The 112,811-nt window shown below is 73.0% G+C and carries 102 protein-coding genes; 42 read left to right on the forward strand and 60 right to left on the reverse strand.

Annotated features, from left to right (window positions below):
- Nucleotides 1–90: 90 nt before the first annotated feature.
- From ACI2LW_RS26925 to ACI2LW_RS27015, 19 genes are all read right to left on the reverse strand, one after another.
- A complete protein-coding gene (locus ACI2LW_RS26925; RefSeq protein ID WP_404733806.1) occupies nt 91–675 on the reverse strand; it encodes an NADPH-dependent FMN reductase in 585 nt (194 codons plus the stop codon).
- A gap of 253 nt (nt 676–928) precedes the next feature.
- Nucleotides 929–1,129 (reverse strand): hypothetical protein, encoded by a 201-nt coding sequence (locus ACI2LW_RS26930; protein ID WP_404733807.1) that lies wholly within the window; start codon nt 1,127–1,129, stop codon nt 929–931.
- Between the two features lie 82 nt (nt 1,130–1,211).
- Nucleotides 1,212–2,807, reverse strand: coding sequence for an AMP-binding protein (locus ACI2LW_RS26935; protein ID WP_404733808.1), 1,596 nt, complete (start codon nt 2,805–2,807; stop codon nt 1,212–1,214).
- Between the two features lie 234 nt (nt 2,808–3,041).
- Nucleotides 3,042–3,689 carry an NAD(P)H-dependent oxidoreductase gene (locus tag ACI2LW_RS26940; protein WP_404733809.1) on the reverse strand — a complete coding sequence of 216 codons (648 nt, stop codon included), beginning with the start codon at nt 3,687–3,689 and terminating at the stop codon, nt 3,042–3,044.
- 235 nt (nt 3,690–3,924) lie between these two features.
- A complete protein-coding gene (locus tag ACI2LW_RS26945; RefSeq protein ID WP_404733810.1) occupies nt 3,925–4,305 on the reverse strand; it encodes a YybH family protein in 381 nt (126 codons plus the stop codon).
- Nucleotides 4,306–4,392: 87 nt separating this feature from the next.
- A complete protein-coding gene (locus ACI2LW_RS26950) occupies nt 4,393–5,007 on the reverse strand; it encodes an NAD(P)H-dependent oxidoreductase (protein ID WP_404733811.1) in 615 nt (204 codons plus the stop codon).
- A gap of 228 nt (nt 5,008–5,235) precedes the next feature.
- The gene (locus ACI2LW_RS26955) at nt 5,236–6,426 is read right to left on the reverse strand and encodes an MFS transporter (protein ID WP_404733812.1); all 1,191 of its coding nucleotides are present in this window, start codon (nt 6,424–6,426) and stop codon (nt 5,236–5,238) included.
- A gap of 231 nt (nt 6,427–6,657) precedes the next feature.
- Nucleotides 6,658–8,139 carry an MFS transporter gene (locus tag ACI2LW_RS26960; RefSeq protein ID WP_404733813.1) on the reverse strand — a complete coding sequence of 494 codons (1,482 nt, stop codon included), beginning with the start codon at nt 8,137–8,139 and terminating at the stop codon, nt 6,658–6,660.
- Nucleotides 8,140–8,297: 158 nt separating this feature from the next.
- Nucleotides 8,298–8,903: an RrF2 family transcriptional regulator gene (locus tag ACI2LW_RS26965; protein ID WP_404733814.1), complete on the reverse strand. Its 606-nt coding sequence runs from the start codon at nt 8,901–8,903 to the stop codon at nt 8,298–8,300.
- 55 nt (nt 8,904–8,958) lie between these two features.
- On the reverse strand, nt 8,959–10,656 hold the full coding sequence (locus tag ACI2LW_RS26970) for an FAD-dependent oxidoreductase (protein ID WP_404733815.1): 1,698 nt from the start codon (nt 10,654–10,656) through the stop codon (nt 8,959–8,961).
- 5 nt (nt 10,657–10,661) lie between these two features.
- Entirely contained in the window at nt 10,662–11,465 is an 804-nt protein-coding gene (locus ACI2LW_RS26975; protein WP_404733816.1) for an arylamine N-acetyltransferase, read from the reverse strand.
- Between the two features lie 111 nt (nt 11,466–11,576).
- Nucleotides 11,577–12,605 (reverse strand): 3-oxoacyl-ACP synthase III family protein, encoded by a 1,029-nt coding sequence (locus ACI2LW_RS26980; RefSeq protein ID WP_404733817.1) that lies wholly within the window; start codon nt 12,603–12,605, stop codon nt 11,577–11,579.
- Between the two features lie 371 nt (nt 12,606–12,976).
- On the reverse strand, nt 12,977–14,902 hold the full coding sequence (locus tag ACI2LW_RS26985) for an anthranilate synthase family protein (protein ID WP_404733818.1): 1,926 nt from the start codon (nt 14,900–14,902) through the stop codon (nt 12,977–12,979).
- Entirely contained in the window at nt 14,899–15,525 is a 627-nt protein-coding gene (locus tag ACI2LW_RS26990) for an isochorismatase family protein (RefSeq protein WP_404733819.1), read from the reverse strand. Before ACI2LW_RS26990 ends, ACI2LW_RS26985 begins: the two co-directional genes overlap by 4 nt.
- 271 nt (nt 15,526–15,796) lie before the next feature.
- Nucleotides 15,797–16,567: a 2,3-dihydro-2,3-dihydroxybenzoate dehydrogenase gene (locus tag ACI2LW_RS26995; protein WP_404733820.1), complete on the reverse strand. Its 771-nt coding sequence runs from the start codon at nt 16,565–16,567 to the stop codon at nt 15,797–15,799.
- A gap of 56 nt (nt 16,568–16,623) precedes the next feature.
- Entirely contained in the window at nt 16,624–17,805 is a 1,182-nt protein-coding gene (locus ACI2LW_RS27000) for a 3-deoxy-7-phosphoheptulonate synthase (RefSeq protein ID WP_404733821.1), read from the reverse strand.
- A gap of 433 nt (nt 17,806–18,238) precedes the next feature.
- Nucleotides 18,239–19,876, reverse strand: coding sequence for a carboxylesterase/lipase family protein (locus ACI2LW_RS27005; protein WP_404733822.1), 1,638 nt, complete (start codon nt 19,874–19,876; stop codon nt 18,239–18,241).
- Between the two features lie 319 nt (nt 19,877–20,195).
- The gene (locus ACI2LW_RS27010; protein WP_404733823.1) at nt 20,196–21,437 is read right to left on the reverse strand and encodes an IS701 family transposase; all 1,242 of its coding nucleotides are present in this window, start codon (nt 21,435–21,437) and stop codon (nt 20,196–20,198) included.
- Between the two features lie 194 nt (nt 21,438–21,631).
- Nucleotides 21,632–21,850, reverse strand: coding sequence for a hypothetical protein (locus ACI2LW_RS27015; protein WP_404733824.1), 219 nt, complete (start codon nt 21,848–21,850; stop codon nt 21,632–21,634).
- Between the two features lie 195 nt (nt 21,851–22,045).
- Between ACI2LW_RS27015 and ACI2LW_RS27020 the strand changes: the two genes are divergently transcribed.
- From ACI2LW_RS27020 to ACI2LW_RS27030, 3 genes are read left to right on the forward strand one after another with little or no spacing between them, the layout of a single operon-like run.
- Nucleotides 22,046–23,143: a helix-turn-helix domain-containing protein gene (locus tag ACI2LW_RS27020; RefSeq protein ID WP_404733825.1), complete on the forward strand. Its 1,098-nt coding sequence runs from the start codon at nt 22,046–22,048 to the stop codon at nt 23,141–23,143.
- A gap of 37 nt (nt 23,144–23,180) precedes the next feature.
- On the forward strand, nt 23,181–23,690 hold the full coding sequence (locus tag ACI2LW_RS27025) for a hypothetical protein (RefSeq protein WP_404733826.1): 510 nt from the start codon (nt 23,181–23,183) through the stop codon (nt 23,688–23,690).
- Nucleotides 23,687–23,830 (forward strand): LGFP repeat-containing protein, encoded by a 144-nt coding sequence (locus tag ACI2LW_RS27030; RefSeq protein WP_404733827.1) that lies wholly within the window; start codon nt 23,687–23,689, stop codon nt 23,828–23,830. The genes ACI2LW_RS27025 and ACI2LW_RS27030 overlap by 4 nt, the downstream gene beginning before the upstream one ends.
- 28 nt (nt 23,831–23,858) lie before the next feature.
- On the opposite strand, the gene ACI2LW_RS27035 is transcribed toward ACI2LW_RS27030, so the two are convergent.
- Nucleotides 23,859–25,091: an erythromycin esterase family protein gene (locus tag ACI2LW_RS27035; protein ID WP_404733828.1), complete on the reverse strand. Its 1,233-nt coding sequence runs from the start codon at nt 25,089–25,091 to the stop codon at nt 23,859–23,861.
- A gap of 137 nt (nt 25,092–25,228) precedes the next feature.
- On the opposite strand from ACI2LW_RS27035, the gene ACI2LW_RS27040 reads away from it, so the two are divergent.
- Complete coding sequence (locus ACI2LW_RS27040; protein WP_404733829.1) at nt 25,229–26,023, forward strand: TioE family transcriptional regulator; 795 nt, start codon at nt 25,229–25,231, stop codon at nt 26,021–26,023.
- 54 nt (nt 26,024–26,077) lie between these two features.
- On the opposite strand, the gene ACI2LW_RS27045 is transcribed toward ACI2LW_RS27040, so the two are convergent.
- Complete coding sequence (locus ACI2LW_RS27045) at nt 26,078–26,353, reverse strand: helix-turn-helix domain-containing protein (protein ID WP_404733830.1); 276 nt, start codon at nt 26,351–26,353, stop codon at nt 26,078–26,080.
- 140 nt (nt 26,354–26,493) lie between these two features.
- Here ACI2LW_RS27045 and map point away from each other — a divergent pair, with 140 nt between their 5' ends.
- Nucleotides 26,494–27,261, forward strand: coding sequence for a type I methionyl aminopeptidase (gene map, locus ACI2LW_RS27050; protein ID WP_404733831.1), 768 nt, complete (start codon nt 26,494–26,496; stop codon nt 27,259–27,261).
- Between the two features lie 115 nt (nt 27,262–27,376).
- Here the strand turns inward: map and ACI2LW_RS27055 are convergent, their stop codons facing one another.
- Together ACI2LW_RS27055 and ACI2LW_RS27060 are read right to left on the reverse strand one after the other, a co-directional pair.
- Nucleotides 27,377–28,252: a glycosyltransferase family 2 protein gene (locus ACI2LW_RS27055; protein WP_404733832.1), complete on the reverse strand. Its 876-nt coding sequence runs from the start codon at nt 28,250–28,252 to the stop codon at nt 27,377–27,379.
- Nucleotides 28,253–28,433: 181 nt separating this feature from the next.
- The gene (locus tag ACI2LW_RS27060) at nt 28,434–29,309 is read right to left on the reverse strand and encodes an MFS transporter (protein WP_404733902.1); all 876 of its coding nucleotides are present in this window, start codon (nt 29,307–29,309) and stop codon (nt 28,434–28,436) included.
- 228 nt (nt 29,310–29,537) lie between these two features.
- Here ACI2LW_RS27060 and ACI2LW_RS27065 point away from each other — a divergent pair, with 228 nt between their 5' ends.
- A complete protein-coding gene (locus ACI2LW_RS27065) occupies nt 29,538–29,678 on the forward strand; it encodes a hypothetical protein (protein WP_404733833.1) in 141 nt (46 codons plus the stop codon).
- 201 nt (nt 29,679–29,879) lie between these two features.
- Here ACI2LW_RS27065 and ACI2LW_RS27070 read toward each other — a convergent pair whose 3' ends face one another.
- The 10 genes from ACI2LW_RS27070 to ACI2LW_RS27115 all read right to left on the reverse strand — a co-directional run bounded on the left by ACI2LW_RS27070 (nt 29,880) and on the right by ACI2LW_RS27115 (nt 42,780).
- A complete protein-coding gene (locus ACI2LW_RS27070) occupies nt 29,880–32,105 on the reverse strand; it encodes a BTAD domain-containing putative transcriptional regulator (RefSeq protein ID WP_404733834.1) in 2,226 nt (741 codons plus the stop codon).
- Entirely contained in the window at nt 32,102–33,187 is a 1,086-nt protein-coding gene (locus tag ACI2LW_RS27075; protein ID WP_404733835.1) for a helix-turn-helix domain-containing protein, read from the reverse strand. The genes ACI2LW_RS27070 and ACI2LW_RS27075 overlap by 4 nt, the downstream gene beginning before the upstream one ends.
- Before the next feature lie 366 nt (nt 33,188–33,553).
- Nucleotides 33,554–34,594 carry a transaldolase family protein gene (locus tag ACI2LW_RS27080; RefSeq protein ID WP_404733836.1) on the reverse strand — a complete coding sequence of 347 codons (1,041 nt, stop codon included), beginning with the start codon at nt 34,592–34,594 and terminating at the stop codon, nt 33,554–33,556.
- The gene (locus ACI2LW_RS27085) at nt 34,591–35,406 is read right to left on the reverse strand and encodes a hypothetical protein (RefSeq protein WP_404733837.1); all 816 of its coding nucleotides are present in this window, start codon (nt 35,404–35,406) and stop codon (nt 34,591–34,593) included. Before ACI2LW_RS27085 ends, ACI2LW_RS27080 begins: the two co-directional genes overlap by 4 nt.
- A 32-nt stretch (nt 35,407–35,438) precedes the next feature.
- Entirely contained in the window at nt 35,439–36,818 is a 1,380-nt protein-coding gene (locus tag ACI2LW_RS27090; RefSeq protein WP_404733838.1) for a transposase, read from the reverse strand.
- Complete coding sequence (locus ACI2LW_RS27095) at nt 36,815–38,113, reverse strand: 3-dehydroquinate synthase family protein (RefSeq protein WP_404733839.1); 1,299 nt, start codon at nt 38,111–38,113, stop codon at nt 36,815–36,817. Before ACI2LW_RS27095 ends, ACI2LW_RS27090 begins: the two co-directional genes overlap by 4 nt.
- A gap of 8 nt (nt 38,114–38,121) precedes the next feature.
- A complete protein-coding gene (gene aroC / locus ACI2LW_RS27100; RefSeq protein ID WP_404733840.1) occupies nt 38,122–39,306 on the reverse strand; it encodes a chorismate synthase in 1,185 nt (394 codons plus the stop codon).
- A 130-nt stretch (nt 39,307–39,436) separates the two neighbouring features.
- Nucleotides 39,437–40,351, reverse strand: coding sequence for a class II aldolase/adducin family protein (locus ACI2LW_RS27105; RefSeq protein WP_404733841.1), 915 nt, complete (start codon nt 40,349–40,351; stop codon nt 39,437–39,439).
- 81 nt (nt 40,352–40,432) lie between these two features.
- Nucleotides 40,433–41,983, reverse strand: a complete 1,551-nt coding sequence (locus tag ACI2LW_RS27110) for an FAD/NAD(P)-binding protein (protein ID WP_404733842.1) — start codon at nt 41,981–41,983, stop codon at nt 40,433–40,435.
- A gap of 443 nt (nt 41,984–42,426) precedes the next feature.
- Nucleotides 42,427–42,780, reverse strand: coding sequence for a LysR family transcriptional regulator (locus tag ACI2LW_RS27115; RefSeq protein ID WP_404733843.1), 354 nt, complete (start codon nt 42,778–42,780; stop codon nt 42,427–42,429).
- Nucleotides 42,781–42,960: 180 nt separating this feature from the next.
- Between ACI2LW_RS27115 and ACI2LW_RS27120 the strand changes: the two genes are divergently transcribed.
- Together ACI2LW_RS27120 and ACI2LW_RS27125 are read left to right on the forward strand one after the other, a co-directional pair.
- The gene (locus ACI2LW_RS27120; RefSeq protein WP_404733844.1) at nt 42,961–43,605 is read left to right on the forward strand and encodes a shikimate kinase; all 645 of its coding nucleotides are present in this window, start codon (nt 42,961–42,963) and stop codon (nt 43,603–43,605) included.
- Between the two features lie 98 nt (nt 43,606–43,703).
- A complete protein-coding gene (locus tag ACI2LW_RS27125) occupies nt 43,704–44,360 on the forward strand; it encodes a maleylpyruvate isomerase N-terminal domain-containing protein (RefSeq protein ID WP_404733903.1) in 657 nt (218 codons plus the stop codon).
- 153 nt (nt 44,361–44,513) lie between these two features.
- On the opposite strand, the gene ACI2LW_RS27130 is transcribed toward ACI2LW_RS27125, so the two are convergent.
- On the reverse strand, nt 44,514–45,254 hold the full coding sequence (locus ACI2LW_RS27130) for a ScbR family autoregulator-binding transcription factor (RefSeq protein WP_404733845.1): 741 nt from the start codon (nt 45,252–45,254) through the stop codon (nt 44,514–44,516).
- A gap of 175 nt (nt 45,255–45,429) precedes the next feature.
- On the opposite strand from ACI2LW_RS27130, the gene ACI2LW_RS27135 reads away from it, so the two are divergent.
- Nucleotides 45,430–46,476, forward strand: a complete 1,047-nt coding sequence (locus ACI2LW_RS27135) for a ScbA/BarX family gamma-butyrolactone biosynthesis protein (protein ID WP_404733846.1) — start codon at nt 45,430–45,432, stop codon at nt 46,474–46,476.
- A 784-nt stretch (nt 46,477–47,260) separates the two neighbouring features.
- On the opposite strand, the gene ACI2LW_RS27140 is transcribed toward ACI2LW_RS27135, so the two are convergent.
- Nucleotides 47,261–48,025, reverse strand: a complete 765-nt coding sequence (locus ACI2LW_RS27140) for a glucose 1-dehydrogenase (protein WP_404733847.1) — start codon at nt 48,023–48,025, stop codon at nt 47,261–47,263.
- Nucleotides 48,026–48,240: 215 nt separating this feature from the next.
- Here ACI2LW_RS27140 and ACI2LW_RS27145 point away from each other — a divergent pair, with 215 nt between their 5' ends.
- On the forward strand, nt 48,241–49,272 hold the full coding sequence (locus ACI2LW_RS27145) for an NAD-dependent epimerase/dehydratase family protein (RefSeq protein ID WP_404733848.1): 1,032 nt from the start codon (nt 48,241–48,243) through the stop codon (nt 49,270–49,272).
- 14 nt (nt 49,273–49,286) lie between these two features.
- Here ACI2LW_RS27145 and ACI2LW_RS27150 read toward each other — a convergent pair whose 3' ends face one another.
- Together ACI2LW_RS27150 and ACI2LW_RS27155 are read right to left on the reverse strand one after the other, a co-directional pair.
- Entirely contained in the window at nt 49,287–50,531 is a 1,245-nt protein-coding gene (locus ACI2LW_RS27150) for an acyl-CoA dehydrogenase family protein (RefSeq protein WP_404733849.1), read from the reverse strand.
- A 251-nt stretch (nt 50,532–50,782) separates the two neighbouring features.
- Nucleotides 50,783–52,189, reverse strand: coding sequence for an FAD-binding oxidoreductase (locus ACI2LW_RS27155; protein WP_404733850.1), 1,407 nt, complete (start codon nt 52,187–52,189; stop codon nt 50,783–50,785).
- On the opposite strand from ACI2LW_RS27155, the gene ACI2LW_RS27160 reads away from it, so the two are divergent.
- The 4 genes from ACI2LW_RS27160 (at nt 52,166) to ACI2LW_RS27175 (ending at nt 55,157) form a co-directional block, all read left to right on the forward strand.
- Nucleotides 52,166–52,468, forward strand: coding sequence for a hypothetical protein (locus ACI2LW_RS27160; protein WP_404733851.1), 303 nt, complete (start codon nt 52,166–52,168; stop codon nt 52,466–52,468). The two genes, ACI2LW_RS27155 and ACI2LW_RS27160, sit on opposite strands and share 24 nt — an antisense overlap.
- Before the next feature lie 810 nt (nt 52,469–53,278).
- Nucleotides 53,279–53,878, forward strand: coding sequence for a LexA family protein (locus tag ACI2LW_RS27165; RefSeq protein ID WP_404733852.1), 600 nt, complete (start codon nt 53,279–53,281; stop codon nt 53,876–53,878).
- A gap of 20 nt (nt 53,879–53,898) precedes the next feature.
- A complete protein-coding gene (locus tag ACI2LW_RS27170) occupies nt 53,899–54,297 on the forward strand; it encodes a MarR family transcriptional regulator (RefSeq protein WP_404733853.1) in 399 nt (132 codons plus the stop codon).
- 284 nt (nt 54,298–54,581) lie between these two features.
- Nucleotides 54,582–55,157: a transcriptional regulator gene (locus tag ACI2LW_RS27175; RefSeq protein WP_404733854.1), complete on the forward strand. Its 576-nt coding sequence runs from the start codon at nt 54,582–54,584 to the stop codon at nt 55,155–55,157.
- A gap of 84 nt (nt 55,158–55,241) precedes the next feature.
- On the opposite strand, the gene ACI2LW_RS27180 is transcribed toward ACI2LW_RS27175, so the two are convergent.
- Together ACI2LW_RS27180 and ACI2LW_RS27185 are read right to left on the reverse strand one after the other, a co-directional pair.
- Nucleotides 55,242–56,477 carry a ParB/RepB/Spo0J family partition protein gene (locus ACI2LW_RS27180; protein ID WP_404733855.1) on the reverse strand — a complete coding sequence of 412 codons (1,236 nt, stop codon included), beginning with the start codon at nt 56,475–56,477 and terminating at the stop codon, nt 55,242–55,244.
- The gene (locus tag ACI2LW_RS27185; protein ID WP_404733856.1) at nt 56,474–57,739 is read right to left on the reverse strand and encodes a ParA family protein; all 1,266 of its coding nucleotides are present in this window, start codon (nt 57,737–57,739) and stop codon (nt 56,474–56,476) included. The genes ACI2LW_RS27180 and ACI2LW_RS27185 overlap by 4 nt, the downstream gene beginning before the upstream one ends.
- A 372-nt stretch (nt 57,740–58,111) precedes the next feature.
- Between ACI2LW_RS27185 and ACI2LW_RS27190 the strand changes: the two genes are divergently transcribed.
- Complete coding sequence (locus ACI2LW_RS27190; RefSeq protein ID WP_404733857.1) at nt 58,112–59,074, forward strand: DUF4232 domain-containing protein; 963 nt, start codon at nt 58,112–58,114, stop codon at nt 59,072–59,074.
- A gap of 614 nt (nt 59,075–59,688) precedes the next feature.
- Nucleotides 59,689–62,748, forward strand: a complete 3,060-nt coding sequence (locus ACI2LW_RS27195) for an AfsR/SARP family transcriptional regulator (protein ID WP_404733858.1) — start codon at nt 59,689–59,691, stop codon at nt 62,746–62,748.
- Nucleotides 62,749–62,863: 115 nt separating this feature from the next.
- Here ACI2LW_RS27195 and ACI2LW_RS27200 read toward each other — a convergent pair whose 3' ends face one another.
- The 5 genes from ACI2LW_RS27200 to ACI2LW_RS27220 form a co-directional block, all read right to left on the reverse strand.
- Entirely contained in the window at nt 62,864–63,031 is a 168-nt protein-coding gene (locus ACI2LW_RS27200; protein ID WP_404733859.1) for a hypothetical protein, read from the reverse strand.
- A 145-nt stretch (nt 63,032–63,176) separates the two neighbouring features.
- On the reverse strand, nt 63,177–64,070 hold the full coding sequence (locus ACI2LW_RS27205) for a hypothetical protein (RefSeq protein WP_404733860.1): 894 nt from the start codon (nt 64,068–64,070) through the stop codon (nt 63,177–63,179).
- Between the two features lie 166 nt (nt 64,071–64,236).
- A complete protein-coding gene (locus tag ACI2LW_RS27210) occupies nt 64,237–65,574 on the reverse strand; it encodes a cytochrome P450 (RefSeq protein WP_404733861.1) in 1,338 nt (445 codons plus the stop codon).
- Complete coding sequence (locus ACI2LW_RS27215) at nt 65,571–66,371, reverse strand: thioesterase II family protein (protein WP_404733862.1); 801 nt, start codon at nt 66,369–66,371, stop codon at nt 65,571–65,573. Before ACI2LW_RS27215 ends, ACI2LW_RS27210 begins: the two co-directional genes overlap by 4 nt.
- Nucleotides 66,372–66,382: 11 nt before the next feature.
- Nucleotides 66,383–68,350, reverse strand: coding sequence for a non-ribosomal peptide synthetase (locus ACI2LW_RS27220; RefSeq protein WP_404733863.1), 1,968 nt, complete (start codon nt 68,348–68,350; stop codon nt 66,383–66,385).
- Between the two features lie 136 nt (nt 68,351–68,486).
- Between ACI2LW_RS27220 and ACI2LW_RS27225 the strand changes: the two genes are divergently transcribed.
- The 9 genes from ACI2LW_RS27225 (at nt 68,487) to ACI2LW_RS27265 (ending at nt 78,377) form a co-directional block, all read left to right on the forward strand.
- A complete protein-coding gene (locus tag ACI2LW_RS27225; RefSeq protein ID WP_404733864.1) occupies nt 68,487–69,527 on the forward strand; it encodes a pyridoxal-phosphate dependent enzyme in 1,041 nt (346 codons plus the stop codon).
- 141 nt (nt 69,528–69,668) lie between these two features.
- Entirely contained in the window at nt 69,669–70,877 is a 1,209-nt protein-coding gene (locus ACI2LW_RS27230) for an acetyl-CoA carboxylase biotin carboxylase subunit family protein (protein WP_404733865.1), read from the forward strand.
- The gene (locus ACI2LW_RS27235) at nt 70,874–72,229 is read left to right on the forward strand and encodes an MFS transporter (protein WP_404733866.1); all 1,356 of its coding nucleotides are present in this window, start codon (nt 70,874–70,876) and stop codon (nt 72,227–72,229) included. Before ACI2LW_RS27230 ends, ACI2LW_RS27235 begins: the two co-directional genes overlap by 4 nt.
- Complete coding sequence (locus ACI2LW_RS27240) at nt 72,222–73,403, forward strand: ATP-grasp domain-containing protein (RefSeq protein WP_404733867.1); 1,182 nt, start codon at nt 72,222–72,224, stop codon at nt 73,401–73,403. Before ACI2LW_RS27235 ends, ACI2LW_RS27240 begins: the two co-directional genes overlap by 8 nt.
- A 119-nt stretch (nt 73,404–73,522) precedes the next feature.
- Nucleotides 73,523–74,530: a RimK family alpha-L-glutamate ligase gene (locus tag ACI2LW_RS27245; protein ID WP_404733868.1), complete on the forward strand. Its 1,008-nt coding sequence runs from the start codon at nt 73,523–73,525 to the stop codon at nt 74,528–74,530.
- A complete protein-coding gene (locus tag ACI2LW_RS27250; protein WP_404733869.1) occupies nt 74,527–75,870 on the forward strand; it encodes a hypothetical protein in 1,344 nt (447 codons plus the stop codon). Before ACI2LW_RS27245 ends, ACI2LW_RS27250 begins: the two co-directional genes overlap by 4 nt.
- 19 nt (nt 75,871–75,889) lie before the next feature.
- Nucleotides 75,890–76,747, forward strand: coding sequence for an ATP phosphoribosyltransferase (hisG, locus tag ACI2LW_RS27255; RefSeq protein ID WP_404733870.1), 858 nt, complete (start codon nt 75,890–75,892; stop codon nt 76,745–76,747).
- Nucleotides 76,748–77,613: 866 nt separating this feature from the next.
- Complete coding sequence (locus ACI2LW_RS27260) at nt 77,614–78,066, forward strand: MarR family transcriptional regulator (RefSeq protein WP_404733871.1); 453 nt, start codon at nt 77,614–77,616, stop codon at nt 78,064–78,066.
- Entirely contained in the window at nt 78,066–78,377 is a 312-nt protein-coding gene (locus ACI2LW_RS27265) for a replication initiation protein, RepL2 (RefSeq protein ID WP_404733904.1), read from the forward strand. Before ACI2LW_RS27260 ends, ACI2LW_RS27265 begins: the two co-directional genes overlap by 1 nt.
- Before the next feature lie 209 nt (nt 78,378–78,586).
- Here ACI2LW_RS27265 and ACI2LW_RS27270 read toward each other — a convergent pair whose 3' ends face one another.
- A complete protein-coding gene (locus ACI2LW_RS27270; protein WP_404733872.1) occupies nt 78,587–79,129 on the reverse strand; it encodes a phosphatase PAP2 family protein in 543 nt (180 codons plus the stop codon).
- Between the two features lie 75 nt (nt 79,130–79,204).
- Nucleotides 79,205–80,485, reverse strand: coding sequence for an MFS transporter (locus tag ACI2LW_RS27275; protein ID WP_404733873.1), 1,281 nt, complete (start codon nt 80,483–80,485; stop codon nt 79,205–79,207).
- Nucleotides 80,486–80,950: 465 nt separating this feature from the next.
- Here ACI2LW_RS27275 and ACI2LW_RS27280 point away from each other — a divergent pair, with 465 nt between their 5' ends.
- The 3 genes from ACI2LW_RS27280 to ACI2LW_RS27290 all read left to right on the forward strand — a co-directional run bounded on the left by ACI2LW_RS27280 (nt 80,951) and on the right by ACI2LW_RS27290 (nt 84,839).
- Nucleotides 80,951–83,383: an N-acetylmuramoyl-L-alanine amidase gene (locus tag ACI2LW_RS27280; protein WP_404733905.1), complete on the forward strand. Its 2,433-nt coding sequence runs from the start codon at nt 80,951–80,953 to the stop codon at nt 83,381–83,383.
- A 110-nt stretch (nt 83,384–83,493) separates the two neighbouring features.
- Entirely contained in the window at nt 83,494–84,441 is a 948-nt protein-coding gene (locus ACI2LW_RS27285) for a DUF1648 domain-containing protein (protein ID WP_404733874.1), read from the forward strand.
- 2 nt (nt 84,442–84,443) lie between these two features.
- Nucleotides 84,444–84,839: a GntR family transcriptional regulator gene (locus ACI2LW_RS27290; protein ID WP_404733875.1), complete on the forward strand. Its 396-nt coding sequence runs from the start codon at nt 84,444–84,446 to the stop codon at nt 84,837–84,839.
- 155 nt (nt 84,840–84,994) lie between these two features.
- On the opposite strand, the gene ACI2LW_RS27295 is transcribed toward ACI2LW_RS27290, so the two are convergent.
- Both ACI2LW_RS27295 and ACI2LW_RS27300 read right to left on the reverse strand, forming a co-directional pair.
- On the reverse strand, nt 84,995–85,666 hold the full coding sequence (locus ACI2LW_RS27295) for an enoyl-CoA hydratase-related protein (RefSeq protein ID WP_404733876.1): 672 nt from the start codon (nt 85,664–85,666) through the stop codon (nt 84,995–84,997).
- 276 nt (nt 85,667–85,942) lie between these two features.
- The gene (locus tag ACI2LW_RS27300) at nt 85,943–86,902 is read right to left on the reverse strand and encodes a MerR family transcriptional regulator (protein WP_404733906.1); all 960 of its coding nucleotides are present in this window, start codon (nt 86,900–86,902) and stop codon (nt 85,943–85,945) included.
- Between the two features lie 127 nt (nt 86,903–87,029).
- Here ACI2LW_RS27300 and ACI2LW_RS27305 point away from each other — a divergent pair, with 127 nt between their 5' ends.
- The 4 genes from ACI2LW_RS27305 (at nt 87,030) to ACI2LW_RS27320 (ending at nt 90,741) form a co-directional block, all read left to right on the forward strand.
- The gene (locus ACI2LW_RS27305; protein WP_404733877.1) at nt 87,030–88,580 is read left to right on the forward strand and encodes an alpha/beta hydrolase family protein; all 1,551 of its coding nucleotides are present in this window, start codon (nt 87,030–87,032) and stop codon (nt 88,578–88,580) included.
- A gap of 197 nt (nt 88,581–88,777) precedes the next feature.
- Nucleotides 88,778–89,071, forward strand: a complete 294-nt coding sequence (locus ACI2LW_RS27310) for a hypothetical protein (RefSeq protein ID WP_404733878.1) — start codon at nt 88,778–88,780, stop codon at nt 89,069–89,071.
- A 297-nt stretch (nt 89,072–89,368) separates the two neighbouring features.
- Nucleotides 89,369–89,845, forward strand: a complete 477-nt coding sequence (locus tag ACI2LW_RS27315; protein ID WP_404733879.1) for a hypothetical protein — start codon at nt 89,369–89,371, stop codon at nt 89,843–89,845.
- 188 nt (nt 89,846–90,033) lie between these two features.
- Nucleotides 90,034–90,741, forward strand: a complete 708-nt coding sequence (locus tag ACI2LW_RS27320; protein WP_404733880.1) for a hypothetical protein — start codon at nt 90,034–90,036, stop codon at nt 90,739–90,741.
- A 152-nt stretch (nt 90,742–90,893) separates the two neighbouring features.
- Here ACI2LW_RS27320 and ACI2LW_RS27325 read toward each other — a convergent pair whose 3' ends face one another.
- The 3 genes from ACI2LW_RS27325 to ACI2LW_RS27335 all read right to left on the reverse strand — a co-directional run bounded on the left by ACI2LW_RS27325 (nt 90,894) and on the right by ACI2LW_RS27335 (nt 93,389).
- Complete coding sequence (locus ACI2LW_RS27325) at nt 90,894–92,444, reverse strand: DEAD/DEAH box helicase (protein WP_404733881.1); 1,551 nt, start codon at nt 92,442–92,444, stop codon at nt 90,894–90,896.
- Nucleotides 92,445–92,618: 174 nt separating this feature from the next.
- Nucleotides 92,619–92,822: a cold-shock protein gene (locus ACI2LW_RS27330; RefSeq protein ID WP_404733882.1), complete on the reverse strand. Its 204-nt coding sequence runs from the start codon at nt 92,820–92,822 to the stop codon at nt 92,619–92,621.
- A 228-nt stretch (nt 92,823–93,050) separates the two neighbouring features.
- The gene (locus ACI2LW_RS27335) at nt 93,051–93,389 is read right to left on the reverse strand and encodes a MerR family transcriptional regulator (protein ID WP_404733883.1); all 339 of its coding nucleotides are present in this window, start codon (nt 93,387–93,389) and stop codon (nt 93,051–93,053) included.
- Between the two features lie 183 nt (nt 93,390–93,572).
- Here ACI2LW_RS27335 and ACI2LW_RS27340 point away from each other — a divergent pair, with 183 nt between their 5' ends.
- On the forward strand, nt 93,573–94,007 hold the full coding sequence (locus ACI2LW_RS27340) for a VOC family protein (protein WP_404733884.1): 435 nt from the start codon (nt 93,573–93,575) through the stop codon (nt 94,005–94,007).
- Nucleotides 94,008–94,163: 156 nt separating this feature from the next.
- Entirely contained in the window at nt 94,164–95,798 is a 1,635-nt protein-coding gene (locus ACI2LW_RS27345) for a hypothetical protein (RefSeq protein ID WP_404733885.1), read from the forward strand.
- Between the two features lie 14 nt (nt 95,799–95,812).
- On the opposite strand, the gene ACI2LW_RS27350 is transcribed toward ACI2LW_RS27345, so the two are convergent.
- On the reverse strand, nt 95,813–96,763 hold the full coding sequence (locus tag ACI2LW_RS27350) for a DUF5996 family protein (protein WP_404733907.1): 951 nt from the start codon (nt 96,761–96,763) through the stop codon (nt 95,813–95,815).
- A 247-nt stretch (nt 96,764–97,010) separates the two neighbouring features.
- Here ACI2LW_RS27350 and ACI2LW_RS27355 point away from each other — a divergent pair, with 247 nt between their 5' ends.
- From ACI2LW_RS27355 to ACI2LW_RS27365, 3 genes are all read left to right on the forward strand, one after another.
- Nucleotides 97,011–97,574, forward strand: coding sequence for a CGNR zinc finger domain-containing protein (locus ACI2LW_RS27355; RefSeq protein ID WP_404733908.1), 564 nt, complete (start codon nt 97,011–97,013; stop codon nt 97,572–97,574).
- A gap of 185 nt (nt 97,575–97,759) precedes the next feature.
- A complete protein-coding gene (gene secY / locus ACI2LW_RS27360; RefSeq protein ID WP_404733886.1) occupies nt 97,760–99,070 on the forward strand; it encodes a preprotein translocase subunit SecY in 1,311 nt (436 codons plus the stop codon).
- Nucleotides 99,071–99,150: 80 nt separating this feature from the next.
- On the forward strand, nt 99,151–99,504 hold the full coding sequence (locus ACI2LW_RS27365) for a VOC family protein (protein WP_404733887.1): 354 nt from the start codon (nt 99,151–99,153) through the stop codon (nt 99,502–99,504).
- Between the two features lie 211 nt (nt 99,505–99,715).
- On the opposite strand, the gene ACI2LW_RS27370 is transcribed toward ACI2LW_RS27365, so the two are convergent.
- Nucleotides 99,716–101,149 carry an FAD-dependent monooxygenase gene (locus tag ACI2LW_RS27370; protein ID WP_404733888.1) on the reverse strand — a complete coding sequence of 478 codons (1,434 nt, stop codon included), beginning with the start codon at nt 101,147–101,149 and terminating at the stop codon, nt 99,716–99,718.
- 52 nt (nt 101,150–101,201) lie between these two features.
- Between ACI2LW_RS27370 and ACI2LW_RS27375 the strand changes: the two genes are divergently transcribed.
- Nucleotides 101,202–101,870: a TetR/AcrR family transcriptional regulator C-terminal domain-containing protein gene (locus ACI2LW_RS27375; protein ID WP_404733889.1), complete on the forward strand. Its 669-nt coding sequence runs from the start codon at nt 101,202–101,204 to the stop codon at nt 101,868–101,870.
- A gap of 136 nt (nt 101,871–102,006) precedes the next feature.
- A complete protein-coding gene (locus ACI2LW_RS27380; protein WP_030338097.1) occupies nt 102,007–102,177 on the forward strand; it encodes a hypothetical protein in 171 nt (56 codons plus the stop codon).
- Between the two features lie 275 nt (nt 102,178–102,452).
- Here the strand turns inward: ACI2LW_RS27380 and ACI2LW_RS27385 are convergent, their stop codons facing one another.
- From ACI2LW_RS27385 to ACI2LW_RS27400, 4 genes are all read right to left on the reverse strand, one after another.
- The gene (locus ACI2LW_RS27385) at nt 102,453–103,652 is read right to left on the reverse strand and encodes a restriction endonuclease (RefSeq protein ID WP_404733890.1); all 1,200 of its coding nucleotides are present in this window, start codon (nt 103,650–103,652) and stop codon (nt 102,453–102,455) included.
- Nucleotides 103,653–103,933: 281 nt separating this feature from the next.
- Entirely contained in the window at nt 103,934–106,462 is a 2,529-nt protein-coding gene (locus ACI2LW_RS27390; protein WP_404733891.1) for an NACHT domain-containing protein, read from the reverse strand.
- Between the two features lie 25 nt (nt 106,463–106,487).
- Nucleotides 106,488–106,853 (reverse strand): hypothetical protein, encoded by a 366-nt coding sequence (locus ACI2LW_RS27395; RefSeq protein WP_404733892.1) that lies wholly within the window; start codon nt 106,851–106,853, stop codon nt 106,488–106,490.
- A 190-nt stretch (nt 106,854–107,043) separates the two neighbouring features.
- Nucleotides 107,044–107,886: an endonuclease/exonuclease/phosphatase family protein gene (locus ACI2LW_RS27400; RefSeq protein WP_404733893.1), complete on the reverse strand. Its 843-nt coding sequence runs from the start codon at nt 107,884–107,886 to the stop codon at nt 107,044–107,046.
- 203 nt (nt 107,887–108,089) lie between these two features.
- Between ACI2LW_RS27400 and ACI2LW_RS27405 the strand changes: the two genes are divergently transcribed.
- The gene (locus ACI2LW_RS27405; protein ID WP_404733894.1) at nt 108,090–108,671 is read left to right on the forward strand and encodes a hypothetical protein; all 582 of its coding nucleotides are present in this window, start codon (nt 108,090–108,092) and stop codon (nt 108,669–108,671) included.
- 204 nt (nt 108,672–108,875) lie between these two features.
- Complete coding sequence (locus ACI2LW_RS27410; protein ID WP_404733895.1) at nt 108,876–109,349, forward strand: hypothetical protein; 474 nt, start codon at nt 108,876–108,878, stop codon at nt 109,347–109,349.
- 184 nt (nt 109,350–109,533) lie between these two features.
- Here ACI2LW_RS27410 and ACI2LW_RS27415 read toward each other — a convergent pair whose 3' ends face one another.
- The 3 genes from ACI2LW_RS27415 to ACI2LW_RS27425 all read right to left on the reverse strand — a co-directional run bounded on the left by ACI2LW_RS27415 (nt 109,534) and on the right by ACI2LW_RS27425 (nt 111,155).
- Nucleotides 109,534–109,755: a hypothetical protein gene (locus ACI2LW_RS27415; RefSeq protein WP_404733896.1), complete on the reverse strand. Its 222-nt coding sequence runs from the start codon at nt 109,753–109,755 to the stop codon at nt 109,534–109,536.
- A gap of 222 nt (nt 109,756–109,977) precedes the next feature.
- Complete coding sequence (locus tag ACI2LW_RS27420; protein ID WP_404733897.1) at nt 109,978–110,673, reverse strand: alpha/beta hydrolase; 696 nt, start codon at nt 110,671–110,673, stop codon at nt 109,978–109,980.
- A gap of 107 nt (nt 110,674–110,780) precedes the next feature.
- Entirely contained in the window at nt 110,781–111,155 is a 375-nt protein-coding gene (locus ACI2LW_RS27425) for a helicase associated domain-containing protein (protein WP_404733898.1), read from the reverse strand.
- Between the two features lie 380 nt (nt 111,156–111,535).
- Between ACI2LW_RS27425 and ACI2LW_RS27430 the strand changes: the two genes are divergently transcribed.
- Complete coding sequence (locus ACI2LW_RS27430; RefSeq protein ID WP_404733899.1) at nt 111,536–112,783, forward strand: helix-turn-helix domain-containing protein; 1,248 nt, start codon at nt 111,536–111,538, stop codon at nt 112,781–112,783.
- Nucleotides 112,784–112,811 lie beyond the last annotated feature (28 nt).

The following is a 112,811-nucleotide window of genomic DNA, read 5'->3' on the forward strand; positions in this document are numbered from 1 at the left end:
GGCCGGGGCCGACAGATCCCGTTGAGGACCCAAGGTCAGTCAGTGGCTGGGTCAGACCCCGCCGGGAGACGCTCACGAACATCCTCACTGTCAGTTGTCGTACGGGCGGCGGGACTTGGCCTCCTTGGTGGCCAGGGCCCACCAGCTGAGCTTGTCCCAGAGCACCTTGGCGGCGGCCTCGGCGGCGGCGGGGTCGATCAGGTTGCCGTCGGAGTCGAACTGCTCCCACGGGCCGTGGAAGCTCACGGCGTCGCGCACGGTCACCGCGTGCAGCTCGTTGAAGATGTGGCGCAGCTGCTGCACCGCGCGCAGGCCGCCGGCCAGGCCGCCGTAGCCGACGAAGCCGACCGGCTTGGCGTGCCACTCGTTCTGGGTCCAGTCCAGCGCCGCCTTCAGGGAGGCCGGGAAGCTGTGGTTGTACTCCGGGGTCACCACGACGAAGCCGTCCGCGTCGGAGAGCCGGGACGAGAACGCGCCGAGCAGCTCGGCCACCTCGGGCGCCGGCTCGTCGGTCAGCGCGGTGGGCAGCGGGAAGTCCGCCAGGTCCACCAGGTCGACCTCGATGTCCTCGCGCTGGCCGGCGGTGCCGACGAGCCAGTTGGCGATGGTCGGTCCGAAGCGGCCCTTGCGCACACTCGACAGGATCACGGCCACGCGGATGCGGTCATTCGACATGTCTGCCCTTTCACAGCGGTCATTCCTCCACCACCAGAGAAACAAACCCGCACGCGGGTTTTCTACTTCTATCGAGAAACCCGATGGGTCGACGCGGACGGCCGGCTGCCGGGACGGCCCCCGTGGGAGGGAGCGGTCCCCGGCAGCCGGCCGGTGTGCGGGGGGCGCGGTTCGTGCCATGCCATGCCGTGCCGTGTCGTCCGGACCAAGCGGTGATGCGGGCGGCCCGGTCGGTCGGGCGTCGGGCGGGCCGTCAGTCGATGCCCGGCAGGATGTGCGGTTCGGCGAGGTCGTCCTCGTAGCCGGCCAGGCGGATCGGGGCGGAGTGCGCCCAGATCTCCAGGAAGCCCGGGTTCTCGGCCGTCGCGAGGAAGTCCGCCGTCCCGGCGGCCGCGTCCGGCTCCGGCTGCCGCGCCGCCTGCGGCGGCGTCCGTTGCGTCCGTTGCGCTGTCACCCGTGCTCTCCTCTCCCTCCGGTCGGCTCCCCCGCCGGCTCCCGGTCCCCGGGCCCCCGCCGGCTGCTCGCCGGGCCCGGTGTCAGCGGGCGGCGGCCGGTTCGGCGGACCGCGGGCCGAGCTCCTCGGCCAGCTGCCGGGCCAGCTCCAGGCGCCGGATCTTCATCGTGGCGGTGCGCGGCAGGTCGGACAGCCGGCGCTGCACGGGCTCCACCAGGGCCGGGTGACCGGCCACCGCCTCCTGCCAGCGCCGGGTGTCCAGCGGCCGGTCGCCGCGGGTGCACACCACCGGCACCGGCTGCTGGTCCGGGCCGGGCACGATGACCAGCTCGGTCAGCTCCTCCAGCTTGTGCAGGACCTCGTCCTCGATCTCCAGCGTGGACTCGATGCCGGGGATGACGTCGACCTCGCGGTCCAGCAGGTGCAGACAGCCCCACTTGGTGCGGTAGCCGACGTCGCCGCCGCGCCACCACTCGCCGATGACCTGCTTGTCGAACCGTTCCTGCTCGCCGTGGTAGCTCAGCGCGCGGCCGGAGGTGGCCACGTCGATGTAGCCGGGCGTCTCCTTGGACGGCTTCTGTCCGTCGCGCGGGACCAGCCGGTACTTGGTCATGAACGGCGTGGGGTAGCCCTGGCACCGGCCGTCGGCCTTCAGGGCGTTGCGGCGCCGGTAGGTGCGGGCGGCCAGCGGGCCGCACTCGCTCTGGCCGTAGACCTGGAGGAACACCGGGCTCCTGCGGTCGGAGGCGTGCAGGAACTTGTGCATGGTGCTCGGGTGGATCGCGTCGAAGGTGCTGTTGAAGTACTTGACGTTGGAGATCGGCCGGCGCGGGTCGTCGAGCATCTGCTCCCACTCCAGGAAGGAGTTGGGGTGCGTCTCCAGGACGCCCGGGCGGTGCCGGACCAGCATGTCGGCGACGTGTTCGGGGTTCCCGTCGTTCAGGAAGACCATCGGCATGCCGCGCGTCTGGAGCACGGCCAGACCCAGGTACATCCGCGAGTGCACGTAGGAGACGTGCATGGCGACCGTCTCGCGCTTGCGGATCAGGCGCACCACCTTGTCCTGCCAGTTGCCCCGCGCGCCCAGCGAACGCGCCGAGTGCACCACCAGCTTGGGGATGCCCGTGGTGCCGGAGGTGTGGGTCATCAGGGCGGGCTGGTCGGGGTCCAGGAGCACCGGGCGGCGACGCGGGGCGCCGGCGAGGTCCGCGAAGGACACCGCGCCCGGGTGGGAGCCGGTGGCGCTGATCACCCGCTGGGTCAGCTCGGCCAGCGGCAGCCCGGACAGCGAACCGGTCAGCTTCGCCCGGTCGGTCAGCAGGGTGGGGCGCTGCAGCCGCTCCAGCAGTTTGCCGATGCTCTCCCCGTCCAGGTGCGGGGAGAGCATCACCGGCACCGCGCCGATCCGGGCGGCGCCGCAGGCCAGTACGGTGATGTCGAAGTTCGACGTCTTGTGGACGGCGACGTGCTCGCTCGGGCGCACGCCGGCCGCCCACAGCCGGTCGGCGGTGTCGGCCACGTACCGGGCGAACTCCGCGACGGTCAGCGTCCGGCCCGCCTCGGGGAAGACCTCCATGTCGTGGTCGAGTGTGATCGGGGTGCTGCCGTACTTCTCGGCGGCCCGCTCGGAGACGACCCCGAGGTAGAGGATCTTCTTGCTCTTGGGAACCTTGTACATCAGGCCTCTTCCTCATGGTTACCGGCACACGTGAATCGGAAAACTCCCGTGGAAAACCGTTCCACGAAGGGCCTTTGGCGGAAAAGGATGGGGCCGGTAATGCGTCATCTCACCGAAATTCCGCCGGGAAACCGGGAAACCGGGTAACCGGTAACCGGGAAATGCCCGTGGCCGGGCCGCGGTGTGCGGCCCGGCCACGGGAACCGGTCGTCGTGGGGTGTCCCTCCCCCGGCGTCAGCCCTGTCCGAGCCCCTTCTTGAGGGCCTCGGCCACCTTCAGGGTGCGTACGGTCTGGTAGCCGACCGCGGCCAGGTTGTCGTCGGTGACGTTCTGCGCGAGGTGCCCGGGGATGGCCTGCAGGCCGGAGGTGGCGCTCACGCCGTAGGGGTTGCCGTTGCTCGGGGTGAGCAGGATGTCGTCGGTCACGCCGGGCGGCACGATGACGGCGCCCCAGTGGTAGAAGACGTTGCTCAGGGACAGGATCGTCGACTCCTGGCCGCCGTGCGGGGTGCCCGTCGAGGTGAACGCGGACATGGCCTTGTTCATCAGGCCGCGCCGGGCGTGCAGTTCGAAGGTCTGGTCGATGAAGTGCTTGAGCGGGCCGGCCAGCAGGCCGTAGCGGCCCGGGGTGCCCCAGACGACGGCGTCGGCCCAGTCCAGGTCGTCGATGGTGGCCACCGGTACGTCCCGGCTCGTGGCCACGTGCTCGTTGTTCGCCTGGGTCCACTCGGTGTAGTTGGGCGCGAGCGGCTCGTCGGTGATCTCCGCGACCCGGCGCAGCCGCACCTCGGCACCGGCCTTCTCCGCCGCCTCGGCTGCGGCGACAGCCAGCTTGTGGATGTTCCCGGTGGCCGAGTAGTAGATGATGGCGACATTGGTCATGGCCGTACTGCTCCCTCAGTGAATGATGCGCTCGCCGTGTCCGGCCGGCGGTTCGGGCCCATCGTGCCCCGGCCGTGCCGGGGCAGCCACTTTTCACCCGACAGTGCGTCAAGTCGCGTGTATTTCACGCCAGACCGGCCGCCGTGCCGTCGCCTCCGCGCTTTTCTCCCCTGCTTCCCCGTCTCCCCCCGTCTCCCCCCGTCTCCCCCGGGCGGGCTCGCCCGGCCGCCGGGTGTCAGTCGCCCACCTCGACGCCGGGCGGGTTGTCGATGATGTAGCGCCACAGGCCGTCGGGGCCGCGCCGGGCCACGTCCGTCGCGGTGCCGGTGAGGTGGATCCGCTCGCCGTCGGGCTTGGTGCCGTCGATCACGAAGTCGCCGATGATCAGGGCGGTGTCGTCGTAGACGTAGGTGTGGCGCACGGTGATCCGGATGGGGACGCCGAGCGCCAGGAAGCTGCTGGTGGCCTGGCGGCGTCCGTCTCCGGTCACCACCACGCCCGGGCGCAGCACCCGCACCGCGTCCGGCTCGAAGAGCCGGTCGATGGCGGCGAGGTCCTTGGCGTTGAAGGCCTTGACGAACGTCTCGGGCAGCTGGGCCGGGTCGCTGACTGCCATGGTGTCTCCTCGTTGCGGTGACTCGGGCGCGGGCGGGCGGCACGAGCGGCGCGGGCGGGCGGGCGGCGCGGGCCCGCGGTCGGGTGGTCAGGCGGCGGTCCGGGCGGCCTCGGCGGCCTTCAGGGCGGCGGCGACCTCGATGGTGCGGCGCGTCTGGTAGGCGATCGCCCCGGCGTTCTCGGGGTGGATGAAGCCGATCCGGCTGCCGGCGACCGTGGAGGCGCCGTAGGGGTTGCCGTTGTTCTTCTCGTACAGCACCGGGTCGGCGGAGCCGGTGGCGACGATGACCGAGCCCCAGTGGCAGATGGCGTTGTGCAGCGCCAGGATCGCGGTCACCTGCCCGCCGTGCTCGGCGGAGCCGGAGGCGAAGGCGGAGACGGCCTTGTTGAGCAGCTTGCCGTGGATCGACAGCGGCGAGGAGGTGTTGATGAACTGCATCAGCTGCGGCGCGGCGAGCCCGAAGTGCACCGGCGTGCCGAGCAGGACCGCGTCCGCCCACTCCAGGTCCTCGAGGGTCGCCTCGGCGATGTCGGCGGCCTCGGCGGCGTGCTCCTCGGAGCCGGGGCGGCCGGTGGCGGCGAGCTCGGGCACCCGGCGCAGCCGCACCTCGGCGCCCTCCTTGGTGGCGGCCTCGGCGGCGGCCAGCGCGAGCTTGTGGGTGGAGCCGGTCGACGAGTAGTAGATGACGGCGACGTTGGTCATGGTCGTGCGCTCCCTGGCGTACGGGTGGTGGCGTTCGGGCGGAGTTGCGGGTCGTGCGCGGGGTGGAGTGTGCGGGGTCGTGCGCACGTCGGCGTGCGGGGTCGTGCGCGCGGTGGAGTGCGGGGGTGGAGTACAGGCGGAGTGCGGGCGGAGTACGGGCGGAGTACGGGGTCCTGCGCATCCTGGGGCGGGCGGCGCCGGCGCGGCAACGGCGGCCGGGCGAGTGCGTCAGGTCTCCCGGGCGCCGTACCGCACGACCGCGGCGGCCAGCGCCAGGGCGAGCGCCAGGAACAGCGCCAGCGCGGTGAAGCGGGAGAAGACCGCGGCGAGTTGGGCGCCCGCGCCGGCCCCCACGTTCAGCGTGAAGCCGTACAGCGCGATCGCCGTGGTCTGGGCCGTGGCGGCCCGTGCGCCGACGGACTGGATGAGGGCGGGCCCGAGCGTGGCGAAGCCCGCCATGAAGGCGAACAGGGCGGCTCCCAGGGCCACCGCGCCGTCCCCGCCGAGGGCCGCGGCGAGCAGGGCCGCGACGGTGACCGCCAGGGCACCGGCCGCCCGGCGCGGCGCGGGGACGCGGGCCAGGGCCGGGGCGAGCAGTACGGCACCGAGCAGCGCAGGCAGGGCGCTCGCGCGCAGCGCCAGCAGCGCGCCGCCGCCCGCGACGTCGTCGGGGCCGTAGAGCTGGACGCCGGTGTAGACGGCGGTCAGGCTGCCGGCGGCGACCAGGATGACCAGATACAGCGGGATCAGCCCGGGTGCGAGGGCGGCCCGCAGGTCCGAGGGGCCGGGGCGGCGGCCGGCCGTCGTCCGGGGCTGCCGCGGCTCGGGCAGCAGGACCCGCCAGGAGACGGCGGCCCCGGCCAGCAGCAGCGGCACGGTCGCCCAGAACACCCACACCCAGCCGGCCAGTTGCGCCACCAGCTGGGCCTCGACCTGTCCGACGACGACCGTCGCGCCCATGCACGCGGACACCACCGTCAGCGCCGGGGCGACGCGGTGCGGGGCGATACGGGCGTGCAGGTAGGCGTACGACATGGGGATGAACGAGCCCGCGAACAGGCCCTGGGCGGCACGCAGGGCCACACCGGTGGCCAGGCCGCCCGCCAGCGGCAGCAGGGCGGTGACGACGGCCATGGCCAGGACGTTGGCGACCATCACCGTGCGCCGCCCGAACCGGGTGGACAGCGGGCCGCTGATCAGCGAGCCGGCCGCGTGGGCGAAGGCGAACGCGGTGGTCGACAGGGCCGCCGACTGGGTGGGCACGCCCCAGGCGCGGGCCAGTTCGGGCATCAGCGGGATGGTCACGTACATCTGGCCCACCACGAGCACGCCCATGACGGACACGGTCGTCACGGTGGCGGCCATCGGCGCCGTGCGCGCTGTCGCCGAAGACGCCTCGGCAACCGTTGTTCTCGACATGCACCGATCGTTGCGAGGGGCCCCGCGCACCGGCAATCCGCGCCCGCTCTATGCGTCAAGTCCCCTGCTGAGGCAGAGGACTTGGAGAAAAGGGATCCGGAAAAAGGGGAGGACCGCGTCGCGCACGGGGTCCGGGCCGGAAACGACCGGACCCCCGCGGCCGCGGGGGACACATCACCGACGGAGGTCCGGCGTCCGGCGCGCCCCGGGGGGCGCGCCGGAGACCGGGGGTCAGACCTGGGCGGCCTGCGGCTCCTCGGCGGAGGCCGCCGAGTTCTGCGCGACGGCCTCGCGCCGCTTGTCGGGCTTCTGCAGGCCGAGGGCGACCAGCGCGGTCAGCGCGATGCCGGCCGCGGCGATGAACACCGCGGTGCGCAGGCCGTCGTTGGTGGCCGAGCGCAGCGCCTCGCCGTGCAGCCCGTCCAGGCCGGAGTTGGCGACGGCGACCAGGACGGCCAGGCCCACCGCGCCGCCGACCTGCTGGGTGGTGGAGGCCCAGCCGGAGGCGATGCCCTGCTCCATCGGGTCCACGCCGACCGTGGCGGCGCCGAACATCAGGGTGTAGCCGGCGCCCTGGCCGAGACCGAGGACGATCATGCCGGGGACCAGCGAGAGGTAGGAGCCGTCGGTCGTCAGCGTCAGGCCCACGATCACGGTGCCCACCAGGCCCACCAGCAGGCTGGCGATCATGATGGCGCGCAGGCCGAACCTGGTGGCCAGGCGGCCGGCGGTCTGGGCGCCGACGGAGATGGCGGCCATCGGGACCAGGAAGGCCAGGCCCGTCTCCAGCGCGCTGTAGCCGTGCACGCCCTGGAAGTAGACGGTCAGGAAGTACAGCAGGGTGCCGAAGGTCGCCATGTAGAAGAAGGTGACCGCGGCGCCGGTGCTCAGGTTGCGGTTGCCGAACAGGCGCAGCGGCATCAGCGGGTCGCTGCTGCGCTTCTCGATGACCAGGAAGGAGGCCAGCAGCGCCACGCCGAGGACGAAGGCGCCGATGATGAGGCCCGAGCCCCAGCCGGACTCCGGGCCCTGGACCAGGGCGAAGACGACGGAGGTGGTGCCGACGGTGGCGGTCAGCGCACCGCCCAGGTCGAAGGAGCGGCGCGAGCCGCCGAGCTGGTCGCGGGCGATCAGCGGCAGGGCGAACACGATGGCCAGCGCGGCCAGCGGGACGTTGACGAAGAAGACGGACTCCCAGCCGAACGCCTCGGTGAGCACGCCGCCGAGCAGCGAGCCGAGGATCATGCCGGAGCCGCCGGCGGTGCCCCACACGGCGAAGGCGCGGTTGCGCTCCTTGCCCTCGGCGAACCGGGTGGAGACCAGGGTGAGCGTGGCGGGGAAGAGGAACGCGCCGCCGATGCCCTGCACCGCGCGGGCGGCGACGAGCACTCCGGGGTCGGTGGCCAGGCCGCCCAGCAGGGAGGACACCCCGTACAGGGACAGGCCCAGGATGAAGATACGGCGCGGTCCCCACAGGTCGCAGGCCCGGCCGCCGAGCAGCAGGAACCCGCCGAAGGCGACCGCGTAGGCGCTGATCACCCACTGCAGGGTCTGGGAGCTGAAGCCGAGACCGGTGCCGATCTCGGGGAGCGCGACGTACACGATGTTGTAGTCGATGGAGATGATCAGCTGCGCGAACGCCAGCAGCGCCAGGAGGAGTCCAGGGCGCCGGCGCGGTGCCTCGGTGGCAGCGCCTGTGGCCGGAGACGGCATGACTGTGCCTTTCACTACGGGGTCGGAAGGGAGGCGCACGAGGGCGCCGCCGCCGGGGAGGTGACCCGGCGGTTACTGGGGTGCGCGGGAGCGGTCGGTGCTCGGTCAGTGCTCGTCGGTGCGCGGTGAGCGGTCGGTGCGCGGTGAGCGGTGAGCGGTCAGTTCTGGTCGAACCACTGGCGTACGCGGTCGGGTGCGGCGGGGTTGGCCCGCCGTACCGCGTCCGCCAGGTCGGCGATCGTCTGCTCTGCGAGCCGGCGTCGCCAGGCCAGCTCCGCGGTGGAGAAGGCCTGTGCCACGGTGCAGGGGGTGCCGCGGACGTCCGCACCGATGACGTCCGGGCCGGCGCTCCGGCCGTGCGGACCGGTGCTCCGGTCGTCGGGACCGGCGCGGTGGCCGTCCGGACCGGCGCGGTGGCCGTCCGGACCGGCGGGGCGGCCGGCCGAGCCGGTGATGCGTCCGGCCGGGCCCCGGTGGCGGATGCCCGTGCACAGGAAGGCCTGTGCCGAACCGTCGATGGCGACCGCCACGTCCATCAGGCTGATCTCCTCCGGCCTGCGGCCGAGACGGTATCCGCCGCGGGGGCCGGACCGGGACGAGACGATGCCGGCCCGTCCCAGTGCGTGCATCTGCTTGTTCAGATAAGCCGTGGGCAGGTCGTGGAACTCGGCCAGCTTCGCCGCCGGCACCGCCCTGTCGTGGGAGATCCACGACAGGTTGATGCAGCAGTGCACTGCCCACTCCACGCCCTCTCTCAGCTTCATGTCCTGGACATTACGCATCGGGGATGTCCGCCAGAAGGGCCCGACGTTTTTAATGTCAAGTCGCTTCGGGCGGGGCGTCCTTGCCGGTCAGGACGGTTTTCAGTTCGGCCTCCAGGCGGCCGAGATCGGCCTCGTGCCCGTGTGCGGCCACGTGTCCGTCCGGCCGCACCAGCCAGTAGCCGGGGCGGCGGCAGCCGGTGGCGAAGGCGCTCTCGCGCCGCCGCAGTTCGACGGTGCGCAGCTGCGGGTGGCGGGCCGCGACGTGCCCGGCCTCGGCGCGCCAGGCGGCCGAGGGCGGCGCGAGGACCAGGGTCCAGGCGTGCGGGTCGGTGCCGGGGCCGCTGATGCCGTGCGCGAGGGCGTGCCGCCGGGGGAAGACGGCGCCGTCCTTCAGGCCGCCGGGGATCCTGCCGCGGACCTTGCAGCCGGCCGGCCCCGAGGGCCGCTGGGTCTCGCGCACCGGTGGGTACGCCAGCCGCCGCCCGGCCATCACCGGGGTGTAGTAGCGGGAGACGACGCCGGTGCGGTCCAGCAGGCGGAAGGCGGTGTCGCGGGCGAGCACCTTGGCCCGGCTGCCGGCCACCCAGGCGCGGGTCTGCAGATCGGTGTCGCGCAGGATCTGGCGGGTGGCCTCCGAGCGCTCGGCGCCGTAGCTGTCGAGCAGGGAGGCGGGCGAGGTGCCCCGGATCACCGCGGCCAGCTTCCAGCCCAGGTTCTGGGCGTCCTGCAGGCCGTTGTTCATGCCCTGGCCGCCGGCCGGGCTGTGCACGTGCGCGGCGTCGCCGGCGAGGAAGACCCGTCCGACGCGGAAGTCGGTGGCGCGGCGGGCGTGCACACGGAACACCGCCTGCCACACCGCCTCGGTCAGCCGTACTCCGCGCGGCCCGCGCTCGTCGAGGATCTCCTGCATCAGCTCCAGGGACACCTCGTGCCGGCCCTGGGGCATCACGGACAGGAAGCGGTGCACGCCGCCGGGCATCGGTACGACGACCAGGGCGCCGCTGGGTGTCTGGTAGAAGAGGCACTCGTCGTCGGGCAGTTCGCCCTCGAAGCGGGCGTCGACCAGCGCGAAGGCCATCTCGTAGGTGCTGCCCTGGAAGCCGATGCCGAGCTGTCCGCGCACCGCGCTGCCGGCGCCGTCGGCGCCGACCACGAAGGGCGCGCGGATGCGGTCGACCGCGCCGTCGGCCCGCTCCACCACGGCGGTCACGCCGTCGCCGGCGCCGAGGCCGCCGGAGAAGTCGACGCCTTCCAGGGCCAGCAGCCGCACCCCGCGCTCGACCTTGCCGCCGAGTTCGGCCAGGCGTTCGGCCAGCAGCCGCTCGGTGACGTGCTGCGGCAGCACCCGGCAGGCGGTGTCCTCGTTCAGCGCGAAGGAGGCCAGCGGGCTGCGCTCGGAGAAGTAGCTGAGCCGGCTGATGTGCACGGACTCGCGCCGTATGCCCTCGGCCAGTCCGGCGTCCTCGAGGATGTCCAGCGCGCGCGGCCACACGGACAGCGCCTTGGGCATGGTGGAAGGTTCGGTGGCGCGGTCGATGACGCGCACCCGGATGCCGCGGCGCAGCAGTTCGACGGCCGTCAGCAGCCCGGTCGGGCCGGCCCCGACGACGAGGACGTCGATGTCGGGCGCCGCGTCGGCGGTCTTCTTGCCGGCGCCGGTGCCGGGCGCGGTGCCGGCGCCGGTGCTGGGCGGTGTGCCGGTGCCGGGCGGTGTGCCGGTGCCGGGCGAGGTGCCGGTGGTGTTCTCGCTCATCGCCGTCATTCCGTCCGCACGCCGGCGGTGACGCCGAGGGCGGGCTCCTTGGGCAGCCGGTCCAGGCTGATGCCGAAGTACGTCTTGTACGCCTCGAACGCCTCGGCCTCGCTCTCCAGGGTCCGCTTGCTGCGCTCCTCGCCGGCCACCATGCTCATCTGGGTGTTGCCCTTGAGGGTGACCAGGCCGTCGACGGTGCGGATGGAGCAGAACAGGCCCTGGAGGAACGAGGAGTCGGGCGAGGTGCGGTACCACCACAGGGTCGGGGCGAAGTCCTCGATGCTCACCGGCCGGTCCGCCACCCGGTACAGCGGCTTGCCGCCGAGGTACACGTCGACGACGCCGTCGCCCACGTCGTGCAGCTGGTACTCGCCGTGCGGGTCCTTCTGGACCTCGCGCGAGGCCAGGCGCAGCGGGTAGCGGCTGTTGCGGCCGAAGCCGACGTCGACCAGCCAGTCCTCGCCGTCGGCCTTCACGCGCAGCGCGAGGTGGCCGAGGAACGGGCCGAGCACGCCGCCCGGGCGGTGCACCCAGCCCGGCAGGATGTCCACCTCGTAGCCGAGCGAGGTGAGCAGGAACGACAGGGCGGGGTTGACCTCGTAGCAGCCGCCGCCGCGGTTCTTGCGGACGATCTTCTCCAGGACGCGTTCGTCCATGAAGATCTCCTCGTCCAGGTGGTAGTCGAGGTTCTCGAAGGGCACCGACAGCAGGTGACGCTCCGTCAGGTGGCGCAGTCCCGCGAGGTCGGGGCGTTCGGGCCGGACCGCTTTGATCCGGCGCAGGTACTCCTCCATGATGCCGTCCAACATCACCGTCTCCTTAGGCGTGCGTGGTGCCGTGTGTGGCGCTGTGCGTGGGGGGTCGAACTTGGTGCTGTGCTGCGGGCTGTGCGGGGGTCGTTCGTGGTGCTGTGCGTGGGGTCAGGGGTGCTGCCAGCGCAGCAGTGACAGGCCCATGGCCATGCCGCCGCCGAAGCCGGCGAGCAGCACGAGGTCCCCGTCGGCGAGTTCGCCCCGGCGCGCGGCGCGGTCGAGGGTGACGGGGACGGACGCGGCTCCGGTGTTGCCGAAGTCCTCGTAGGTCAGGCGCATACGGTGGGCCGGGATGCCGAGCCGGGCCGAGAGGTCCTCCAGCATCCGGCCGTTGGCCTGGTGGGGCACGAAGTGGTCGACGGCGCCGGGTTCGAGGCCGGCGTCCCGCAGGAAGGCGCCGATGGCCGGGGTGACCGTGGCGTCGACGAAGTCGCGCACCCCGCGCCCGTTCATGGTGAAGAAGTGCCGGCCCTCGGCGAGGGTCTGCTCGCTCGCCGGCAGACGGCTGCCGCCGGCCGGCACCTCGATCAGGTCGCGTTCGGCGCCGAAGCCGGCCAGCCGGGACGCGAGCAGGCCGCGGCCGGGCCGGGCCGGGCCGAGGACCACCGCTCCGGCGCCGTCGCCGAAGAGGATGGCGGTGCGCCGGTCGGTGGGGTCGAGGATGCGGGAGTAGACGTCCGCGCCGATGACCAGGGCGTACGGCGAGTCGGCCGCGGCGAGCACGTGCTCGGCGGCGTTCAGCGCGAACACGAAGCCGCTGCACACGGCGTTGACGTCGAAGGCGGCGGCGCCGCGGCCCGCGCCGAGGCCGTCGGCGACGACGCTGGCGGTGGGCGGCTGGGGCTGGTCGGGGGTGGAGGTGGCGACGACGATCAGCGACAGGTCCGCCGCGGTGATCCCGGCGGCCTCCATCGCGGCCCGGCCCGCGGCCACGGCCAGGTCGGAGGTGGCCTCGTCCGGTTTGGCGCGGCGGCGTGCGCGGATGCCGGTCTTGCGGTGGATCCACTCGTCGGTGACCCCGGTCGCGGCGGCGACCTCGTCGTTGCCGACCACGTGGGAGGGCAGGCAGGAGCCCGTGCCCAGGATGGCGATGCCCGCAGCCCTGCGACCGGACCGGGCCGTACCCGTGGTGATCATTGTGTGACCCTTCTTCGGTGATTCGGGCCTTTCCGCGCAAGCGATGCTCCAGGTCGGCGCGGGCGGGCGGCAAAGCCCGGCCGGCGAACCCGTCAGGTCCCCGCGGAGTACGTCAGATGAGGACGTCGGAGGCGTACGCCCACCCCGTGGGCCACACGCGTACGCCGATCCCGTGGGCGACACGCGTACACCGGACGCGTGGGCGACACGCGTACGCCGGACGCGTGGGCGACACGCGTACGCCGGACGCGTGCATCAGACGCGCACGCAGACATCGGGACGGCGGACGGCGGACGACGGACGGCGGACGGCGGACGGCGGACGACGGCCGGCCCCCGTGGTCACCCACCGGGGCCGGCCGCCGCGCGGTGTCACTCGGCCAGGGCGAGGGAGGTGTCCTCGAGCAGGCCGCGGACCAGGTCGCCGGTGATGCTCACCCCGTTCTGGGTGAGCACGGACTCGGGGTGGAACTGCATCGACGCGAAGTGCGGGCCGCGCAGGGCGTGCACCTCGCCGTTCACGGTGTCGCGGGCGACCTCGACCACGCCCACGCCGTCCGCCTCGATCTTGTCGTCGTCGCTGACGGCGGCGAACGTGTTGTAGAAGCCGACGCGTTCACGCCGCCCGAACAGGTCGACGTCGCGCTGCACGCCCTGGTTGGGCACGTCCCTGCGCCTGAGGTCCAGTCCGAGGCGGCGGCTGAGCACCTGGTGGCTGAGGCAGATCGCCAGGAAGGGCCGGCGCTCGCGCAGCAGCCGCGTGATCGCGCCGTCCAGGTGGGCGATCTTGGGGTGGGAGGTGTCGCGCGGGTCGCCGGGGCCGGGGCCCATCACGACCAGGTCGTGGCCGTCGAGGTCGTACGGCTCGTCGAAGCGACGTACCGTCACCTCCAGCCCCAGGCAGCGCAGTTGGTGTCCGATCATCGAGGTGAAGGTGTCCTCGGCGTCCACGACCAGCACCCGCCGGCCGGCGGCCGCGAAGGTCCCGGCGGCGGGCGCCGCGCCGTCGGCGAGCCAGAACCCGGCGATGGTCTCGTTGCGCCGCTCCAGCGCCGCGCGCACCTCGGGGTGGGCGGCGAACCGGGTGGCGCCGCCGCCCTCCAGCGCGGCCAGCAGCCCGGCCGCCTTGGCGCGGGTCTCGGCCACCTCCGAGCGCGGGTCGGAGTGGCGCACCAGGGTGGCGCCGACCCCGATGCGCACCCGGCCGGAGGCGTCGATGTCGGCGGTGCGGATGCAGATCGCGGAGTCCAGCGCGGTGGCGCCCCGCGCGTCCCGGCCGATCAGCGCGAGCACGCCGCTGTAGTAGCCGCGGCCCTGCGGCTCGTAGCGTTCGATGACCCGGCAGGCGCTCTCCAGCGGGGAGCCGGTGACGGTGGGCGCGAACAGGGTCTCGCGCAGCACCTCGCGCGGGTCGCGGTCGGTGCGGCCCTCGATGAAGTACTCGGTGTGGGCGAGGCGGGCCATCTCCTTGAGGAAGGGGCCCGTGACCCGGCCGCCGCCGGGGCAGATCCGGGCCATCATCTTCAGTTCCTCGTCCACCACCATGTACAGCTCGTCGGCCTCCTTGCGGTCGGCGAGGAAGTCCATGACCTCCGGCAGCGTGGGGCCCGAGGCCGGGTAGCGGTAGGTGCCGCTGATGGGGTTCATCACCGCGGTGCCGCCGTGGACGCTGATGTGCCGCTCTGGGGTGGCGCCGACCAGGGTGCGCTCGCCGGTGTGCACGACGAACGTCCAGTACGCGCCCTTCTCCCGCTCCAGCAGCCGCTTGAAGAAGGTCAGCGCGCTGCGGGGGCTGTAGTCGGAGATGTCGGCGGTGAAGGTGCGCTTGATGACGAAGTTCGCGCCCTGGCCGGTGCCGATCTCGTCGGTGATGATCCGCCGTACGGTCTCGGCGTAGGCGTCGTCGTCCACGTCGAAGTGCGCGCCGTGGGTGCGGATCGGCTCGTCGGGCAGCCGCTGCAGTACGCCGGCGAGGTCGAGGGTCTGCTGGCCGGTGACGGTGAGGGCGACCAGCGGGGTGCCGTCGTCGTGGCCGGCGAAGCCGCGTTCGGCGATCTGCCGGTAGGGGATGAGAGCGAGCACGTCGTGCCGCGGGGCGCCGGTGGGGCCGCCCGGTGCGGGCAGCGGAATGCCGGCCAGGGTCTTTGCCTGGGCCGTGGTGCCGACCAGCACGTCGATCACGCCCGGGCCGGCCGCCTCGGGGCGGTGCAGCAGGGCGAACGGCGGGGGCTGGGGGCCGAGGATCTGGTCCAGCGGGCCGCCGCCGTCGCGGGGCCGGCCGGTGGGTGCGCCGGTCATGCGAGGACCTCCTTGGTGGTGGTGACCACGGCGCAGCGCGCGGCGGCGTACTCGACGGCCATGCGGTGCTGCTCCGCGGTGAAGTCGGCGACGGCGTCGGCGACGAGGAACGTCTCGATGTCGTGGCTGAACGCCTCGACGGCGGTGATCAGCACGCCGACGTGGGCGTATACGCCGCACACGATGAGCTGGTCGCGCTGGTGGAAGCGCATCCGGGTGAGCAGGTCGGTGTGGTGGAAGGCGCTGTAGCGCCACTTGGTGACCAGCCAGTCCCCGTCGCGGGGCGCGAGCTCGTCGACCACGGCGCGGTCGGCGGGGGCCGGGCGCATGCCCGGGCCCCAGAAGTCCTTGAGCAGGCCCCGCTGGTGGGCGGTCATGCCGCCGGGCTGGGCGGTGTAGGCGACGGGGATGCCGAGTGCGGCGCAGCGCTCGCGCAACTCGGCGGCGTTCCGGACGAGTTGTCCGCGCAGCGGGTCGGGGAAGGGCTGGAGGAAGTAGCGCTGCATGTCGTGCACGAGCAGCACCGCGCGTGCCGGGTCGGCCGTCCACGGTGCGGTGTTCGCCGGCAGTTCCGGCGCGGTGGGCAGCGGATAGGACTCGATGGTCGGGAGACCGGCGGCCATGACGTCTCGGTGTTCCTTTCTCGGCGGGTCCAGGGGCGGCGGCGGTACGGCGGCCGTAGGGGGCCGCATGGGGGCGTACGGGGGCGTAAGAGGGCGTTTCGCGGGGGCGGCGGCGCCGACTCCCGGAGGGAACCGCCCCGTTGGAGCGGCGGGCCGACCGGAGCGGCGGCCGGCCGGGCCGGGTGGGGGATGACGGGTGGGTGATTACGGCGTAATCACCCACCCGGCCCGAAGGACCCGCGAAGGCCCCGCGGATCGGCGCGCGGGACCGCTACGCGCCCAGTGCCGCGCCCCCGTCGACGGTCAGGGTGTGCAGGGTGATGTGGCGGGCCTGTTCGGACAGCAGGAACGCGACGGCCTGCGCGACGTCGGCGGGCTGGGCGAGCCTGCCCAGCGGGATGCCGACGCGGAACGCCTCGAGGTTGCCGGCGAGCGTGGCGCGCGGGCCGCTGTCGTCCTGCCACATCGAGTTGAGCATCGGGGTGTCGGTGGAGCCGGGGGCGACGATGTTGCAGCGGATGCCGTGGCGGGCGACCTCCAGGCCGAGGCTCTTGGTGAACATCTCCGCCGCCGCCTTGGACGCGGCGTAGGCGGCCATGCCGGTGCGGGGGGTGGCGGCCGCGTTGGAGGCGACGGTGACGACGGCTCCCCGGCGCCGCGGCACCATACGGCCCACGACGGCGCGTGACAGGTGGAAGACGCCGGTGGTGTTGACGGCGAAGGTGCTGATCCAGTCGTCGTCGCTGAAGTCGGTGACCTCGCCCAGGCGCAGCACGCCCGCGGCGTTGACCAGGTGGTCGATGGGGCCGAGGCGCCGCTCGACGTCGGCGACGAGGGCGTCGACCGCCGCGCTGTCGGTGACGTCGGCGGGGAACGGCGCGACGGGCAGGCCGTCGACGCCGAGTTTGGCCACCACCTCCTCGAGCCGGTCGGGGTCGCGGTCGACCGCGGCCACCGCGACGCCGCGTTCCCCCAGTTCGCGGGCCACGGCCGCGCCGATGCCGCCGGCGGCACCGGTGACCAGGGCCAGTCTGTTTTCCATGTCGTGCCTCTCCTTCTCGGTCCGTGCGGGCGGGGACGTGCGCTGTGCGCCGGGGGTCACTGGTGCCAGGCGGACACCACGGAGACGGCCTGGCCGACGTTGAGCCGCGGGTCGCAGAAGCTCTGGTAGGAGTCGCCGACCAGGTCGGCGGCGCGCGCGTCGGGGACGCACTCCATGACCGCGTCGGGCGTGGTCTCCAGGTGCAGGCCGCCGGCGACGCCGCCGTGCCGGACGACCGCGTGGTGGAAGGCGGCGACCTCCCGCTCGGCGGCCTCCACGTAGCGGGTCTTGAACCCGCCGGGGGTGGTGACGGTGTTGGCGTGCAGCGGGTCGGTGAGCCATACGGCCGGGTGGCCGGCCTCGCGCACGGCCTCCACCAGCGGGGGCAGGACGTCGGCCACCTTGTCGGCGCCCATGCGCGCGATGAGGGTCAGCCGTCCCGGTTCGCGCCGCGGGTCCAGCCGCCGGCACAGCTCCAGCAGGTCCGCGGGCGTGGTGCTGGGGCCGACCTTGCAGGCCACCGGGTTGATGACGTCGGCGAGCAGGGCGACGTGCGCGCCGTCGGGCCGGCGGGTGCGCTCGCCGATCCACGGCCAGTGCGTGGAGGACAGCAGCAGTCCGTCCTCCGTCCGGCGCAGCAGCGGGACCTCGTAGTCGAGCAGCAGCGCCTCGTGGCTGGTCCACATCGCCGGGTCGATGCGCGCCTGGGGCGGGGGCGAGCTGCGGTGCCAGCCGAGGTGGCGCATGATGTCGTCGGCCGCCATGTAGCCGGTGACCAGGCGCAGCGGGTCGGGGCGCCGGCCCTCCGGGGTGGGGTCGGGGTCGTTGACCATGTGCCCGCGGTAGACGGGCAGTTCGAGGCCGTCGACGTGCTCGGTGGGCTGCGAGCGGGGCTTGCCGAACTGTCCGGCGATACGGCCCACCCGGATCACCGGCTTTCCGGTGATCAGCCGGAGCGAGCCGGCCAGCAGGTCGAGCACGGCGGCCTTGCGGGCCACGTCCCCGGCGGTGCACTCGGAGGGGTCCTCGGCGCAGTCCCCCGCCTGCACCACCAGGGCCTCGCCCGCGGCCACCCGCGCCAGTTGGCGCTTGAGCAGGCGTACGTCCTCGGCGCGCACCAGTGCGGGCCGGGCCGACAGGTCCGAGCGGATGCGCCGTACCTGGGCCGGGTCGTCCCAGACCGGCTGCTGGGCGGCTGTCTTGGGATCGATGTCGATGTCGAGCAGCGAATTCTCCACGGATGTCTCCAGACGAGAAAGCGACGGCGACGCGGCTTGGGCCGCGGTGTGCGGGCGGGCGTAATGGAGGTAACGGGCATAACGGGTGGAACAGGCGGAACGGAGGTGCGCGGGGCCGGCGGCCGGTTCGTGGGGGCCACGGGCGGCCGGTTCGTGGGGGCCACGGGCGGCCGGTTCGCGGGGGCCACGGGCGGCCGGTTCGCGGGGGCCCGGACCACCGGCCGGGCCGATGACCGGATCGTGGGGGGCCGGACCGGACCGGCAGCCGGGGCCGGCGGCCGGATCGTGGAACCGGGCGGGCCGGTGGGCGGTTGCCGTGCCCGGGCCCGAGGACGGCGACCGGCCCATGGGGGCGGCGACCGCCCCGGTGGGCGGTCGGTTGCCGGGCCCGGGCCCGGGGCGGCCGGCCCGGGGGGGCCGGGCGGGCGCCTCGTCACAGGCGCGGCACCCAGCCCGCCTCGTCCCAGAAGCGCAGCTGGGCGAGCTTGGGGGTGGCGGCGACCTCCGCGGTGGCGGGGCCGCCCAGCACGAGCGTGCTGGGGGCGCCGGGCGTGTACGGCGGCCAGTCGGGCAGGCCCGGGGCGGCCGGGCGGGAGGTCCGGGCGAAGGCGGCCACGGCGTCGATGAACAGGTCGGACAGCATCCGTTCGGCCGGGCCGTCGCCGAAGACCGCGGCGAGCTGGGGCAGCCGGTGGGTGCCGAACAGGAACGGCGAGGTCGCCTCGTGCGGGGTGCCGAAGTGCGGCGCCAGCACCGGGTGGGCGAACTCCATGGCGTACAGCGCGGTGGTGCCCCGGCGGGCGTGGCGGTCGGCGAAGCGGACGATCTGGTGCCGGAAGACCGCGTCGCCCCAGATCTCCGTCCACAGCGACCGCGGGTCGTCCGGCAGCGCGTCCTGGCGGGCCGCGTCCCGGTAGGCGGCCAGGCAGGCGGCCGCGAGGTCGTCGCCGGCGTCCGGTTCGACCAGGCGCAGCACCTCGCGCACCGCCCGGCGCAGTCCGGCCTCGTCGCGCGGCACGGGCGCGGGCTGCGGGGAGCCGGGGCCGGTGTAGAAGGAGCCCTCGGTACGGGTGTGCACGGACAGCACCGGCACGTCGGGCGTGGGCAGTTCGTGGTCGTACGCCGGCATGGTGCGCCCGTCCGCGACGGGGCCGCGGTACCAGCGTCCGCTCGCGACGATCCGCTCCTCGGGCGGGGCGGCGAAGATCTCCTCCCAGGCCGCGGCGAGCGCGGCGGCCGGGACCCGGCGCAGACCGGGGACGGTGGTGCCCAGGCGCCGGGCGACGGCCGCGCAGGCGGTGCGCGCGTCGTCCGCGGTCAGTGCGGTGCCCGGCGGGGTGACGTGGCTGGGGCTGATGGAGACGATACGGCGGACCAGTCCGCGCAGGCCGGGCAGCAGGGCCAGCTGCCAGGCGCTCGCGCCGCCCGCGGAGGTGCCGCACACGGTGATGTTGCCGGGGTCCCCGCCGAACGCGGCGGCGTTGGCGTGCACCCAGTGCAGCAGCGCCGTCTGGTCCTGCACGCCCCAGTTGGCGAAGTGCCCGGTCAGCGGGTCGGTGAGGTCCTCGTGCAGCCCGAACCCGAGCACGCCGAGCCGGTAGTTGAAGGTGACGACGACCAGGTCGCCGCGTTCGGCCGGGCGGGCGCCGTCGTAGGTGGGCAGGCTGCCGCCGCCGGCCTGCCAGCCGCCGCCGTGGATGTACACCAGGACGGGCCGTGAGCCGTGCGTGTCGGGCGTCCAGACGTTGGCGTACAGCGAGTCCTCGCTGCTGGGCGGCACGGGCCGGTTGGGCACCGGGCTCTGGAAGGAGACGTCGGCGAAGCGCACGGCGGGGCGGACGCCGTGCCAGGGCTCCGGCGGGCGCGGCGAGGCGAAGCGCAGCGGCCCGACCGGTGCGGCGGCGTACGGGACGCCGCGGAAGACGGTCACGGCGCCGGCGCGCTCGCCGGCCACCAGCCCGCCCGAGGTGCGCACCACGACCCGGGAACCGGAGGTGCCGCGGGGGCGGTGCGCGGCCGTGGTGACGGCGGACGCGACGCGCCCGTCCGCGGCCTGCGGCTGGCTGGTCATGTGAACTCCTCGCACACGTGGACGGTCTGGTCCGCCGATCGTGTGCCGGGAGTTCGGGGGTCACCAAAGCACGCCCGGGCAATCCGTCAGCTCGGTGGCCGGATCACCACCACAGCTGACGCAACGGCCGGTACGGCGGCTGACAGCCGCCGTACCCGCGCCGTACACTGCGCCGCCCCCACCGCTCAGGAGGGCCACCCCCCACCGCTCAGGAGGACCGCCCCCCACCGCTCAGGAGGGCTGCCCCCCGCCGCTCAGGAGGGCCGCCCCCCACCGCTCAGGAGTGCCGCGCCCACCACTCAGGAGGGTCCCCTCACGCTCAGGAGGCCCTGGCCACCTCCGTCTCGGGCACGGCGGTGCCGGAGAGCACCGCGATGGCGTGCGCGGCGGAGGCGAGGGTGGCGTGGCGGTGCCAGCCGCTGTAGGAGCGGCCGGAGAAGTCCCTGATGCCCACCCGTTCGGCGATCCGGGCGAAGTCCCGGTCGACGCGGTGGGTGAGGCGGCTCAGCCGCAGCAGCTGGGCGGGGTGCAGATCGGTGATGTCGGTGAGCCACAGCTCGGCCGGCCAGCGCCCGCCGTTCTCGCCGACCCCGAGCAGCAGCAGGTCGCGGCACCAGGCGGGGCGCCGCACCGCGCGTCGGGGCAGCCGTACCCGGACGGCGGCGGTCAGCCCGGTGTGCACGGCGGCGCCGCCCGGGCCCGGCCGGCGCTGGATGACGGGCTGGCGCAGCGGGCGGGCCATCAGCATCAGCTGATGGGCCGTCATCTCCAGGCCGGCCGTGGTGCGCGGCATCCCCGGGTCGGCGGCGGACAGCCGCAGGTTGGCGCCGACCCGCAGCAGCATCGGCGCCCCGGCGGCCCGCAGCCGGCGTACGGTGCCGGCGGCGTCGGCCTCGCGGGCGTCCATGACCACCGGGCGCACCGGCAGGCCCCAGTCCCGGGTGATGCCGAGGTACGCCTCCACGCCCGCCTGGTCGAGGGTCTCGGGCAGCAGGGTCTCGGGAATCGCCGCCTGCCGGCGGCGGGCCTCGTCCTCCAGCCAGGTCTCGGGCAGGTGCAGGCGCCAGTTGATGGGCGTGCTGTGCTCGTCGGAGACCGCCCACACGCCCACGGCCTGCTGGGCGTTCATGATCTGGCCGCGGCTGGGGCAGAACCGGCGGTCCACGCCCACCGAACTGTCGCCCGCCTTGGGGATCACCATCGGCCGCAGCACGTAGGCGCGGGCCGGGGAGATCTCCTCCAGGTGCCGGGCCAGGGCGCGGCGCACCGGCTCCCAGTCCCAGGTGGAGCCGCTGATGAAGTGGTGCAGGCTCTGTTCGGCGGCCTCCCCGCCGAACAGCGAGGAGATGTTCCGGATGGACTTGCGCCCCTCCACCCCGAGCAGCCCCTGGACGTACTCCAGTCCCCTGCGCCGCTGGTCACTGCGCGGCAGGGACTTGAAGAGCACCGAGGTCAGCTCCTCCAGCACCGCGTCCTGGAAAACCTCCCGCGCCGCTTCCCCTCCCGCAAGGGCCGGCTCCTCGCCCCGTATTCGCGTCGGCGTGTGCGCCCTGGTCTGCATCCCCGTCCACCTCACTCGGTCGGCCGGCCCCGGCTCCTGGCCGCGACCCGCGTCTGTGCGGTTGCCACCGGCGGGGCGCCGGTCCCGAACGCCCCATCCGGTTGTGGTGGCAGCCTCCGAGCACCCGTCCAAGGCACAGCAAAGGGAAGGGAAACGCGCAGGTCAGGGGTGACGGGAGGGGCATGGAGAGCGGGTTACGGGCGGGCCGCGCCGCAGTGGCGGCAGACGGGCGGGGGCGCCGTGCGGTCCGGGCGGTGCCCGGCGCACTCCTCCCCCGGGCACGGCGACGCGGCCCCGAAACCGCCGGCGCCCGTGTGTCGTTCACCGCCGCGCGGTCCGGCGATCTCGATGTCCAGCCCGGCCGGCACCATCAGCCACCGCGCCGGCGGCCACACCTCTTCCTCGTACCGCATCCCGCTGCCCCCTCCTCCTCGGCCCGACCGGACGGCACACACCACCGCCCACGCCCAGCGTCCACCGGCCCGGTCGAGCCCGAGTGAAGCGCCGCTCAAGGCCGGGCCAGGGGGTGGTTGCCCGGGGGCCCCGCCGAGCGCCGGCGCACTTCGCCCACAGCTCCGAGCCCTCCACCCTGTGCTAAATTCGCACACATGGAGATCGGGGCGCGCGTCGCTGAGGCCAGGCAGGAGCGCGGTGTCACCCAGGCGCAACTTGCCGCCACCATCGGGCTGGACCGCACCGCTCTGGCGAAGATCGAATCGGGCAGTCGGCGGGTAGCCGCTGTGGAACTCGTGGCCATCGCGCGTGAGTTGGGGCGTCGCGTGGAGTGGTTCGTCACCGAGACTCCACCTGCACTCGCTTCGTACCGCAGGGCCCAGCCGGGAGCCGCTGTTCAGGTGATCGACACCGAACTCGATGCGCTGGTCCGCGATGCCGAATTCGTCGCCTCACACTGTCCCGAGCTGGTCGCAGGACAGCCGAGCACCTTGCCTCACCCCACCACCGCAGAGGGGGCCGAGGAGCTGGCCGTCACCGCGCGTGGCCTTCTCGGACTGAGCCCGGACCAGCCGGCACATGAGCTCTCCAGGCTGGTGGCCGGCGTTGGGCTGTTGGTGTTCTCCGAAGATCTCGGCGAGGGCGCCGACGCCGGCACGGTGCTGTTGAGACAGGGCGGTGTCGCGCTCATCAACGGCCACTGGCGGGTCGGCCGACGCCGCCTGGCCACTGCCCACGAGCTGGGACATTACCTCGTGGCCGATGAATTCTCTCTGGACTGGCGTGTTGCTGCGACGGAGGCGTCGGGCATGGAGGCCAGGATGGACCGGTTCGCCCGAGCCGTGCTCTTGCCGCGCGAGGACCTACGAACGCGCTGGCAGGAATGGCTGGCCATTCCGGACGAGAACTGGCGTGATGCCGCCGTACGCGCCGCCAGTCACTACGAAACGGACATGGCGACTCTGGCACGTAGGCTCGTTGAAATCGACCTGGTCGACAAGAGTCGCGCGGATGACATTCGCCGCGTCCAGACCAAGCAGGCCGATATCGTGGAGAAAAATCTCGTCGTTCGCGATGAACTGGCGCCAGTAGCATTGCCGCGCACGTTCGAGCAAGCGGTGCTGAAGTTGTTCCGCCGCGAAGTAATCACTGCCGGTCGAGCTCTGGGGCTACTGCGGGGCACTTTTACCGAGTCTTCTCTTCCCACCCTGCCTCCCGCACCTGAGGCGGAGATTTGGGACGTGACCTCGTGACGGACGACCGAACCGTATACGTATGGACACAGGCCCATTGAGCCACTTCGCGAAGGCTCAGTGGCTTGGATTCCTGAAAGCCGTTCTGAAGGAATACCGCGTGGTCATTCCAGACGTAGTGGCGGCCGAGTTACGCAACGGGTCAACCCAACATCGCCACTTGGAGTCGGTCCTCGAAGCCGAGTGGATCGAGACCGTGCCTCTCGAGAGTCCGACGGAGTTGCTGATCTACGCCGAGTATGAGCGTCTGATGGTCGGTCCGGACGGGCGCAACATCGGAGAGTGCGGCGCGCTCGCACTGGCTGAGACACTGCCGAACGCTGTGGCAGTGGTCGATGACCGAGTGGCCGTAAAGGCTGCCCGGGACCGCTCGGTCACGGTGCGCCGCACCCTGAACCTGCTGTGTGACGCCATTCGCTCCGGGCTGCTTACAGTGCCTCTGGTGTCTGCGCTCGCAGATGACCTCCTCCAAGGCCAGTACCGACTCCCTTTCCAACCGGGAGAATTCGCCGATTGGTGCACCAGGGAGGGAATACTGCTGGAATGATCCGAAGGCTCGGCAACCGCATGGGTGGGCTGCCGGTGAGCGACGAGTTCGGCATCTCCACCGGGCGGCGCGGCAACTTCCAGCACGGCGCGATCGAGTGGCGCTCCGCCACCCGTACGGCGGTCGTCATCTACTACTGAGTGCGTCATCCACTGCTGAGTGGGGACGTCATCCACTGCTGGCACGGACGTCCTTGACGAACACGATCCCGTCGCTGTCCGCGAGACGGGCCGGGTCGAGCGGGGCGTAGCCGAACCAGGGCGACACGCGGGGCTCGGCCCGCGTGTCGCCGCCGAGGACCCCGGCCAGCCGGCGGGCGTCGACGAGGCAGGGGCCGGGGTCGGCCGGGACGGCGAGGTCGTACAAAAGCCCCTCGGCCGTCTCCGGCGGCGGCGTGTCCACGCCCCGGTGGCGCAGGGTGCCCAGAGCCGTGGCCAGGAAGGCGTACGCCTCGCCGAGCCGGGCGCTCACCAGCGCGCCGGCGCTCCACCAGCGCACCGGCCCCTGCCACATCCGCATCGTGCTCTGCTCCCGCTGGAGGTGGGCGTTGTGGGCGTGGACGAGGACCGGGCCCCGTTCGGCGGCGGCGAGGAGGTTGCCGGCCATCATCCGGCTGCGCAGGCCCAGCAGGCGGGTCATGCGGGCCGGTGAGGTGTCGGCCATCCAGTAGTGGTAGCGCAGCAGTCCGGCGGCGGTACGCCCGTACAGGCGCGCCCGGTCGAAGTCGTCCCGCGAACTCGCGGCGATCAGGTGGGGTGTGTACTCCTCGAACAGCGCCACCAGTTCGCCGGCGAGCAGCCGCAGTCGCCCGGCCTCGGCCGTCCGCCCCACGGACCGGGCCGGGTCCATCATCGCGGCGGGATCGGTCCACCGGTCGTCGGGGCCGAGCAGTCGCTCGAGCGTGTCCGCGGCGCAGGGCAGCAGGTCCGCGTCCAGGTGGCCCGCGAGGTAGCCGTGCAGTGCGGTGAGGGTCTGCCGGGGGCTCGCGGCCGCGGTCAGCTCCAGCGGGCCGTCGAAGCCGGCGAAGCGCAGGCGCTCGGAGGCGGGCCGGCCTTCGTTGTACGCGCGCATCCAGCGCACCAGTTCGCGGTTGGCCGCCGAGGCGCCCAGCCCGAGGTCCGGGTGGCTGAACCCGTGTTCCATGACGTCGTCGAGGCTGCCGGTGCCCGAGGTGACGTGGTCGTCCACGACCAGGCCGCGCACGCAGTCGCTCTCGATCGCGATCGTCCGGAAGCCCTCCTGTTCGACGAGTTGCCGGAAGAGCTCGTTGCGTATGTCGAGCAGGGTGTCCTCGCCGTGGGTGGGCTCCCCCAGGGCGAGCAGCCGGGGCCGGGCCGGCAGCAACCGCATGACGGCGGCCGCATCGAGGGCATGGACGGTGTCCGTGAGGTCAGTGGCCATGCATTGAACGGTATCGTTGAACCTTCGGTGGAAACTTTTCGCGATGTCGACCGCGATGTCAGCCGCACCGTGGACCGCAATGTGGGCGCCAATGTGGGCCGCATGTGGGCCGTACGTCGCCCGTCACGGACAGGACCATGGCTCAGAACCTTCAAACGGGGGATCGGCTCCGGCCGGTCGATCTGGCGCGCGGGCACGGTCTGTCCACGCAGGCGGTCAGGAACTACGAGGAGGACGGCATCCTCCCGGCCGCCGAGCGCACACCCAGCGGCTACCGCGTCTACACCCCGCTGCACGCGGCGGCCCTGCGCGCCTTCCTCGCCCTGCTGCCCGGCCACGGCCACCGGACGGCGGCGGCGATCATGCGGGCCGTGAACCGGGGCGCGGCCGAGGAGGCGTTCCGTCTCATCGACGAGAGCCACGCCCAGCTCCTGGAGGACCGGCGCACGCTGCGGGCCGTGGAGAGCGCCCTGCGCGACCTGGCGTCCGGCGTGGCGCCCGGCCCCGACGCACCGGCCGGTCGTGACGCACCGTCCCGGCCCGACGCACCATCCGGGCACGGGGGCCCCGACGCACCGTCCGGGCACGGCGGCACGTTCATCGGGACGCTGGCGGGGCGGCTCGGGATCCGGCCCGCGACGCTGCGCAAGTGGGAGCGCGCCGGACTGCTGCGCCCGCGCCGCGACCCGCTGACCGGGTACCGCGTCTACGACGAGGCCGACGTACGCGACGCCCGGCTGGCCCACCAGCTCCGGCGCGGCGGTTACCCGCTGGAGCGGATCGCCCCGCTGATCGAACGGGTGCGGGCGGCCGGCGGGCTGGAACCGCTGGAGGCCACCCTCGGCGACTGGCGGGGCCGGCTGTCCGCCCGGGCGCGGGCGATGCTGTCCGGCGCCGCCGAGCTGGAGGCGTACCTCCGCGAGCGCGGGTGAGGCGCTCCCCTCACCCGCCCGCCGCCCGTTCGCCGGAGGCCCCCGCACGAGACATCACGCCGACATCGCCTGCTCGCCGCAGTCGTCCTCGGGCAGGCAGGCGGTGGCCAGTTCGTCCAGGGACACCTCCAGCGCGGCGGCCAGCGCCGCGACGGTGAAGAACGCCGGGGTCGGGGCCCGCCCGGTCTCGATCTTGCGCAGCGTCTCGGCCGACACCCCGGCCAGCGCGGCCACTTCCACCATGCTGCGGTCACCGCGCGCCCGGCGCAGCAGCGCGCCGAAGCGTTCTCCGCGCCGCCGCTCCCACGGGGTCAAAGGAGTTCTCACCATGACCGTGATACTAATACCGGTATAAGAATTGGGACACCGCGGCGTGGGCCAGGACGACGGGACACCGGAACGCCGGAGAGCGACGGAGAACGCCGGAACGCCGGAGAACGCCGGGACGCCGGGGCGAGGAGCAGTGGGACATGGTGGAGATCAAGACCAGGACGGCGCTGGACGCCATGCGGGAGGCCGGCCGCGTCGTGGCCCGGACCCTGGCCGCCGTGCGGGAGGCGGCGGGCGTCGGGGTGTCCCTGCGCGAGCTGGACGAGGCGGCCCGCGCGGCGCTGACCGAGGCCGGGGCCCGCTCACCCTTCCTCGGCTACCGGCCCTCCTTCGCCCCCACCCCCTTCCCCGCGGTGATCTGCACCTCGGTCAACGACGCCATCGTCCACGGCGTCCCGACCGACTACCGCCTGCGCGACGGCGACCTGGTCAGCATCGACTGCGGCGCCGAACTCGACGGCTGGACCGGGGACGCCGCCGTCACCTTCACCGTCGGCACCCCCCGCCCCGCCGACCTGGAGCTGATCGAGGCGACCCGGCGGGCTCTCGACGCCGGCATCGCCGCGGCCGTCCCCGGCAACCGGGTCGGCGACATCTCGCACGCCGTCGGCGCCGTCGCCGAGGCGGCCGGCTGCGGCATGCCCCCCGACTTCGGCGGGCACGGCATCGGGCGGCGGATGCACGAGGACCCCCACGTCCCCAACCGGGGCCGCCCCGGCCGCGGCTTCCCCCTGCGGCCCGGCCTGGTCCTCGCCATCGAGCCCATGCTGATGGCCGGCGGGCACGACGACTACTACGCCGCACTCGACGGCTGGACCCTCCGCACCACCGACGGCAGCCGGGCGGCCCACTTCGAGCACACGGTCGCCGTCACCGAGGAGGGCCCCCGCGTCCTGACCCTGCCCTGACCTGCCCTGACCTGACCCAATCTGGCCCGGCCCGGCCCGGCCTGACCTGACCTGACCGGGCCTGCCCCGACCCGCCTGCCCCGGCCGGAACGGCGGCTTCTTCCGCGCCGCCCGGTCAGACGACCGGCGGCCGGCCCAGGCGGGTCATCCGCCACACGGTGGACCACCGCATCGGCCGGCGGGGCGGGCAGGGGGTGCGCAGCCCCTCGGCGAACCCGCCGCACCAGGCCCGCAGTCCCGCCGCCGACCTGGTGCGGGCCACGGTCAGGGCGGCCCAGACGCCCAGGTAGACGGGGATGAGCGGGGCGGGCAGGTGCCGCTTGGCGAGCCAGACCCGGTTGCGGGCGACCATGCGGTGGAAGACCGCGTGCCGGGTCGGCGACGTCCATGGATGCCGCAGCACCAACTCCGGGTCGTAGAGCACCTTCCAGCCCGCGTCCAGCGCCCGCCACGCCAGGTCGGTCTCCTCGTGCGCGTAGAAGAACGGCGCGGGCCAGTCACCGGTTTCCTCCAGCATCCGCATGGACAGGGCGTGGCCGCCGCCGAGGAACGTCGTCACCGGCCCGCCCCGCGTCGGGTCCGCCGCGCGCAGCCGGGGGACGTGACGGCGATGGGTACGGCCGCGCTCGTCGGCGATGCGGAAGCCGACCACCCCCAGCCGTTCGTCCGCCGCGTACAGCCCGGTGAGCCGGGTGAAGACGTCCGGGCTGACGAGCAGGCCGTCGTCGTCGAGGTCGACCGCCACGTCGACGTCCCCGAACTCCCGCAGACGGGCCAGGGCGACGTTCCGGCCGCCGGGGATGCCCAGGTTCTCCGGCAGCTCCACGCCCGTCACCCAGTCCGGCAGCGGCGGCAGCGGCGCTCCGTTGCCCACGACCACCACCCGCGCCGCGGGCGTGTCCTGCCCGGCGACGGACTCGAGGAGAGCGGCCAGCTCGGCGGGACGCGTTCCCATGGTCAGGACGGCGACGCCTACACGCGGGTGACGCACGGTTGAACTCCCATGGCTCGGTGGGGTTTCCGGCCGATGCTAGCCTCGCGCTTTCATGAAGCGTGCTGTCCGGCAGGCGGTCAGGAAAGCGCGACGTCAATGGCCCGGCTGATCGGCGCGGGCGGTCCGGGAGCCGAAGACGGCACATTCGTCAAGTCCCGTCCGGAATCGGTTCGGGCTTTCAGGACTCGGCGGCCGGACGGGGGATCAGCGCGTGCACGACGGCGGCCACCAGGGCGATGCCGACACCGGTCAGGCACAGGAGGCGGGCGGTGAGGTCGTGGTCGACCAGGATGCCGCCGAGGGCCGCGCCGAGGGCCTGGCCGAGGTAGATGCCGGAGGAGTTGAAGGAGATGACGACGCTGGGCAGGGTCGGCACCAGCGTGGTCAGCCGGTGGTTGTTGGGGGTGGCCAAGGCCCAGCCGGCGGCGCCGTTGAAGACCATGACGACGACCACGGGGACGACGGAGGTGCTGATCGTCAGCGCGGCGAGGGTGACGATCAGCAGGGCGATGGCGAAGGTGAGGGTGCGTTCGGCGCCCAGCCGGTCGGCGAGCCAGCCGCTGCCGAAGGAGCCGAAGATGCCGCCGACGCCCCAGGCGAGCAGCGCGCCCGCGAGTGCGGTGCCGTGGATGTGGGCGATCTCGCCGAGCACGGTGGCGGTGTAGGTGTAGACCATGATGCCGGCGCCGCTGGCCAGGAGCATGAACAGGACCATGGCCACGACCCGGCGGTTGGCCAGGACGGCGAACCGCTGCGTCAGGGGGATGGCCGGCGGGATCGGCAGGCCGGGCAGCACCGCCAGGACGCCGAGCAGCGCGAGGGCGCCGACGGCCGCGACGAACACGAGGCTGGCCTCCCAGGACAGGTGCTGGCCGATGGCGGTGCCGACGGGGACGCCGAAGACGGTGCCGATGGTCAGGCCGCCCAGGATCACCGACAGCGCACGGCCGCGGTGGGCGGGCCCGGCGAGCGCGGCGGCCGCGGCGGAGGCGTTCGGCGTGTACAGGGCCGCGCCGATGCCCGCGACGACGCGCGCCACGAGCAGCAGGGGCAGGTTGGGCGCGGTTCTACGCCTGCGTCGGCGCGGCTAGAAGGCGGTCTCCGACCTCGACCTGGCCTTCGCCCAGGTCGGCTCCAACAGCCGGGGCAAGGTGGAGGATGTCACGGGCTGGTCCGCTGGAGCGACGGCGAACTCGACAACTACGTCGGCACCACCACATCCGGCCTCGGCACCGAGCAGCGCATCCTGAACCCCAACAAGACCTGGACCCACGACGCGGCCATGACCACCGGCGACTACACCGGCAACAACCGCACCGACGACCTCCTCATCCGCTGGTCCGACGGCGAAACCACCATGTACACCGACACCGGCACCAACCACCTCGGAACCGAGCACATGCTCGTCGCCCCCACCTCCTGAACCCGCCAAAACCGCCACGGCTCGCGGTGCCGTGGTAGCGCAGGCGCATCAGCTTGAGGCTCCCGCCGTCGGCCAGTTCGCCTTCCGCACATGCGTACTGGCCCCCGGTGGCGGGCGCTCAGGCCGGCCACCGCACGCGTCCGCCGAGCGCCCGCGCCGAACCGCTCGACGTGACCTCGGGTCACGGGTCGGAAAAAGCACTCAACCCGTGGCGGTCAGTACGCCCGCCACCGTGTGGGGGTGCAGGCGGGGGTTGGTGGACGGGGTGGGGAGGACGTGGAGTTGGGCGTCGTCGGGGGACGGGAAGACCAGGCGGATCAGTTCCGGGACCCGGTACTCGGGGGTGCCGGCGTCGGGGGTGCCGGTGGACTGTTGGGCGGACTGATGAGCCGTCAGTATCACGTGGTGATCGAGTAGTTGGCCCAGTACGGACTGCGTGGACCAGGTGTCGCCGCCCAGCAGGCGCCGGGCCGTGGTGATGTCGAAGGTGTCCGGCCCGGCCGAGGCCAGTACGGACAGGGCCCGGTGCAGGGACTGCGGGAGGCGGGCGACCGCGCCCGAGGCGCGGGCGAGCACGTCGCAGGCCTCGTCGTGCAGCTCCGCCGCCAGGTGGCCGTCGTTGGTCAGACCGCGGGCCAGGTCGGGCAGCGTCCACATCGGGCGGGCCGCGAACTTCTCGCCCACCGTCCGCAGGGTCAGCGGGAAGTTGCCCATCAGCCCGGTCACCCGCTCCAGCAGGTCGCGGTCGGCCGCGAGGCGCTCCGCTCCGGCCAGCCGGGTGAAGAAGGCGGCCGCGTCGGCGGGCGACAGCGGGCCGAGCGACAGGCTCCGGGCGCCGGGCAGGCCCGGCAGGCGGACCCGGGAGGTGACCAGGGCGAGGCTGTGGCCGTCGGCGGGCAGCAGCGGCAGCACCTGGTCGGTGCTCGCGGCGTCGTCCAGCATGACCAGCAGCGACCGGCCGGAGCTCGCGGCGCGGAACATGCCGGAGAGTTCGTCGGTGTCCTCGGGCAGCCCGGCCGTGTCCAGCCCGAGGCCCCGCAGCAGGGTGCCCAGGGCCGCGGCGGCCCCCCGGGGACGGTCCTGCGCGTCGTGCAGGCGGGTGTAGAGGGTGCCGTCCGGGAAGTAGGGGGCCAGCTGGTGCGCGCCGTGCACGGCGAGCGCCGTCTTGCCCACGCCGGCCGGGCCGAGGATCACCAGGACGCGAGGGCCGGTGCCGGGTCCCGCGTCGGGTCCCGCGCCGGAGGCGGTGCCGGTGGGGTCGGAAGGCGCGGTGGCATCGGCGGAGGCGGCGGAGGCGGTGGAGGCGGGGGCGCCGTGGTGCCGGGGGCTGCCGGCCGGGTCCGCGGCGGCCGGTCCGGCGAGTGCGGCGAGCCGTGCCATCTCGGCGACTCGACCGGTGAAGTCCGGTATGTCGAGGGGGAGTTGGCGCGACGTGGTGATGGCGGCCCGGGGCCGTGTGCCGGCCGGCGTCACCGTTCCCGCCGCCGGTCCCTGGGGGGCCGGCCGGTACGGCGGCGGGAACGGGGACACGGGCGGCGGGGACTGGGTGACCGGCGACGTGTGGGCCGGTGCGTCGCCGGGCGGCGTGGAGGGCGTTCCGGGCGGGGGCGGGGACGGCGCGCCGGGCTGCATCGCCGGCGGCGCGGCCGGCTGCGGCAGGGATTCGCTGAGTACGTCCCGCTGGAGTTTCTGCAGCCGCTCGGACGGCTCGATGCCCAGTTCGTCGACGAGCCGGCGGCGCAGCCGGGTGAACGCCTCCAGGGCCGTGGCGCGCTGCCCGGAGCGGTGGGTGGCGAGCATCAGGTGCGCGGTGAACTCCTCGTTGAGCGGATGGTCGGCGGTGACCTGGAGCAGCTCCCCCACCAGGCCGCGGTGGCGGCCCAGTTGCAGATCGGCCGTGATCCGCAGTTCGAGGGCGCTGAGCCTGGCCTCGGCGATCTGCGCGATCTGCGCGGTGAGCATCGGCCCGGTCTCCAGACCGGCGAACGGCTCGCCCCGCCACAGCGCGAGCGCCTCACGCAGCAGCGTGGCCGCGGTGCGCGGGTCGCCCTCGCTCAGGGCGGTGCGCGCCCGGACCACCGCGTGGTCGAACTCCCACAGGTCCAGTTCACCCGGCCGCAGGTCGATCCGGTAGCCGCCGGGCGCGGTGCGCACCCGCTCGTGGGGGTCGGCGGGGCAGCGGAGCGCCTTGCGCATCTGGTAGACGTACGTCTGCACCGTCTTGCGGGCCAGCCGCGGCGGATCGGCCTCCCACAGTTCCTCGATGAGCGAGGACGTGGACACCAGGCGGTTGGCGTTGAGCAGCAGCAGGGCCAGCGCCCGTCGCGCCATGGGCGCGGTGGGGGTGCGGTCCTCGTCCCGGGCACGGACCTCGAGCGGTCCGAGCACCCCGATCCGCAGCGCGCCGGCCGGTGCGGTTGCGTTCATGACGTCGTGTTCCTTCCCGTCCCGTACGTCGTGCGGCGGCCCTCGCGGCCCCCGGTGGCGCGTGCGGACTCGAGGGTGCGGGTCCTGGTGAGCCGCTCCGTTCCGCTCCGCTCCCTGCGGTATTCGCTGGGTGTGGTGCCGTAGCGGTCGCGGAAGAGCCGGCTGAAGTGGGAGGCGCCGTACAGTCCGGACCGCTCGCCTATGAGCGCGACGGGCAGGTGGTCCAGGGAGGGGTCGGCGAGTTCGGCGCGGCAGCGGGCCAGGCGTTCGTCGCGGATCCAGCGGGCCGGACTGCTGCCGTACTCCTGGAAGATCTTCTGCAGGTAGCGCAGCGACACGTTGTGGTCGCGGGCGATCGTCACGGGGCTGAGCCGGGGCTCGGCCAGCCGCTGGCGGACGTAGGCCTGGATCTGGAGCATCAGCGCCTGCCGGGCGATCTGGGAGTCCTCGGCGAACTCGCGCATGCGCTCCGCGAACAGGGCCGCGGTCAGCCCGGCGACGCTGCCGCCGAGCAGGTCCACCGCGGTCTCGACCTCGGTGCCGTGCCGGCCCAGCCCCTCGAGGAGGGAGGACAGCAGCGCGGCCAGGCCCTCGGTGCCGGTCCAGGGGCGGGCGGTCACCCGGTCGGCCTCGGCGGCGGTCAGACCGACCAGCCGGTGGGGCACGGTGACGTCCACCAGCCGGAAGTTCTCGGGCATGATCACCTTGTACGGGCGGGTGCTGTCGTAGCAGACGAGCTGCGGGGCGCGTACGGTGCCGTGCCGGCCGTCCTGGAAGACCCAGACCTCGCCGGACAGCGGGCGCAGTACGCGCAGACAGCCCGCCGTACCGCCACCCGCCGTACCGTCCGCCGTAACCGCCGTGTGCGCGGCGATCAGCCGTGCCGGGCGGACCAGTTCGCCGGGGCCGCCCCGGACCAGGGTCACCCGGACCCCGCCGAACTGATGGGTCGTCGTCATCCCGCGGAGCGGCTCGTCGTGGTCCCTGACGATCTGCACTCCCCCGCGGCCGGAGGGTGCGGGTCCGTCCGCGAGCAGCGTTCCGGCGGGCCGTGCGGGCTTGCGTGCGTCGAGGCGTGGCACTGCGGTGACCTCCATCCGTGCGTGGGGACGAAGCGGCCGTCGGCTGGTCACTCCATCACCTCACACCATGGAAACATACCCGCATGCTGGTATTGCCATTTGTATCGGAGAGTCCGATGAAACGCAACCCCGCAGGGCAAAAGGCATGGCAGACCCGTCAGTCGAGCTCCGTACGCCGGCTCCGTACGCCAACTCCGGCCGCCGACGCGCCCCTTCACGCGCTGCCTGTGCGCCGTCTACGCCCGGCTCGGCGTCGTGTTCGGCCTCGGCGTCGAGTCCGGGCTCCGTCCGGTGGCCGGGCTCTGTCCGGTGGCCGGGCTCCGTCCGGTGGCCGGGATCTGTCCGGTGGCCGGTTGCGGCGTCCGTTCAGTGGCCGGTTGCGGCCTCCGCGAGGGCGGCGGCCACGGTGCGGGCCACGCTCCGTTCCTGCCGGGCCGCGCGGGCCAGGGCGGCCCTCTCCGCGTCGGCGGCCAGCGTCCGGTAGCACACGCCGTGCCGCGACAGTTCCTCCAGGACCCGCCAGGCCCACGCGGGGTCCTCCCCGAAGCCGGGGCCGGGGCGGGCGCCTGGGACGGGACCGGCATCCGCACCCGCACCCGCGCCCGCCGCGGACCGCTCCTGCGGCGACGTCCCGGCGACGGGGTCCCACAACAGCCGGTGCGGGTGGGCCCCTTGCCGGGCGAGCGCGCGCCAGCGGGGGCCCTGGTGGATCTCCTCGCGCATCCGGTGGGCCAGCTGGACCGTGGCGGCGGCCGGGCTCCGGCCGGCGGGACCGGTCCCCTGTCCCCCGCCGATGTCCAGGCCGCGCACGGGCAGCGACACGGCGACCGGTACGGCGGCCAGGTCGTGCCCGGCGGCCGCCGCCCGCTCCCAGCCGGTGAGCAGAGCGTCCGTCAGCCGTGCGTAGCGCTCGAGGGAGACGACGGGCCCGGCGTGGACGCCGATGCCCTCGGCCAGGCACGCGGTGATCGCCGCGAGGCCCGGGTCGGTGGCCGGGACGCGGATCATCAGGTTGGGCCGGCCGACCGCGTCGCGCAGGGCGCGTGCTCCGGCCCGTACGGCCCGGGGATCGTGCGCGAGCCGCACCGGTACGGCGGCGCAGACGTACCCGTGGGCGCCCCCGGACGTCTCGTGGCACTCCCGCAGCAGGTCGGCGGCGCGCCGCGCCGCGTGCACGACCAGCTCGCCCAGCGCGCCGCCGCCGGTCCGCCCGCGCCGGGCCAGGGCCCGCAGATGGCGTTCGTAGGCGGGATACGGAACCGGCGTGCCCGGGGACCCGGGCGCGGCAGGGGTGTGCTGGTGCAGCAGTACGCCGAGCGGTGCCCCGCCCCTCACGTCCCCGAACGGCCCTGCGCCCACCGCGGCCCCGCGCGGGGCACCGGGCGCGTACAGCGCGGCGGCGCTCACCGGACGGCCCCGCGCGGGGCGTCACTGCCGCCGACGCGTTCGACGTCGTTCCCGGGCGCGGCGGTCAGTGCCCCGTGCAGCGGCGGGACGTCCTCGGGGCACGTCCCGCCGGCCGGCCGGTCCACCTGGTGCACCTGCCGGCCGCGGGCGCGGTGGCGGGCGGGGACGTCCTCCGGCACGGCGACGGCGGTGCCGCCCTCGACCGGGACCCGGTTGCCGTCCCCGCGCACAACCAGGTTGCCGAGCCGCTGGTGACCGGCCAGGGAACTCGCCTCATGGCTCACGCCCTCCTGCAGGTCCCCGTCGGAGGCGAAGACCCGGATCGTGTGGTCGAAGGGAGACGTGCCCCGCGGTGCCCCGGGGTCGGACAGGCCGCGTTCGCGGCGGGCGGCCATCGCCCCGCCGACGGCGGTGGCCGGTCCCCGGCCCAGCGGCCCGGTCGTCGTCTCCACACCTGGGGTGTGACGGTACTCGGGATGGGCGGGCGGCAGGCTGCCCTCGCGGCGAAGGGTGCGGAAGTCGTCCGGGGCCGGCGGGTGGGTGGCCGGGGCAGGGCTGATGCCGGCGCCCGGGTGGCCGTACCCGGCGGCAGCCCGGGCCGCACCGGCGCCCCGGGCCGCACCAACACCCTGGGCCGCGTCGGCGGCCGGGCCCACGTCGGCGGTCGGGGTCCCATCGGCGGCCAGGGCAGCGGCGGTCGGGGCCTCCTCGGCGGCCGGGGTCCGGACCACGTCGACCGCGCGGCGGTCGGCCTCGGTCCACACCGGCTCGGCGAGCGGGGCGGCGTCGTGCTCGGTCAACGGTGCGGTCATGGGTGCGAGTTCTCCTTGGACGAGCGCACGCCTCAGCAGGCGACGTCGGTCAGCGGCCGGGACCCGGCCGGGGACCCGGCGCGCGCGAGCAGGGCGGCGGCGTGGGCGGCGGAGGCGAGCGTGATGTGCCGGTGCCAGCCGGCGAAGGTGTGCCCCTCGAAGTCGTACAGCCCGACCCGGCGGCCGGTGCGGGTCACGTCCCGGGCCACGCGGGCGGGGGTGGCGGCCAGCCGGACCAGGGTCGCCACGGGGGCGTTGACGAGGTCGGTCAGCCAGAACGCGGCGTCCTGGCGGGCGTGGGGGTCCGTCTGCACCAGCAGGACCTGGCGCTGCCGCGGGCCGGGCGGCGCGTCGGCCGCCCGGCAGGACAGCCGGGCCACCTCCCGTACGCCGGCGGCCGGGCCGGGGGCGGGGATCCGGTTCCAGCGGCCCGTGGGCCGTCCGGCCGCCAGTTGCCGGGCGGTGGCCAGGGGGCCGGCGGGGCGGCCGTCGGCGGTGAGGGGGACCAGCAACTGGGAGGTGCTGATGCGGAGCAGGTAGGGGATGCCGGCCGCGGCGAGCCGGGCGGCGACCCGGCCGGCCCCGGAGTGCCGGGCGTCCAGCAGGACCGGCGGCTGCGCCGGACCGGTGGCCCGCGCGGTGTTCAGGACGAGGGCGATCCCGGCCTCCGCCTCGTCCACGGCGGCGGCCTCCTCGGGGATGCCGGCCTGCCGGCGCAGACGGGGGTCGTCCAGCCAGCGGGCGGTCAGCCGCAGATGCCAGTCGACCGGGTAGCCGCCCTGCGCGCCGGCCGCCCACAGGCCCACGGCGCGCTGGGCGTTGACGGACCGTCCGGTGCGCGGGTCGGCAAAGTAGTCGGTTCCCACGCCGGTGCGGCCGGTGCGCGGGGTGGTGGCGGTGTGCACCACCCAGGCCGTGGGAGGCGCGAGGCGGACCATGTGCGCGGCCAGCGCCGCGCGCAGCGGGCGCCACGGCCAGGTGGAGTCGCTGACCAGGTGGTGCAGCCGCTGCGCGTCGGCCGGCGCCCCGGTCCGCGAGGCGATGTTGCGGATGCTCTTGCGGCCGGTCGTCGCGAGCAGCCCACGGATGTACAGCTCCCCGCTGCGCCGCTGGTCCCGCCGGGGCAGCGGCCCGAGCACCTGCCGCACCAGCTCGCCGACCACACCGTCGTACGCCGGGTCCGCGCCGCCGTACTCCCCGGTCGTCCTGTCGTGCTCCCCGGTCGCCCTGTCATACGTCCCGGTCGCCCCGTCGTACGTCCCGGTCGCCCCGCCGTGCGCCCCGTCCGGGCCGTCGTACGCCCCGTGCGAGCCGTGCGAGCTGTGCAAGCCGTACGATCCGTCGTCGCCCTCGGGGCCCGTGGCCGCGCCCGGCAGCGGCAGCCGCGTGGGGGCCGGGGCGGCGGGGTTCACCTCGCCACCCGGGTGTAGGCGGCGTGCAGCAGCGCCGGGTCGGGGTTGTCCAGCAGCGCGGGGCGGCCCGGGGCGTCGAGGACGACGAGGCTCAGCCGGCGGGCGCGGGACCGGCCGTCGGTGCTCAGGGCGGCGTTCAGCCGTTCCCAGGCGTGCCGCGGGTGGGACGTGGGCAGGCCGAGTGCTTCCAGCACACCGCGGTGCCGGGCCACGTGGTGGTCCGCCAGCCGCCCCGCCGCGCGGGCGAGTTCGGCGGCGTACACCATGCCGACGGACAGGGCGTGGCCGTGCCGGACGCGGTAGCCCTCGGTGTGCTCGAGGGCGTGGGCCAGGGTGTGGCCGTAGCCGAGGAACGCGCGCCCCCCGGGGCCGTCCGTCCCGGCGACGAGTCCGGCTCTGAGCCGTATCGAACGCTCGAGGAGTTCCGCGGTCAGGTCGCTCCCGGGGTCGGTGGCCGCCCGCGGATCGGCCTCGATCGGGTCCAGCAGGTCCGGGTCGGCGACCAGCGCGGTCTTGACGACCTCGGCCAGCCCGCCGAGGTGGTCGGCGGGCGGCACCGTACGCAGCAGGTCGAGGTCGCACACGACGCCGGCCGGCTGGTGGCGGACGCCGACGAGGTCCTTGCCCTGGGGGATGTTCAGCGCGCCGCGGCCGCCGTCCGCGGCGCCGACCATGCCGAGCAGGGTGGAGGGCGCCAGGACCAGGCGGATGCCGCCCTGCCAGGTGGCGGCGAGGACGCCGGCCAGGTCGGCGGTGGCGCCGCCGCCGAGCGCGACGACCGCGTCGGAGCCGGTCAGGCCCGCCTGGGCCAGGCACGTCCACAGGTAGACGAGGACGCCCGCGTCCTTGGCGCTCTCGCCGGCGGGCACCGGCAGCGGGACCACCTGGCGTCCGTGCCGTTCGAGTTCACCGGTGACACGGGCGGCGTCCGCCGCCAGCGCGGGCGGGTGGACCAGCGCGACCTTCAGCGCGTGCTCGCCCAGCAGGCGGTTCAGGTCCCCGGCGAGGCCGTGCCCGACGACCACCGGGTACGGCGCCGGGCCGGCCCCCCGGGGGACGGGCCCGGCGGCCGGGTCGGCGGACCGCACGACCCGGGCGGCCGACTGCACGACCGGGGCAGCTGCCTGGGCGGCGAACCGGGCGACCTGGGCGACCGACACGGCGGCCCGAGTGGCCTGAGTGGCCTGGGCGACCGACGCGGCGGCCCGGGCGGCGGACCGCTCGCCCGGGGCAGCGGCCTGGGCGGCCGGAGCCGTCGGGGCGGTCACCGTGCGGGCGGAAGACGAAGAGATCATGGAGCGCCTCACTTGACGGCCAGATGGGTCAGGTAACTGCGGTGGTTGCGGGCCGTCTCGGCCACGCTGTCCCCGCCGAACTTCTCCAGCGCCGCGTCCGCGACGACCAGCGCGGTGACGGCCTGCGCGACCACGGCCGCGGCCGGCACCGCGCACACGTCGGAGCGCTGGTGGTGGGCGACCGTGCTCTCGCCGCTGGCCACGTCCACGGTGGCCAGCGCCCGCGGCACGGTGGCGATCGGCTTCATCGCCGCCCGCACCCGCAGCACCTCGCCGGTGGAGATGCCGCCCTCGACGCCGCCGGAGCGCCCGGTGGCGCGGCGCAGCCCGTCGGCCCCGGGCAGGATCTCGTCGTGCGCACGCGAGCCGGGTACGTCCGCGAGCGCGAAGCCGTCGCCGAACTCCACGCCCTTGATGGCCTGGACGCCCATGAGCGCCCCGGCCAGGCGGGCGTCCAGCCGGCGGTCCCAGTGCACGTGGGAGCCGAGGCCCGGCGGCAGCCCGTGCACCAGGACCTCCACGACTCCGCCGAGGGTGTCCCCGGCGCGGTGCGCGCGGTCGATCTCGGCGACCATGGCGGCCGAGGCCTGCGGGTCGAAGCAGCGCACGGGGTCCGCGTCGAGCCTCGCGGTGTCCCCGGGCCCGGGCAGCGCGGCGCCGGGCGAGCGCCGTCCGCCCAGGGCGACGACGTGGCTGACGAGTGCGATGCCGTAGGCCTGCTGGAGGAAGGACTCGGCGAGGCGGCCCAGGGCGACCCGTGCGGCGGTCTCCCGGGCGCTGGCCCGCTCCAGGACCGGGCGGGCGTCGTCGAAGCCGTACTTCTGCATGCCGGCCAGGTCGGCGTGGCCGGGGCGGGGCCGGGTCAGGGGCGCGTTGCGGGCCTGGCCGGCCAGCGCCTCGGCGGGTACGGGATCGCCGGCCATCACCGCTTGCCACTTGGGCCATTCGGTGTTGGCGATGCGGACGGCGACCGGGCTGCCGAGCGTGCGGCCGTGGCGCACTCCCCCGGCGAAGGCGACCTCGTCGCGTTCGAACTTCATCCGGGCGCCCCGGCCGTGCCCCAGCCGGCGGCGGGCGAGGGCGTCGGCGATGTCGCCGGTGGAGGTGTGCACACCGGCGGGCAGACCCTCGAGCACGGCGGTCAGGGCCGGTCCGTGCGACTCACCGGCGGTGAGCCATCGCAGAGTGGACAATGTGCTTCCTTCGCGGGGTTGGGTGGGCGGCCGTGCGGTGGCCGCCGGGGGGCCGGGCGGTGCCGGGCGGGCCGGGCGGATGCGCGCCGGGCGGTGCGGGTGCGCGCCGGGCGGTGCGGATGCGCGCCGGCTATTCCTGGAGCAGGTCGGGCTGTTCGGCGACGATCTCCTCCCACAGCAGCTGGAAGCTGAAGCGGCCGAGCTGTTCGTCGCCGAATCCGTCGCGGGCGGCGAGCGCCTGCCCGTGGGTGAGGGGCTCCGGGGTTCCGGCGGCCCGGGCGAGCAGTTGCACCCGGGCGCAGCTGTCGTAGGTGAGGAACCAGTGCACCGCCTCGTCCAGCGAGCCGCCCACGGTGATCAGGCCGTGGTGGCGCAGCAGGACCGCCCGGTTGTCGCCGAGCCGGTGCGCGATGTCACGGCCCTGGGCCACGGAGACGGAGGGTCCCTCGTAGTCGCCGTAGAGCACCTGGCGGCCGTAGAAGGCGGCGGACTCCTGGTCGATGGGCTCCAGCAGCCGGCCGAGGGCGCCCAGGGCGCGGGAGTGGGGGGTGTGGCCGTGGGCGGCGGCCGTGGCGTGCGGGTGCAGTTCGTGGATCTGGGAGTGGATCACGAACGCGCTGGGGTTGACGGGGTGGTGGCCGCTGACCACCCGCCCCTCGCCGTCCACGCAGATCAGGTCGGCGACCCGGACGTGCCGGAAGGAGACGCCGAACGGGTTGACCCAGAAGCGGTCGGCGTGTTCGGGGTCGCGCACCGAGATGTGGCCGGAGATCCCTTCGCCGAAGCCGTACTTGCCGAACAGCCGGACGGCCGCGGCCAGGCGCTGCTTGCGGTGCCGGCGGGCCTCCTCGTGCGTGGCGAACCGGGGTTCGGCGGGCAGGGGCAGCCCGGTGGCGGTGTCGGCCAGGTGGGACGGGCGGGGCAGTCGGGGCTCGGTGGTGGCCGTGGTGCCGGCGGGGCGGGGCTCGGTGGCGGCCGTGGGCGGGGTGCCGGGCGGTCGGGGCGGTCGGGGTTCGGTGGCGCTCGTGGTCGTGGTCGTGGTCATCGGGAACGTTTCCTTCCTGGTGCCGTGCCGTGCCGTGCCATGCCGTTCGGTTCCGTTCAGGTCCGGTCCGGTCCGGTCCGGTCAGGCCGCGGTCAGCCGGGCCGGGCCGCGGGGGGCGGTCACGGTGGCGAAGTCGTCGCGGATCGCGCTGACGATGTCCTCGCTCCGGTCGACCAGCGAGGGGATGCCGAAGGTGAAGAACAGGGCCCCGGCGGCGATGTTGCCCAGCCCGTACAGGCGCGGGTCGGGCCGTCCGTCGCGGGTGAGGCGGCTGGTGGCGCGGGCCAGGTGCAGCCCGCCGTGCGGATGGCGGCCGGCGGCCCGCGCCCGGACCAGCGAGGTCACGAGGGACACGGCGCGGGCCGGGACGCGTCCGTGGGAGGCGTTGACGGCGTTGACCACCTTCGTGGCGCGGAACCCGGTGCCGTCGGCCGCGAGCACGTCGAAGCCGCCCTCCTCGGCGGGCACGACGTCCAGCAGCCCGGAGACCATCCTCAGCTGCCCCGCCTCGACCAGGCCGAGCAGCACCGCCGCGCTGCTGGGCGGCATGGGACAGCACAGGCTCATGACGGTGCGGTGGTGCGCGCGCAGGATGTGCAGCCGGTCCTCCTCCCGCAGTACGGGCCACAGGTCGGGGCCGGTCTCCGGTACGGCGCGCTGGAGGATGCGCAGTCCCAGGTGCGGGGAGTCCACCTCGCCGAGCTGCCGGCGCAGCCGGTCCACCGGGTCCTCCGTGTCGACCCGTTCGATCTCGCGGACGACGGCGCCGGGGTCGGCCCCCGCGTCCCGGAACTCCGCCCGCAGCACCGCGGCGACGTCCTCGAGGGTCAGCTCCCGCCGCGCCGCGGCCTCGTGGCGCACCCGCTCGGGCGTCAGGTGCCGCAGTCGTAAGGGAACGGGCCGCTGCCGTACGCCGGGCAGCACGCCGCGCCGCGACAGCAGGCTGATCGGGCCGCGGTGCCCCCGGGCGGCCAGCGAGAGCACGATGTCGACGGCGGTCAGGCCGCTGCCGATCACCGCCACGTGGTCGTCGGCGGCGATCCGCCGCAGCGAGCGGGAGACCGGGTAGGGGTCGGCGACGAAGCCGGGGAGGCCGCTCAGTCCGTAGAGGTCCCGGGGGCCGTCGCCGCCGACGCACAGGACCGCGTAGTCGACGGCGCGCGCGGGCCCGTCGCCGGCGTCCAGCAGCACCCGGCGGGGTTCCCGGACGGCCTCGGTGACGGCGCGGGCGACGATCTCGACCCGCCAGCCGCCGCGCCGCAGCGCGTCCACGGCGGCGTTCGCGGACTCCTCCAGGTACTCGCCGTAGAGCGGGCGCGGTGCGAAGCGGACGCCGGAGAAACGGTCGGCGTCCTGGGCGCATGCGGTGGCGGAGCCGGTGGTGCGGTCGCGGGCGGCCAGCCAGCGCGCGAAGTGGTCGAGGTCCCCGGCGCGTACGGACATGTCGTCGGGCGGCGCGTTCACGCGCACCGTGTCGCTGTCCACCTGGTACGCCCTGCCCCGCCACAGGTGCCGCGACGGCTCGAACACGGTGAGGCTGCCCGGCCCGGTCCCGCTGCGGGCCAGCGCGTCGATCAGGCAGACGGCGGCCGCGCCGCCGCCGACGACGCCGATCGAGATTCCTGGGGGCATGTGTCAGTCACCAATCGATGTACGGAGCACGAAGCACGAAGCACGAAGCACGGAGTACGGAGCCCGAGTACGAGCCGCCGAGGGGGCGCCGGCCGCGGACGCCGCACCGGCCGGCGGTGGCGCGCATACGGCAGGGCGGCGCGGGAGCAGAGGCGTTCGACTTCAGTGACTGTAGGTAGTGATCAGGGGGCCCACTTGCCGCGCAGCGCACCGGCTTTGGCGGAATCACGCGCACCGTTTCCCGCCCCCGAACGGCGACAGGAGCACGGCGGCCGGTCCCGGTGGGACCGGCCGCCGTGGGGGGAGAGGCGAGGTGTCGCGGGCCTCGCGCGGTGGGGCTCGGAAGGTGCTGCGGAGTGCTCGGACGCTCGGATGCTCGGAGTGCCCCGGAGTGCTCAAGGGCGCTCGGAACGTGCACGCGGGACACGGCCTCGGGCCGCGCCTCAGAGCGGGGTGCGCCGTAGAGCGCGCGCCTCGGCGCAGGGCGCGACCGGCACCGCGGCGGCGTGGCGCCCGTGCGGGGCGGGCACCCGCTGCGCCTGCGCGGCACGGACCTCCCGGCGGGCCTCCTCGGCGATCTCGATGATGCGCTCGGCGTGCGGTAACAGCGTCATCCCCGCCTCGGTGAGGGCGAGTTGACGGCGGCTGCGGTCGAACAGCTCGGTGCCGACGGACTCTTCCAGGCTCTTGATCTGGGCCGTCACGGTCGACTGGGCGTAGTGCAGGTTCCGCGCGGCCCGCGTGAAGCTCAGCTCGGCCGCCACCTCACGGAATGCGCGCAAGTGCTGGAACTGCATGACACGGCTCCCTTCTCCGGCCACGGGCTACCTACCGCCACATAACATACCAGCTTGCCTGTATTCTTTCGACACCCCGACGGCGGTGCGACGCCGTGTCAGGTCGCCCTGGGCCCCGGCCCCGCGTCCGCCCGACAATCGGACGGCACCGGTCCGCCCGCCCACGCCCAGGAGACCGCCTTGCCCGACGCCCGCCGGCCGGCCACCGCGCCCACCGCCACTGCCCCCACCACCGCGCCCACCGCCACTGCCCCCACCACCGCGCCCGCCACCACCAGTGCTCCGCACCCGTCCGAACTCTGGTACGCGGGACCGGACATGGGGCCGGTGGCGGTCCTGGTGGGACTGCCGGGAGCGGGCAAGTCGACCGTGGGGCGGTTGCTGGCCGGACGGCTGGGCGTCGGCCTCCGGGACACCGACGAGGACGTCGAGCGCCGTACCGGGCAGAGCGTGGCGGAGATCTTCGCGACCCAAGGGGAGGGCCGTTTCCGGGAGTTGGAGCGGGCGGCGGTGCGCGCCGCGCTCGCCCACCACCGCGGGGTGCTGGCCCTGGGCGGCGGCGCCGTCGAGGACCCGGGGACGCGGGCGCTGCTCGTGGGCGGTCCGGTGGTCCATGTCGACGCCGGGGTACGGGAGGTGCTGGGCCGCCGGGGTGCCGTCACGGGGCGTCCGCTCCTGGCCGGGGACGCCGCCGTCCGGCTGCGGGAACTGGCCGCGCGACGAGCGCCGTTGTACCGGGAGGTCGCCCGGGTGACCGTGACGCCGGACGGCCGGGGCGCCGAGGAGGTCGCCGATGCGGTGCTGCGGGCCCTGGCGATGGGGTGAGCCGGCCGCCCATGCCGGTCCGCGCCCGTCCCCGCCTGTCCTTGTCCGCCCTTCCGGCACCGGACTACCGTGCCGGAGTGGACCTCATCTCACACCCCGTGGATCTCTTCTCACGCTCGTGGACGGCCTTGCGCACGGCGGTCGCGGAGCTCCCGGACGAGGACTTCGCACGGCCGTCCGGCTGCGCCGGCTGGCTCGTGCGGGACCTGGTGTGCCATCTGGTCATCGACGCGCAGGACGTCCTGATCACCCTTGTGACCCCCGCCGACACGGAGCCGACCCGCGACGCGGTGACCTACTGGGAGGTCTCCGGGACACCGCCGACCGGTGAGGACCCGCTCGACGCGCTGACCGTCCGGCTGGCCGCCGCGTACGAGGAGCCGTGGCTGCTCAAGTTCCACTTCGACGACGTCGGTTCCGCCGCCGGCCGCGCCGCCGGACTCGCCGACCCGGCCGTGCGGGTCCGCACCCGCGACGAGGTGCTGACCGTGGGCGACTACCTGTCCGCGTACGTCCTGGAGTGGACGCTGCACCACCTCGACCTGGTCGCGTACCTGCCGGGCATGGCGGGACCGCCCGCGGAAGGGCCGGCCCGGTCGCGGGAGATGCTGGAGAGGATCGCGGGCGCCGCGTTTCCCGCGTCGTTCTCCGACGCGGACGCGCTGCTGGTCGGTACCGGACGGCGCGCCCCGACCGACGCGGAGCGGGCCGCACTGGGCGAACGGGCCGCCGAACTCCCGCTCGTCCTCGGGTGAGCAGGCCGGCCACCCGGGCCGCGACCCGGCTCCGGCGCCTACGTACGCCCCGCACCACCCGTGCGGGTGCGCGCGACGCCGTCTCGCGGGGAGGGGCTGTGGGGGGTTGGTGCGGGTCCGCCGCCGGGCCCCCTGATCCTGCGGCGGACCCGTTCACTCGGTGGGCTGCCGCTGCCGCTGCCCCTTGAGTCCCTCCTGCTGTCCCTCCTGGGCCCCCTGCGCCTCCTGCTTCGCCCGCTCGACCCTGGCCATGAGCCGCTTGCCGCGGTCCGCGGCGATGTCGAGCTTCTCCAGTGTCTCCGGCGTCGCGATCGCCCGGGCGAGGGAGCGGTAGAGGACGGCGACCCGTTCCTCCAGGTCACTGCGGTCGCTCATCACCTCCGACATCAACTGCACCCCGCTGAACGCCCCGACGATCATCTGCGCGGCGTCGGAGACGTCCACACCGGGCAGCAGCTCCCCCCGCCGCTCGGACTCGGTGAGGATGTCCACGTGCACGTCGATCCACGCCTGGTACGGGACACGCCGGTCGATCTCGTGCACCTGGTCCACGGCCAGCCGGATGCTTCCCTGGAGCATCCGGTCGAAGGTGAGCCGGTGGCTCACCAGCAGCCCCACGTCGAGGGCTTCCTGCAGCTTGACCGGATGGTCGGCCGGCGGCATGTCCAGATAGCCGAGCTGACCGCTCACCTGCTCGTCCAGTACGGCCTGGGCGAGCTCCACCTTCGAGGGGAAGTGGAAGTAGAACGCTCCCTTCGTGACCCCGCACCTGCTGTAGACGTCGAAGATCGTGGCCCCCGCGTAGCCGTGTTCCGCGAAGACCTCCCCGGCCGCTTCCAAGATCGCTTTCCTGGTCCTGAGCGCACGCTCTTGACGCGCCACGCGGCCTCCCATCTGTGCCCGGCCGTCCGGGGGACGGCAACCATGTGCCCTGACGCCGGTTCATCTTTCCCGTTGAAAAACAAACCCGCATGCCTGTACCTTACCGAGCGCGGGGGGGGATCAGCCATACTCCACGCCTCATGCACCTCGCCACACGTCATGCACCTTCACCCAGAAAGAAGCGGCAATGACCTTGAGTGCTACGGCTACGGCAGTCCGGAACAACCACCGGGGGACGCACCACGCCACACATTCCGACGCCGCGACGCGCGTCGAAGCGCAGGTCCAAGCGCAGGTCGAAGCGCACGTCACAGCGAACGCCGCGGCCGGGGACACGCAGGCCGCACCGGTTCTGCCCGTCGACAGGACGCTGGTGCACCGGGCGCACCTGAAGGACGTCCTGCCCACACAGCTGACCCAGCACAGCGACACCAGCTTCACCGTCTCCGCGCGCTGGCCGCGCGAGCACGCGCTGTACCTCACGCCGGACGGCCGGTACACCGCCTCACTCGTGCTGGAGACGATCCGCCAGACCACGCTCCTCGTCTCGCACGCCGGTCTGGGCGTGCCGCTCGGGCACCACTTCGTGATGTGGCAGCTGTGCCACCGGCTCGACACCGGCTGGCTGCCGGCCCGGTCCGCCGACCCCGCGTCCGTGACCCTGGAGGTGGAGGTCACCGAGGTGCGACGGCGTGCGAGCGTGCCGGCGAGCGTGTCCATGGAGATGGTGCTGAAGTCGGGGGACCGCACGGTCGGCAGCGGCTCGATCCGGTTCAACATCACCTCGCCCGCGGCCTACCTGCGAATACGCGGCCAGCTCCCCGACACCTCCACCCTGGGGCCGACGGCCGCGCTGCCCGCCCCGATCGACCCGTCGATCGTGCACCGCAGCCGGACCTGCGACGTGGTCCTCACCGAGGACGCCGACGGCGGGTGGCAGCTGCGCGCCGATCCGTCCAACCAGCTCTTCTTCGACCGGCCCAACGACCATGTGCCGGCCATGGTCCTCGTCGAGGCCGCCCAGCAGGCCGCCCATCTCAGCGCGGCGACCGGGCGTTTCCACCCCCAGGCCTCCGAGATGACCTTCAGCCGCTACGTCGAACTCGGCACGCCGTGCCGGATCGAGGCCCGTCCCGGCATCGCCGAGGACGGCAAGGCCCACGTCGAGGTGACGGGCCATCAGGACGGACAGCTCGCCTTCACCATCCGCTTCGAGCAGTCCGTCACCCGCTGAGGCCCCTCTCGGGCCAGGGCTTTCCCGACGCAGGGCCTTGAGGGCCCGGGGCGGCACGCCGCCCGCATCACCGGGGAGGACGCCCGGCACCGCCGCTCCTCCCCCTCCCCCCACTCGGGCCGTCCAGCGACGGCCGGCGTGAACGCTCCCCCGGCTCCCCGGTGCCCCATCACCGCGCGGTGCCGTGCGTTCACCCGGCCGGCCGTCCCGTCGTACGGCGCTCGTCGGGGCGTTCCCACACCGCCCGAGGTCCGTGGCGCAGCCGTGCGCGGCGCAGCCCTTCGCGGCGACAGCCCTTGGCGGCACAGCCGTTCGTACCGTGCCCGATGCCGGCGCCCCCGTGTTCCCGACTCCGGCGTACGACAGCCGACGGCCGACGGCCGACGGCCGACACTCCGGCCGTTCCGCCGTCCGGTGCCCGCCGCCCTTCCGGGCGGCACCCGCCCACCTGCCCACCCGTCCGGCGCGTGAACCACGCAGTCCGGCCGGGTCGTCGTTCCCGCGAGCCGGCGACCGAACCGCGTCGTGCCGCGGGAGGGCACTGAACGCACGGGACGGCAGCACGCTCCCCATGAAAGGAACCCGGAAAGGAGGAGGACGTCCGGCCGGCCTCGCCGTCTACGCGAGGAGACACACGCGCTCAGGCACGTGTCCGATCCGCTCCGGCCGAGCGGCCGTCACCGTCATGCGCCGTACCTCCGCCATGCGCCGTACCTACGCCACGCGCCGGCCCGCCCAGGGCACCGTCACCGCGTCACGGCCGGCAAGGGTGGGACCACCACGGTCAGCGCACCGTCCAGCCGCCGTCGACCGGCACGGTGGCCCCGACCACGAAGGAGGCCCGGTCGCTGCACAGCCAGGCCGCCGCCTCGGCCACCTCCTCGGGTTCCGCGATGTGCGGGAGGGGAGCCGCGTCGAGCAGCAACTCCCGTGCACCCGGGTCCTGCTGGAGCCAGGTGTCGATCATCTCGCTGTGCGTGGAGCCGGGCGCGATCGCGTTGATACGGATGCCCTGCGCCGCGTACTCGACGGCGGCGGCCTTGGTCAGGCCCAGTACGGCGTGCTTGGAGGCGACGTAGGGGGCGGCGACCGGGGTGGCCACCAGTCCGGCGGTGCTGCTGGTGTTCACGATCGCGCCGCCGCGCGCGAGCATCACGCGGATCTGGTGGCGCATGCAGTTCCACACCCCGCGCACATTGGTGTCCATGAGCGTGTCGTACACCTCGTCCGGCATGAGGTGCATCGGCGTCTGCATCGCACCGGCTCCGGCGTTGTTGAAGGCGACGTCCAGCCCGCCGAACCTGCTCACCGTCCGGTCCACGGCGGCGGACACCTCGCCGCCGCACACGACATCGGCCTTCACGTAGTCGGCCTCGTACCCCTTGCCCCGCAACTCCTCGACCAGAGCGGCCAGCCGGTCCTCGCGCCGGGACACCAGCATGACGGCCGCCCCTTCGCGACAGAACACCCGGGCGGCGGCGGCCCCGATACCGCTGCTCGCTCCGGTGACAAAGGCACATTTGCCTGCGAGGAGGCCCCGTTGCGTCATGATCCCAAGCTATCGGAGGAAGGCCTTCCACTATCGCTCCGGCAAACCCTTGGCCTGATCGTCTTCCTCCCCGTCCGCCCCCGGCACGACTCGTGCCCTTCGGGGGGCCTGCGGCCCGTCGCGTCGACTTGACGCACCCGGCCTGAATCCAGCGCTGCGCGCGCACCGCGCGCCTGAACCGTCCGCACCCGCACGCGGCTGAAAGGGACGAGCACATGGCAGGACAACGCATTCTGATCACGGGGGGCACCGGATTCGTCGGTGCCAGGGTGGCGTCCCTGCTCGCCTCCGCCCATCCCCACCCCAGCGCGCCACGGCTCCGCCTGCTGGTCCACCGCAGCCGGCCACGGCTGCCCGGCACCGGCCGGGTGGACGTGCACCGGGGCACCCTGAGCGACCCCGCCTCCCTGCACGGCCTGTGCGACGGCGTCGACACCGTGCTGCACCTGGCCTCCCAGATCGGCGGCAGCCCCGAGCAGTGCCGTGCGGTCAACGACACCGGCACCCGGGCGCTGCTCGCCGAGGCGGAACGGGCCGGTGTCACCCGGATCGTCAAGCTCGGCACCACGGCCGTCTACCGCGACGGCCGCCATCTGGGCGCTGCGGAGGGCGAGTTGGCCGTCGGACCGGTGTCGCCGACCAGCGTCACCCGGCTCGCCGGCGAGGAGCGGGTGCTCGCGGCGGGCGGCCTGGTGCTGCGCCCGCACCTGGTCTACGGCGCCGGAGACATGTGGGTGGTGCCGTCGATGGTGCGGTTCATGGGTGTGCTGCCGCACTGGGTGGACGGTGGCAGGGCGCTGATGTCGGTCATCGGCGCCGACGACCTGGCCTGGGTGATCGCCCGCCTGGCGCTGACGTCGCGGCTCCCGCGCGGTGAGGTCCTGCACGCCGGGCGCCCCGAACCGGTCAGCGGCCGGGAGCTGTTCACGGCGGCGGCGCGGGCCGTGGGCCTGCTGCTGCCCGACGGCGAGGTCTCCCACGCCCAGGCCCGCGTCTGGCCCGGCACGCACGACGACCCGCAGTGGCGGCGCCGGCTGTCGCTGCTGACGGTCGACCACTGGTACGACACCTCCAGGCTGTGGCGGCTGCTGGGACAGACGCCCGCAAGGAGCTTCGCCGAGGACTTCGCCCTGGGCGCGCCCTGGTACCGCTCCCACCTCGCGGCCGAACGACGGCAGGAGGCGGCCCCTGTTCCGGTCCCGGTCCCGGTCCCGTCCGTGGCCCCGCTCCCGGCCGCGGTCCGGTAGGCCGGGGGCGGCCGTCACGCCGAGGCCGGGGCCGGGGCCGGGGCCGGGACAGGGACAGGGACGAGGCCGATGCCGTAGAGGTTGCGCGGAGTGCCGCCCAGGAGATGGGCTCCGGCGGACTGGACGACCTCTTCCTGGGCCATGACGTGCTGGCACATGACGTTCAGGTCGCGCAGCCGGCGGTCGAGGACGGAGGGCCGGTGGACGGCGGCCGTGGCCACGAGGTCGAACAGGGAGGCCACCACCGACCGGGCGGTGCGGAAGGCGTTGACCCGGGCGAGCACGGTGGCCACCCGCTCGTCCGGCGTCTGCTCGCGCCCGGCCTCGAGCGCGTCCCACTGCTCGCGCAGACTTCCCAGGACCGCGTAGCGCGCGGCGGCCAGGTCCATCTCGGCACGGGCGATGACGGTCTGCACCCGGTAGTCCTCGGTCCACGGCGTGCCGGTGGCGCGGTCGGTCCGCGTGGCGGCCAGCTGCCGTACGTCGTCCAGGGCGGCGCGGGCCACGCCCAGCGGCACGCCCGGCATGTTCCGCAGCACGGCGTCGGGGGTGGCCGCGGCGCCGCGCACGCGGGGGGTGGTGAAGCTGAAGGTGTGCTCCTCGGGCACGAACAGGTTCTCCGTGCGGTAGTCGAGGCTGCCCGAGCCGGCCAGGCCCGTGGTGTGCCAGGTGTCCTGGAGTTCGAAGTCCTCGACGGGCGCGACCACGATCCGCCAGTTGCCCGGCGCGCCGGGCGGACCGGGTTCGAGCGCGCCGTCCCGTGTGACCAGGACGCCTCCGACGACCCAGGTGCAGTGGGTGATGCCGCTGCCGAAGTGCCACTGTCCGGTGACCCGGTAGCCGCCGGGCACCCGTTCGGCGCGTCCCATCGGCATGATCGCCCCGGCGGTGACGGCGTCGGGGTCCGCCAGCAGCCGGCGGGCGACGTCCTCGCCGAGGTAGCCGGCGTAGATGGCGGTGTCCATGCCGATCATGGCGCACCATGCGGCCGAGGCGTCACCGGTGGCGAGGGCCTCGATGACCTCCGTCTGCTGCACGGCGTCGAGTTCGGGGCCGCCGAAGGCCCTGGGCACGGCCATCCGGAACACGCCGGTGCCGCGCAGCAGTTCCACCACGTCGGCCGGCAACCGCCGCCTCCGCTCGATCTCCTCGGCCCGTTCCCGCAGCCGCGGAGCCACGGCCCGGGCCCGTCGCAGGATCTGCTCGGCGGTCGGCGCCCCCGGCACCGCGATCTGTTCGGCGGTCGGCGCCCCGGGCACCGCACGGGTCCCACGCGCCGCCGGATCCCCAGGCGCCCCCGTGACGCCCTCCCGGCCATCGGAGGCACCTGGACCACCCGCAGCCCCCTTTCGGCCGTCCACGGGCCGCTGAGGGGCGTATACGGGCCTTTTCGGGGCGTCCGGGGACATGTCCCGGGATCGCCGGGGCCGTTGCGGGGAACCCGCGGACCCCCGCGGGGCGTCCACGGCACCGTCCTGGGCGGCCGACGAGTGCCGTCCGTGAACCGCGCTCACGCGTAGCGCCCCGGGGCGATGACCTGGCGCGGGTCGAGGAGGTCCTTCAGCCGCCGGGCGAGGGCCCGTTCCCCGGTGCCCGGGGTGAGCCGGCCGGTCCACTCGGTGTGCTCGACGTCGAGGCGGTAGGGGATGAACCCCTCGGCCGTGAAGAGGGCGTAGAGCCGGTCCAGGGCCCGGTGGGCGTTCGCGACGGCGGCTTCGTCCGCGCGGGCGAACCTCATCGTCACGACGCAGTCGACGACGTCCGCGTCGAGGGCGTTGAACGTGGCCCCGCAGCGGATCCCGGTCTCGGCGCGGACCTGCTCCAGCAGGGCACCGGCCCGCGTGATCGCCTCCCCGGTGAAGGGCACCAGCGGGAGGAAGAACAGGAAGCCGCCCTCGGCGTCCAGACGCCCGGCCGGATGGCCCGTCTTGGCCTCGAACAGGGCGTCCGTGGGGTCGGGGTCGCCCGCGTAGGCGCGCTCGACCCGTACGGCGACGTCGTGGTGGGCGGATCCTGGGTCGGCGGCGTCGCCGTCGGACACCTCGGTGAACAGTCCCGAACGCACGGCCTCGGCGGTGAGGACACCGCTCAGCGCCTCCACCGCCTCCCGGGTCCCGTCGACGCACACATGGACCAGGTACTCGCCGGCCGGGCTGCCGTAGGCACGGGCGGCGGTCTCGTCGTAGACCTTCACCACGCCACGGGTGAGGCCCTGGGCGACCCAGCGGCGCACCTCGGCGGTGGCCGCACCGAGCCGGTCCGGCGTGAAGGTGAGGCGGACCACGCGCAGCGCCTCCGGCCGCGGCAGCAGCCTGACCGTCCCGGCCGTCACCACGCCGAGACCGGACTGGACGAACAGCTGCACCAGGGAGGGGCCGAGTCCGTGGCCGTAGACGGGCGTACAGCGGTCCCGCTCCGGCCACCAGCCCACCCGCACCAGCTCCCCGTCGGGCAGGACCACCTCCAGGCCCACCAGGTCCTCGACCCGCTGGTGACGCAGTCCCACCCCGCGGTCCAGGGCGTTGCCCAGGACGCTGGTGTGCGCGGAGGACGCGGTGACGTTCAGCATCCGCTCGGTGCCCTGGAGCAGCCCGGCGAGCCTCGCCTGGGTGACGCCGGGCTCGATCACCGCCCAGCCCCGGGCGACGTCCATGTCCCGGACCCGGTCCAGCCCGGACAGGTCCAGTACGACCGCCCCGTCCCGGGCTGGTTCCCGTGAGCCGAGGCCCCAGTTGGCGCCGGTGCCGTACGCGTGCAGCGGTGCGGTGACGTCGCTGTCGGCGAACAGCTCCACGACACGGCGCACTTCGCCGGCGGTGCGGGGCCGGACGACCGCGAACACCGAACGGGAGCGGAACCGGCCGGTGTTCGGGCCGAGCGTCGTGACCGGGGCATGGGTCGTCTCCTCGTCGGGCAACCGCACCCGGTCGGCGCCCACCACCTGCCCGACGCCTGCGAGCACAGCACGCAGACCGGCACCGGCCTCGGTGCCGGTACCTGGACCGGCACCGACGTGGGCACCCGGTCCGGCGGGATTCCGGTGCTGATCCCGGTGCTGATCCTGGTGCTGCTGAGCGCCGGTTGCGGGGAGGAGGGTCATGGGCAGACCTCGGCGTTCCTTGGGCCCGGTGCGCAGGGCAGGTGGATGGACGACGCTGCCATGGTAGAAAACCGCGTTGCCGGTACGTTGCTGTGAGCGCGCACGCCCCTTGCCGAGTTCGCGCACACCTTCGGCGCCCACCCGCGTCCGTCGCCGCGTCGCTGCTGCCGTCGCCGGCGTGCCGGTGCCGGTGCTTGCCGCCTCCCCCGCCTGCTGCCGCCGTTGCCGTTGACGTCGCTGCTTCCTCGTCGTTGCCCCACCCCTGCCTCAGCCCACGAACGGACGGTGTGACGGCCCGTCGGCCGACGACGAGGAAGCGGAGGTACGGAGCCCCCGGGCCGGAGGGCCGGGGGCGGCCCACTCCCCCACCGCAACCACGCCTTGTCGCTGCTTTCCCGTCACGGCGGGACACCCCCCGAGACTCGGCACCGCTGCTGCTGACCAGGGCCTTTGCGTGTCAACGGCGCCGCACGCGAAGCGAGCTGAGCCACCGACAGAACCCCGCCCGGAGGGCGGGGTTGGGCACCCACGACGAACGCGCGCCTCTTTAGTTAAGAGGGATTTTTGAAAACCGGCCCCTGACCTGCGGCTTTACGACAGCAAATGTCGGTGGCCACCGACATTACGAGGGCCTGAATGTCGCTGAGCGCCGACATTAGGCCCAGAAACATGCGTCTATCCGCAAGTCTCGCTCAAAACATGCGTCCAGTCGCAACTTTCCCGGTTTTCAGCGGGGTTCACGGGGCAGCCGACGGCCACCCGTGGCCTCCTCGGCCGACCATGACGTACTGTCGATCACCACCGACACAAACTTGCGAGCGGTGACAACTCTCCGGCGAGTAACATGCGGATGGCCGCAACTTTTGCCGTACAGTGCCCAGCACCTGTATGCGAAAGGACACCCACATGGGCGAAGCGGCAAAGCCCCTGCGCGGACTGCGTGCCGGTCCGACACACGCACCACAGCCGGCCCGTCCCGTCCGAGCGGTGCGGGCCGACGACGACGGAACGGACCTCGCCCGGCTCATCGCCGAGCAGTTCGGCAAGACCCCCGTGCACGAGGTCCGGGCCACCGTCTTCCGGCGGCCCTCCCACGACATGCTCGGCGCGGACGGGTACTCGTTGGTGAGCAACTACTTCCTGCGGCGAGTGCTCCCCTACTGCCTGATGCACAATGCCATCACCAAGCTTCAGGCGGCGGTCCTGTCGAACATCATCGGCAGGCAGAAGAAGGGAAGGATCGCGGTCACGCATGCGGAGATCGCGGAGGAACTGGGCGTGAAGCGCACCAGCATCGGGCACGCTCTGGACGCGCTGTGCGAGAAGAACCTGATCCGTCGGACGAAGAGGTCCTCCTACGAACTGAACCCCCGCGTCGCCTACAACGGCAACGGCCAGGAGCAGCACGACTTCCTCGCCGAGCTGCGGGCACTCGCTCTCGACTCGAAGTTCCCCGACGAGCTCGCCCCCGAGCTCACCTTGTTCCCCCGGGCCGAGATCGGCTGAACGAAGGGATAGACATCGCCATGCTTTTCAACACCACGGGCCTGCTGGGCATGCTCCATCAGCTTCAGCTGACACCGACGGCGATCGACGTCCTGTCCGTCATGGTCGCCCATCAGCAGCCGGGGGGCTCCGTCGGCATGAACCAGTCCGAGATCGACGAGATCCTCGGAGTGGGCCAGGCCTCCATGAGCCGTGCCATGGCCCTGCTGGTGGAGCGGGGCATCGTCCTGCGCTCCGGCAACGGCCGCGGCCACCGCTACGCGCTCAACCCCGCCGTGGCGGGCTACGAGTCCCAGACGGAGCTGGAGAAGGAGATGACCCAGCTGCTCGCCGTCGGCGGCCCTCCCCCGATCAGGGTCCCCGGCTACGCGAAGCGTCCGCCCAAGCCGGGCAAGGGCAGTCTGCACGCCGTCGCCTGAGCCCGCGCCGAGGCGGCCAGGACGCAGCAAGGCCCCGGCGGTGACGCCGGGGCCTTGTGCACCTGTACGCGAAAGTGCGACGCCCTCAGTATGACGGGTCCAAGGCCCGTCCGGCCACACGAACCGGAACTCCTTGCGTCACATACGCCCCCTTGGCCCCATGAGCCGCCGGAGCCGACGCCCCCGCCGCCCCCGTCACCCCGGTCCTCGGCCCGGCACGTTCGCTAATCTGTGGCCCGTCACCAGCCTCCCCGCGAGCGAACCCCTGCGAGAAAGACGAACCGATGCCAGAGCGCACCATCGACTTCGGCAAGTACGGGGCTCGCGGCATCAAGGGCTACGAGGCCGTGGCCCGGCAACTGGACCTGCTGGCCGGTTTCGTGGCCTCCCCCGTCACCACCCGGCGCGGTCTGCTCGCCCGCCTGCACTACCTCACCCGCAGCGACCACGCCCGCCAGGCGGCCCGTGAGGCCGGTCTGACGGTCACCGACCGCACCCTCAGGGCCTGGCTGGAGGGCAGGCGCAGTCCTTCCAGGAAGAACCTCGAGCGCATCGAGACCGCCTACCGCACCGTCCGCCGCCACAACGTCGCCCGCTATCTTCTGGCCCGCCTCAACCGTGAGGGCCGCGGTACCCGCGTCGAGTTCCACCCGGTCAACCAGTCCCAGGTGATCCGGCCCCGCCAGCGGGTGGTGGCGTACCGCACCCTCAACGTCCGGCACTGGGACCGCATCGTCGAGGCCTGGGCCGCCGACGACGACCAGGCCCTCGACGACGCCTGGATCAACGACGCCGTCGTCGACCTCGGCTCCGAGTGGGGCCAGTACGAGTACGTCACCAACATCGGCTTCGCCGCGTAGGCCGGCGGGCCGGCGGACGGCCCCGGCATGGCAGCCCTGCGTGGGCGGCCCCTCGGCGGGCCGCCCCTGGGCGTTCGGCGACGGTCAACGACCTTCCGTGGGAGCGGCGGAGACGGCGCGGTCCGCTTCGCGCTTGGCCCGGTGCTCGTTGAGGATGTCGAGCATCTTGTCGAACTCGGTGTCGCTCATCTTGCGGATGAGGTGCAGAGCCAGCACGGCGCCGTTGCCGTAGGGCAGCACCGGCGGGGTCCGCCCCTTCCCGGAAGCCGCCGTGGCGGCGGCCGAACCCCCGGACTCGAGGTCGCCGCGCGGCTCGGGCACGGTCTCCGCGGACCGGTCCGCTGCCCCGCGGGCGGCCGGAGCGGGTACGGCCCGCTCCCCCGCCGTACCGTCCTCGGTGATTACGCCGTAATCACTCGCATCCGCATCCGCATGCGCGGCCGTACCGGCGACCGCGGCCGCCGTGCCTTCGCTCGCGCCCCCGCCGGACGACCCGGCAGCACTCCCGCGGACCGGCCCGGCAGCGCCCGCCCCGCCGCCGGAGCTCTCGCTCCCCCCGGCGCCGTGACCGGACCCGCCGGTGATTACGCCGTAATCACCCTGCCGCGCCTCCTCCTTGCGGACGCGCTCCGCCTTCAGCTCCTCCAGCGCCGCCGCCTGCTGCTCCACCGGCTTGTTGCCGACCGCCCGCAGCAGATCGATCGGCTCCTGGCCGATACGGGCCTGGAGTTCGGGAGCGAGGTTGAGCAGCGCCAGCCGCTGGGACACCCAGCCCTGCGAGCGGTGCAGCCGCTTGGCCAGGGCCCGCTGGCTGCCGTGGATGGCCAGCAGCCGTTGCAGGGCGCGGGCCTCGTCGAGCTCCTCGAGGTCCTGCCGGTGGATGTTCGCCACGAGCGCGGACTCGAGCAGTTCCTCCGAGGTGCTGCCCTGGTCGTCGCTGACCATCACCTTGATGGTCTCCAGGCCGGCTTCACGGGCGGCGGCCAGCCGGCTGCTGCCGTCCACGACGACGTGCGTGACATCGGGCTCGAGGTCCGACTCCCGCTCGGGGTTGGCCTTGAGGTAGGCGTCGCGGTTCATCACCGTGATCGCCTGCTTCTGCCCGTGCGTCTTCAGACTTCCCGCGAGGTCGGTGAGGTCACCGAGACTGGAGCGCGGGTTGTCGGGGTTGAGGCTGATGCGGTCGACGCGGAGTTCGGTGGGCGGCGCCACGCCCTCGGTGGGAACCCCGGTGGCGGCGGCGACGGCCTGGCGGCGCGCACTGATCGGGCGCACTCCCCCACCGAACCGGCCGGCACCCAGCTGATCGGCCTTGCTCACAGGACCTCCCTGGCGAGCGCCCGCATCCCCACGGCCTGCTGCGACTTCGGCGCGTAGGACAGCAGCGGCTTTTTCACCCGCACGGCTTCCTTCTGCTCCTTCAGATCCCCGATGAGCCCGACGACCCGCGGATCCTTTATGTCCACCCACCCCTGGAGGGAGGAGGTGGCGATGTAACCGCGCCGGGAGTCGTAGAGGTTGACGACGATGCCCAGGTAGTCGATGTCGATCTGCAGGTCGCCGCGCAGGTCGTCGATCTGGGTGGTGAGCAGCTCGTAGGCGTCGGCGGAACTGTCCTCGGCCTGGACGACGATGAGGGCGCCCGACTGGCCGGGCTTCTCGCCGTCGCGCCGGCGGCCGTAGTACGCGGCGGCGTCCATGCTCAGGCCCAGGCTCGGCGGGCAGTCGACGAGGATGACGTCGTAGTCCGCCTCGAGCGGAGCGAGCGCCCGCTCCAGCGCGGCCTCCCGGGCCCGTACGGCGGACAGGCGCACATCCAGCAGGAAGGCGTCGTTGCAGGCCGGCAGGAGATGGAGCCGGCCCTCGAACGTGTCGTCGTCGACGGAGACGATCAGATCGCGCAGGTCGCCCTTGGGGTCGCCGGCCATGTGGTTGGTGAGGCTGTCCCCGTTCATGGGCACAGGGGTGGCACCCAGCTGGTTGGTGAGGTGGCACTGCGGGTCGAAGTCGACGAGCAGCACCCGCAGTCCCAGCCCCGGCAGGTTCTCGACGTCGAGCGGGTCCTCCTCCAGCGGGGCGTCGCCGGCGTGGGTCTCGCTCTCGCGCAGCGCCTTGGCGAGCGCCTTGGCCACCCGTACCGGGTGCAGGGTGTTGGAGTCCTCGGCCAGCGCCTCACCGAGTCCGGCGGTGATGGCGGTCTTGCCGACCCCGCCCTTCTGGTTGCAGACGATGATGCGGCGGGTGATCGCGGGCCGTGCGATGTCCGGTGCCGGGTTGGCGTCCAGCCACAACTGGACGGACTGGGCGAGGCCCTGGATCAGGGAGACCTTCCGGTCGGCGGCGATCCGCCGGAACTCCTCCCACTGGCCGGTGGGCAGGAAGGTGGAGAAGGAGTCGGCACCGGCGGTGTCGACGGGCGCGGTGGCGGAGGCGAGGCTGCACCAGTCGCTGATCCCCTGCTCGACGGCGGCCTGGATCTCGAGTCCGTGCTGGGCGGCTCTGATCTTGAGGTTCTGCCGGAGCCATCCCGGCAGCTTGGAGACGACCTTTTCCCGGTCGCTGGAGGTGTCTGGCGAGCTCATGGAGGACACCATACTAACGTCCATGATCGTTCGCTCCATCGACACGTTAGTTAGGAAAAGTTGACGCCCGATCGGCTCGCCGGGACGGTGATTACGCCGTAATCACCCTCGCGCCCGACCCCGCCGATCCACCCCCGCCACGCCGCAGTGATTACGCCGTAATCACTCCCCCGCCCCACCGCCGCCCTCTCCCCCACCGAGTGAGGTGATTACGCCGTAATCACCTCACCCCGCCCCGTCCTCGCCCGGACCCGTCCGTCCGGCCGGGCGTGCCACAACGGCCCATCGACCGGCGCCCCTTGTGACACCCCTGTGACCGGGAGTGTGACCCCCGTCTCACACCCAGGCCCGGCGCCCTGATGGGATGGCCGGATGCGTAGATCCGTCGGCCCCCGCCCGGCCTCAGCCGCGTCCTTCCCGTTCCTGTCGGCCCTCGCCGCGGCCGCCGTGCTGCTGACCGCGTGCGGGACACAGCACGCGGGCGCCGGAAGCAGCGGCGCCGGTGCCGGTGCCTCCGCGTCGCAGGGGGTCACGCGGATCGACGACCCCGGCAAGGACGGCGTACGGATCACCTCACTGACCCTGCCCTCGCCCTCCCCCTCACCCACCCGCAGCTACGTCGTCTCCCCCCAGAGACTCCCCACCCACGCGGACTCCGGGATCTCGGCCGCCTACGAGGTCACCAACAAGGGGGCCCAGGCCCTCACCTACTCGGTCGTCTTCACCTTCACCGACGCCGACGGCGGGGCCGTGACCAACCGGACCGAGACCGTGCGCGACGTCGCCCCCGGAAAGACCGTGCGGGGCACGGTCCGGGCCGGGGAACTGCCGCCCCCCGCGCCACGGGTGGCGGGGGTCAAGGTGCTCGAAGTGACCAAGGTCCCCGCGGGTGAGGCACCGGCCGCACCGGGCGCGTGCCCCGCCTCCGGGATCCGGGTCAGTGCCGACCGGGGCGACGCGGCCATGGGGCTGCGCGTCGTGGGCCTGCACCTCGACAACTGCGGCACACGCTCCTACTCCGTCGAGGGCTACCCGCTGCTGGAACTCCTGGACGACGACCTCGAGCCCGTCGACGGCATCGAGATCCTCCACGGCAGCGGCCGGATCACCACCGGCGCCGGCCCCGACGAGCAGCCCCGCCCCGTCACGCTCCGGCCCGGCGAGTCGGCGACCGCCGCCCTGGTCTGGCGCAACACCACCGAGGCCGGTACGCCGGTGAACGTGCCGTACGTGCGGGTCCGCGCGAAGAAGGGCGCCGAGCCGGTGACGGTGACCCCGTACCTCGACCTGGGCACCACCGGCAAGCTCGGGGTCAGACCCTGGAAGAAGGCGTAGCCCGGCACACACGGTCCGCCGCCCTCAGGGTGATTACGCCGTAATCACCCTCCCGTCCGAGCCCCACCCGCCCCGCCGCGCGGGAAGTGATTACGCCGTAATCACCCGCGCCCCGGCCCACCGCGCCGGGCCCGCCCCGTCCCTCCGCCGCGCCGGAGGTGATTACGCCGTAATCACCCACGCACCATCGCTTCCGCCGCGCGGGAAGTGATTACGCCGTAATCACCCGCGCCCCGGACCCGCCCCGCCGCCCCTGGCCCACCTCCTTCGCCGCGCGGCCGCGCCGGAGGTGATTACGCCGTAATCACCCGCGCCCCGGACCCGCCCCGCCGCGCCCGGCCCACCTTCTCCGCCGCGCGGCCGCGCCGGAGGTGATTACGCCGTAATCACCGACGCGCCCAACCACCTCGCCGCGCCCGTGCCACCCCCTCCTCCACGCCGCAAGTGATTACGCCGTAATCACCCGCGCCCCCACGCGCCCCGCCTCGACGGCGCAAGTGGGTCCGGACGCGTGCGCGCATTTTGTATGCGACCGCCGGCCCCGCACCTACGCTGCGGTGAGCCGCGTGGCTGTGCGCAGGACCTCGGGCGAGGCAGTGACGATGGGGGATCGCGTGAGTGGGGACGTTCACTTCGCCGTCTTGGGCTCCTTGGAGGTCACGGTCGGCGACATCTGGCTGAAGCTGGGCGGCCCCGTGCCCAAGCGCATCCTCACCACGCTGCTGCTGGAGCCGGGGCGGATGGTGCCGGTCTCCCGGCTCGTGGAGGCGGCCTGGGGCGACAACCCCCCGCGCACCGCCGAGCACCAGGTGCGCAAGGCGATCGCCGACCTGCGCCAGCGCATCCCCGACGGCGGCTCCCTGCTCCTGACCGAGGGGCCGGGATACCGCCTGGACGTCGCCCCCGAGAACCTGGACCTCAGCCAGTTCTCGCTCCGTCTCCGCCAGGCCCGCGAGGCGCAGGAGAGCGGCCGTACGGCCGAGGCGGCGGAGCGGCTGCGGGCGGCTCTCGCCCTGTGGCGGGGGCCGGTGATGTGCGGCAGCGGCGGCCCCGTGATCGCCGCCGCGTCCGCCGTACTGGAGGAGCGCCGGCTGGCCGCCGTGGAACAGCTCGTCGAACTCCGGCTGGCGCTGGGGGAGTCGGGGGAGCTCGTCGGTGATCTGCGGGAGCTCATCGCGGAGCACCCGCTGTGGGAGACCCTGCGGGGCCATCTCATGGTGGCGCTGTACCGCTCGGGCCGGCAGGCCGAGGCGCTGGAGGAGTTCTCCCGGGTGCGGGACCTTCTCGTCGAGGAGCTCGGCATCGACCCCAGCCCGCAACTGACCCGCCTGTACGAGGCGATACTGCGCGACAGTCCCGAACTGGCCGCGGTGGCCCCGGCCGCCGCCCGGGAACAGGAGGAGGCGGCACCCGCCGCCCGCCCGTCCGCGCCGGAGGGCACCGCACCGCATGCCGCGACCCCCGTACCGGCACCGTGCACCCTGCCGCACGACCTCACGGACTTCGCGGGCCGCGACCGCGAACTGCGCCATCTGCTCCGGCTGGCCGAGCCGCCCGAGGGCGACGCCGTGCGCATCGTGGCCATCGACGGCATGGGCGGCAGCGGGAAGACCTCCCTGGCCGTACGTGCCGCACACCGCCTCGCCGACCGCTACCCGGACGGGCAGCTCTACGCCGACCTGCGCGGCTTCACGCCCGGGGAGCGCCCCCGCCGGCCGGCCGCGGTCATCGGCGCACTGCTGCGCACCCTGGGCGTGCCCGGCGACCGGATCCCCGACGACACCGACGGGCGAGTGGAGCTGTGGCGGGCCACTCTGGCCGGGCGCAGGCTGCTGCTGGTCCTGGACAACGCCGTGGACGCCGCACAAGTACGGCCGCTGATACCGGCGTCGGCGGGCTGCCTGGTCCTGGTCACGAGCCGGAACCACCTGGCGGGGCTGGACGGCGCGGACTGGCTGTCCCTGGGGACGATGTCGCCGTCGGACAGCCTGGAGCTGATCAGGACCGCGCTCGGTGCGGAGCGCGCGGCGGGCGAACCGGAGGCCGTGGGGGAGCTGAGCACCCTGTGCGGGCGGCTGCCGCTCGCCCTGCGCGTGGCCACCGCACGGCTGCGCAGCCGGCCGCGCTGGACCGTGCGGTACCTGGTCGACCGACTGGGGGACGAGGCCCGGCGGCTCGACGAGCTGAAGTCCGGGGACCACAGCGTGGAGGCGACACTGCACCTGTCGTACCAGGCGCTGGAGGACGAACACCGCGCCGCCTTCCGGCTGCTGGGCCTGCATCCCGGTGCCGAGACCGACGTGCACGCGGCGGCCGCGCTGCTCGGCGTCGGGCTCCGCGAGGCCGAGGACATCCTCGAGCACCTGCTGGACGTGCATCTGGTCGAGCAGTACGAGATCGGCCGGTACGCCTTCCACGACCTGGTTCGCAGCTTCGCCCGGCGGCTGCTGGGGGAGAGCCCGGGGGAGGAGCGGGCGGCCTTCGGGCGCCTGCTCGACTACTGCCTGTCGGTCACGGAGACGGCCTGCCGCACCCTGTACCCGGGACGGGCCCGGATCGGTGAGGGCTCCGCCGCGGCGGTGTTCCAGCTGCCCAGGATCGCGGACGCGGCCGAGGCGGAGGCGCTGTTCGACCGTGAGCACGTCATGCTGCTGGCCGCCGTGGAGCGGGCGGAGCGGGAGGGCTTCCACCACCACGCCGTCCACCTGGCCCGCAACCTGGTCTTCCACCTCAACTCACGCAGCCATCTGGAGGAGTATCTGCGGGCCGCCGGTGTCGCGGTCTGCGCCGCCCGCAGGCTGGGGGAGCCGCGCACCCTGGGGCTGAGCCTGACGAACCTGTCGGCCGTGCTGTGGAAGCTCGGCCGGTTCCGCGAGGGCATCGAGGCCGCCACCGAGGCCCTGGACGTCACCCGGCGCCTCGGCGACCGCGGCGGTGAGTCCATGTGCCTGGACCAGCTGGGGCTGCTGCACAGCTGTCTCGGCCACCTTGGCGAGGCCCGGCGCTATCTGGAGGGGGCCGTCGCCCTGCACGAGGACCTGCCCGACAGCCGCCAGCGGGCCTACGCCTGGTGCAACCTCAGCACGGTGTACACCTGGCTCGGGCGGTACGAGGAAGCGGCGGCGGCGGCCGAGCGCGCGGCACTGCTGTGCCAGGGCTCCGAGGCCCGCGGCGAGGAGATCATCGCCCTGACCGACCTGGCGGCGGCCCGGCTCGGCATGGAACAGCCCGCCGCGGCCCTGATCCCCCTGGAGCGTGCGCTGGAGCTGGGCGACGAGTCCCGTATGCCGGAGAACCTCGCCCTGACCCTCGCGCTGGCCGCCGAGGCCAGTGAGCGGGCCGGGGCGGGGGAGCGGGCGACGCGGTACGCGGCCGAGTCCCTGCGGATGATCCAGTCCAAGGGCACCGCGACCCGCAACGCCACCGTGGAGAACATCCTCGGCGCCTTCCACTGCCGGCGCGGCGACTACGCGATGGCGCTGGCCCTGCACACCAGCGCGCACGGGCACGCGGTCGCCATCGAATACCGCATGGAGATCGCCCGCGCTCTGGACGGCATGGCGGAGACCCTGGAGGGCATGGGCGACTTCCGGCAGTCCGGAGTCCACCGCCAGCAGGCGTACGAGCTCTTCAGGGGAATGGGAGTCCCCCTCAACCCGTCCCTGACGGTCTGAACCGCTCCGAGTCCACTCCGAATCCGCTCAGAATCCGTTCCGAACTCGCTCCAAATCCAATCCCACTGCGCTCCCACTTGCTCCGATCCACCCCCACTCGATCCGCTCCCACCGGTCAGGGGGTGTGGACCGCGGGGCCGGTCCCGTTGGCCAGTACCCGCTGGTCGGACGGGTGATGGCCCGAGCGGCCCGCGTGGGCCGGGTGTTCCGGCGTGACGGCCCCGGCCCCCACGGCGACCACGACTGCGACGGTTCCGACCACCGCGGCGAGCTCGCTGAACATTTCCATTCCACCTTTGTCCTGTGGACTGTCGTCCCTGTTGGCTTCCGACAGTGGAAATGCTCCTCGCGCCCGTTCCCGATCGATTCCCGGACGAATCCCGGTATGCCGGTCACTATGTCCGTCGCTATGCCCGTCACCATGCCCGTCACTGGTGGGAGCCCTTGGCCTGATGACGGGAGGTCTCCTCCCGTACCCTGCGCCACCGTGACCGGGTCTGCTCGACCACGTTGTCCCACTGCCGGCGGATCTCGCGGTCGGACGGGCGGCGGCCCGCACGGATCAGGCCGAGTTCGTCCCGCACTTCCCGTCCCAGCGCCGCCGACGCGACCAGGGCGAGCATGACCGCGAAGAGGGCGGAGATCATCGCGAAGACCGCGCCGACCACCCCGTAGCGTGCCGCGGAGGAGTTGAACAGACGCGGCATGTAGAAGGTCGCGCCCACCGAGTAGGCCGCCGTCAGCACGGCGCCGGTGACGCCGAAGGGCAGCAGGTCCAGCCATCCGATCCGCTTCGCCGACAGGAGCCGGCCGCTCCAGACGAGGAAGGCCGCGGTCACCGGCGCCTCGCACACCACGGCGACCAGGCCCAGCACGTACCCGCCGAGCAGCGCGGAGAGCAGCCCCATGACCGCGGTGTAGCAACCGAGGGCGAGGATCCACCACAGGCCGTTGCGGGTGTTGCGCACGCTGAGCGGCTTGAGCTCCCACGCCTGCTCGAAGAGCCGCTGCGCGGCGCGGGCGAAACTCAGCGCGGAGATCATCAGGAACACGACGCCGAAGACCCCGAAGCTCGTGCTGGGCCCCTCCGTGGAGGAGAACAGCGAGGTCACCGCGGCGGCGCCCGCTCCGGTGAGGCCGTAGCGTCCGATGATCCGCTCCGCGGCGTCGTAGTGCTCGAAGAGCGTGCCGAGGAGGATGGACAACGGGACCAATGCCGTCAGCGCGCTGGACGCCAGGGCCATCGAGCGGTCGAACCCCAGAATCTTCTGAAACCGGTTGACGACCCGCAACGCGAACGCAGGCCGCAGCCAGAACGTCAACGTCCTGACCAGCCGCTCCCGATTGATCTCCGTCGCCCCGCCTCCCGCAAACCGGCACATTTCCGAGCAAGGCGAGCTTAACGGACGTCCACTGGACCGGTGCGGGGTGACACGACCAGTGCTCTGCCGACCGCACGACCAGCCGACGCCCCGCAGCCCCACGCGGTCAGACCGGGGCACCAACCGCCCTGGCTCCCACGCCCGTTCCAGGCCCGGGCGCTGTCCTGCCCGCCGGGGTCAGTCGCAGGGGCAGGGAACGCAGGCCGTTGACCACGATGGAGTCCAGGTACTCGGGTTCGCCGTCGAGGGTGATGTCGCCGACCTGGGCGAGGAACTCGCGCAGTACGGCCCGGATCTCCAGCCGCGCCAGCTGGGTGCCCACGCAGTAGTGCGGGCCGGCGCCCAGGGCGAGGTGCCGGTTGGGGCTGCGGCGGATGTCGAAGACGTCGGGGTCGGTTAAGTGCGCCGCGTCGCGGTTGGCCGACGTCAGCCAGCACACCACCAGTTCGCCCCGCCGGATCCGCTGCCCGCCCAGCTCCACGTCCCGGGTGGCCCGGCGCATGATGTGCGTGGCGCTCGAGGTCCACCGCAGGATCTCGTCGATCGCGGTGTTCACCACCTTGTCGAAGTCCGCGCGCAGCAAAACCAGTTGGTCCGGCCGCTCGAGCAGCGCCAGCATTCCCCCGGACATCGCCAGCCGTACGTTCTCCGTCCCGCCGACCAGCAGGTTGTCGCAGTTGAGGACGACCTCGTCGAGCGGCAGCGGCTCACCCTCGTACGTCAGCGTGGCCAGCACGCTCACCAGGTCCTCGCCCGGTGCGGCGCGGCGCCGCTCCACCAGGTCGGCGAAGTAGTCGAGGATCTGCAGGTGCGCGATGCTGCGCTCCTCGGCCGTACCGGCGCAGAACGCCTCCGTCGACCACTCCACGATCGACGGCCGGTCCTCGTCGGGGATGCCCAGGAACGAGCAGACCACCTCGACGGGCAGCTTCGCGGCGACGTCGCCGACGAAGTCGATCCGCCCGGCCTCGACGGCCGAACGGACGGCCGAGTACGCCGCGGAGTCCAGGAAGTCCGACAGCCGCCGCAGGTTCCTGGGCGCGAACCACCCCGCGACGGCGCCGCGCAGCGCCTGGTGACGTGGGGCGTCGGACAGCGCCAGGGTGCGGTTGCTGCCGGGGTCCTCGCCGTGGGCCAGCGGGCGCAGCAGGATGCCGGAGGAGGAGCTGAACGTCCCCGCGTCCCGCAGGACCTGCTTCACCTCGTCGTACCGGGTCAGCGACCAGAAGGCGGGGAAGACGCCGGGCCGGTGCCGCGCCACGGGTGCGTTCTCCCGCATCCAGCGCCACAGCGCGAACGGGTTGCCGTGCCGGTAGGTCTCGCCGTCGACGAGCCGTCCGATGCCGTCGATTCCGGTGCTGTCGTTGCTGTCGTTCTCCTTGCTGTTCGCGGTGTTCTCGATGGTCTCTGTGTCGTGGATGGTTTCGTGGACGGTGTCGGTCACGATGCCTTCTCCCAGGGGGTGCGGCCGGCGGCCGGGTCCGGATGCGTGCACCGCGCGAGCTCGGCGGCGATCAGCCCCGTGGGCGGATCCTCACGCAGGTAGAAGTGCCCGCCCGGCGTCACCACCGGCAGGAACGGGCCGTCCGTGTGCCGGTGCCACTGACGGAACCGGGAGCGGATCTCCGGGATGTCGTCCTCACCGGCCACGGCCACCAGCCGTGCGCCGATCCGCTTGCCGACGTGCTCCCGGTACTGGGCGACGAGCCGCAGGTCGTCCTTGACGTACTCGAGGATCAGCTCGAGCAGCTCCTCGTCCTGCCGGATCTGCGGGCTCACCGGCTCGTAGCGCTCGAGGTAGCGCAGTACGTCCGCGGAGTCCTCGTAGGGGACCGGCGGCCGCAGCGCCGGCGCCGCGGCGGAGGAGACGACCAGCGTGGGCACGTCGGCTCCGGCGGCGCGCAGGCAGTCGGCGACCTCGAAGGCGACGTACGCGCCCATGCTGTGCCCGAACAGCACGGAGTACCGCTCGCGGCGCGCGAGGATCTCCTCGGCCACGGTCTCGGCGAGTTCGCGCAGACCGGCCACCGGTTCGTCCAGGATGCGGTCCTCACGTCCCGGATACTGAACGGCGTGCACCCGGGCCGCGGGCAGCAGCGACTGCCAGGGCCGGAAGAACGACGCGCAGCCGCCGGCGTGCGGGAAGCACAGCACGGCCGGACGTACGTCGTCGGCGCGGTCCTGCGAACTCCCGTGTGCGGCGCGGAGGTTGAAGTCCCTGATGGCGGTGGCCGGTGCCACCGAGGGCCCCCTCACGACCGTGCCAGCAGGTCGACCTGCTGGGGGATCGTGCCGCAGCGGTAGACCTGCTTGACCCCGACGGGCCGCCCGGCGATCTTCCCGAGGGCACGGGAAAGCCTGAGCACGGTCAGGGAGTTGCCGCCGAGGTCGAAGAAGGTGCCGGTCTCGCTCTCCCGCACCGGGACGCCCAGGACCTGCTCCCACGCCTGCGCGACCTGATGGGCGAGGGCACCGGCCGGGGCGGCCCCAGCCGTCGCTCCCGCCCCCACAGCCGTATCCGTGGCCGTATCCATGGCCGTATCCGTATCCGTGGCCACCGCCGTGGTCCCGCCGTCCGCGCCGCGCACCGACGCCAGCAGCGCCCCCCGGTCGATCTTGTCGTGCGCGGAGCGGGGCAGGTGGTCGGTGAACAGGATGCGGTCGGGCACGACCGCGCCGCCGAGCGTCTCGGTCACGAACCGGCGCACCGCGTCCGCGTCGACCTGTGCGCCCTCCTCCCTGACGGCGAACGCGTAGCAGGTCGACGTCGCCGAGTCGTAGACGACGGCGGCCGACTGGACGCCGGGGTGGGCCGCCAGCGCCTCCTCGATCGTCTCCAGGTGCACCCGCACTCCGCGGATCTTGACTTCGTTGTCGAGCCGTCCCACGAACTCCAGCTCGCCCCGCTCCGACCAGCGTCCGAGGTCACCGGTCAGATAGACGCGCACCGTCCGCCCGTCCCCGGCCCGCTCCGCATCCGTTGCCGCCTTCGATGCCGCCTCCGGCTCCGGCACCCCCTCCGACTCCGGCCCCGCCGCCTGCCCCGGCCCCGGCACCGGCACCTCGACGAACCTGGCCCTCGTCTCCCGCTCGTTGCCGACGTACCCCCGGGTCACGCTGCGCCCGGAGACGGCGATCTGGCCGACCGTGCCCCGCGGGACCTCCCGCAACCGGTCGTCCAGGAGATGGATGGCCGTCCCCGGGACCGGCCGGCCGATACCGGGCTCGCCCGGCTTGTCGTAGACGCGGTAGGTGGACCAGACGGTGCACTCGGTCGGCCCGTACTCGTTGCCGAGGCTGACCGCGGGCAGCAGCGCGAAGTGCTGGTCGATGACGCTCCGGGACAGCGCCTCGCCGGCGCAGATCACCAGCCGCAGCGAGGCCAGGTCCCGGGCCAGGCGCTCGTCCTCCCGCACGGTGTGCAGGAGTTCGGCGTAGAAGCTCGGCACCGTCAGGGTGTGCGTCACCCCGTGCCGGGCGACGAGCCCGACGAGCGCCTCGGGGGCGCGCCGCTCCTCCTCCCCGGCCACCACCAGCGTGCCGCCGGCCGCGAGGGTGCCCCAGACGCCGGCCACCGACGAGTCGAAGTGGAACGGCGACAGCAGCAGGAAGACGGGGGCGCCGAACCCCTCGTACACGGCGAGCCGCGCGGCGTTGGAGACGGCCAGGTTCTCCTGCGAGACGGACACGCCCTTGGGCCTGCCGCTGGTGCCCGAGGTGTACAGCACGTACGCCTCGTCCCGCGGCACGGGCACGCTGCCCGGCACGCCCGGCACCACGCGGGCGCCGTCGGGGTACGTCAGGTGGTTCCCGGTCAGCGGGTCGAGCACCACCGAGACCCCCGCGGAGGACCTGATGTGACGGGCCGTCTCCTGCGGCGCGGCGGGGTCGAGGAACACGAAGGACCGGCCGGACAGCCACACACCCAGCGCCAGGGCGACCGTGGAGGCCGTCCGGTGCGAGAGGATCCCGATCCGGCGGGAGGCCCCGTGCGGGCCGTAGGGCCCGTCCGCGCCCACCGCGCGGGCCAACGACGCCGCCGCCGTGGCCAGTTCGCCGTAGGAGAGCGTGTCGTCGCCGCAGATCACGGCGGGACGGTCCGGGTGCCGTCCCGCCCGCTCCATGACGGCGTCGCACACGCGCGCGCCGGGGTGGGGCGGATGGAGCTCGTCGGACGCGGACGTCGTTCCGCGAGGCTGAAGTCTCGTCATGCTCGTCATGGGGGGAATCCACCGCAGGCCCTTCCGGAAAACCTCCCGGCCCGCTCCGGGAACGGATCGGGAATGCCCCGGTACCGCCCCGCCCTACGGTGCGGCTGTTCGATGACCGGCTGCGCCAACAGGGGAAAGGGACGCGGTGTACACCTCATTCGCCGAAAAACTCTCGGAACCGGATCTCATAGACCTGGGCAACAACATCTACGTGGTCCGCTTCGAGGTCATGAAGGTCACCTCGGTCCGGGCCGCGGTCAAGGACCTCCTCGACCGCGGAGTGATCCGCCGGGGGCAGACCCTGGTCGACAGTTCCAGCGGCATCTACGGCCACGCGCTCGCGCTGGTCTGCCGCGAACTGGGCCTGAAGTGCCACATCTTCGCCTCCGTGGCCGTCGACGCGGCCATCCGCACCCAGCTGAAGTACCTCGGCGCGACCTACACCCAGGTCCCGCCCTCCGGTGACGACGGCCTCCAGCACGACCAGGAGACCCGGGTCCGGCTCGTCCACGCCTATCTGAAGGACAACCCGGACGCGTACTGGATGCAGCAGTACCACGACGACGTGCACTACATCGGCTACGAGAGCGTCGCCAACACCGTGGTCAAGGAGCTCGGCTCCCGCGACCTCACCCTGGTCGGCGGGGTCGGCACGGGCGCCTCCACCAGCGCCATGGCCCGCTATCTGCGGCAGGCCGGCTGCGACGCCCGGGTGGCCGGCATCCAGCCCTTCGGCAGCCGCTCCTTCGGCTCGGAGTCCATCCCGCTGGACGGGTTCATCATCGCCGGCATCGGCAGCGGCATCCGGTTCGGCAACATCGACTACCGCGCCTACGACGACGTCCACTGGATCAACTTCGACGTCTCCGCCGCCGGCTGCCGTCGGCTGCTGTCCACCACGGGCGTGTTCGCGGGCCTTTCGGCGGGCGCGGGCTGGCAGGTGGCCAACCACATCCGCGCGAACGAACCCGACGGCGGCCCCGTCGTGTTCCTGGCCGCCGACCCCGGACACCGCTACGTCGACCGGGTCTTCCCGCCCGACGGCCCGATCGAGGACGACCCCGACTACCGCCCGGTGATCATCACCGACCTCGCCGACATGACCGGCCCCTGGTGCGCCATGAACTGGGCCCGCCGGCCGTACGAGGTGCACGACGACCTGCCGGTCCACCCGCTGGCGTCCTGACCCCCGTGTCCCGACCCCGTGTCCCGACCGCTGTGTCCTGACCACCGTGTCCCGACCGCTGTGTCCTGACCACCGTGTCCTGACCCTGTGTCCGAACGACCGGGACCCGGGACGACCGGGACCCGAAACGAGGCCAACCCCATGACCAATGTCGCCGTCATCAACTACGGCCCCAAGAGCGACTACGCCGCCATGCTGCCGGAACTGGCCGACACCCTCCATGTGTTCAGCCACCACGAGCTCACCGGCACCGAGCGCTTCGCGCACTACGAGTACGTGCCCGACTGCGAGTTCGTCCCCTACGCGGAACTGCGGATCAGGCGGCTCGCCGAGGACAAGCCGTTCACCCACCTCATCACCGACAACGAGTACGACCTCGAGCGGGCCGCACGCATCCGCGAGGACCTCAAGATCCCCGGGCAGTCCGCGGCCAGCGCGCTGTCCTTCCGGGACAAGGCCGTGATGAAGGAGGTCGCCGGCCGCACGGTGCCCACGGCCCGGTTCGCCCGGCTGGAGACCATCGTCGACCTGACCGACTTCATCGCCGCCAACGGCTACCCGGTCGTGGTCAAGCCGGTCAAGCAGGGCGGCTCCCGCGACATCTCGGTGCTGTGCGGCGAGGAGGACCTGCTGGAGTTCAGCCGCCGGCACTGGCGCGAGGACCTCATGGCCGAGGAGTTCGTCGAGGGCCCGATGTACCACGTGGACGCGGTGCTGGCCCCCGGCTACCGGTTCGTGGCCTCCTCCCGCTACGTCCGCAGCTGCCTCGGCGTCTTCTCCGGGCAGAACAACGGCTCCATCCAGCTGCGCCCCGAGGACCCCTTCGCGCGTCGCCTGGAGGACTTCCTCGACCGTGTCCTGGACGCCTTCGACACCCCCGAGGTCGGCGCCTACCACCTGGAGGTGTTCCACACCCCCGGCGACGAGCTGGTGCTGTGCGAGATCGCCTCCCGCGTCGGCGGCGACCGCATCCCGTTCCTCACCCGGCTCACCTACGGCGTGGACCTGCACGCCAGTTGGCTGCGCCAGTCCTGCGGACTGCCCGTCGAGGCGCCGCCGGCCGCCCCGCCCGCCCAGGTGCACGGCTCCCTGTCGATCCTTCCGCAGGGCCGCCCGGTGCGCGCCCCGGGCCGGCCCCCCTTCCCGTGGGTGCGGCACTACGAGGTCAACGACAGGCTGGCCCCGGACGCCGTGGCGCAGAACAGCACCTCGTACCTGTGCTTCGTCGTCGTCGGCGGCCGCGACGCGGCCGAGGTCGAGCAGCGGCTGCTCCAGGCGGAGACCTGGCTCATGGACCACCTGGACCCCCTGGACCGCCTGGACCACTTGGAAGAAGCACCCACGTCATGAGGACCTGGCGCCGGACGTCGCCGGACGGGCGCGCACTGCTGCTGGCGGTGCTGCTCACCGGTCTGACGACGTTCATGTTCCTGCCGCTGCTGGCCATCCACTTCACCGCCGAGGGCCTGCCCGCCGGGCGGGTGGGCTTCCTGGTGGGCCTGCTCGCCTTCTGCAGCCAGGGCTTCTCCCTGGTGTGCGGGCTGATCGTGGACCGGATGGGCAGCCGTGCGGTGCTCGCCTCCGGCTTCGGCCTGCGCGTCGCCGGCTACCTGCTGCTCGCGCTGGGCGACGGCGGCCGGACCGTGCCGCTCGTCGCCGGAATCGCGGCCATCGGCGTCGGCGGCTCCCTGCTGGGCCTGACCATCAAGACCCTGCTGGTGCGGGAGGACAGCGTGGAGCCGCGCGAGATGCTCGCGCTGCGCTCGACCTTCGTCAACGTCGGCGTGGTCGCCGGACCGGCCCTCGGCGCGGCGGTCTACCCCCTCGGCTTCACCTACATCCTCGCCGCCTGCGTGCTCTCCCACCTGCTGCTCGGGCTGCGCCTCACCGCCCGCCGCGCGGCGAAGACCCTCCCCGGACCGGAGACCGCGGCCCCGGCCACCGGGACCCCCACGGCCACCACGACCGCGACGGTCGCCACGGCCGCCGCCCCCGGCACGACCACCCCGGCCACCGGGACGGCCCCGGCCACCGGGACCACCACGGCCGCCGTGCCCGTGCCCGCCCCCACCGCAACCGCAACCGCAACCGCCCCAGAGGACCCCAACGCCCCGCCGTCCGCCCCCGCCCCGCACTGGGCGCGCTGGCAGTGGGTGCCGCTGTGCCTGCTCGGCATCGCCTTCTGGGCGATCTACAGCCAGCTCAACGTGCTGATGCCCATCACCGCCAAGGAACTCACCGGCAGCGCCGGTGCCGGCTCGGTGGTCTTCACCCTCAACGGCCTGCTGTGCGTACTGCTGCAGTACACGCTGCTGCACCACGTGTTCGGCAGGGCCACCACCCGCACCCTGCTCGCCGTCGGCTTCGTCGCCTTCGCCTGCGCCTACGCGGTGTTCATCCCGCTGGCCGGCTGGTCCGCCCTGCTCGCCTTCGTCCTGCCGGTCACCGTCGCCGAGATGCTGATCGCCCCCAGCCTGGACGAGCAGGCCGTCAAGGTCACCTCCGTCCGCCGCACCGGACTGGCCCTGGGCACGATGAGCGCCGCCGGGGCCGTCGGCAGCCTCCTCGGCTCCAGCCTGGGCGGCCACCTCCTGCAGACGCTGCACGGCGGCACGGGCCTGTGGCTGGTGCTCGTCGTGTTCTCCCTCGTCGCCGCAGCCACCTGTCTCCTCCTACCGAAGGTGCACACGCAGCATGCCTGACACCCAGCCCACAGCCGTCCTGCTCAACCCCCGCGACCTGGTCGTCACCGCCGCCCAGAAACTCGGCCTGGCCATGATCGTCGTCGGCGACCCGAAGGCGCCGCTGCCCGCCGACACCCCCCGGCAGTCGATCCTGCGCAGCCCGTGGATGAGCGACCTCGACCGGCTCGTCGAGCAGTTGCGCGCCCTCGACCTGCCCGCCCCCGTCAGCTGCTTCGGCTTCGGCGAACTGGGCTCCACGGCGGCCGCGATCGTCAACGACCGCCTGGGCTGGCCCGGCAACCCGCCCGGGGCACTGGCCGCCTTCAAGGACAAGGCCAGGCTGCGGGCCGAGGTCGGCAAGCGCGCCGGCACCCCCGTCGCCCACGTCACCTGCGCGGCCAAGGAGGAGCTGCGCCCCGCCATCGAGCGGATCGGCTACCCCTGCGTGGTCAAGCCGGTGGACGGCACCGGAAGCTCGGGCGTGCGCTACCTGGCCGGCCCGGAGGAGACTGAGCACTACCTCGCCGCCCTGGACTTCACCACCCCGCACCTCGTCGAGGAGTTCCTGTCCGGCGCCGAGTACAGCGTGGAGGCGGTCAGCACCCCGCAGGGGCACCGCATCCTGGCGATCACGGAGAAGACCACCACCGGCGCACCGCACTTCGTCGAGACCGGGCACACGCTCCCGGTCCGGCTGGACCCGGCGGACGAGGCCGCGATCCACGCACTGGTCACCGGAACGCTGGACGCGGTCGGCTACCGCTACGGCCCCTCGCACACCGAGGTCATGCTCACCAAGGACGGCCCCCGCCTCATCGAGTCGCACGGCCGCCCCGGCGGCGACCGGATCAGCGACCTGCTGTTCCTCGCCCTCGGCGAGGACGTGTTCGCGCAGACGATGACCGCCGTCCTCGGCCTCGAGGAGCCCCCGCCCGCCACCCAGCAGCGGCTGGCCGGCATCCGCTTCGTCACTTTCGACCGCACGGTCCCCATGCCGGGCATCAGCACCGAACTCGTCGCCTCGCTGCCGGGCGTCGCCGAGGCGGCCATCACCGTCGAGGCCGGCCGCAGGCCGCCGGAGGTCCGCCAGTCCGGCGACCGGCACGGCTTCGTCGTCGCCACCGGCGCCACCCGCGACGAGCTCGAGACCAACCTCGCCCGCGCGGTGCGCACCCTCACCGCCACGGCCTGAGCGCACGCCTCCCGCCGGCACCCCCACAGCCGGCACCCGGACCACACCGCACCACCCGGACCCCCACACCCCAGCCACCCAGCCACCACTCGCCAACCAGAACCGATAGGTGCCCCAACGTGCCGTACAAGATCCTCGTCCTCGTCTCCGAGGCGTCCAAGTTCGAGCTCGACAACCACTCGATCATCCCCAGCGCCCTCTACCGCGAGGGCCACGAGGTGCACATCGGCGACATCGACACCCTCGCCGTGCACGACTCCGTCGTCGTCTGCGACCGCATGAAGGTCACCGACGAGTTCACCTCCGGCGGCGACTTCCCGGCCCTGAGCCAACCCACCGCCAGCGCCGAGGAGTTCGACCTGGTGTGGGTGCTCGCCGGCACCCACCCCGAGGCCGGCAACGACTCCTTCCAGCTGCTGTGGCTGCTCAACCAGCGGGTGCCGTTCGTCAACGACGCCGCCGCGCTGTTCTTCCTCAACACCAAGACCAACCTGGTCGCCCTCGTGCCCGGCGAGCACCTGCCGACGTCGTACGTCACCAACGACTTCGACTTCCTGAACAACCTGGTCCAGTCGGACCCCGGCCGCTCCTGGGTCGTCAAGCCCACCAACGACGGCTGCGGGGCCGACGTCTTCGTGGTGAACGCCCACGACCGCAACCGCTCGGCCCTGCTGGGCTCGGCCACCGGCAACGCGGCCTCCCGCTACGGCCGCTACGGCCGCGACATCATCGGCATGGCCAAGCGGCACACCGCCGTCCAGGAGTACATCCCCAACGTCCGCGACAACGAGAAGCGGGTGATCATCGCCGGCGCCGAGCCGGTCTCCGGCTTCCTCCGCTTCCACCCCGAGCACGACAACCGCTCCAACGCCACCCTCGGCGCCCGCTTCGAGAAGCTCGAACTGACCGCCGAGGAGGACCGGTTCGTGCGCGCCCTGGGCAAGCGGCTGATGGACCACGGCATCTTCTACTCCGGCATCGACCTGGCGTACCCGTACGTCATCGAGGTCAACATGGTCAATCCCGGCGGCCTGAGCTACCACCAGCTCGCCACCGGCGAGGACCGCTCCTCCGAGGCCGTCAACACGGTGCTGGCGGCCCTGCGCACCGCCGGGAAGCTGTCGTGAACACCTGGCCGTGGCTGGACGCCCGGGCCGTGGCCGCCTGGGAGGACTTCGGGGCCGGCGAGGAGGCCGGCCCCGACCGGGAACGGTTCGACAAGGCCCTCCAGCGGCCCGACTGGAAGACCGCCTACCCGCCCCCCGTGTTCACCGCCGAGGCGGCCGCCGAGACCGCCACCGCCGGGCTGCGGCTGGCCGAGCTGATCTCCGGCTTCCCGCGCCGCGTCTTCGGCGACGACCTCGAGGCGTGGACCGGCTACCTGGGCGTGCCCGCCGAGGACGCCGCCCTGATGACCCACGCGCTGCGCCGGCCCCGGCTGCGGCGGGTGGCCACCGCCTTCATGCGCCCGGACCTGGTCCTCACCCCCGACGGCCTGAAGCTGGTCGAGCTGAACGTCGCCACCTCCCTGGGCGGCCTGAGCACCCTGGCCCCGTACACCTCCGCCGCCCGCGCCTCGGCCTACGCCGCGCACCTCGCCGAACGCGGACTGCACATCGACGCCCCGGACACCGCGGCGATCTGGCTCGAGGTCTTCGCCGGCCTCACCCGGGCCCGGGGAGAGGGACCGCTGCGCGTCTTCGAGGCCACCGCCGACCCGGCGGACCTCGACGGCGGCCGCCGCTTCTTCGTCGACATGCTGCGCTCCGCGGGCCACGAGGTCTCCTGCGGCCTCGTCACCGACCTCCGCCTCAGCGACACCGGCGTCACCCACGACGGCGAACGGGTCGACGCCGTCTTCACCGCCTACACCTGGCACGAGACCAAGCGGTTCGTCCCGCCCGGACTCACCCGCCGGCTCATGGACCTGGACACCGCCGGACTGGTCGACTTCATCGGCTCCCCGGCCGCCGCCCTCCACGACAACAAGGGCAACCTGGCACTCCTGCACGACCCCGAGCACGCCGCCCTGCTCACCGCGGACGAACGCGCCCTGGTCGCCCGCTACGTGCCGGACACCTTCCGGCTGCGCCCCGACACCCTCGACCGCGCGCTCACCCACCGCGAACTGCTGGTCTGCAAGCCCGCCTCCGCCTACGGCGGCAAGAACCTCGCGTTCGGCTCCGCCCACGGCGACCAGGAGTGGGGCGCCCTCCTGCGGGACCTCCTGGCCGACCCCGAGGAACGCTACGTCCTCCAGCTGTGCCGGCCCCCCGCCACCGTCCGCGTCCCCACGGCACACCCGGGCACCGAGCGCGAAGTGGTCCTGGCGCCCCTGATCTTCGGCGGCTCCTACGCCGGAGTGTTCGTACGCCAGGCCCCGCCCCGCCCGCATTCCACGATCAACGCCTCCAGCGGCGCGGAGGTGGCCGCCCTCCTGACCGTCCGAAACCAGCGGAACAGCTGACCCCGAAGGAATCCCCACCATGCTGCGCATCGCCGTCCCCAACAAGGGCTCGCTGTCCGCACCGACCATGGAGATGCTCCGCGAGGCCGGCTACCGGCAGCGCGACGACAGCAAGCAGCTCGCCCTGACCGACCCCGCCAACGAGGTGGAGTTCTTCTACCTGCGCCCCCGCGACATCGCCGTCTACGTCTCCGCCGGCCGCCTCGACCTCGGCATCACCGGCCGCGACCTGCTCGTCGACTCGGCCGCCGCGGCCGAGGAGACCCTGCCGCTCGGCTTCGCCCGCTCCACCTTCCGCTTCGCCGCGAAGCCCGGCACGGCCGAGCGGGTCGAGGACTTCGACGGCATGACGATCGCCACCTCCTACGAGGGCATCGTCGCCAAACACCTGGCCCAGGCCGGGGTCTGCGCCTCCGTCGTCCACCTCGACGGCGCCGTCGAGAACGCCATCCAGCTCGGCGTCGCCCAGATCGTGGCCGACGTGGTGGAAACCGGCGCCAGCCTGCGCAACGTGGGGCTGGAGGTCGTCGGCGAGCCCATCATGAGCTCGGAGGCCATCGTCGTACGCCGCGCAGGCACGAGCATCTCCGAGGAGCACGCCCCGGCGGCGCAGCGCTTCCTGCGCCGGCTCAAGGGCGTCCTGGTGGCCCGCTCCTACGTGATGATGGACTACCACTGCCCGGCCGGGCGCCTCAACGAGGCGATCGCCCTCACCCCGGGCCTGGAATCCCCGACGATCACCCCACTGCGCACCGGCGACCACGTCGCCGTCCGCGCCATGGTCCCCACCAAGGACGCCCAGCGCATCATGGACGCCCTCTACGCGCTCGGCGCCCGGGCCATCCTCACCACCTCGATCCACGCCTGCCGCCTCTGACGCGCCGTGGGAGGGCGCCGCGCAGAAATCTCCTGCCGGTGCCGCCCGGTGCCCCGGCGCGGGTCACGGCACCCCCGGCAGCCGGGAACGGTGCCCAGTGGGGGGAGCGCGGGCCGACCGGGGTTCTGGGAGGTGGCTGGGCAGCGTGGTACCAGGGGCCTTCGCCGGCCCCTGGACCCCGCTGCCCCCACCACTTCCCGGCGCGAACCCGTTTCGTCGTGGCACCGGCCGTGCGCGCCGGGAAGCGGTGGGGTTCGGGTGCGGCGGGAGCCCCACCGCGGCGCACGACCCCGGGGCACCGCACCGCCGTACGTCCACCGCGCCCCGGAACGGGGTGCGGCGGTGGCGGCCGGGGTCGTCGGGGGGTGCGCAGGCGTGGAGGTGCGGCATGCGTGGGTGCGTGCGTGCTGCGGCGGGTGCTTCCGGCGTGGTCCGGGTGCGTGGTCCGGGTGCCGATCGGGGCGGAGCCCACTCCCGCCCCGTGGGGCGGCTGTTCCACGGCCTGTCACCTATATAAGAGAGCGCAACGCCCAGATCCCCGCTGACCTGCACAAACGACTCCGACCACCACGATCGTAGGAACTGGCAGGCAGTTCCTAGGATCTGGCACCACGACCGAGGGATCTGGGTACCACGATCCTGCGATCGTGGTACCCAGATCCTGCGACAGCACCAGATTGACGTGACGTACATGTCTCGGGCCCGGAAAAGCGGGTGCGGGAGCGGGGGAGAGGGGTGAGCGAGAAGGCAGGCGACACGGCCCGCAGGCGGGGTTGATTGACTTGGTGCTCATGTACGTTGAGTTCATCGTGTCGGCCTCGCAGCCGTCCTCGTGAACCGCGCACCCCCCTGTCCGGAGGGCCCCGTTGGGAGCAGTACGCAGGCTGGTCGACGCCGATACCGGCGAGCCGATCCCCCAAGCGCCGTACGCCTTCGCCGGCCGCCACACCCAGGTCGACAAGGCGAGGGTCGAGGCGATCACCGAATCCAAGGCGTTCACGCCCAGTCAGAAGTTCCTGGTTCTATGGTGGATCGGTGTGTCCCCCGAAGGCATGGAGCCGCTGCGCGCCACCGGCGCCGACATCGCCCAGAGAGTCGGGATGTCCGCCGACGCCGTCGGAAAGATCAACCGGAAGCTCGCCAAGCACCGCATCCTGGTCGTGCGAGGGCGCATCGGCAACTACAAGCTCTACCGGATCAGCCCATACATCGCTTTCCATGGAACGGGAATCGAGCAACGGGAAGCGGTGAGGACGTGCAATCCGCCGGAGATCCCCGGATTCGACGAGAACGCCCCTGCGCGGTGGGAGGCCCAGTGATCAGCAGCGACGACAAGCAGAAGAACCTCCAGCTGCTCGAGAAGACGGCCGGCATGTCCGCCAACCAGCGTCTCGTGGTCATGCTGTACGCCCTGCATCCGACGGACCGGTCCGGAGCCGTGCTCGAGACGGCCGCCAATCTGGCCAAGCTCGTGGGCATGGCCCCGCCGGTGTTCTCCCGCACCCGCAAGCAGGTCATCGAGGCCGGCTGGCTGGAGGAGACCGAGCGGATCGGCCACATCAAGTACTACCGGCTCGATCCCAAGCGCCTGGGGCAGAACGTCGTCGTCCCGCTGCGCCACGCGACCTGACGTCGACCTGACGTCCCGGCGAGCGCACCTCATTGACGTCACGTACATGAGGTGCGCCCCCCAGGACGCCTTCCTTGACCTGTGGGCAAGGGACACGGCACGGGCGCGCTGCCGCCGGCCGGTCCGCCGCCGTACCCGCCGGCGCACCCGCCGGCCGGGGCAGCCGTCGTACCCGTCGGCCGGTCCCGCCGCCGTACCCGCCGGGCGGATCAGCCGCGCAGCAGCATCCGCGGCGCGCGCCGGACGAGCCAGGCCCCGGCCGCGCCGACGAGTGCGCCCGCGACGACATCGCTGGGGTAGTGGGCGCCGCTCTGCACCCGCTCCACCGCGATCGCGGCGGCGGGCAGCGCGCACAGGGCGCCGGCCGCCGGCCAGACGGGAGCGACCCCGGCGGTGAAGGCGACCGCGGCGGCGGTGTGACCCGAGGGGAAGGAGGAGGAGTCGGGCCGGTCGTGGACCTCGTCGTGCGGGATCCACTCCTCGGGCGGCCGGTCGCGGTCGGCGAGCTGCTTGCACAGCCCGTTGGCGACCAGTTGCCCGACCGCCATGGCGGCCAGGCCCGCGGCGGCCGCCGTCCGGCCGCGCCACCCGCCCGCGGCGGCCATCACCACGGCGGCGCCCCACCACAGCTTCGTACTCTCGGCGGTCTCCTCGACCGCCGACAACAGCTTCCCGGCCCTCCGGGGAATGCGCGACGCCGCCTGCCGGGTCAGCACCCGGTCGGCGTCCCGCAGCACCTTGGTCCACGCCATGACCTGCTGGTAACCCGACGAACGGGCTCCACACCCGGGATCGGCCGGTGCGAGCCGGCCGGTGCCGTCGGGCGATCAGGTCGTACGGCGGACCACGACCACGGCGGGCCGGAGCGCCGGGTCGTGGCGCAGCCGCAGGAAGGTGCCCAGCAGGGCGAGCGCCTGCACCAGCGCGCACACCCCGATCAACTCGTCCAGGTACGGCGGCGGGACGAGCGCGAGCAGGACGCCCGCGGCGGGGAAGGGCAGCAGCAGGAGCAGGATGCTCAGGGAGAGGGTCGTGCCGAAGGCCGCCGCCGGGATGACCTGCGAGCGCAGGGTGCGCAGGACGACGGTGAGCCCCCCGTCGGCTGCCATGAAGAGGGCCAGCAGGGCCACGTAGCCCGCGTAGGAGGGGACGCTCGGCACGGCGAGGCAGGCGGCGGCCGCGACGGTCGCGCTGATGGCGCCGAGCCCCCACAGGCCGAGCCGGTCGAGGCCGGCCCGGCAGCAGGCGACCGCCACCAGGGTGGCGGCCGCGGCGATCGACCAGAGCGCGCCCGCGGCGGCCGCGGACCGGCCGAAGCGGTGCTCCACCAGGACGGGACTGGCCGACTGCAGCAGCCCGAGCATCAGGTTGGAGCAGGCGAGTCCGGCCACCAGCCGGCGCAGGGACGGCAGGGAGCGCAGGGTCCGCCATCCTTGCCGCAGGCCGCCGCCCGGCGCCGGGCCGAGCCGGCGGGCGGCGCGCAGCGGGGTGGGCGGGGTCTGCAGGGCGAGCGCGGCGGACAGGAAGGACAGCACGCTCAGGCACGCCAGCATGCGCGTCGGGCCGGTGAGCAGCAGGGCGCCGCCCAGGGCCGGGCCGACCAGGGTGGCCGTCTGGTCGATCCCGATCAGCACCGACTGGACCTGGTGGGTCCGCCCGTCCGCGCGGCGGCTGACGATGACGCCGACCGCCTCGTTGGCGATGAAGCTGAACTGTGTCAGCGCCCCGGAGGTGGCCGCCAGCGCCATGACCGTCACGGTCTCGGCCGTGCCCGGCGGCAGGACGACGAGCACGCAGCCGGCGCCCGCCACCAGCAGGGCGCGGGCGAGCGAGGCGAGGAAGCACACGATCGCCGCGCCGCTGCGGTCCACCAGCGCGCCGGCGACGGCGAAGGCCGCCACCCGGGGCGCCCATTCCAGGGCGAAGGCCAGCCCGGTCAGGGACGCGGAGCCGGTGGTGGCCAGCACGAGCAGCGGCATGGCGTAGGTGGTCATGGAGTAGGCCAGCGCGTCGCAGGCGCGCGGCGTGTAGACCCGGCGCAGCAGGCTGCCGGAGGGCAGGGCCGCGTGCCGGCCTGCCGGTTGGACCTCGTACGGGGAGACGGTCACGAAGCGGGGGACTTTCGTTCGCAGTGGGGGTGTGGAGGCAATCATGGCCATGACATGGGCAGGCTGCGAGGTCTCCGCTCCGAGAAGTGGAAGAACCCGCGGGCTCAGGCCCGTCGCCGGCCGCCGGCCGGCCCTGCCCGGCGCCGCGCCCACACCCTCCCCCGGGAGGCGGGCGGCGACCCGAGCATGGTCACTTACCTCAGCGCGGCCCGGGCCCGGGACGTGACAGGTGACGGCCGATCTCTCCGAGATCGGCACACCGTGGAGAAGCGGACACGCGTGCCGTGCGCACGTCTTCACACGCCTCCGTCTCGCACGCACCCCTCTCGCCGCGGCGCGCACCGCTCACACCCCGGGCCGTCCCGGCGGCCGAGCAGCCGGACGCACGGTGATCTACGTCACTGTGGCCCGCTGACCCGTGACGTTCACCGGGCCGGGTGCGCTTGAGCAACCATGCCGCCGGATGTGACCGGCGTGCCTCATGTGACTTTTTTTCTACGGCCCGATGACGGGCCTGGGGGTGGATACGGCGTGAGTCGTCGTACTTCGCACGCGTACAGACCGTTGAGCACGAGACGGAGGACGTGGTTGACGCTCGCCGCGGTCCTGCTGGGCGGCGGGGGCGTGGTGACCTACGCCGTCGCCAGCCCCTCGGACCCGGGCACGACGGGCCGGGCCAAGCGGCCGGTGAGGGTTCACGACCTCGGCCTGAAGGGCACCGGGAGCGACAGGCGGGAGTTGCCGCGCACGGACACCCCGCAGTTCTCGATGGTCGGCGTCTCCTGGACGGGCGCCGCCAAGCGGCTCGACGGCACCGTCCAGGTGCGCACCCGCGGCCGGGGGACCGGCGAGTGGAGCGCGTGGCACACCCTGTCGGTGGACGCCGACCCGCTGGAGAAGCCCGGCCCACGGGTCCGCGGCGCCTCCGAACCGCTGTGGGTGGGCTCCTCCGACGGCGTTCAGGTGCAGGTCGTCCGCAGGAACGGCACCTCCGGCCCGCTGCCCAAGGGGCTGGAGGTCAACATGGTCGACCCGGGCGTGGTGACGGACGCCGAGGCCCGGTCCGGCGGCACGGACGGCGAGCCCGCCGCCTTCGTCGCCGAGGGCATGCCGGACGCCACCGGCGGTGCGTCCACCGACCCGGCCGCCACCCCGACGGACGGGCAGACGGCCCCGGACCCGGCCCCCACCGACACCACGGCCGGCCCGGCGCCGACCGACAGCACGACGGACCCGGCCCCGACCGACAGCCCAACGGACCCCGCTCCCACCGACACCACCACGGACCCGGCCCCCACCGACCCGGAGTCCGCCACGTCCTCCGCCCCGGCGAGCGAGTCGGCCGCCCCGTCGCCCACCGTGCCGTCCGCACCGCCGTCCACCGTGCCCCGGCCGCCGATCACCGCGCGCGCCGGCTGGGGCGCGGACGAGTCGATCAGCCCGGAGGCACCGGAGTACAACACGGGCGTCAAGGCCGTCTTCGTCCACCACAGCGACGGGGCCAACGACTACTCCTGCGCCCAGTCCGCGTCGGTCGTACGCAGCATCTACGCCTACCACGTGCAGGTCTCGGGCTGGAAGGACATCGGCTACAACTTCCTGGTCGACAAGTGCGGCACGATCTTCGAGGGCCGCAAGGGCGGCGTGGACCTGCCGGTGCTCGGCGCCCACACCTACGGCTGGAACCGGGAGGCCGCGGGCATCGCGGTGCTCGGTGACTACACCACCACCAGCGCCTCCAGCGCCGCGCTGACCTCGGTCGCCCGTCTGGCGGCCTGGAAACTCGGCCAGTACGGCGTCGACCCCGCCGGAACCGCCCAGCTCACGGCGGGCGCCACCCAGCACAACTACTCCAGCACCACCTTCACGGCGGGCAGCACCTACCCCTTCAAGGCGATCTCGGGCCACCGCGACGGCTTCAACACCGAGTGCCCCGGCGGCTCCCTCTACGCCCAACTGCCCACCGTCCGCGCCTTGGCGGCGGGCCCGGTGCAGGGGCTGAAGGTCACCTCGCTCGGCGGCGCGGGCCTGTCCGGCTCGACCTACTACACCAAGGGCGCCGTCACCGCCCACTGGACGGCCACCACGCCGGCCTCGCTCATCAAGAGCTTCCAACTGCTGGTCGACGGCAAGAACGTCGCCACCGCGCCGGGAACCGCCACCTCCGTCGGCGCCACGCTGCCCCTGGGCGCCCACACCGTCGCCGTACGGGCCGTGCACCAGTCCGGCAGGACCGCCACCAGCGCCGCGCTCAACGTCGTGGCGGAGACGACCGCGCCGGCCTTCACCACCGCGCCGAGGCTCACCCTGCGCACCGGCACGGTCAGCACCTCCGCGGTCCCGGTCACCCTCGGCTGGAAGGCCACCGACGACAAGGCCCTGAGCCAGGTGAAACTGCTGTCTCCCACCACGGCCACCTTCGGCCCGACCACCACCGGCTCCAGCCGCACCGCCAAGCCCGGCACCGCCACGACCTGGTCGATGCGCGCCTACGACTACGCCGGCAACTACCGGACCTCCTCCCCGGCCTTCACCCCCGTGATCGTGCAGGAGAGCTCCGCCGCCAAGTCCGGCAGCTGGACCACCCGTTCCTCCACGAGCTACCTCGGCGGCAAGTCGTACTCCAGCGGCTCCAAGGGCGCCGCCCTCACCTGGACCTTCACCGGCCGCTCCGCGTCCTGGGTGGTCTCCCGCGCCTCCGGCTCGGGGCAGGCGTACGTCTACGTCGACGGCGTCAGGACCGCCACCGTCGACCTGAAGTCCTCCACCACCCTGTACCGGCAGGCCATCTGGACCAAGTCCTGGTCCAGCAGCGCCAAGCACACCGTCAAGGTGGTCGTGGTCGGCACCAGCGGACGTCCCACCATCACCACCGACGGCCTCGTCTACCTGAAGTAGCCGCGCGGGCGGGCGCGGGCGCGGCCCGCGCCCGCCCGCGCCCACGGGAGCAGCAGGGTGAAGTGATATTGTTCTATTTGAATAAGAACAATGCACGAGGGGGGATCCGGATGACGACCCTGCGCAGACGCGCCCTGACCGCCGCTCCGTTCGCCGTCGCCACCGCCGCCTACGCCGGTGTCTTCCTGGCGAACAGCGACCGGCTGCCCGGCCGCATGGCCACCCACTTCTCGGGAGGCGGCGGGGCCGACGGCTTCACGAGCCGGACCACCGCGCTGTGGGTCGGCTGCGCACTGCTCGTCGGCCTGGGGGTGCTGTTCACCGCCCTGACCCATGTCTCCAAGGACGGCGCGGGATCGAGACTGACCACGGCGATCGGCGCCGGCACGGCGGTCACGCTCGTCTATCCGCTGATCCTCACCGTGCACGTCAACGCCGGGGCTCACGACCCGGCCCAGGTGCGACTGCCCCTGTGGCACGTGGCCGTGCTGCTCGTACTGGGCGCCGGCACCGGTGCGCTGGCCTGGTGGCTGATGAGCGCCGGACCGCGCCCCGAGCCCGCGCCACCGGCCCCCTCCCTGCCGCTGGCCGAGGGCGAGGCCGCGGCGTGGAGCCGCACCGTGATCTCCCGGGCCGTGCTCGTCCCGGCCGTCGCCGTCACGTTCTGCGGGCTGTTCGTCGTGCTGTTCGGACCCTGGCAGAAAGGACTGACCCCGCTCGTCCTCGGCCTGGTCTGCGTACCGTTCGCCGCGGTCCGGGTCACCGTCGACCGGCGCGGACTCACGGTCGCCTCCACCGTCCTGCCCAGACCCCGGCTGGCCCTGCCGCTGCACAGCATCGTCGGCGCCGGCAGCGTCCAGGTCAGCGCCCTGGGGGACTTCGGCGGCTGGGGCTACCGGATACGGCCCGGCCGGCGCGGAGTGGTGCTGCGTTCCGGGGAGGCGCTCTCGGCCCGCACGGAGAAGGGACGCGAGTACGTCGTCACCGTCGACGACTCGGCCACCGCGGCCGCGCTGCTCAACGGGCTGGTGCGCCGGCAGGCGGGGGAGGACGCGTAGCGATGCTGTTCCGGGTGTTCCCCGACTCACCCGTGCCGCTGGGCGAGCAGATCGCCGCCTGCGTCCGCGGGGCGATCGCCAACGGCACGGCGTCCCCGGGCGAACGGCTGCCGCCCGCCCGCGAGGTCGCCGACTCGCTGGGCGTCAACGTGCACACGGTCCTGCGCGGCTACCAGCGACTGCGGGACGAGCACCTGATCGAACTGCGCCGCGGCCGGGGCGCGGTGATCACCAAGGCCCCCGGCGTCGCGGCCCAGGCCCGCCTCACCGAGGCCGTGCACGCCCTCGTCACCCAGGCCCGCGAACTCGGCCTCACCGACCAGGAGTTCCTGGCCATGGTGCGCGACACCCTCACCAGCGCACCGGGCACCACACCACCACCCGGGCCGGAAGGCTGAGACCGGCCCGGCCCCACCTCGCGCGGTGGTGCCGGGGGGCCGGGGCGGGGCGCCGACGACGCACGCGGGCCGCCGGACCCCACCGGGAGGCGGCGGGCCGCGGGACCTCACCGGAAAGCGGCGGGCCGCCGCGGAGGGCGGGTACGGGACCGGCCTCAGCCGAGCGGGTTGACGGTGTCACGCAGGGCGGCGAGGACCGGGGCGTACATACGGGCCTTGATGGTGCCGAGGGTGTCGCCGGCCCTGCCCGCCTGCGCCTGGGCGATCTCGACGGCGGCGGAGCGCACCGACTCCTCGGCCACCGCCTGGTCGACGATGCCGGCCGCCGCGGCGTCCGTGCCGCCGTAGCGCCGGGCGGTGAGCATGGCCTCGTGGGCCGTCCGCGGCGCCAGACGGGACTGGATGAGCGCGGACATGCCGGGCGTGAACGGGATGTTGATGTCCGCTTCGGGCAGGCACCAGAATCCGCGGTCGGCGCGCATGACGCGGAAGTCGTGGGCGAGGGAGAACATCGCGCCGGCGGCGAAGGTGTGCCCCTGCAGCGCGGCCACGGTGACGACCGGCAGCGACAGCATCCGCGCGAACAGCGCGTGGACGGAGACGACGTAACCGTGGTGCTGGTCGGCGTGGGCGAACAGCCAGTCCAGGTCAAGCCCGTTGGAGTAGAACTTGCCCGTGGCGGCGGTGACCAGCGCACGGGGGCCTTCGGCCTTCTCCATCTCGTCCAGTGCGGCGCCGACGGCGGCGATCCAGTCGGGGTGGAAACGGTTCTCCCCGTCTCCGAGGTCCAGGACGAAGACGTTGTCCTGACGGTCGAGCGAGGGCATGGCGACTCCTTGGGATCGGCGAGCGCACGTGGGTGCTCACGTGGGTGCTCACGCGGGCCGGATTCGGCTCGCGACGCGGGCCCCATCCGCTCACGGCACGGCGCAGCCCGGACGACAGAAAGCTACCTGCCGGTAACTTATGACGTGGGGCATAGGACATGCAAGAGGACACGCGTTCCCGATGAACGTCGTGCCCCGCCCCGGGGAACCTGGGGGACGCTCAGGGCCGTCGTCTCGGGCCCGTCCACGCCGCCCGGGCGCTACGTCGCCCGGGCGCTACGCCGCCCGGGCGTTGTCCCGCTCCAGCGCCGTGCGCAGCCAGTCGTCCGCCGCCCCCGGGGTCGGCTCCGGCCGGCCGCCCGGCGGCGTGAGGACCACGGCCGTCAGCTCCCAGTACCGGTCCAGGCGCGGCCCGGCCGCGAGCCGCGCGGCCAGCAGACGGCGGAACGCCCGGGTGTCCCGGCTGCCGTACGCGAGCGCGTACGCCGCCACGTACGCGTCCAGCGCCTCGCCCGGGTACGGGTCCCGTGCCCGGCGCACCTGGGGGCCCGCCAGCTCGTACGCCTCGGCCAGACCCGCGTACAGCGCGGCCGCACCGCGGGCCCCGGCCACCCGGTGCACCTCCGGCTGGGGCTGCCGGCCGCGCGGGCAGGGGGCCGTCGTCATCGCGTGCAGCCGGGCGAAGGCGAGCACCCGCGCCGGGTCGGGCTCGGCGGGCGGCTGCGGAACGGCCACCTCCAGGAACGCCGCCGTCGCCCGGGCCGGCATCCGCGCCGGCAGCCAGGCACGCCAGAACCGGGCCAGCGGTTCCGTGCTCGGCGGGACGCCCACCGCGCCGAGCAGCCGCAGCCGGTCGGCCCGCTCCCCGGGCGGGCACTCCCGCACCGCCCGCAGTGCCGCCTCCCGCCAGCGCAACGCCCGCAGCTCAGTGCCCAGTTCGCGCAGCCGGCCCGCGACGGCGTCCTCCAGCACACGGGCCGCCGCGCGCTCGTCGCCCTCGTCCTCGTTCTCGAGGACCCGGCGCACCTCGGGCAGCGGCAGGTCGAGGGTGCGCAGGGAGCGGATCAGCCGCAGCCGCTCCAGCGCCCCGGGACCGTACCGCCGGTGTCCGCCGCCGCTGCGGGAGGCCTCAGGCAGCAGCCCCCGGTCGGAGTAGAAGCGGACGGTCTTCACCGTCACACCCGCCCGCTCGGCGAGCTCTCCGATGCTCCAGAAGACCTCGTGCGACGTGGACAGTTGAATCTCCCTTCGGGGGAGTTCCTACGGTACCGGCGCACGTGGGCCGGAGGTACGCGCCGGTCCGCGGACCAGGCGTACGCGATCGGCGCGGCGCCCCATGACCCAGGGACCCGAGGAGAGGGCCATGAGCGTGTTCATCATGGTGGGGGGCGTGTTCACCGGCGCCCAGGTATGGCGGCGGACGGCCGCGCGGCTGACCGCGGCGGGCAGCGAGGCGCACGCGGTCGCCCTCACCGGACCCGACCCGACCCGCCCGGCCCGCCCGGCCCGCGCGACCGGCGTCGCCGACGCGACCCCCGTCGATCTCGAGACGCACATCCAGGACGTGCTCGCGGCGATCGACGCGGTGGACGGGGCATCCGGCCGGGAGATCGTGCTCGTCGGTCACGACTACGGCATCCACCCGGTGCTCGGCGCCGCCGACCGGCGGGCGCGGCGCATCGCCCGTGTCGTGTACGTGGACAGCGGGATGCCGCGCGACGGCGTTCCGGCCCTGGCCGCCGTCCCCGACCAGGCCCTGCGTACCCGGCTCGCCGAGCGGGCGCAACGCGGGGAAACCGGCGGCGAACTGGAGCCGCCGGCGACCCGCGAGGAATGGCAGCGCTGGGGCAGCACCGACGGTGTCCCCGAGGCGGAGCTGGACCGGCTCACCGCCCTGGCCGCGCCGCAGCCGCTGGGCACCCTGCTCCAGCCGCTGCGGCTGACCGGAGCGGTGGCCGCGGTGCCCACCACCGGGGTGCTCTGCACCCGCAACGGCGCCGGCATCGACCTGGTGCAACGGCTCGTCGACCTGGGCGACCCCGCGCTGGCGGTCCTGACCGACCCCCAGGTCACCTTCTTCGAACTGCCCACCGGCCACTGGCCGATGCTGTCCCGCCCCGCCGAACTGGCCGACGTCCTGCTGAAGGCCGCGGCCGGCGAGGGCCACCGCCTGCGGCCGGCCGGCGACGGCACGCACCCCGCCCACCTGCGCCCGTTCCCGCTCGAAGTGCCCGAACGGCCCAGGGACCGCAAGGGACCCGTCGACCTGTACCGCCCCGACGCCGAAGGCCCGCGACCGGCCGTGGTCCTCGTGCACGGCGGCCCGGTGCCCGCCGGCGCCCGGCCGACCCCGCGCGAGTGGCCGACCCTGGTGGGGTACGCCCGGCTGGCGGCCGCCGAGGGCCTGGTCGGCGCCACCTTCGACCACCGGCTGCACGACGTCGCCGACTACGAGCGCGCCGCCGCGGACGTCGCCGCCGCCGTGGAACTGGTGCGGGCCGACCCCCAGGTGGACGCCGACCGGATCGCCCTGTGGTTCCTCTCCGGCGGCGGCCCGCTCACCGCGGACTGGCTGTCCAAGCCCCCGGCCTGGCTGCGCTGCCTGGCCGCCTCGTACCCCATCCTGGCGCCGCTGCCCAACTGGGGGCTCACCGGCAGCCGGTTCCACCCCGCCCGCGCGGTCGCGGACGCGGGCGCCCTGCCCGTCGTCCTCCTCCGCGCGGGGCTGGAGTCACCGGAGATCGCCGCCACCGTGGAGGAGTTCGTGACCGCGGCCCAGGGCTGCGGGGCGTGTCTGGAGCTGATCGACGTCCCCAACGGCCACCACGGCTTCGAAACCCTCGACCCGTCCGACGAGACCCGCCTCGCCCTGCGCCGGGCGATGCACTCGGTGGCGACCCACCTGACCGCCTGACGGCCGCAGTGTCACAACGGCCCACTGGCCAAGGCCGGGCCGGCGGCCCGGCCTTTTACTTTACCGGCAGCCGGCTGTCAAGCCCCGAATTGTGGGGGCATGACGGGCGTCTTTATCACGGGCTTAATTGAGTCATGGGTTCGAGCAACTCGTTCCCGTCGCCCCCCACCAGCTGCCTTTCTGCAAGGAGAATTCCCATGGCTCGCATTTCTCGCCCCCGCCGCTTCGCCATGCTGACGGCCACGACCGTTCTTGCTGCGGGTGGGGCGCTGGTGCCCGCCTCCGCTTTCGCGGCTCCGCAGACGACGCACGCCGCGCCGAGCAGCGCGGTGGCCGACGGCGGCCACTGGCGGCATCACCACAACGACGGTCACTGGCGCCACGGTGACCGAGGCAGCCGCGGTGGCGGCGGTGGTACGGGCAACGTGGTGATCGTCATCGGCAACGGCAACACGGTGCCGATCAACAACGGCACGGTGAACACGGCCTGACCAGGCGGCCGGTCCTGCCGGCGAACCTGCGGATCCGCGGCCCGGCCGGGCGGCAGCGTTACTGACGCTGCCGCCCGGCCGGGCCTTCACGTGTGTCCACAGGGGGTGCCTACGACGTGTGCCCACCGGAGGTTTATCGCGCTTTTACCAGGCACCTGCGAGTCGGTCAAGCCCCGATATTCCGGAACGTGACCGGCTTACGCGAATCGGGCTTACTGGAAGTGGCTCGAAGGAAAGCACAACGCTTATCCGGAGCCCGCCAGGAATCGAATTCCCACTGCAACGAGGAGAAAGACCATGATCCGTAAGTTTCGCAGCAGCAGCGACAATGCCCGCACCAACCGCCGGCGCTTCCGTCTGGGGACGCTGCTCGCGTCGGCCGCCGTGGTCGGTGGCGGGGTCGTCTTCCCGGCGTCCGCGATGGCGGCTCCGATGCACACCACCTCGGCGACGAGCGTGGCCGAGCACCACACCGGCGTGACCACCGGCACGGGTGGCCGTGGTGGTGACGGTTTCTTCGGTGGTACCGGTGGCCGTGGTGGTGACGGTTTCTTCGGTGGTACCGGTGGCCGTGGTGGTGACGGTTTCTTCGGCGGTCTCGGTGGCCGTGGTGGTGACGGTTTCTTCGGCGGTCTCGGTGGCCGTGGTGGTGACGGCTTCTTCGGCGGCACGGGCGGCCAGGGAGGCGACGGCTTCTTCGGCGGCACGGGCGGCCAGGGAGGCGACGGCTTCTTCGGCGGGACCGGAGGCCAGGGAGGCGACGGCTTCTTCTGATGCCTGACCGGGGGCGGGGGAGGTCTTCACGGCCTTCCCCGCCCCTCTTCCTCGCGCATCCCCCCGTCCCCCTGTCGCCCGCCCACCCCCCGTCGCCCGGCCCGCTCCCTCCCCGGTCGGCCCCACGGCCCCTGGCCCACTGCGCACACCGCGCCCGAAGACGAACCCACAGCGATACGGAGTCCCCCATGATCAAGAGGTATTGGAAGCGTCCGGTCCCCCTGGCGCTGGCCGCAGTGGCCCTCGCGGCCGGTGCGGCGTGCGCCGCCGTACCCGCCATGCACGGTGCGGACGCGTCTCGCGCCGCCGGCACGAGCAGCCAGAACCGTCCCGGCACCGAAGAGTGCTGGCGTGCGGAAGGCGGCCGGGGCGGCGAGGGCGGCTGGGGCGGCCTACCGGGGCAACCGGGTAAACCGGGTCAGCCCGGTGAGCCGGGCAAGCCCGGGCAGGGCGGGCGCGGTGGTGACGGCGGCCGGGGCGGTGACGCCTTCGGGGGCGGCACGGGCGGCCGGGGCGGCGACGGCGGCTGGGGCGGCCTCCCGGGCGCACCGGGTCAGCCCGGTGAGCCGGGCAAGCCCGGGCAGGGCGGGCGGGGCGGCGACGGCGGCCGCGGCGGTGACGGCTTCTTCGGCGGTACGGGCGGCCGCGGCGGTGACGGCGGACCCGCGGGCTGCCTGCGCCTGAGCGATCTGCCGGACAAGCCCAAGAGCGAGCTCACCGTGGCGGACAAGGTGCAGATCGTGATGATCCTGCTCTACGGGGACACCTCCAGCGCCGACGTCGCCCGCAAGTACCACATCCCGCAGAAAGAGGTCGACACCTGGAAGCAGCAGGTCCTCGACGGCGACTGGCTGACGCTGACGGGAGTGCGCCTGCCGTTCCCCGAGAACTCATGACCGACCCGGCCGGTCTCCGGAGTCCCCACGCGGACCTCCGGAGATCGGGGCGTCCGCAGACCGCGCCACCGTGCTCGCGGGGCAGGGCGAGAGACTGCCGGGCCACCCGGGAGCGGCACCCCCCGGAGCGGCCAACGCATTGCCACGAGTCGCTACGAATTGCCCCGCGGAGCGGAACGCCGGGCCCGGCCGCCGGGCCGGCCCCTGCGGCTGCGGCCGGCGGGCTTGCCGCCCTCGCGCCGCGCGTCGGCCGGTACGGGGACGGCGATGGTGACGGGTACGCCGGAAGGGGTCCGGGCGCCGGTGACGCGATGCAGCTCGGTCTCGCCCGGACGGACCCGCACGGAGCGCGCGGTGATGCCGGCATCGGCCATCAAGCGGTCCACCGCGCGCCGTTGGTGCGGCAGCACCAGGGTGACGACGGTGCCGGACTCGCCGGCGCGTGCGGTACGGCCGCCGCGGTGCAGGTAGTCCTTGTGGTCGCCCGGAGGATCGACGTTCACCACGAGGTCGAGGCTGTCGACGTGGATCCCGCGGGCCGCGACGTTGGTGGCCACCAGCACCGTGACCTGGCCGTCCTTGAACTGGGCGAGCGTCCGGTTGCGCTGGGGCTGGGACTTGCCGCCGTGCAGGGCCGAGGCGCGCACCCCCACGGACAGCAGGTGCTTGGTGAGCCGGTCCACCGCGTGCTTGGTGTCCAGGAACATGAGCACGCGTCCGTCACGGGCGGCGATCTCGGTCGCGGTGAGGCGCTTGTCGGCCTCCTCCACGTGCAGCAGATGGTGCTCCATGGTGGTGACGCTGCCCGCGGACGGGTCCACCGAGTGGACCACGGGGTCGTGGAGGTAGCGGCGCACCAGGAGGTCGATGTTGCGGTCCAGAGTGGCCGAGAACAGCAACCGCTGGCCGCGCGCGGGAACTTGGTCCAGCAGCGCCGTCACCTGCGGCATGAATCCCATGTCGGCCATCTGGTCGGCCTCGTCGAGGACGGTGACGGCGACCTGGTCCAGCCGGCAGGCTCCCCGGTCGATGAGGTCCTTGAGCCGTCCGGGCGTGGCGACGACGACCTCGGCTCCACCGCGCAGGGCGTTCGTCTGACGGCTGATCGCCATGCCGCCCACCACGGTGGTGAGCCGCAGCCGCAGGGCGCGTGCGTAGGGGGTGAGTGCGTCGGTGACCTGCTGGGCCAGTTCCCGGGTCGGTACGAGGATCAGGGCGAGCGGCTGGCGGGGCTGGGCGCGCTGTCCGTCGAGGCGGGCCAGTACCGGCAGGCCGAAGGCGAGCGTCTTGCCCGAGCCGGTACGACCGCGGCCCAGCACGTCACGGCCGGTCAGCGCGTTGGGCAGCGTGGCCGCCTGGATCGGGAAGGGCACGGTCAGGCCCTCGGCGCCGAGCGCGGCCAGCAGCCGGGCGGGCATGTCCAGGCCGGCGAACGTCTCGACCGCGGGCAGCGGCTCGGTGAGGGTCACCGGCAGGGCGAACTCCTGCCGGCCCACGGCGGTGCGTGCCCCCTGCCCGCTCCTGCGTCCGGTGGCCGGACGGGGCTTCTGGCCGCCCGTCTCCTGCCGCCGGAGGCGGCCGCCGCGAGCGGACCCCGCCGAACGGGCGTCACTCCTGTCCGTACGGGAACGACCGGAAACGCCGCCGGTGCTGCGGGTGCTGCGGGTGTGGCCCATGCGGGAACCCTCCTCGATGCGGCGCATCGAGGAATTCGCGGCGGCGCGCGGCCGCACGGGGAATCACAAGATTGAGCCGAAGAAAAACAAATGACAGAAAACAGATGTCAGATGACAGAAAAAAGCTGGGCCCCGCACCCCAAGAGCGCGGGTCCCAGCCCTACATGCGCGAGCAGCCGGCTCGCGACGGTCGCGTCAGCGTCAGGCGGGAACGATGTTCTCGGCCTGCGGGCCCTTCTGGCCCTGCGTGACGTCGAAGGTCACCTTCTGGCCTTCCTGAAGCTCGCGGAAGCCGGAAGTGGCGATGTTCGAGTAGTGGGCGAACACGTCCGCCCCGCCACCGTCCTGCGCGATGAAGCCGAAGCCCTTTTCCGCGTTGAACCACTTCACGATGCCAGATGCCATATTGAATCTCCCTCGGGGGGCCATGCCGGCTCCGCACCTTGCGGAGCCGAGTCGCCGCGATGATCACCCCTCCGGAAGGATCCGGAAAGCTCTGCAAAGAAAAAAATCTCTGGTAACCAAAACTGCAACTGGTATCACGCTAACACAGGCCAGGCGGAAGTTGCATGCGATTGCGTCACAGTCGGTAATCACCCGACCGATGGGGCCCGCATTTCTGCACCGGCGGGACTAGATTTCCGGACCACGCTCGTCCAGCTTCCGCCGCATTTCACGGTTCGTGCGGTGGGCGTCGTCCAGCTGGTCCTCGAGGGAGACGATGCGGCACGCGGCCTCGACGGGAGTGCCCTGGTCGACCAGCTCACGGGCGCGGGCGGCGACACGCAGCTGGCGGCGGGAGTACCGGCGGTGGCCGCCCTCCGAACGCAGGGGGGTGATCAGCCCGGCCTCGCCGACGGCCCGGAGGAAGGCCGGGGTGGTGCCGAGAACATCGGCGGCCCGCCCCATGGTGTAGGCGGGATAGTCCTCGTCGTCGAGGTTGCCGGCGGCAGGGACGTTCTCTGGTGGCATGAGACCTTCGTTTTTCGGGGGTGCGGCGGGGGATGCGGGCGCGCCTGGCACAGCCATCCGAAAATTCAGCCCCCTCCGCGTCGTCACCCCCAACCCTATCGCCGACGAACCGGCAAATGTGCGACCGCCGTGACAGATTCACGCGCCTCACGCCTCTGACCAGGCCCCTGGTACGGTGCTCCGATGTCATCCGTCAGGCAGGTACAGGTCACCTTCGACTGCGCGGAACCCGAGCGGGTCGCCCGCTTCTGGTGCGAGGTCCTGGGGTACGTCGCACCGAAGCCTCCGGAGGGCTTCGCGACGTGGGACGACTACAACCGCACGCTGCCGCCCGAGGAGCAGGGCGCGTGGTTCGCGTGCAGCGACCCCTCGGGCGTGGGCCCGCGACTGTTCTTCCAGCGCGTTCCCGAGGGCAAGGTCGTCAAGAACCGGGTGCATCTCGACGTACGGGTCGGCACCGGACTCGTGGGGGAGGAGCGCCTGGCCACGCTCGAGGCCGAGTGCGCACGACTGGTCGCGCTCGGCGCGGCACACGTGCGCACACTGCTCGCCGACGAAGAGAACGAGTCGTGCATCGTGATGCAGGATGTCGAGGGCAACGAGTTCTGCCTCGACTGAACGCCCGCACCGCCACCCATCCCCGCACCCGCACCCACGACACGGCGAACCGGCAAGCCGCCTGACAAGTGCATGCCACCCGTCGATCATGATTGCTACTGTGCCTCACTCCCGCGGCTGACCCCATGTCAGCCGCCCTTGAGTGAAAGGCTCGAGATGGCAACACCCTCCCGCAGGGCGCACTTCGCCGCCCGTGCGTTGGTGACCGGCGTGCTGTTCGGGCTCGTTCCGGTGTCGAACGCCTCACCCGCCGCGGCGGCGGACGACCCCACCACCGCCTACGAGGCGGGCATGCCGGACGACAGTTCCGACCCGGAGAGCGCCGCGGAACAGGACGACTTCGCCGGCGTCACCTCCACGGGGACCGCCGCACTGGTCGCGGGCCGGGCCGGGGACTTCCAGCTGAAGAAGGGCACCGACCTCGGCGGGCTGGTGTCGCAGCTGGACGCCGCGCTGCCCAAGGAGACTCTCACCGACCTCATGGCGCCGGAGAACACCAACCGTGACGCCGCGTGGGACGACGCGTGCGGCACCAGGACGATCTACGACACCGACCTGGCGCCGTACCACCGTGTCTGCTGGAAGAGCGACGACGCCACGTCCACGGAGTGGGTGCCGCAGGCCATCACCGGCATCTCGGACGCCCAGGAGGACGAGACCTGGGGGACCTCCGACTCCGACCCGCTGGTCATCGGCTCCTACGACGCGCAGAACCCGGGACGCAGCGACTTCTCCTCGGACGGGCTCAACTGCCTGCTGCCCGCCGCCTCCGACGCCTGCAACGAGAAGGGCGTCCGCGTCACCTTCTTCAACACGACCACGCACGAGTACCGTCACGCGCTGCTGGTCTGGCCGTACGTCAACTCCCGGAACCACATATCCTTCGACGCGCTGCACGCCTCCGAGGGCACGTGCGTGTCGAGCGTGACGCCGTCCTGCGCGGCGCAGAACGGCATTCACGCGGGCGGCATGGCCTGGTACGGCAACTACCTGTACGTCGCCGACACCGCCAACGGCCTGCGGGTGTTCGACATGCGCCAGATCCTGGACCTCAACCCGGACAACGACGACTCGGTCAACGACCCGACGCCCGACGGGCTGGAGAGCGACGTCACCGAGAAGAAGCTGATCGGCCGCCAGAGCAACGTCTGGTACAGCTTCGGCTACCGCTACGTCATGCCCCAGGTCGCCTCGCTGAAGATGACGACGGCGAAGAACGGCGGCGACACGTCCAAGAACCAGTGCTACGCGACCGGCCGCCCCAAGGTGTCGTACGTCTCCCTGGACCGCACCGGCACGGACCACATGGTCATCGGCGAGTACTGCAACCTCAACGCCGGCGGTGACAGCCCCGGCCGGGTCGCCACCTACCCGATGACCGCGCTGACGGCGGCCGTCGAGGGCTCGACGGGCACCCTCGCCAACGCGGACGCCGCCTACGGCCTGCCGGCCACCGGGACCTTCAACGGCGAACCCCTGTGGCACAAGATCCAGGGCGTCATGCGGTACGAGGGCAAGTGGTACTTCCACCGCAGCAACGGCTACAGCACCGGCCGTCTCCTCCAGGCGACCGTGCAGACGGTCGGCGGCACCGACCGCCTCGTCGCCGCCCCGACCGTCCTGAAGTCGGCCATCGGCCCCGAGGACCTCTACCTGACACACGGCAGGGGCACCGGCCTCGCCCCGCAACTGTGGTCCCTGAGCGAACACGCCCCGAGCGACTGCTCCGCGTGCAAGCGGGAGATCTACAGCTACCGCATGAGCGACGTACTCGGCGGCTTCGGCTCGTAGGTGCGCAGGCGCGTTCAGGCACGCGGCCCGGAGAGCCGCTGCTGCGGGTCGGTCACCCCGCCCGGGCACGCCAGTGGCTCGACGGGCCACCCGGCGTGCCGGGCGCCGGCCTGGTACGCGCTCTCGTAGAAGTCGAGCACGGCGGCGCGCGGGTCGGCCTCGGCGCGGACCTCGTCGTACGGCAGCACGGCCAGGTGGCTGTCGTTCCTGGCCACCCAGCGCGCCGCCGCGGGCCTGAGCGGCTCGGCGGCCAGGTCCGCCGGCTCGGGCGCGGTGTAGGAGTAGAACGCGGGCTCGGGGAAGGTGTCGTCGCCGAACCAGAAACCGAAGCTGATCACCTCCCGGGAGTACGCCTCCCGGGTGACGGGGTCGGTCTGCGGGGGCTGCTCGATGTGCCGCTCGGAGAACCGGGTGTGCGCGATGTCGAAGGTGTGCCAGAAGTGGTGCACCGGGCTCACCTTCCCCGAGTACCCGGCGGCGAACTCCTCCAGCACGGACGCCACCTGGCTCAGCACCCGCCAGTAACGGTTGGCGTGCGAGGGCTCGTACGTCGCGTGCTCGGTGTCCTCGGCGAACGGCCGGCCGGAGTCGGGCAGGTCGAACGGTCTGGGCACGTCCAGCCGCACCCGGATGCCCAGCGCGTCCAGCGCGCCCATGGCCGCGTCGTGGAAGGACGCCACCGACCGGCCGGTCAGCGGCAGCGAGATCCGCCGGCCGTCCAGGACCGAGACGACCAGCTCGTGCGCGACGAAGTCGAAGTCCATCGTGAAGATCGGGTTGCCGTCGACCTGCCCCATCGGGCGCGTGGTGATACCACGCCCGGTCAGATGGAAAGGCACGTTCCACCAGTGGTTGCGCCGGGTGCCGGCGTTCAGGCGGATCTTGCCGACGATCTGGGTGAAGCGGTGGAGCGTCTCCTTGGTCTCGCGCCACTCGGCGAACGGGATCGGCGGGAACAGCTCCATGGTCATCGCGCATCCCTTCCGTCCGACGCTCCTGAAGGCCGGGCCCGGGGCCTGCCGCCCATGATGTCCGCGCCGAACGGCCCCGGCATCTCGTGACGTTCGTGATCACGCGGTGACGGACACCCGCACCGCCCGCCCCCGACCGGGCCGGGCCACCAGGCCCCCGGGCGCAGCACTGCCCCTGTCTCCGCCCGCGGGTGTACGCTACGGTTACTCTCCGATCATCACTGGTCAGACTGGTGACATGATGCATGTCTTCAAGTGCGGCGCCCCGGTGCTGGACTTCGTCGGAACCCTGCGGGCACGACGCGCCGCGAACCCCATCGAGATGCTCACCTCACCGGAGAGCCTCGACGCCTGGTTCCGCGAGTCCGGTGTCGCGGACACGGACACGCGGTGCGAGCCGGCCGACGTAAAGGACGCGGTGGCCCTGCGCGAGGCGATCTACCTGCTCCTCGTCGCCAGACTGTCGGGCGCCGACTACGACGCCGACGCGCTCGCGCTGGTCAACGACCGGGCCCGTACGCCGTCCGCCGTCCCGCAGCTGACCCGCACCGGACTGCGGACCGAGGCCACGGCGCGCCAGGCCCTGTCGACGCTCGCCCGGCAGGCCGTGCGGCTCCTCGGCGGACCCGACGCGGCGCTGCTCAAGGAGTGCAGCAGGCCGGAGTGCACCCAGGTCTACCTCGACCGGTCGCACGGCAGCCGCCGGGAGTGGTGCGCGATGGACCCCTGCGGAAACAGGGTGAAGGCGGCCGCCTACCGCGCGCGCAAGCGCGGAAGCCGGACCCCGGCTACACCGGCGCACTGACACCCCGCGCCGGGGCCCGGCCCCTCATCCGGTTGCCAACCCGGCGGCCCCGCCCCAGGATGGTGCTGGGCGCAGCCCGTTTCGCCCCAGAATCTCCCCTTTGTTCTCCTACGTCGCTTCCTCGTGCTCTGCAGGAGAGGGCGTGGCCGCGGCCTTCGCGTACGGCGCAGGGTGAGGAGGAACCGTTGCCCAGTGCCTTCACCCAGATCATGCGCACCCGCGACCTGAAGAAGAAGATGCTCTTCACGCTGGGCGTGATCGTGCTGTACCGCGTGGGCTCCCACATACCGCTCCCGGGGATCTCCTACAAGAACGTGCAGGTGTGCGTGGAGGCGGCGACCGCCGGCAGCGGCGGTCTGCTGGGCCTGGTGAACATCTTCAGCGGCGGGGCGCTCCTGCAGATCACGGTCTTCGCCCTGGGCATCCTGCCCTACATCACCGCCAGCATCATTCTGCAGCTGCTGACCGTGGTCATCCCGCGGCTGGAGGCGCTGAAGAAGGAGGGCGCGGCCGGGCAGGGGAAGATCACCCAGTACACCCGCTATCTCACCGTCGGCCTCGCCGTACTCCAGGGGACCGGCCTGGTCGCCGCCGCCCGCAGCGGGGGGCTGTTCCCCAACTGCCCCACGGCGGCCGCCGTCGTTCCGGACCCCTCCATCCTCACCACGGTGGTGATGGTCCTGACCATCACCGCGGGCACGGCCTGCGTGATGTGGCTGGCGGAGCTGATCACCGACCGGGGCGTGGGCAACGGCATGTCGATGCTGATCTTCATCTCCATCGCGTCCACCCTCCCGGGGGCGCTGTGGGCGGTGAAGCAGCAGAGCCGGCTCGCCGACGGCTGGCTCGCCTTCGGCGCCGTCATCCTCGTCGGGCTCGCCATGGTGGCCCTGGTCGTCTTCGTGGAACAGGCCCAGCGCCGGGTGCCGGTCCAGTACGCCAAGCGCATGGTGGGCCGCAGGTCCTACGGCGGAACGGCGACCTACATCCCGCTGAAGGTGAACCAGGCCGGCGTCGTCCCCGTCATCTTCGCCTCGTCCCTGCTCTACATCCCCGCCCTGGTCGCCCAGTTCTCCCATTCGAACGCGGGCTGGGCGGCGTGGATCACCCGCAACTTCGTCCGCGGGGACCACCCGTTCTACGTCGCCGCCTACTTCCTGCTGATCGTCTTCTTCGCCTTCTTCTACGTGGCCATCACCTTCAACCCCGAGGAAGTGGCGTCCAACGTCAGACAGGCCGGCGGCTTCATCCCCGGCATCAGGGCGGGCCGCCCCACGGCCGAGTACCTCGGCTACGTCCTCAACAGGCTGACCTGGCCCGGATCGCTGTACCTGGGCCTGATCGCCCTGGTACCCACGGTGGCCTTCGCCAGCTTCGGCGGCGCCAACCAGCTCACCGGCACCAGCATCCTGATCATCGTCAGCGTCGGCCTGGAGACGGTCAAGCAGATCAACAGCCAGATCGAGCAGCAGAGCTACGCCGGCTTCCTGCGCTGACACCCGTCAAGGTGCGGACGCGCCGGTCCCGCGGAGAACCGTGCGCACCGCCCGCCCCGCCGCCCTGGCAAGATGGCGCCATGGAACGTGTGCTTGGAATCGGTGGTTACTTCCTGCGCGCCGCCGACCCGGCCGCCCTCAGCGCGTGGTACCGCGACTGCCTGGGCCTGGACGCCGACGAGAACGGCCTGTGGAACCAGGCGGCAGGCCCGACGGTGTTCGCGGCGTTCGAGTCCGACACCGACTACTTCGGGTCCCGCGCCCAGCGCACCATGCTCAACTTCCGGGTCCGCGACCTGGACGCGATGCTCGCGCAACTGTGCGCCAAGGGAGCGGACGTGGCCGAGGAGACGCAGGACATGGACGGGGTGGGCCGCTTCGGCTGGGTCACCGATCCCGAGGGCAACCGGATCGAACTCTGGCAGCCCGCCTGACCGCCCCCACCGCACGGCCACCGGGCACGCACATCGCGGGGGACCACCGACAGCACACCTTCCGGCGAAAGGGCTTGGGGGACGCCCCCCCCGTGCCGCGCACGCCCCGCCGCCGGGAAGGCACGCGCACGCCCCGCCGCCGGGAAGGCACGCGCACGCCCCGCCGCCGGGAAGGCACGCGCACGCCCCGCCGCCGGAAGGCACGCACGCGTCATGACCCCGCGAAGGCCCCCGTCCGCGCCGCGTACTCCGCCAGCCCCCGGGCCGTGTCGCCCGCCCAGCCGACGTAACCGTCTGGCCGCACCAGGAACACGCCCGGCCCGTAGGAGCCGGGAGCGGCCGGAAGGGCGCGCAGGCCGGAGCCGGAGCCGGAGCCGGCGGCGGTGGCGGGAGCCGGCGCGCCCAGCAGGGTCCAGTGCGGGCCCCGGAAGACGTCGAAGAGCCGTAGGCCGTCCACCGTGCCGTCGGGCGCCCGGTCGCCCGCCCGAACGCCGGACGGGTCGGTCCGCGTCTCCTCGGCCAGGGACGACTCGCGGTAGCCCAGACCCAGCTGCACCGTCGCCTTCCCGCGCCTGACCGTGCCGCGGTGCACCCCCGTCGACAGCTCCAGCACGGCCGCCGCGTTCGCGCGCCGCTCCTCCTCGTAGGTGTCCAGCAGCGTCTCCGGTGCCTCGCCGCGCAGTACGGCACCCAGCTTCCAGCCCAGGTTGTAGGCGTCCTGGACGCTGGTGTTCAGGCCCTGGCCGCCGGCCGGCGAGTGCACATGGGCCGCGTCGCCCGCCAGCAGCACGCGGCCCACCCGGAACCGGTCCGCCAGCCCGGTGCGCGGCCGGAAGTCCGAGGCCCAGCGCAGCTCGGTGACGTCCCCGGCGCTCAGGGGGGTGTACGCGGCGACCAGCTCCCGCACGCCGTCCAGAGTCAGGTCGGGCCCGGTGTCCCCGGGCAGGCGCGCCTGGAGCTGGAAGTCGTCCGTGCCGGCCAGCGGGCACAGGGCCACCCCGCTGCCGTCGTCCGCCAGGAAGGTGTGCCAGTGGTCCCGGTCCAGCCCCCGCAGCCGTACGTCCGCCACCAGGAACGGCGCCGCGTCGACCGTCTCCCCGTCCATGCCGACGCCCACCGCGCGCCGGACGGCCGAACGCCCCCCGTCGGCCGCGACGAGATACCGCGCGGTGAGCACCGTACCGTCGCCGCACCGCGCGCTCACCCCGGACGCGTCCTGCTCCACCGCCGTCACCCGGCACCCGAAGACGACCCGCCCGCCCAGCCCGACGAGCCGTGCGTACAGCACCTCCTGCGTACGCCACTGGGCCACCATCAGCGGATCGGTGTACGGCGCGCCCTCCTCCGCCTCGACCGGCTCGAACATCGGCTGCTCACCGAGGCGTTCACCGTCCTTCCAGACGATCCGGGGCGGATAGGGGCCGCCCGCCGCGCGGATCGCCTCCAGGACGCCCAGGTCGTCGAAGACCTCCTGGGTGCGCGGCTGGATCCCCTTGCCGCGCGAACCCGGGAACAGCGCGTCCGCCTGCTCCACCACCACCGCCTCCACCCCGCGCCGCGCGAGGTCGATGCCCAGGGTCAGACCGGTCGGACCCGCACCCACGATCAGTACATCCACCACAAATCCCCCAACTCGCCTTAACATCGTTAAGTTTCGGTGGTCCGAGAGTGCCCTTATCGCCGTTAAGCTGTCAAGTGTGAGTACGGAACGACGCGCGCCCCTGGACCGCCGCCGGGTCGCGGACACCGCGCTGCGCCTGCTGAACGAGGTGGGCCTGGACGGCCTGACCCTGCGCGCCATCGCCAGGGAACTGGACGTCAAGGCGCCCGCCCTGTACTGGCACTTCAAGGACAAGCAGGCACTGCTGGACGAGATGGCGACGGAGATGTACCGGCGGATGGTCGCCGGCACGGCACTCGACCCCGCCGACACCTGGCGGGAACGGCTGCTGAAGGCGAACCGCGGACTGCGCACCGCGCTGCTCGGCTACCGCGACGGCGCCAAGGTCTTCAGCGGCACCCGCTTCACCGGCATCGACCACGCCCCCGCCCTCGAGGCGAACCTGCGCCTGCTCACGGACGCCGGCCTCACCCTCGCCCAGGCCGTGGACGCGGGACGGACGGCCAACGCCTACACCCTCGGCTTCGTCATCGAGGAACAGGGCATGCGGCCCTCCCCCCAGGCCCCCCAGACCCCCCGGGCGCCCCAGGGCCGGCTCGACCTCGACGACCGCACCCGCCGCATGGCCGGCTTCCCCCTGGCCGCCGCAGCCGGCGAACTCCTCTTCGACGACTACGACCGCCAGTTCGAGGAAGGGCTGGCACTCGTCATCACCGGCATCGCCACCCGCTACGGCATCGACTGACCGGCACACGCGTGAGTCGTGAGAAGCAGGGAACCGGGGCAGCGAACGCATGCCCCGTCCCCCGCGGAAGTAACACACATTTTGCGTGCTTGTAGGGCCGAAGTAAGGGCATCCGGTGGGCAGGAGGTTGATAACGATGGTTCCCCTGCTTCTGGTTCTTCTGCTGGCCCTGATCCTCTTCGGTGCGGGCTTCGCGCTGAAGGCACTGTGGTGGATCGCGGTGATCGTGCTCATCGTGTGGCTGCTCGGCTTCGTCGTCCGCTCCGCGGACGGCACCGGCCGAAAGGGCCGCTGGTACCGCTGGTAGACGAGCGCCTGCACGCGAGGAGCGCAGCGCACAACGCAACGCACACAACGCAAAAAGAGGGGCCCGGCCGGAACACGGCCGGGCCCCTCCCTGTCAGCCACGCCAGTGGCCGGAAGACATCGGGCGTATCGGACGCACCGCAGGGTACGTGACCAAAGCAGCGGCCCCGCGGAAACAGCAGTGGAACCCTGCCTCCGATTCCGCGGGGCCGCTGCGCTGAAACCGCCCCCGGACCGCCCCGGACCGCCCCGAACACGTACGGCGTCGCAACGCCCCTACGACGCCACGGTTCCGCCGGCGCCGGTGTCCGCCGGCGCGGCCGCGGAAGCGTCCGCGGCCCGGCTCGCCCGCTCATCGGCCGCGTCCAGCAGGCGCAGGGCGGGCGGGTTGACCGCTTGGGGCGTCCCCTGCAGGTCGTACTGGAACAGCGCGACGTCCTGCTCGGTCGCCCACGCGATGGCCGGCGGGGTGTAACCGGCCATCGCGAAGAACAGCGCGGCACGCTGCCCGGCGGACGCGGACGCCACGCCGTGAAGTTGCTGGACGGTGGGGCGGGTGGTCGGGCTGCCCTCCTTCTTCACCTGCGCCACAGCACGCCCGGCCAGGACGTCGACGCCCCCGTCCGCACCGACAGGGGTGGCCGCGGCATCGGCGAAACCCAGATAACGCATCCACTCGACCGCCACGAGCTCCGCGTCCCGGGCGTCGCGGATCAGCCGCTGCGCGGGACGATGGACCACGGCAGCGGGCGGCGCGGCCGCGGCGGCCTCCTCACGGGCCGCCAGCGCGACCCGCAGGCGCGAATAGGCGGCGAACCGGAACGTCAGCTCCCCGACACTCAGATACCCCGGAGTCGCATACCCCGGAGCCACCTCGGACGCCTCCCACACGTCCTCGGGCCGGGGCTCGAACCGGTAGGAGGCCCCCTTGTCCGAAACGGCCGCTCCCCGGTCGGTGAGGATCAGCAGTGCGGGGCGCGCCCTGCCCTCGGTCTCCGACTGCGCGACGCACAGGATGCGTTCGTCCACGGCGATGTGCCGACGGGCCAGACGCTCCGCCTCGGCCTGGAGGCGCGGATCGCGCGCCCCGAGCGTCTTCTCCAGGCAGTGGGCGATCGCCTCGTCCTGCGGCGTTCCCCGCGCAGGGAGGTCGTCGAGCAGCTCCCGCACCGCGCGCCGCATCGCCCGCGCCGCCTCGCGCGCCCGGCGCTTCTCCAAGGCGGCGGCAGCCGCCTGCCGCTCCTGCTCGGCACGTTCAGCGGCTCGGGCCCTCTGCCGGGCATAGCGCGCCGCGTCCCGTTCATGGCGGGCGGTGTTGCGCCGGCCGGCGGGCGTCTTGTTGAGCAGCCACACGAGCAAGGAGGCCAGGAGGAAGACGACCGTCGCGCCCGCCCACACGACCGTGGACACGAAGGCGCCCACGAGCAGGACGATCAGCGCGATCACCATGACGAGGGCGAGCACCGCCGTGATCACCTCGACACGGCCGTCTCCCCGCGACCGCGGCCCCGGCGGCACCGGGCCCGGAGTGTCCTCCCCGTCATCGACCGCCACCGCCCCGGCCCCCACCACAGTCCGGCCCGTCCCACCGCAGCCCCCGGCCCCCTCCCCGTGGAAACCGACGACCCCCTCGTTCACCGGTGCCGTACGCCCGCACACCGGACACTCACCACGTCCCACCGAACCCCCACGCCCCCACTAGTAGAAGAGTGAACAGTAATGGAAGGCCAACGGAACACCCCAGGCAGGCCTGCCCCTCACCGCCGGCGGTCCAGGATCTGCTCCAGGGACCCGCGGACGCCCTGATCCCTCGTCCGGCCGAGCTCGTGGTCCAGGGCGGCGGCGAGCTGGTCCGCGAGGGACGGGTCCCGCTCGTCGAGCATGCGCACGGTATGCACGGCCCCTTCGACGAACCCCGTGGCACGGACCGCCTTCACGACCCTCCTGCGCACCGTGCCGACGACGTCCCGCTCCCGGCTGTACAGCGCGATGTAGCGGGCGGCGAGGTACTGCCCGAAGGGGTCCCGCACCAGGGTCCAGCGGGGCTCGGCGCCCAAGTCCATGACCGGCGCCGGACGGACGGGGAAGTCCGACTCGGCGAACAGGTCCAGCAGTTCGCCGATGAGCCCGGGGTAGTACGGCTCGGGGACGGTGTGGTGCAACGCCCTGTGCAGGGCGGCGGCGAACTCGTCGGCGGGCATGTCGGGCGAGCCGCCGGGCCGGATGACGAACCGGTAGGCCAGGCGGCACACGACCTGGCCGAGCTCCGGGGGCCGGAGAGCGGAGCGGGAGATGCCCCGGTACTGCTCACGGGAGCCGAAGAGCTGGATGTACGTGCTGTCGTAAAGGTCGATCAGCCGCTGCGGGAGACGGCCGTCGCGCTCGTACACGGCGGCCAGTTGGGCCAGGAGGAGCGGGGTGGTGAGCCAGCCGGTCATCTCCGGGGAGGAGGTGACTTCGGTGAGCAGCCGTTCCGCGTCCGGCGGGGGCATGTGGGTCGCTCGCGCCCACCGGGAGAGGTACGCGCGGACGTCGCCCGGCGTGAACGCGTCCATCGCGTACGGGACGAATCCGCTCGCCACCAAGCCCGAGACGGAGGCGCCGGGACGGCTGAAGACGACGACCTCGGCCCGGGGATACCTCGCGCAGAACGCGGTCACGTCCGCCTGAGCGCGGTCGCGTTCCCGGACGGACAGTTCGTCCAGGCCGTCGAAGACGATCAGCGTACGGCGCTCGGTGAGGAGCAGTTCGAGCGTCTCGTACGACATCTCCAGGTCGTGGCGCAGACCGACCGAGTCGGCGATCAGCCGCTCCAGAGGCCGCGGCCGTCCGGCGCGCTGGCGCAGGGGCACGGTGAAGGCGACGTCCAACCGGCCCCCGTCGCGCCCCGCGGCGACCTCGTAGCAGATCCGGTCCGCCAGGACGGTCTTGCCGGTCCCGGCGCCGCCCAGAACGAGGACCTTGCGGTGCTCGGCGGTGACGTCCTGCCAGGGAGCGTGCCGGACACCGGACCAGGCGTCTCCGACAGGAGTCAGGCGCTGGGGGATGTACAGCTCGTCGGGCGCGGAAAGCCGCCGTTCACCGCCGGGGAACGCCCCTGCATGGAGGTCGGACCAGTGGCTGCCCAGCAGGCGGCTGCGGTAGCTTTCGAGGAAGTCACTGGTGTAGACGTCCAGAAAGCGGGCGACATGCTCGCCGCCGGGGTCGTCGCCCGCCGTCGCGCAGTACTCCCGGGCGAACAGCTTGAGCAGGTCGTGGTAGCGGAAGTGGCCGTCGCTCGTCTCGACGAGCTGGGCGTCGACCAGGAGTTCCAGCAACTCCTCCGCCCGCCCCTCCGGCACCTGGAGGAACACGCCGGCGTGCCGGGCCTTGAAACGGCTGAGCGGGAGCTGAGAGAGGACGCGGAAGGCGCGGGCCTCGGCCTCGGGCAGACCGCGATAGCTGATCTCGAAGCTGCCGCGGACGTCGAGGGAGCCGTCGGCCAGCTTGGCGAGCCTGGTGCGTTCGTCGGTGAGCACGTCGGCGAGCTTGCCGACGGTCCAATGACGCTTCCTCTTCAGGAGCGCGGCCGCGATGCGCAGGGCCAGCGGGAGGCGGCCACACTGCTGGACGAGGGTGCGGGCGGCCTGCTCGTCCTCAGCCCCCGACCAGGCGCGCTGGGAGACCTCGGCGAGCAGGGCCAGCGACTCCGCCTCGCTCATCAGGTCCACATGGTGGAGCAGGACGCCGTCGATCGCCGACAGGGCAACGCGGGAGGTCACGAGGACCAGACAGGTCGCCGCGGCGGGGATCAGGTCCACGACCTGGTCCGCCGACTGGGCGTTGTCGAGGAGGATCAGGCAGCGGCGCCCGGCGAGGAGGGAGCGGTAGCGCTGGGGGAGGTCCTGGGCACCGACCGGGACATTGAGGGTCGCGGGGTCGAGGTCGGCGACGAAGCGCTGCAGGATCCGCGCGGCGGTGGGCGGCTCGCCGTTCTGCTCGCCCAGGTCGGCGTAGAGCTGGACCTCGTCGAACCGCCCGGCGAGCCGGTGGGCCATGTGCACGGCCAGAGCGGACTTGCCGACGCCCGGGGTTCCGTACAAATCGATGACGTGCGGCCCCGGACCGTCATCACAGGCCAGGGACTCCACCGCGGTGATGTGCTCGGCGCGCCCGCTGAAATCCTTGGACCGCTGCGGGAGTTGGCGCAGTGACCGAGTGGGGGTCGGAGCAGAGGTGAAATAAATCGGTGCGTAGTTGTCGCGGAGGATATTGACCTGTCGGGCCTGGTCGGTGGCCAGCGCCACCGTGCCGGTCCGAGCCGGCCGGCGTCTAGGAAAACGAAATGGGCCCACTGTTGTTTCCGCTGATGTTGACCTGCTTGGCGTTCCCGCTCGCGTGGGCGATCAGCGTCTGCGTGGCGGGGTCACGCTGGGCGGCGGTCACCAGCGCTTCAAGGGTGGCGGCGAACTCCGCATCGTTCTCCAACTCGTGCCGCAGATGGCCGGCGACGGTGGCCCGCGCGCCCTCGTCCCCCGGCCGCGCCTCCAGCTCGGCCAAGGCCGCGCTCTGCGCGCCCGAACGGCCGAACCGCTGCCGGACCGCATGCGCGACGCCCTGAATCTTCAGCCAGGCGGCCTTCCCGGCCTCCGTCGCGGCGCCTTCCCCGAACTTGGTCGCAACCAGCGCCACGGCCACGGCACTCAAGGTAGCCGGATCCACGCTCGCCTCCCCCACACGTCCCCACGCCACGACTCTGCCCCCACGCTACCGGCGCCAACCGGCCTCCGGCAGCAAAACACCCTGGCCGCCACGACACGCACCGGCGATCGCAGCAGACACGACGCGACGCGACCGCACCCGTGTGCCTGTCCCGACTGAGCGTGTCTCAGTCGCCGCGCATCTTCAGGTCCGTGTAGAGCGGGTCATGGTCCGAGTACGGGGTGGGTTGTACATGATGCGCGATCGGGGTGATGCCGCGCAGGAAGACGTAGTCGAACTTGCTGTGCCAATCGGTGGTCGGCTCGCAGCCGGCGAAGGACGAGGGACGGCACCGAGGAGAGGCGTCCGTGGCCAGCGCCCATATCGGGGTGAGTTCAGGAGCGCTCGGTACGGCATTGAAGTCGCCGAGCACGATGGCACGGTGGTGCCGGGCGATCTCGATGGCCAGAACGCGGGTCTGGTCCGCCCGGACCTGCTCCTGACGCCGTTCGGCGAGGTGGGTGTTGAAGACGCGGACAGACTGCCCGCCCACCAGGGTGGTGACCGCCATGTACCCCCGGTCCTCCGAGCCCCCGTCGGGGTACTCCACGGTGACGCGGTCCGTCATGGGCGCCGCCGAGAGCACCGCCTGGCCGTACCCTCCCGGACTCCACGGGAACCCCCCACAACGGCCCCAGCTGTGCACGACCGGCCCGTACGCGACGTGGTAGCGGAGCCCGAAGAGGTTCTCCAGATGCCCCCGGATGCTCTGGACGTCACGCACACACGCTTCCTGCAGACCGATGACCTGGGGTGCGTAGGTGGCCATCTCCGCCGCCCGGTCGACGTTGCGCGCGCCGCAGGGATTGCACAGATTCCACGTCATCACCCGGCCGGGCACGACAGCCGTGGCGGCATCGGCGGGCAGCGCTCTGACGAAGGGCTCCCTACGGGGCGCGCTGGGGCCGACGAGCGCCAGGCACACCACGGCCAGGACACTCGCGCCCAGCCACGCGCTCCGCCCGAACACACCGCCTCCCACGCACGGCCACCGGCCCACCCCACCCCGTACGAGGGTATGGGAACACAACGCCCCGCAGACGCCGGCACGGTGCTGATGCCTGCCCGGTCTGCTCGCTCCGTGGCGGATAAGCTGATCGCCTTCGTCGAGGCCGAGGCCGAGGCCGACCTGCTGAAAACGCGCACCCGTACCACCACGCCCGGAGCCAGAACATGACCACCGACCGCCCGCGCGCAGTCGGCGCCACCTCGGATCCGGCCTGGTGGACCAAGGACGAGGAACGCTGGGAACTGCTGCGTTTCGAGGCGGCCCACGACGAAACCGGCCTGCCGCTGGACCGGTGGTGGAAGGACCGCCAGGACGTCCTGGAGGCATTCGCCCTCACCGCAGCACCGGTCGACCATTGCTTCGCCCGCTTCCTGCTGGAACAGGAGACACTGTTCCACCGCCACTGCTGGGGCTTCAGCCACAGCATCGAGATCGCCGCGCTCCTGCTCGCCGAGCACCGCCGACCCGAAGACGTCTGGCACCTGTGGGAGGCGATCTGCACCAGCTTCGACACCTGGTGCGGCCTACCCCACCAGCTCCTCTTCGCCGCAGGGGGAAAGCAACGCACGATCTCCTACGTCACGAACTGCGACCACGAGCAGCGGGACAACCTGCTGGAGCACCTGCACGAGCTCGATACGGCAACCGACGACCAGGTCACCGCGCTCATCGCCGAACGCCGCCAGTACTACACCGACGCCCTCGCCGACATCGCCGACACCCCGGACCGCGACGACAACCGCTGACGAGCCGATCTCCGCCACTCCCGCGCCGTGCAGCGGCTGTCCGACGGCCATGACGACGAAGCACTCCAACGCGTAGCGTTCCAACCGACCGCACGACCAGCGGTCACACCAAGGGGGAGACATGTGCATAGGTCCGCGCCGAACCGTCACCGCATCCGGAACAGTCCTGGTGCTTTGCTGCGCAGCAGTTCGGAAGACCGCCTCATGAAGCTGCGATGGATCACTGGCTGCGCCGTGGTGCCGACGCTCCTCCTCACAGCTTGCACCTCGGACACCGACGCCGAGCCCTGGCACGCCTTTTCGCCCACAGCAACCCACCGCACTACCCAGGCGGACACCGAGAAGAGACTCACAGCCGCAGCCCGCTCGGCACTCGACGGTGTCACTGATGAGGGCGCTTCGATGGTTGAGTCAGGCGTGGAGCGCGTCTCTGACGGGGTGCACACACAACTCGGCTTGACTCAAGGCACGACCTACAAGCTGACCGTGGTATGCGCAGGTAAAGGCACCGTACGGATCACGCTCGCGCCGGCCGCTGCGGGAGAGAAGAAGCCGATTCCCTGCGATCAATCGATCGCCTTCGAGCGCATCAAGCCGAAAGCCGCGTCGGCCCACCTCGACATCGTGGGCAACCCGGGCGCCTCAGGCATGATCGCTTGGCGCGTCAACAAGATGTGACCTACAGCTCACCGCGCGCAACAGCAATCCCCCGATGCGTTTCCCCATGCCGCCGTAGGGCGGCTTTCGATCGACTATGGCCAGCGGTCGAAACGGTCATGATCGCATGGTCGACGCGCGAATGAAGGCTGTTTGTTCGGCTTTATGTCAGTGTGGTTGAGGTGCTCCCAGCAGCATGCCGAGGTCACACACCTGTGGCCGCCGGCGGGATCGCGATACGGTGGCCCGGCTTCAGCACCAGATGAACTGGCGTGAACTCCTTCGGCTTGGAGCCGGCGGACGGCCCCTTGCCGACGTACACACTGAGCTCCGGGTATCCGTCGAAGGCGCAAGACTTCGATCCCTCGAGCCTGGCACTGAGCGTCGCCGTCGGCGAGTTGTGCGGCTTGCCCGGGAGAAGGGTCATCTTCCAGCTCAGCTGGGACGTTCCGCACGCGGCAATCCGGATCCCCGAGACACTGTCGCTCTGACCGCAGGCGGTGGCACCCAACAGCATCGCCGGACCGACCGTGCAGAGCGCCGCTGTCCGCCGTGACATGAGATCTCCTCCTGGGGGACGCCGCTCCCGCAGGGCCGAGTGCCGCCGTCTCATGCCCACCGGACCACTAGGGCGTGTATCGGAAGTGGATCAAGTTGTAGCGGCGAGCTCGATGAGGTGGCGGGCGGTGCCGGCAGGATCGATGATCTGATGGAGGTGTGCTCCGGGCAGGTGTGCCACACGCCAGCCGCGTTCGCCCGCCTGGTCGGCGAGGCCGTCATACGGAGGGCCGAACAGCAAGTAGGAGCAGGGATGGTCGTCCCAGCCGTCGGGGACCGGGATGTGCTGCTCGTAGTAGGAGAGGGGCAGGTTGGGCTGCTCCTCGATGACGGTCTGCCGCGCAATCGGATCAAAGAACATGGGTGCGACGTCTGCCTCGTCCCACCAGTCGGTCCAGCGCGGCAGCCTGCCGTTCACCGCCATCGGGCGGAGGAACTCCAGCAACTCGGGTGAGGCGACAGGGGTCGGTCCGATCGGGGCCGGCAGCGCGGCATCGACGAAGACCGAGCTGGCCACCGGATGGTCGAGGCCCGAGCGAATCACCGGGAGAAACAAGCCTGCGTTGCTGTGCGCTACCAACGTGACGGGGCTGTCGGCCGGGACCTGCCGGAGGTCGTCACGGACGGTGTCGACGATGCGGGGCCAGAAGGGCGGAGCGCCGGCGCCTATGTGCAGCAGGGACGGTACCCGCACCTGGTATCCCGCCGCCGTCAGGTGGTCGGCCACCGGCTGCCAGGTCGAGGGGCCTACGGACGGACTGTGCACGAGAACGAAGATCGGCTGCATGTGACGATCCTGCCGCCCATGCCGTCGCAGGCGCGACAGCCTTGGCCGACAGCAGAACGCTTCGCTTCGATGAAGCCGATGCGCCGTCACAGCACGGGCGAAGCGCCCTACCAGCGCATGCCGAGAGCATCGAGGTCCGCCCGCCGTTGTGGGCTGAGCGTTGCGGCGCGTCGGCGGGCGTTGTTCACGAATTGGCCGAGCCCCACCGGCTCGCCGTCGACGTCCTCAACGTGCTTGCGAGGCACGGTCAGGTGGCCTTCGCGGGCATGGAACTGCCGGGCCGTAGCGATGTTCCGCTCCCAGGCGGCGCTCTGCGAACGCCGCACGGGTCGTTCGTCGTCGCCCGCCGGTTCCAGCCCGAGCGTGCTTTCCAGGAGCCACTGCTGGGCCGGGAGCAGCTTGTCCCAGCCGAGCCGCTGCGCAGCGACCCACGCGCCCAGGTCCTCGCCGAGCACGATGACCTCGCTCGCCTGTACCGGCAAGGTTCCGCCGGGGCCATCGTGCAGCAGGTCGACCAGTGGCTACCAAGACGGGATGTCGCGTAGGAAGGCGGCCAGCGCCCGCCGCAGATCAGGTGCCGCTTCCTGAACCACGCCATGCCAACCCATCCGTGGCGGGTGATGGGTGCATCTTCACGGGGCAAGGCCGAGCGCACGTGTCACGAGGTGAGCCTTGGCGGCCCCCGGAGAATCCTGGTCCGGCGAAGCTGCCCGACCGACGAGGGACCCCACCCGCTCAGGACCCGGTTCTGCCAGAGGTCCGGCCCGCCGCACGGCGGGGCACCCTTGTGGGCGGGTGTCTGCCGGAGCGCCCCGGCTGATGTGCCGGCCGGGCGTACCGTGGAGTGGGAGGTGGTGAGTTGATGACCACGGAGCTGGCCGACAACGTCCGCAAGTACCGGCGACGCGCGGGGATGAGCCAGGAGGAACTGGCCCACGCCGCAGGCGTATCGCCGGGCACCGTGCGCAAGGCCGAGCAGGGCGGCACCATCCGTATGGAGACCTTGCACACGCTTGCCCGCGCGCTGGGGGTGACCACGGCCGCGCTGATGGCCTCGGATGCACCGGAGCCAGTGGGGCGAGCCGAGGAGCCGAACCGGGTCAACCTGATCCAGCTCCGCGCCGCCCTCACCCCGGCCGTCGGGCTCGTGGACCAGGACGCCGAAGCCGTGGCCGAGGAACCGAACCTGCGCACCTTCCGGCGGATGCTGCAAGACGCACGGGTGTTGTACTTCTCCGACAGCTACAAGAGCGTCGCGGCTCAACTGCCGGGCCTGCTGCGCGATGCCGCACAGGCCGTCGCCTACTACGACAGCGGGGACGAGCACCGGCAGGCCCTGCTGGCACGCGCCGAGGCGCTGCGTCTGGCCGGCACCTATCTCACCCAGGTACGGCAGTACGACATCGCGTATGCCGCCGTGCGCGGCGCCATCATGGACGCCCGTCAGGCCGGAGACATGCTTGCGGCGGGCTCCGGTGTCGGCTGCATGTGCTGGCTGCTGGTGAGGCAGGGAAGGCTGGACGAGGCGGAACAGGTCGCCGCCCAGAGCATGGACGCGGTGGAGCCGAAGATCACCGGGGCTGAGCCGGACCACTACGCGGTGTGGGGCGGCCTGGCGATGGAGGCTGCCGCCGCAGCCACGAGGAACAACCGTCCCGACGAGGCGAAGGAGTACCGTCAAGCCGCCCGGGTCGCGGCAACCGCTGTCGGCACGGCGCATCGCAACGTCTCCCGGCACTGGTCCGTCTTCGGGCCGGTCACCGCCGCGGTCAAGGCACTCGAAGACGACATGGTCGTCGGCGACTCCCGCGCGGTGGTGCGCAAGGCCGGCGAGCAGGAGGAGTTGTCGCCCAAGGCGTGGAAGCGCTTGGGCAGGCCCAGCACCAACGACGGGAACCGTTTCACCCTCGATGTGGCGCGCGCCCACACCCGGACCGGCGACTTGTCCGCCGCCATGGACGAGTTGACCCGCGCCAGGGAAGCCGCCCCGCAGTGGCTGCGGCACCAGAACGGGGCCGCCGAGACCATGCAGGAGATCCTGGGCAAGCGCAAGCGCACCCTCACGGCCGAGATGCGCGAAATGGCCGACTACCTGGGCGTTGTCGGGTAGCTGCCACGCAGCGTGGCAGTGCGTATAC

This window comes from Streptomyces sp. NPDC004065 (assembly GCF_044903565.1).
Taxonomy (GTDB): Bacteria; Actinomycetota; Actinomycetes; order Streptomycetales; family Streptomycetaceae; genus Streptomyces.

What these genes read in the sequence shown, in the direction of transcription:
- ACI2LW_RS26925 (WP_404733806.1), bottom strand. Translation starts at nt 675, where the DNA reads ATGTCGAATGACCGCATCCGCGTGGCCGTGATCCTGTCGAGTGTGCGC.
- ACI2LW_RS26935 (WP_404733808.1), bottom strand. Translation starts at nt 2,807, where the DNA reads ATGTACAAGGTTCCCAAGAGCAAGAAGATCCTCTACCTCGGGGTCGTC.
- ACI2LW_RS26940 (WP_404733809.1), bottom strand. Translation starts at nt 3,689, where the DNA reads ATGACCAATGTCGCCATCATCTACTACTCGGCCACCGGGAACATCCAC.
- ACI2LW_RS26945 (WP_404733810.1), bottom strand. Translation starts at nt 4,305, where the DNA reads ATGGCAGTCAGCGACCCGGCCCAGCTGCCCGAGACGTTCGTCAAGGCC.
- ACI2LW_RS26950 (WP_404733811.1), bottom strand. Translation starts at nt 5,007, where the DNA reads ATGACCAACGTCGCCGTCATCTACTACTCGTCGACCGGCTCCACCCAC.
- ACI2LW_RS26955 (WP_404733812.1), bottom strand. Translation starts at nt 6,426, where the DNA reads ATGTCGAGAACAACGGTTGCCGAGGCGTCTTCGGCGACAGCGCGCACG.
- ACI2LW_RS26960 (WP_404733813.1), bottom strand. Translation starts at nt 8,139, where the DNA reads ATGCCGTCTCCGGCCACAGGCGCTGCCACCGAGGCACCGCGCCGGCGC.
- ACI2LW_RS26965 (WP_404733814.1), bottom strand. Translation starts at nt 8,903, where the DNA reads ATGAAGCTGAGAGAGGGCGTGGAGTGGGCAGTGCACTGCTGCATCAAC.
- ACI2LW_RS26970 (WP_404733815.1), bottom strand. Translation starts at nt 10,656, where the DNA reads ATGAGCGAGAACACCACCGGCACCTCGCCCGGCACCGGCACACCGCCC.
- ACI2LW_RS26975 (WP_404733816.1), bottom strand. Translation starts at nt 11,465, where the DNA reads ATGTTGGACGGCATCATGGAGGAGTACCTGCGCCGGATCAAAGCGGTC.
- ACI2LW_RS26980 (WP_404733817.1), bottom strand. Translation starts at nt 12,605, where the DNA reads ATGATCACCACGGGTACGGCCCGGTCCGGTCGCAGGGCTGCGGGCATC.
- ACI2LW_RS26985 (WP_404733818.1), bottom strand. Translation starts at nt 14,902, where the DNA reads ATGACCGGCGCACCCACCGGCCGGCCCCGCGACGGCGGCGGCCCGCTG.
- ACI2LW_RS26990 (WP_404733819.1), bottom strand. Translation starts at nt 15,525, where the DNA reads ATGGCCGCCGGTCTCCCGACCATCGAGTCCTATCCGCTGCCCACCGCG.
- ACI2LW_RS26995 (WP_404733820.1), bottom strand. Translation starts at nt 16,567, where the DNA reads ATGGAAAACAGACTGGCCCTGGTCACCGGTGCCGCCGGCGGCATCGGC.
- ACI2LW_RS27005 (WP_404733822.1), bottom strand. Translation starts at nt 19,876, where the DNA reads ATGACCAGCCAGCCGCAGGCCGCGGACGGGCGCGTCGCGTCCGCCGTC.
- ACI2LW_RS27010 (WP_404733823.1), bottom strand. Translation starts at nt 21,437, where the DNA reads ATGCAGACCAGGGCGCACACGCCGACGCGAATACGGGGCGAGGAGCCG.
- ACI2LW_RS27015 (WP_404733824.1), bottom strand. Translation starts at nt 21,850, where the DNA reads ATGCGGTACGAGGAAGAGGTGTGGCCGCCGGCGCGGTGGCTGATGGTG.
- ACI2LW_RS27020 (WP_404733825.1), top strand. Translation starts at nt 22,046, where the DNA reads ATGGAGATCGGGGCGCGCGTCGCTGAGGCCAGGCAGGAGCGCGGTGTC.
- ACI2LW_RS27030 (WP_404733827.1), top strand. Translation starts at nt 23,687, where the DNA reads ATGATCCGAAGGCTCGGCAACCGCATGGGTGGGCTGCCGGTGAGCGAC.
- ACI2LW_RS27035 (WP_404733828.1), bottom strand. Translation starts at nt 25,091, where the DNA reads ATGGCCACTGACCTCACGGACACCGTCCATGCCCTCGATGCGGCCGCC.
- ACI2LW_RS27040 (WP_404733829.1), top strand. Translation starts at nt 25,229, where the DNA reads ATGGCTCAGAACCTTCAAACGGGGGATCGGCTCCGGCCGGTCGATCTG.
- ACI2LW_RS27045 (WP_404733830.1), bottom strand. Translation starts at nt 26,353, where the DNA reads ATGGTGAGAACTCCTTTGACCCCGTGGGAGCGGCGGCGCGGAGAACGC.
- map (WP_404733831.1), top strand. Translation starts at nt 26,494, where the DNA reads ATGGTGGAGATCAAGACCAGGACGGCGCTGGACGCCATGCGGGAGGCC.
- ACI2LW_RS27065 (WP_404733833.1), top strand. Translation starts at nt 29,538, where the DNA reads ATGACCACCGGCGACTACACCGGCAACAACCGCACCGACGACCTCCTC.
- ACI2LW_RS27070 (WP_404733834.1), bottom strand. Translation starts at nt 32,105, where the DNA reads ATGAACGCAACCGCACCGGCCGGCGCGCTGCGGATCGGGGTGCTCGGA.
- ACI2LW_RS27085 (WP_404733837.1), bottom strand. Translation starts at nt 35,406, where the DNA reads ATGACCGCACCGTTGACCGAGCACGACGCCGCCCCGCTCGCCGAGCCG.
- ACI2LW_RS27095 (WP_404733839.1), bottom strand. Translation starts at nt 38,113, where the DNA reads ATGATCTCTTCGTCTTCCGCCCGCACGGTGACCGCCCCGACGGCTCCG.
- ACI2LW_RS27105 (WP_404733841.1), bottom strand. Translation starts at nt 40,351, where the DNA reads ATGACCACGACCACGACCACGAGCGCCACCGAACCCCGACCGCCCCGA.
- ACI2LW_RS27110 (WP_404733842.1), bottom strand. Translation starts at nt 41,983, where the DNA reads ATGCCCCCAGGAATCTCGATCGGCGTCGTCGGCGGCGGCGCGGCCGCC.
- ACI2LW_RS27115 (WP_404733843.1), bottom strand. Translation starts at nt 42,780, where the DNA reads ATGCAGTTCCAGCACTTGCGCGCATTCCGTGAGGTGGCGGCCGAGCTG.
- ACI2LW_RS27130 (WP_404733845.1), bottom strand. Translation starts at nt 45,254, where the DNA reads ATGGGAGGCCGCGTGGCGCGTCAAGAGCGTGCGCTCAGGACCAGGAAA.
- ACI2LW_RS27135 (WP_404733846.1), top strand. Translation starts at nt 45,430, where the DNA reads ATGACCTTGAGTGCTACGGCTACGGCAGTCCGGAACAACCACCGGGGG.
- ACI2LW_RS27140 (WP_404733847.1), bottom strand. Translation starts at nt 48,025, where the DNA reads ATGACGCAACGGGGCCTCCTCGCAGGCAAATGTGCCTTTGTCACCGGA.
- ACI2LW_RS27145 (WP_404733848.1), top strand. Translation starts at nt 48,241, where the DNA reads ATGGCAGGACAACGCATTCTGATCACGGGGGGCACCGGATTCGTCGGT.
- ACI2LW_RS27160 (WP_404733851.1), top strand. Translation starts at nt 52,166, where the DNA reads ATGGGTCGTCTCCTCGTCGGGCAACCGCACCCGGTCGGCGCCCACCAC.
- ACI2LW_RS27165 (WP_404733852.1), top strand. Translation starts at nt 53,279, where the DNA reads ATGGGCGAAGCGGCAAAGCCCCTGCGCGGACTGCGTGCCGGTCCGACA.
- ACI2LW_RS27170 (WP_404733853.1), top strand. Translation starts at nt 53,899, where the DNA reads ATGCTTTTCAACACCACGGGCCTGCTGGGCATGCTCCATCAGCTTCAG.
- ACI2LW_RS27175 (WP_404733854.1), top strand. Translation starts at nt 54,582, where the DNA reads ATGCCAGAGCGCACCATCGACTTCGGCAAGTACGGGGCTCGCGGCATC.
- ACI2LW_RS27185 (WP_404733856.1), bottom strand. Translation starts at nt 57,739, where the DNA reads ATGAGCTCGCCAGACACCTCCAGCGACCGGGAAAAGGTCGTCTCCAAG.
- ACI2LW_RS27190 (WP_404733857.1), top strand. Translation starts at nt 58,112, where the DNA reads ATGCGTAGATCCGTCGGCCCCCGCCCGGCCTCAGCCGCGTCCTTCCCG.
- ACI2LW_RS27200 (WP_404733859.1), bottom strand. Translation starts at nt 63,031, where the DNA reads ATGTTCAGCGAGCTCGCCGCGGTGGTCGGAACCGTCGCAGTCGTGGTC.
- ACI2LW_RS27220 (WP_404733863.1), bottom strand. Translation starts at nt 68,350, where the DNA reads ATGACGAGCATGACGAGACTTCAGCCTCGCGGAACGACGTCCGCGTCC.
- ACI2LW_RS27230 (WP_404733865.1), top strand. Translation starts at nt 69,669, where the DNA reads ATGACCAATGTCGCCGTCATCAACTACGGCCCCAAGAGCGACTACGCC.
- ACI2LW_RS27235 (WP_404733866.1), top strand. Translation starts at nt 70,874, where the DNA reads ATGAGGACCTGGCGCCGGACGTCGCCGGACGGGCGCGCACTGCTGCTG.
- ACI2LW_RS27240 (WP_404733867.1), top strand. Translation starts at nt 72,222, where the DNA reads ATGCCTGACACCCAGCCCACAGCCGTCCTGCTCAACCCCCGCGACCTG.
- hisG (WP_404733870.1), top strand. Translation starts at nt 75,890, where the DNA reads ATGCTGCGCATCGCCGTCCCCAACAAGGGCTCGCTGTCCGCACCGACC.
- ACI2LW_RS27270 (WP_404733872.1), bottom strand. Translation starts at nt 79,129, where the DNA reads ATGGCGTGGACCAAGGTGCTGCGGGACGCCGACCGGGTGCTGACCCGG.
- ACI2LW_RS27285 (WP_404733874.1), top strand. Translation starts at nt 83,494, where the DNA reads ATGACGACCCTGCGCAGACGCGCCCTGACCGCCGCTCCGTTCGCCGTC.
- ACI2LW_RS27290 (WP_404733875.1), top strand. Translation starts at nt 84,444, where the DNA reads ATGCTGTTCCGGGTGTTCCCCGACTCACCCGTGCCGCTGGGCGAGCAG.
- ACI2LW_RS27295 (WP_404733876.1), bottom strand. Translation starts at nt 85,666, where the DNA reads ATGCCCTCGCTCGACCGTCAGGACAACGTCTTCGTCCTGGACCTCGGA.
- ACI2LW_RS27305 (WP_404733877.1), top strand. Translation starts at nt 87,030, where the DNA reads ATGAGCGTGTTCATCATGGTGGGGGGCGTGTTCACCGGCGCCCAGGTA.
- ACI2LW_RS27310 (WP_404733878.1), top strand. Translation starts at nt 88,778, where the DNA reads ATGGCTCGCATTTCTCGCCCCCGCCGCTTCGCCATGCTGACGGCCACG.
- ACI2LW_RS27315 (WP_404733879.1), top strand. Translation starts at nt 89,369, where the DNA reads ATGATCCGTAAGTTTCGCAGCAGCAGCGACAATGCCCGCACCAACCGC.
- ACI2LW_RS27320 (WP_404733880.1), top strand. Translation starts at nt 90,034, where the DNA reads ATGATCAAGAGGTATTGGAAGCGTCCGGTCCCCCTGGCGCTGGCCGCA.
- ACI2LW_RS27325 (WP_404733881.1), bottom strand. Translation starts at nt 92,444, where the DNA reads ATGCGCCGCATCGAGGAGGGTTCCCGCATGGGCCACACCCGCAGCACC.
- ACI2LW_RS27330 (WP_404733882.1), bottom strand. Translation starts at nt 92,822, where the DNA reads ATGGCATCTGGCATCGTGAAGTGGTTCAACGCGGAAAAGGGCTTCGGC.
- ACI2LW_RS27335 (WP_404733883.1), bottom strand. Translation starts at nt 93,389, where the DNA reads ATGCCACCAGAGAACGTCCCTGCCGCCGGCAACCTCGACGACGAGGAC.
- ACI2LW_RS27340 (WP_404733884.1), top strand. Translation starts at nt 93,573, where the DNA reads ATGTCATCCGTCAGGCAGGTACAGGTCACCTTCGACTGCGCGGAACCC.
- ACI2LW_RS27345 (WP_404733885.1), top strand. Translation starts at nt 94,164, where the DNA reads ATGGCAACACCCTCCCGCAGGGCGCACTTCGCCGCCCGTGCGTTGGTG.
- ACI2LW_RS27350 (WP_404733907.1), bottom strand. Translation starts at nt 96,763, where the DNA reads ATGGAGCTGTTCCCGCCGATCCCGTTCGCCGAGTGGCGCGAGACCAAG.
- ACI2LW_RS27355 (WP_404733908.1), top strand. Translation starts at nt 97,011, where the DNA reads ATGCATGTCTTCAAGTGCGGCGCCCCGGTGCTGGACTTCGTCGGAACC.
- ACI2LW_RS27365 (WP_404733887.1), top strand. Translation starts at nt 99,151, where the DNA reads ATGGAACGTGTGCTTGGAATCGGTGGTTACTTCCTGCGCGCCGCCGAC.
- ACI2LW_RS27370 (WP_404733888.1), bottom strand. Translation starts at nt 101,149, where the DNA reads ATGTTAAGGCGAGTTGGGGGATTTGTGGTGGATGTACTGATCGTGGGT.
- ACI2LW_RS27380 (WP_030338097.1), top strand. Translation starts at nt 102,007, where the DNA reads ATGGTTCCCCTGCTTCTGGTTCTTCTGCTGGCCCTGATCCTCTTCGGT.
- ACI2LW_RS27405 (WP_404733894.1), top strand. Translation starts at nt 108,090, where the DNA reads ATGACCACCGACCGCCCGCGCGCAGTCGGCGCCACCTCGGATCCGGCC.
- ACI2LW_RS27410 (WP_404733895.1), top strand. Translation starts at nt 108,876, where the DNA reads ATGAAGCTGCGATGGATCACTGGCTGCGCCGTGGTGCCGACGCTCCTC.
- ACI2LW_RS27415 (WP_404733896.1), bottom strand. Translation starts at nt 109,755, where the DNA reads ATGACCCTTCTCCCGGGCAAGCCGCACAACTCGCCGACGGCGACGCTC.
- ACI2LW_RS27420 (WP_404733897.1), bottom strand. Translation starts at nt 110,673, where the DNA reads ATGCAGCCGATCTTCGTTCTCGTGCACAGTCCGTCCGTAGGCCCCTCG.
- ACI2LW_RS27430 (WP_404733899.1), top strand. Translation starts at nt 111,536, where the DNA reads ATGACCACGGAGCTGGCCGACAACGTCCGCAAGTACCGGCGACGCGCG.